The sequence below is a fragment of the Roseovarius sp. MBR-51 genome (genome assembly GCF_053628575.1).
In genome coordinates this window covers 54,947-168,915 of the sequence record NZ_JBRJGQ010000009.1, presented here as the reverse complement: position 1 = coordinate 168,915, position 113,969 = coordinate 54,947, and the positions used below count along the sequence as shown (strand labels likewise).

At 60.7% G+C, this 113,969-nt stretch carries 107 protein-coding genes, 2 tRNA genes and 1 pseudogene (2 of these 110 running past the window's edge); 84 read left to right on the top strand and 26 right to left on the bottom strand.

What is annotated here, in order from left to right; genetic code table 11:
* On the bottom strand, positions 1–593 hold the 5' portion of the coding sequence (locus tag ACSSVY_RS14990) for a peptide chain release factor 3 (protein ID WP_454270464.1). It extends 1,015 nt beyond the left edge of the window; the window shows 593 of its 1,608 coding nt (coding positions 1–593); it begins with the start codon at positions 591–593; its stop codon lies off the left edge, out of view.
* Between the two features lie 41 nt (positions 594–634).
* Positions 635–1,648: a Hint domain-containing protein gene (locus tag ACSSVY_RS14985; RefSeq protein WP_454270463.1), complete on the bottom strand. Its 1,014-nt coding sequence runs from the start codon at positions 1,646–1,648 to the stop codon at positions 635–637.
* Between the two features lie 216 nt (positions 1,649–1,864).
* Between ACSSVY_RS14985 and ACSSVY_RS14980 the strand changes: the two genes are divergently transcribed.
* The 3 genes from ACSSVY_RS14980 to ACSSVY_RS14970 all read left to right on the top strand — a co-directional run bounded on the left by ACSSVY_RS14980 (position 1,865) and on the right by ACSSVY_RS14970 (position 4,743).
* Positions 1,865–2,644 (top strand): SDR family oxidoreductase, encoded by a 780-nt coding sequence (locus ACSSVY_RS14980; RefSeq protein ID WP_454270461.1) that lies wholly within the window; start codon positions 1,865–1,867, stop codon positions 2,642–2,644.
* A 136-nt stretch (positions 2,645–2,780) separates the two neighbouring features.
* The gene (locus tag ACSSVY_RS14975) at positions 2,781–4,148 is read left to right on the top strand and encodes a sodium:proline symporter (protein WP_454270460.1); all 1,368 of its coding nucleotides are present in this window, start codon (positions 2,781–2,783) and stop codon (positions 4,146–4,148) included.
* A gap of 64 nt (positions 4,149–4,212) precedes the next feature.
* The gene (locus ACSSVY_RS14970; protein ID WP_454270458.1) at positions 4,213–4,743 is read left to right on the top strand and encodes a DUF3833 domain-containing protein; all 531 of its coding nucleotides are present in this window, start codon (positions 4,213–4,215) and stop codon (positions 4,741–4,743) included.
* 298 nt (positions 4,744–5,041) lie between these two features.
* Here ACSSVY_RS14970 and ribA read toward each other — a convergent pair whose 3' ends face one another.
* Positions 5,042–6,130: a GTP cyclohydrolase II gene (gene ribA, locus ACSSVY_RS14965; protein WP_454270456.1), complete on the bottom strand. Its 1,089-nt coding sequence runs from the start codon at positions 6,128–6,130 to the stop codon at positions 5,042–5,044.
* 157 nt (positions 6,131–6,287) lie between these two features.
* Between ribA and ACSSVY_RS14960 the strand changes: the two genes are divergently transcribed.
* The 5 genes from ACSSVY_RS14960 (at position 6,288) to ACSSVY_RS14940 (ending at position 9,857) form a co-directional block, all read left to right on the top strand.
* Positions 6,288–6,974: a response regulator transcription factor gene (locus ACSSVY_RS14960; protein WP_009819135.1), complete on the top strand. Its 687-nt coding sequence runs from the start codon at positions 6,288–6,290 to the stop codon at positions 6,972–6,974.
* Between the two features lie 259 nt (positions 6,975–7,233).
* Positions 7,234–8,022 (top strand): exodeoxyribonuclease III, encoded by a 789-nt coding sequence (locus ACSSVY_RS14955; protein WP_454270454.1) that lies wholly within the window; start codon positions 7,234–7,236, stop codon positions 8,020–8,022.
* Positions 8,023–8,074: 52 nt separating this feature from the next.
* A complete protein-coding gene (locus ACSSVY_RS14950) occupies positions 8,075–8,992 on the top strand; it encodes a tetratricopeptide repeat protein (RefSeq protein ID WP_454270452.1) in 918 nt (305 codons plus the stop codon).
* Positions 8,993–9,018: 26 nt separating this feature from the next.
* Positions 9,019–9,666 (top strand): LON peptidase substrate-binding domain-containing protein, encoded by a 648-nt coding sequence (locus tag ACSSVY_RS14945; RefSeq protein WP_454270450.1) that lies wholly within the window; start codon positions 9,019–9,021, stop codon positions 9,664–9,666.
* Positions 9,663–9,857: a Trm112 family protein gene (locus tag ACSSVY_RS14940; protein WP_454270449.1), complete on the top strand. Its 195-nt coding sequence runs from the start codon at positions 9,663–9,665 to the stop codon at positions 9,855–9,857. The genes ACSSVY_RS14945 and ACSSVY_RS14940 overlap by 4 nt, the downstream gene beginning before the upstream one ends.
* On the opposite strand, the gene ACSSVY_RS14935 is transcribed toward ACSSVY_RS14940, so the two are convergent.
* Positions 9,854–11,068 carry a cytochrome b/b6 domain-containing protein gene (locus ACSSVY_RS14935; protein ID WP_454270447.1) on the bottom strand — a complete coding sequence of 405 codons (1,215 nt, stop codon included), beginning with the start codon at positions 11,066–11,068 and terminating at the stop codon, positions 9,854–9,856. The two genes, ACSSVY_RS14940 and ACSSVY_RS14935, sit on opposite strands and share 4 nt — an antisense overlap.
* 194 nt (positions 11,069–11,262) lie before the next feature.
* On the opposite strand from ACSSVY_RS14935, the gene fabD reads away from it, so the two are divergent.
* The 4 genes from fabD (at position 11,263) to ACSSVY_RS14915 (ending at position 15,970) form a co-directional block, all read left to right on the top strand.
* Positions 11,263–12,210, top strand: coding sequence for an ACP S-malonyltransferase (fabD, locus tag ACSSVY_RS14930; protein ID WP_454270445.1), 948 nt, complete (start codon positions 11,263–11,265; stop codon positions 12,208–12,210).
* A 33-nt stretch (positions 12,211–12,243) separates the two neighbouring features.
* Positions 12,244–12,981, top strand: coding sequence for a 3-oxoacyl-[acyl-carrier-protein] reductase (fabG, locus tag ACSSVY_RS14925; RefSeq protein ID WP_454270444.1), 738 nt, complete (start codon positions 12,244–12,246; stop codon positions 12,979–12,981).
* Between the two features lie 229 nt (positions 12,982–13,210).
* A complete protein-coding gene (locus ACSSVY_RS14920) occupies positions 13,211–13,444 on the top strand; it encodes an acyl carrier protein (protein ID WP_008282321.1) in 234 nt (77 codons plus the stop codon).
* Positions 13,445–13,681: 237 nt separating this feature from the next.
* Entirely contained in the window at positions 13,682–15,970 is a 2,289-nt protein-coding gene (locus ACSSVY_RS14915) for a right-handed parallel beta-helix repeat-containing protein (protein ID WP_454270442.1), read from the top strand.
* 24 nt (positions 15,971–15,994) lie between these two features.
* On the opposite strand, the gene ACSSVY_RS14910 is transcribed toward ACSSVY_RS14915, so the two are convergent.
* Complete coding sequence (locus ACSSVY_RS14910; RefSeq protein WP_454270440.1) at positions 15,995–16,654, bottom strand: hypothetical protein; 660 nt, start codon at positions 16,652–16,654, stop codon at positions 15,995–15,997.
* A 112-nt stretch (positions 16,655–16,766) separates the two neighbouring features.
* Between ACSSVY_RS14910 and ACSSVY_RS14905 the strand changes: the two genes are divergently transcribed.
* The 6 genes from ACSSVY_RS14905 (at position 16,767) to ACSSVY_RS14880 (ending at position 19,704) form a co-directional block, all read left to right on the top strand.
* Entirely contained in the window at positions 16,767–17,087 is a 321-nt protein-coding gene (locus tag ACSSVY_RS14905) for an antibiotic biosynthesis monooxygenase family protein (protein WP_454270438.1), read from the top strand.
* On the top strand, positions 17,084–17,371 hold the full coding sequence (locus ACSSVY_RS14900) for a DUF5665 domain-containing protein (RefSeq protein ID WP_454270437.1): 288 nt from the start codon (positions 17,084–17,086) through the stop codon (positions 17,369–17,371). The genes ACSSVY_RS14905 and ACSSVY_RS14900 overlap by 4 nt, the downstream gene beginning before the upstream one ends.
* Positions 17,372–17,448: 77 nt before the next feature.
* A complete protein-coding gene (locus tag ACSSVY_RS14895) occupies positions 17,449–17,856 on the top strand; it encodes a universal stress protein (protein ID WP_454270435.1) in 408 nt (135 codons plus the stop codon).
* An 82-nt stretch (positions 17,857–17,938) separates the two neighbouring features.
* Positions 17,939–18,217, top strand: a complete 279-nt coding sequence (locus ACSSVY_RS14890; protein WP_454270434.1) for a TFIIB-type zinc ribbon-containing protein — start codon at positions 17,939–17,941, stop codon at positions 18,215–18,217.
* A gap of 43 nt (positions 18,218–18,260) precedes the next feature.
* A complete protein-coding gene (locus ACSSVY_RS14885; RefSeq protein ID WP_454270432.1) occupies positions 18,261–18,587 on the top strand; it encodes a VanZ family protein in 327 nt (108 codons plus the stop codon).
* Between the two features lie 229 nt (positions 18,588–18,816).
* Positions 18,817–19,704 (top strand): FAD:protein FMN transferase, encoded by an 888-nt coding sequence (locus tag ACSSVY_RS14880; protein WP_454270430.1) that lies wholly within the window; start codon positions 18,817–18,819, stop codon positions 19,702–19,704.
* 36 nt (positions 19,705–19,740) lie between these two features.
* Here ACSSVY_RS14880 and ACSSVY_RS14875 read toward each other — a convergent pair.
* The 6 genes from ACSSVY_RS14875 to ACSSVY_RS14850 all read right to left on the bottom strand — a co-directional run bounded on the left by ACSSVY_RS14875 (position 19,741) and on the right by ACSSVY_RS14850 (position 25,351).
* Positions 19,741–19,817: transfer RNA gene (locus tag ACSSVY_RS14875), tRNA-Arg, on the bottom strand.
* Between the two features lie 157 nt (positions 19,818–19,974).
* The gene (gene truA / locus ACSSVY_RS14870) at positions 19,975–20,748 is read right to left on the bottom strand and encodes a tRNA pseudouridine(38-40) synthase TruA (RefSeq protein ID WP_454270428.1); all 774 of its coding nucleotides are present in this window, start codon (positions 20,746–20,748) and stop codon (positions 19,975–19,977) included.
* A gap of 88 nt (positions 20,749–20,836) precedes the next feature.
* A complete protein-coding gene (locus ACSSVY_RS14865) occupies positions 20,837–22,324 on the bottom strand; it encodes a replicative DNA helicase (RefSeq protein WP_454270426.1) in 1,488 nt (495 codons plus the stop codon).
* Positions 22,325–22,566: 242 nt separating this feature from the next.
* Complete coding sequence (locus tag ACSSVY_RS14860) at positions 22,567–23,244, bottom strand: orotate phosphoribosyltransferase (protein WP_454270424.1); 678 nt, start codon at positions 23,242–23,244, stop codon at positions 22,567–22,569.
* 76 nt (positions 23,245–23,320) lie between these two features.
* Positions 23,321–24,358 (bottom strand): dihydroorotase, encoded by a 1,038-nt coding sequence (gene pyrC, locus ACSSVY_RS14855; protein ID WP_454270423.1) that lies wholly within the window; start codon positions 24,356–24,358, stop codon positions 23,321–23,323.
* A 57-nt stretch (positions 24,359–24,415) separates the two neighbouring features.
* Complete coding sequence (locus ACSSVY_RS14850) at positions 24,416–25,351, bottom strand: phosphoadenosine phosphosulfate reductase (protein WP_454270421.1); 936 nt, start codon at positions 25,349–25,351, stop codon at positions 24,416–24,418.
* Between the two features lie 203 nt (positions 25,352–25,554).
* Between ACSSVY_RS14850 and ACSSVY_RS14845 the strand changes: the two genes are divergently transcribed.
* The 10 genes from ACSSVY_RS14845 to ACSSVY_RS14800 all read left to right on the top strand — a co-directional run bounded on the left by ACSSVY_RS14845 (position 25,555) and on the right by ACSSVY_RS14800 (position 36,690).
* A complete protein-coding gene (locus tag ACSSVY_RS14845) occupies positions 25,555–26,463 on the top strand; it encodes an AAA family ATPase (RefSeq protein WP_454270419.1) in 909 nt (302 codons plus the stop codon).
* Complete coding sequence (locus ACSSVY_RS14840; RefSeq protein ID WP_454270418.1) at positions 26,463–27,359, top strand: MBL fold metallo-hydrolase; 897 nt, start codon at positions 26,463–26,465, stop codon at positions 27,357–27,359. Before ACSSVY_RS14845 ends, ACSSVY_RS14840 begins: the two co-directional genes overlap by 1 nt.
* The gene (locus tag ACSSVY_RS14835; protein ID WP_454270416.1) at positions 27,352–28,614 is read left to right on the top strand and encodes a vWA domain-containing protein; all 1,263 of its coding nucleotides are present in this window, start codon (positions 27,352–27,354) and stop codon (positions 28,612–28,614) included. Before ACSSVY_RS14840 ends, ACSSVY_RS14835 begins: the two co-directional genes overlap by 8 nt.
* Positions 28,611–29,582: an XdhC family protein gene (locus tag ACSSVY_RS14830; RefSeq protein ID WP_454270414.1), complete on the top strand. Its 972-nt coding sequence runs from the start codon at positions 28,611–28,613 to the stop codon at positions 29,580–29,582. Before ACSSVY_RS14835 ends, ACSSVY_RS14830 begins: the two co-directional genes overlap by 4 nt.
* Positions 29,579–30,571, top strand: a complete 993-nt coding sequence (locus tag ACSSVY_RS14825) for a molybdopterin-binding protein (RefSeq protein ID WP_454270413.1) — start codon at positions 29,579–29,581, stop codon at positions 30,569–30,571. The genes ACSSVY_RS14830 and ACSSVY_RS14825 overlap by 4 nt, the downstream gene beginning before the upstream one ends.
* 116 nt (positions 30,572–30,687) lie before the next feature.
* Complete coding sequence (locus ACSSVY_RS14820) at positions 30,688–31,173, top strand: (2Fe-2S)-binding protein (RefSeq protein ID WP_454270412.1); 486 nt, start codon at positions 30,688–30,690, stop codon at positions 31,171–31,173.
* A gap of 119 nt (positions 31,174–31,292) precedes the next feature.
* Entirely contained in the window at positions 31,293–33,656 is a 2,364-nt protein-coding gene (locus ACSSVY_RS14815; protein ID WP_454270410.1) for a xanthine dehydrogenase family protein molybdopterin-binding subunit, read from the top strand.
* An 11-nt stretch (positions 33,657–33,667) separates the two neighbouring features.
* Positions 33,668–34,456: an FAD binding domain-containing protein gene (locus ACSSVY_RS14810; protein WP_454270408.1), complete on the top strand. Its 789-nt coding sequence runs from the start codon at positions 33,668–33,670 to the stop codon at positions 34,454–34,456.
* A gap of 75 nt (positions 34,457–34,531) precedes the next feature.
* A complete protein-coding gene (locus tag ACSSVY_RS14805; protein ID WP_454270407.1) occupies positions 34,532–35,563 on the top strand; it encodes a pyridoxal-phosphate dependent enzyme in 1,032 nt (343 codons plus the stop codon).
* Positions 35,560–36,690, top strand: a complete 1,131-nt coding sequence (locus ACSSVY_RS14800; RefSeq protein ID WP_454270405.1) for a M24 family metallopeptidase — start codon at positions 35,560–35,562, stop codon at positions 36,688–36,690. Before ACSSVY_RS14805 ends, ACSSVY_RS14800 begins: the two co-directional genes overlap by 4 nt.
* 218 nt (positions 36,691–36,908) lie before the next feature.
* Here the strand turns inward: ACSSVY_RS14800 and ACSSVY_RS14795 are convergent, their stop codons facing one another.
* On the bottom strand, positions 36,909–37,814 hold the full coding sequence (locus ACSSVY_RS14795; RefSeq protein WP_454270404.1) for a LysR family transcriptional regulator: 906 nt from the start codon (positions 37,812–37,814) through the stop codon (positions 36,909–36,911).
* A 168-nt stretch (positions 37,815–37,982) separates the two neighbouring features.
* Here ACSSVY_RS14795 and ACSSVY_RS14790 point away from each other — a divergent pair, with 168 nt between their 5' ends.
* The 12 genes from ACSSVY_RS14790 to ACSSVY_RS14735 all read left to right on the top strand — a co-directional run bounded on the left by ACSSVY_RS14790 (position 37,983) and on the right by ACSSVY_RS14735 (position 50,782).
* Positions 37,983–41,402, top strand: coding sequence for an indolepyruvate ferredoxin oxidoreductase family protein (locus ACSSVY_RS14790; protein ID WP_454270402.1), 3,420 nt, complete (start codon positions 37,983–37,985; stop codon positions 41,400–41,402).
* A 78-nt stretch (positions 41,403–41,480) separates the two neighbouring features.
* Complete coding sequence (locus ACSSVY_RS14785; protein WP_454270400.1) at positions 41,481–42,344, top strand: lysophospholipid acyltransferase family protein; 864 nt, start codon at positions 41,481–41,483, stop codon at positions 42,342–42,344.
* A gap of 18 nt (positions 42,345–42,362) precedes the next feature.
* Positions 42,363–43,175 (top strand): glutamate racemase, encoded by an 813-nt coding sequence (locus tag ACSSVY_RS14780; protein ID WP_454270399.1) that lies wholly within the window; start codon positions 42,363–42,365, stop codon positions 43,173–43,175.
* An 81-nt stretch (positions 43,176–43,256) separates the two neighbouring features.
* Positions 43,257–44,285, top strand: coding sequence for an N-acetyl-gamma-glutamyl-phosphate reductase (gene argC / locus ACSSVY_RS14775; protein WP_454270397.1), 1,029 nt, complete (start codon positions 43,257–43,259; stop codon positions 44,283–44,285).
* An 11-nt stretch (positions 44,286–44,296) separates the two neighbouring features.
* Positions 44,297–44,743, top strand: coding sequence for a cytochrome c maturation protein CcmE (gene ccmE / locus ACSSVY_RS14770; protein ID WP_040651661.1), 447 nt, complete (start codon positions 44,297–44,299; stop codon positions 44,741–44,743).
* A gap of 144 nt (positions 44,744–44,887) precedes the next feature.
* Positions 44,888–45,496 carry a holin-associated N-acetylmuramidase gene (locus ACSSVY_RS14765; RefSeq protein WP_454270396.1) on the top strand — a complete coding sequence of 203 codons (609 nt, stop codon included), beginning with the start codon at positions 44,888–44,890 and terminating at the stop codon, positions 45,494–45,496.
* Positions 45,490–46,056 (top strand): holin family protein, encoded by a 567-nt coding sequence (locus ACSSVY_RS14760; protein ID WP_454270394.1) that lies wholly within the window; start codon positions 45,490–45,492, stop codon positions 46,054–46,056. Before ACSSVY_RS14765 ends, ACSSVY_RS14760 begins: the two co-directional genes overlap by 7 nt.
* Before the next feature lie 75 nt (positions 46,057–46,131).
* Positions 46,132–48,096, top strand: coding sequence for a heme lyase CcmF/NrfE family subunit (locus ACSSVY_RS14755; RefSeq protein ID WP_454270392.1), 1,965 nt, complete (start codon positions 46,132–46,134; stop codon positions 48,094–48,096).
* Positions 48,093–48,545 carry a cytochrome c-type biogenesis protein gene (locus tag ACSSVY_RS14750; protein WP_454270391.1) on the top strand — a complete coding sequence of 151 codons (453 nt, stop codon included), beginning with the start codon at positions 48,093–48,095 and terminating at the stop codon, positions 48,543–48,545. The genes ACSSVY_RS14755 and ACSSVY_RS14750 overlap by 4 nt, the downstream gene beginning before the upstream one ends.
* 72 nt (positions 48,546–48,617) lie before the next feature.
* Positions 48,618–49,397, top strand: a complete 780-nt coding sequence (locus tag ACSSVY_RS14745) for an enoyl-CoA hydratase-related protein (protein WP_454270390.1) — start codon at positions 48,618–48,620, stop codon at positions 49,395–49,397.
* Between the two features lie 18 nt (positions 49,398–49,415).
* Positions 49,416–49,721, top strand: coding sequence for a hypothetical protein (locus tag ACSSVY_RS14740; protein ID WP_454270388.1), 306 nt, complete (start codon positions 49,416–49,418; stop codon positions 49,719–49,721).
* Positions 49,718–50,782, top strand: a complete 1,065-nt coding sequence (locus ACSSVY_RS14735; RefSeq protein ID WP_454270387.1) for a hypothetical protein — start codon at positions 49,718–49,720, stop codon at positions 50,780–50,782. Before ACSSVY_RS14740 ends, ACSSVY_RS14735 begins: the two co-directional genes overlap by 4 nt.
* Positions 50,783–50,851: 69 nt before the next feature.
* On the opposite strand, the gene gltA is transcribed toward ACSSVY_RS14735, so the two are convergent.
* Both gltA and gltX read right to left on the bottom strand, forming a co-directional pair.
* Positions 50,852–52,147, bottom strand: coding sequence for a citrate synthase (gene gltA / locus ACSSVY_RS14730; RefSeq protein WP_454270385.1), 1,296 nt, complete (start codon positions 52,145–52,147; stop codon positions 50,852–50,854).
* 76 nt (positions 52,148–52,223) lie between these two features.
* The gene (gene gltX, locus ACSSVY_RS14725) at positions 52,224–53,636 is read right to left on the bottom strand and encodes a glutamate--tRNA ligase (protein ID WP_454270383.1); all 1,413 of its coding nucleotides are present in this window, start codon (positions 53,634–53,636) and stop codon (positions 52,224–52,226) included.
* A gap of 80 nt (positions 53,637–53,716) precedes the next feature.
* Here gltX and ACSSVY_RS14720 point away from each other — a divergent pair, with 80 nt between their 5' ends.
* The gene (locus ACSSVY_RS14720) at positions 53,717–55,759 is read left to right on the top strand and encodes a ComEC/Rec2 family competence protein (protein ID WP_454270382.1); all 2,043 of its coding nucleotides are present in this window, start codon (positions 53,717–53,719) and stop codon (positions 55,757–55,759) included.
* Here the strand turns inward: ACSSVY_RS14720 and lexA are convergent.
* Positions 55,753–56,454, bottom strand: a complete 702-nt coding sequence (gene lexA / locus ACSSVY_RS14715) for a transcriptional repressor LexA (protein WP_454270381.1) — start codon at positions 56,452–56,454, stop codon at positions 55,753–55,755. The genes ACSSVY_RS14720 and lexA overlap by 7 nt on opposite strands.
* Positions 56,455–56,629: 175 nt before the next feature.
* Between lexA and ACSSVY_RS14710 the strand changes: the two genes are divergently transcribed.
* Positions 56,630–57,724 carry a carboxynorspermidine decarboxylase gene (locus ACSSVY_RS14710; RefSeq protein WP_454270380.1) on the top strand — a complete coding sequence of 365 codons (1,095 nt, stop codon included), beginning with the start codon at positions 56,630–56,632 and terminating at the stop codon, positions 57,722–57,724.
* 72 nt (positions 57,725–57,796) lie between these two features.
* Complete coding sequence (locus tag ACSSVY_RS14705) at positions 57,797–59,035, top strand: saccharopine dehydrogenase family protein (protein ID WP_454270378.1); 1,239 nt, start codon at positions 57,797–57,799, stop codon at positions 59,033–59,035.
* Between the two features lie 49 nt (positions 59,036–59,084).
* Here ACSSVY_RS14705 and ACSSVY_RS14700 read toward each other — a convergent pair whose 3' ends face one another.
* On the bottom strand, positions 59,085–60,779 hold the full coding sequence (locus ACSSVY_RS14700) for a methyl-accepting chemotaxis protein (protein ID WP_454270376.1): 1,695 nt from the start codon (positions 60,777–60,779) through the stop codon (positions 59,085–59,087).
* A 563-nt stretch (positions 60,780–61,342) separates the two neighbouring features.
* Between ACSSVY_RS14700 and ACSSVY_RS14695 the strand changes: the two genes are divergently transcribed.
* From ACSSVY_RS14695 to ACSSVY_RS14655, 9 genes are read left to right on the top strand one after another with little or no spacing between them, the layout of a single operon-like run.
* On the top strand, positions 61,343–61,666 hold the full coding sequence (locus ACSSVY_RS14695) for an STAS domain-containing protein (RefSeq protein ID WP_454270375.1): 324 nt from the start codon (positions 61,343–61,345) through the stop codon (positions 61,664–61,666).
* Complete coding sequence (locus ACSSVY_RS14690; protein ID WP_454270373.1) at positions 61,663–62,025, top strand: response regulator; 363 nt, start codon at positions 61,663–61,665, stop codon at positions 62,023–62,025. The genes ACSSVY_RS14695 and ACSSVY_RS14690 overlap by 4 nt, the downstream gene beginning before the upstream one ends.
* Positions 62,022–63,950 (top strand): chemotaxis protein CheA, encoded by a 1,929-nt coding sequence (locus tag ACSSVY_RS14685; protein WP_454270372.1) that lies wholly within the window; start codon positions 62,022–62,024, stop codon positions 63,948–63,950. Before ACSSVY_RS14690 ends, ACSSVY_RS14685 begins: the two co-directional genes overlap by 4 nt.
* The gene (locus ACSSVY_RS14680; RefSeq protein WP_454270370.1) at positions 63,947–64,429 is read left to right on the top strand and encodes a chemotaxis protein CheW; all 483 of its coding nucleotides are present in this window, start codon (positions 63,947–63,949) and stop codon (positions 64,427–64,429) included. Before ACSSVY_RS14685 ends, ACSSVY_RS14680 begins: the two co-directional genes overlap by 4 nt.
* Positions 64,430–64,444: 15 nt before the next feature.
* Entirely contained in the window at positions 64,445–66,103 is a 1,659-nt protein-coding gene (locus tag ACSSVY_RS14675; protein ID WP_454270368.1) for a methyl-accepting chemotaxis protein, read from the top strand.
* 10 nt (positions 66,104–66,113) lie between these two features.
* A complete protein-coding gene (locus ACSSVY_RS14670; RefSeq protein ID WP_454270367.1) occupies positions 66,114–66,626 on the top strand; it encodes a chemotaxis protein CheW in 513 nt (170 codons plus the stop codon).
* Positions 66,623–67,465 (top strand): CheR family methyltransferase, encoded by an 843-nt coding sequence (locus ACSSVY_RS14665; protein ID WP_454270366.1) that lies wholly within the window; start codon positions 66,623–66,625, stop codon positions 67,463–67,465. The genes ACSSVY_RS14670 and ACSSVY_RS14665 overlap by 4 nt, the downstream gene beginning before the upstream one ends.
* Positions 67,466–67,473: 8 nt before the next feature.
* Positions 67,474–68,580, top strand: a complete 1,107-nt coding sequence (locus ACSSVY_RS14660) for a protein-glutamate methylesterase/protein-glutamine glutaminase (RefSeq protein WP_454270481.1) — start codon at positions 67,474–67,476, stop codon at positions 68,578–68,580.
* A 3-nt stretch (positions 68,581–68,583) separates the two neighbouring features.
* Positions 68,584–70,296, top strand: coding sequence for a transducer-like protein, TlpC (locus ACSSVY_RS14655; protein WP_454270364.1), 1,713 nt, complete (start codon positions 68,584–68,586; stop codon positions 70,294–70,296).
* Between the two features lie 177 nt (positions 70,297–70,473).
* Here ACSSVY_RS14655 and ACSSVY_RS14650 read toward each other — a convergent pair whose 3' ends face one another.
* Entirely contained in the window at positions 70,474–72,012 is a 1,539-nt protein-coding gene (locus ACSSVY_RS14650) for a trimethylamine methyltransferase family protein (protein WP_454270362.1), read from the bottom strand.
* Between the two features lie 391 nt (positions 72,013–72,403).
* On the opposite strand from ACSSVY_RS14650, the gene cysS reads away from it, so the two are divergent.
* The 3 genes from cysS (at position 72,404) to ACSSVY_RS14635 (ending at position 76,576) form a co-directional block, all read left to right on the top strand.
* Positions 72,404–73,930, top strand: coding sequence for a cysteine--tRNA ligase (gene cysS / locus ACSSVY_RS14645; RefSeq protein ID WP_454270360.1), 1,527 nt, complete (start codon positions 72,404–72,406; stop codon positions 73,928–73,930).
* A gap of 247 nt (positions 73,931–74,177) precedes the next feature.
* Entirely contained in the window at positions 74,178–75,797 is a 1,620-nt protein-coding gene (gene cimA, locus ACSSVY_RS14640; protein WP_454270358.1) for a citramalate synthase, read from the top strand.
* The gene (locus ACSSVY_RS14635; protein ID WP_454270356.1) at positions 75,794–76,576 is read left to right on the top strand and encodes a squalene/phytoene synthase family protein; all 783 of its coding nucleotides are present in this window, start codon (positions 75,794–75,796) and stop codon (positions 76,574–76,576) included. Before cimA ends, ACSSVY_RS14635 begins: the two co-directional genes overlap by 4 nt.
* 5 nt (positions 76,577–76,581) lie before the next feature.
* On the opposite strand, the gene ACSSVY_RS14630 is transcribed toward ACSSVY_RS14635, so the two are convergent.
* The 4 genes from ACSSVY_RS14630 to ACSSVY_RS14615 all read right to left on the bottom strand — a co-directional run bounded on the left by ACSSVY_RS14630 (position 76,582) and on the right by ACSSVY_RS14615 (position 79,798).
* A complete protein-coding gene (locus ACSSVY_RS14630) occupies positions 76,582–77,151 on the bottom strand; it encodes a TetR/AcrR family transcriptional regulator (protein ID WP_454270355.1) in 570 nt (189 codons plus the stop codon).
* 224 nt (positions 77,152–77,375) lie between these two features.
* Positions 77,376–78,359: a sterol desaturase family protein gene (locus ACSSVY_RS14625; RefSeq protein WP_454270353.1), complete on the bottom strand. Its 984-nt coding sequence runs from the start codon at positions 78,357–78,359 to the stop codon at positions 77,376–77,378.
* Positions 78,347–78,748, bottom strand: coding sequence for a hypothetical protein (locus ACSSVY_RS14620; protein ID WP_454270351.1), 402 nt, complete (start codon positions 78,746–78,748; stop codon positions 78,347–78,349). The genes ACSSVY_RS14625 and ACSSVY_RS14620 overlap by 13 nt, the downstream gene beginning before the upstream one ends.
* Positions 78,749–78,811: 63 nt before the next feature.
* The gene (locus tag ACSSVY_RS14615) at positions 78,812–79,798 is read right to left on the bottom strand and encodes a DMT family transporter (RefSeq protein ID WP_454270349.1); all 987 of its coding nucleotides are present in this window, start codon (positions 79,796–79,798) and stop codon (positions 78,812–78,814) included.
* 82 nt (positions 79,799–79,880) lie between these two features.
* Here ACSSVY_RS14615 and ACSSVY_RS14610 point away from each other — a divergent pair, with 82 nt between their 5' ends.
* The 16 genes from ACSSVY_RS14610 (at position 79,881) to ACSSVY_RS14535 (ending at position 97,237) form a co-directional block, all read left to right on the top strand.
* Positions 79,881–81,140, top strand: coding sequence for an MFS transporter (locus ACSSVY_RS14610; protein WP_454270347.1), 1,260 nt, complete (start codon positions 79,881–79,883; stop codon positions 81,138–81,140).
* A gap of 182 nt (positions 81,141–81,322) precedes the next feature.
* Positions 81,323–82,498, top strand: coding sequence for an acetylornithine transaminase (locus ACSSVY_RS14605; protein ID WP_454270345.1), 1,176 nt, complete (start codon positions 81,323–81,325; stop codon positions 82,496–82,498).
* A 76-nt stretch (positions 82,499–82,574) separates the two neighbouring features.
* On the top strand, positions 82,575–83,501 hold the full coding sequence (argF, locus tag ACSSVY_RS14600) for an ornithine carbamoyltransferase (protein ID WP_454270343.1): 927 nt from the start codon (positions 82,575–82,577) through the stop codon (positions 83,499–83,501).
* A gap of 76 nt (positions 83,502–83,577) precedes the next feature.
* Positions 83,578–84,978 (top strand): NADP-dependent phosphogluconate dehydrogenase, encoded by a 1,401-nt coding sequence (gene gndA, locus ACSSVY_RS14595; RefSeq protein ID WP_454270341.1) that lies wholly within the window; start codon positions 83,578–83,580, stop codon positions 84,976–84,978.
* A 39-nt stretch (positions 84,979–85,017) separates the two neighbouring features.
* Complete coding sequence (locus ACSSVY_RS14590; RefSeq protein ID WP_454270339.1) at positions 85,018–85,776, top strand: biotin--[acetyl-CoA-carboxylase] ligase; 759 nt, start codon at positions 85,018–85,020, stop codon at positions 85,774–85,776.
* Between the two features lie 18 nt (positions 85,777–85,794).
* A complete protein-coding gene (locus ACSSVY_RS14585) occupies positions 85,795–86,565 on the top strand; it encodes a type III pantothenate kinase (RefSeq protein WP_454270337.1) in 771 nt (256 codons plus the stop codon).
* Between the two features lie 6 nt (positions 86,566–86,571).
* The gene (locus ACSSVY_RS14580; RefSeq protein WP_454270335.1) at positions 86,572–88,239 is read left to right on the top strand and encodes a ribonuclease J; all 1,668 of its coding nucleotides are present in this window, start codon (positions 86,572–86,574) and stop codon (positions 88,237–88,239) included.
* A 19-nt stretch (positions 88,240–88,258) separates the two neighbouring features.
* On the top strand, positions 88,259–88,774 hold the full coding sequence (locus ACSSVY_RS14575) for a DUF2478 domain-containing protein (protein WP_454270333.1): 516 nt from the start codon (positions 88,259–88,261) through the stop codon (positions 88,772–88,774).
* A gap of 70 nt (positions 88,775–88,844) precedes the next feature.
* Positions 88,845–90,224, top strand: coding sequence for a Trk system potassium transporter TrkA (trkA, locus tag ACSSVY_RS14570; RefSeq protein WP_009819061.1), 1,380 nt, complete (start codon positions 88,845–88,847; stop codon positions 90,222–90,224).
* A 4-nt stretch (positions 90,225–90,228) separates the two neighbouring features.
* The gene (locus ACSSVY_RS14565) at positions 90,229–91,749 is read left to right on the top strand and encodes a TrkH family potassium uptake protein (RefSeq protein ID WP_454270331.1); all 1,521 of its coding nucleotides are present in this window, start codon (positions 90,229–90,231) and stop codon (positions 91,747–91,749) included.
* Between the two features lie 145 nt (positions 91,750–91,894).
* Positions 91,895–92,134 (top strand): RNA chaperone Hfq, encoded by a 240-nt coding sequence (gene hfq / locus ACSSVY_RS14560; RefSeq protein ID WP_009819059.1) that lies wholly within the window; start codon positions 91,895–91,897, stop codon positions 92,132–92,134.
* A complete protein-coding gene (gene hflX, locus ACSSVY_RS14555; RefSeq protein WP_454270329.1) occupies positions 92,134–93,408 on the top strand; it encodes a GTPase HflX in 1,275 nt (424 codons plus the stop codon). The genes hfq and hflX overlap by 1 nt, the downstream gene beginning before the upstream one ends.
* A 402-nt stretch (positions 93,409–93,810) precedes the next feature.
* The gene (locus tag ACSSVY_RS14550; protein WP_454270327.1) at positions 93,811–94,842 is read left to right on the top strand and encodes a fatty acid desaturase; all 1,032 of its coding nucleotides are present in this window, start codon (positions 93,811–93,813) and stop codon (positions 94,840–94,842) included.
* Positions 94,843–95,001: 159 nt separating this feature from the next.
* Entirely contained in the window at positions 95,002–95,811 is an 810-nt protein-coding gene (locus ACSSVY_RS14545) for a DUF4394 domain-containing protein (protein WP_454270325.1), read from the top strand.
* Positions 95,812–96,056: 245 nt separating this feature from the next.
* Positions 96,057–96,521, top strand: coding sequence for a sigma-70 family RNA polymerase sigma factor (locus ACSSVY_RS14540; RefSeq protein ID WP_454270479.1), 465 nt, complete (start codon positions 96,057–96,059; stop codon positions 96,519–96,521).
* A complete protein-coding gene (locus ACSSVY_RS14535) occupies positions 96,518–97,237 on the top strand; it encodes an anti-sigma factor (protein WP_454270323.1) in 720 nt (239 codons plus the stop codon). Before ACSSVY_RS14540 ends, ACSSVY_RS14535 begins: the two co-directional genes overlap by 4 nt.
* 765 nt (positions 97,238–98,002) lie before the next feature.
* Here the strand turns inward: ACSSVY_RS14535 and ACSSVY_RS14530 are convergent.
* Positions 98,003–101,029, bottom strand: coding sequence for a hypothetical protein (locus tag ACSSVY_RS14530; RefSeq protein WP_454270322.1), 3,027 nt, complete (start codon positions 101,027–101,029; stop codon positions 98,003–98,005).
* A gap of 508 nt (positions 101,030–101,537) precedes the next feature.
* Here ACSSVY_RS14530 and ACSSVY_RS14525 point away from each other — a divergent pair.
* Both ACSSVY_RS14525 and ACSSVY_RS14520 read left to right on the top strand, forming a co-directional pair.
* Entirely contained in the window at positions 101,538–101,942 is a 405-nt protein-coding gene (locus ACSSVY_RS14525; RefSeq protein WP_454270320.1) for a hypothetical protein, read from the top strand.
* Positions 101,943–102,027: 85 nt separating this feature from the next.
* A complete protein-coding gene (locus ACSSVY_RS14520) occupies positions 102,028–102,450 on the top strand; it encodes a hypothetical protein (RefSeq protein ID WP_454270319.1) in 423 nt (140 codons plus the stop codon).
* Between the two features lie 101 nt (positions 102,451–102,551).
* Here the strand turns inward: ACSSVY_RS14520 and ACSSVY_RS14515 are convergent, their stop codons facing one another.
* Complete coding sequence (locus tag ACSSVY_RS14515) at positions 102,552–104,606, bottom strand: hypothetical protein (RefSeq protein ID WP_454270484.1); 2,055 nt, start codon at positions 104,604–104,606, stop codon at positions 102,552–102,554.
* Positions 104,607–104,633: 27 nt separating this feature from the next.
* Positions 104,634–104,822: pseudogene (locus ACSSVY_RS14510) on the bottom strand (DUF6538 domain-containing protein); the annotation flags it as partial.
* A 416-nt stretch (positions 104,823–105,238) separates the two neighbouring features.
* Here ACSSVY_RS14510 and ACSSVY_RS14505 point away from each other — a divergent pair.
* From ACSSVY_RS14505 to ACSSVY_RS14455, 11 genes are all read left to right on the top strand, one after another.
* Complete coding sequence (locus tag ACSSVY_RS14505; RefSeq protein WP_454270317.1) at positions 105,239–106,450, top strand: tyrosine-type recombinase/integrase; 1,212 nt, start codon at positions 105,239–105,241, stop codon at positions 106,448–106,450.
* The gene (locus tag ACSSVY_RS14500; protein WP_454270315.1) at positions 106,447–106,842 is read left to right on the top strand and encodes a hypothetical protein; all 396 of its coding nucleotides are present in this window, start codon (positions 106,447–106,449) and stop codon (positions 106,840–106,842) included. Before ACSSVY_RS14505 ends, ACSSVY_RS14500 begins: the two co-directional genes overlap by 4 nt.
* Before the next feature lie 95 nt (positions 106,843–106,937).
* Positions 106,938–107,186, top strand: coding sequence for a hypothetical protein (locus tag ACSSVY_RS14495; protein ID WP_454270313.1), 249 nt, complete (start codon positions 106,938–106,940; stop codon positions 107,184–107,186).
* A complete protein-coding gene (locus tag ACSSVY_RS14490) occupies positions 107,186–107,416 on the top strand; it encodes a hypothetical protein (protein ID WP_454270311.1) in 231 nt (76 codons plus the stop codon). Before ACSSVY_RS14495 ends, ACSSVY_RS14490 begins: the two co-directional genes overlap by 1 nt.
* Positions 107,417–107,526: 110 nt before the next feature.
* Complete coding sequence (locus ACSSVY_RS14485) at positions 107,527–107,730, top strand: hypothetical protein (protein WP_454270310.1); 204 nt, start codon at positions 107,527–107,529, stop codon at positions 107,728–107,730.
* Positions 107,731–107,821: 91 nt separating this feature from the next.
* On the top strand, positions 107,822–110,155 hold the full coding sequence (locus ACSSVY_RS14480; RefSeq protein WP_454270308.1) for a phage/plasmid primase, P4 family: 2,334 nt from the start codon (positions 107,822–107,824) through the stop codon (positions 110,153–110,155).
* A 227-nt stretch (positions 110,156–110,382) separates the two neighbouring features.
* On the top strand, positions 110,383–110,634 hold the full coding sequence (locus tag ACSSVY_RS14475) for a hypothetical protein (protein WP_454270306.1): 252 nt from the start codon (positions 110,383–110,385) through the stop codon (positions 110,632–110,634).
* A complete protein-coding gene (locus ACSSVY_RS14470; protein ID WP_454270304.1) occupies positions 110,634–110,900 on the top strand; it encodes a hypothetical protein in 267 nt (88 codons plus the stop codon). The genes ACSSVY_RS14475 and ACSSVY_RS14470 overlap by 1 nt, the downstream gene beginning before the upstream one ends.
* Positions 110,857–112,155, top strand: a complete 1,299-nt coding sequence (locus ACSSVY_RS14465) for a phage major capsid protein (protein ID WP_454270302.1) — start codon at positions 110,857–110,859, stop codon at positions 112,153–112,155. The genes ACSSVY_RS14470 and ACSSVY_RS14465 overlap by 44 nt, the downstream gene beginning before the upstream one ends.
* A 401-nt stretch (positions 112,156–112,556) precedes the next feature.
* A complete protein-coding gene (locus ACSSVY_RS14460; RefSeq protein ID WP_454270300.1) occupies positions 112,557–112,892 on the top strand; it encodes a hypothetical protein in 336 nt (111 codons plus the stop codon).
* The gene (locus ACSSVY_RS14455; RefSeq protein WP_454270299.1) at positions 112,880–113,080 is read left to right on the top strand and encodes a hypothetical protein; all 201 of its coding nucleotides are present in this window, start codon (positions 112,880–112,882) and stop codon (positions 113,078–113,080) included. Before ACSSVY_RS14460 ends, ACSSVY_RS14455 begins: the two co-directional genes overlap by 13 nt.
* Positions 113,081–113,252: 172 nt before the next feature.
* Here ACSSVY_RS14455 and ACSSVY_RS14450 read toward each other — a convergent pair.
* Positions 113,253–113,327: transfer RNA gene (locus ACSSVY_RS14450), tRNA-Asn, on the bottom strand.
* 79 nt (positions 113,328–113,406) lie between these two features.
* A protein-coding gene (locus ACSSVY_RS14445) for an MBL fold metallo-hydrolase (protein WP_454270297.1) crosses the window boundary here: on the bottom strand, positions 113,407–113,969 show its 3' portion. It continues 349 nt past the right edge of the window; only the last 563 of its 912 coding nucleotides appear in the window; the start codon falls outside the window, past its right edge; its stop codon occupies positions 113,407–113,409.

The window sequence follows — 113,969 nt, the reverse complement described above, 5'->3', positions numbered from 1 at the left end:
ATCAGTTCGAGGCGATTGTTCAGCATGTCATAGCAGCCAACAAAATCGCGCCCCATGCCGATGGGCCAACTGGCCGGGGTCACATCGATGGCGAGGTTCTGCTGGATTTCGTCGATGATATCAAAGGTATCGCGCGCCTCGCGGTCCATCTTGTTGCAAAACGTCAGGATCGGGAGGTCGCGCAGGCGACAGACCTCAAAGAGTTTCTGGGTCTGGCTCTCAACGCCCTTGGCCCCGTCGATCACCATCACGGCGGCATCCACAGCGGTCAGCGTGCGATAGGTATCCTCGGAGAAATCCGAGTGACCGGGTGTGTCCACGAGGTTAAAGCGGAAGCGGCCAAAGTCAAAGGACATGGCCGACGCCGAGACCGAAATGCCGCGGTCCTTTTCCATCTGCATGAAGTCCGAGCGTGTGCGCCGCGCCTCGCCCTTGGCGCGCACCTGCCCGGCCATCTGAATGGCGCCCCCATACAGGAGGAACTTTTCGGTCAGGGTCGTCTTGCCCGCATCCGGATGCGAGATGATCGCAAAGGTGCGGCGACGGGCAATCTCTGCCGGCAGATCGGGGCGGTTTGAAAGGGTGTCCAACATGGGGCCGGATATAGAGGGCTGGACGGAGCGGCGCAATATGCTCAGCGCGTGGACGCCCGTTTGAGAATATCGGCTGCATTGGGGTGATTGAGCAAGGCTTGACCGACTTCGAATTGCAGGTGGCTGGGGGCGTTCTTGCCCGCGATTTGCTGGCTCAGCGCCTCTTTGAGGTCGGCAGGCAGGGCGGCACTGGTGCGGGGATCGACCAGCAGGGTTTCGGCGGCGATGCCTTCGGCATAGATGATCTGATGCCGATCAAAGAGCAATTGCACATAATCGACAAAACCACCGCTCTCGCGGCGCACGGTATCGCCGTTGACCAGATGTCGCGCGCGCACCAGCACCTCGGCGCGGCCAGCGCCCAAGGCATCGGAGCGCTGATAGATGAAGAGCCGGTGGTCGGGGCTGACCAGCAGGTCGTGTTCATTGTGCAGCGCACCCGCCGCGATCCGGATGGGCGCGAAATCACCCACCGCGCGCACTGTCGACTGCCCGACCCAACGGATTGGCCGCACCCCGTCATCGCGGGTGAGGACCATGTCGCCGGGTGAGAGGGTTTCGACCCGGCGCTGTTCGCCTGTCGCCATGGTGATATGGGTGCCGCGCGAAAAGGACACGCAGGCCACCTGCGCAAACCGTTGCAGCACATCGTCCGTGTCGATCCCGACCAGCGCATAGCCGGTCTTGGGCCGCATCTGGGCCAGCGGCATGGCAAAGACCTCGACCACATTGCCAGCGTCATCGACCTCGACCAGAACCAGCATTTCGGTGGTGCGCCCGGTGCCGGACATCAGGGTGAGGCAGCTGTCCAGATGGACCTGAGCGCCGGGGCTGCCGATGTCGGAATTCTGCGCGATGGAAAAGGGACCGCCCCCCTGAAGCGACAGCGAGAGGCGGAATTGCCGGGCCTGCGCCTGCAATTCGTAGACATCATCGAGATCGAGTTCGGCGGCAAAGGATAGCGCGTCGCCCATATTGGCCCCGTTGACGACACGAAAATCAAGCCCCTGATAGACGGAGATGATGTGATCGGACAAGGCAGTGTCGGAGGTCATTGACGGGGGCGTTTCCAAAAGCTGGGAAAAGAGCGATTTCCATTCAGGTCCGCTAGCTTAGGAGTATGACCCCATGGCGTCAATGTGGCGGGGAAACCGGGTGTCGGCGGGTGGCCGGCGTCGTGTCCCCCGAAGCGGCGGGTTTTGGTAAACATCTGGCCATTCTGACGCGCACAGTGTTAATTCCGCGTGGAAGCAGCATCAGGAGGGCGCGAGATGGATCTGGGCATCAAAGGCAAGAAGGCGCTGGTCTGCGCCTCATCCAAGGGGTTGGGGCTTGGCTGTGCGCGGGCTTTGGCCGAGGCCGGTGTCGATCTGGTAATGAACGCGCGCGGAGCCGAGGCGCTGGAAACCGCAGCGGCGGCGATTCGCGCCGAATTCGGTGTTGAGGTGAGAACGGTTGCGGCGGATATCACGACCGAGGCCGGGCGCGCGGCGGTGCTAGAGGTGGCGCAGGGCGTGGATATTCTGGTGAATAATGCCGGCGGCCCGCCGCCGGGGCTCTGGTCGGATTGGGAGCGGGAGGATTTCATCCGCGCGCTCGATGCCAATATGCTGACCCCCATCGCGCTGATCAAGGCGCTGGTGCCGGAGATGATGGCGCGCGGCTGGGGCAGGGTGGTCAACATCACCTCGCAATCGGTCAAGGCCCCTATTCCGGCACTGGGGCTGTCAAACGCGGCGCGGACCGGGCTCACCGGCTATGTTGCAGGCACCTCGCGACAGGTGGCGGGCAAGGGGGTGACGATCAACAATCTGTTGCCGGGCATTCATGCCACGGACCGTGCCACCTCGCTCGACAAGGGGGTGGCGGAGGCGCAGGGGGTCAGCATGGACGAGGCCCGCGCCCGGCGCTGTGCCAGTATTCCGGCGGGCCGTTACGGCACGGCTGATGAGTTCGGCGCAGCCTGTGCCTTTTTGTGCAGCCAGCATGCCGGGTTTATCGTCGGGCAGAACATCCTCTTGGACGGAGGCGGCGTGAACGCGACGCTTTAGGCGGCACCGCAGCCTTGTCCAAGGCACGCATGCGGGCAGAGAGATCACAAAACCGTAAGGTCGCGGATTTTGGGCTGGTGTCGCGCGGGTTGTATGGCTAGCGCTAAGGCAACACATCCAGTTGGGGAAAGATATCATGCAAGCATTGGCGATCATTGGCCTCTTTGGGCTGGTCATTTTGGGTAGCCTGCTGGTCGCGCCACGGCGTGCCACCATTGAGGGGTTCTTCAATGGCACCGGGGTGGATGGCCGCGCGCCGGGGCTCTGGGTGCTGGTGCTGAGTCAGGTCACGACGTGGATCTTTGCTCGGTCCCTGATGAATTCGGCCATTTTGGGATATTTCTACGGAATCTGGGGCACGCTGGCCTATGCCGCCTATTACGGGTCCTTTGTGACGGGCGGCTTTATCGTGAGCCGTCTGCGCGCCCAAGGGGCGGGATCGGTGCAGGATTGGCTCGGGGGCCGGTTCGGGGCCACGGGCAATGCCTGTTACAATCTGGTGATTGGGCTGCGGCTCTTGTCCGAGGTGTTCGCCAATCTTCTGGTGGTGGGGTTGATCTTTGCGGCGGCCCTGCCGGAAATGGGCGTGGCGCGTGATGCGTCGATCCTGATCGTGGCGGTGCTGGGCCTGATCTATAGCGCATGGGGCGGGCTGAGCGCCGCATTGCGCACAGATGTCTTGCAGATGCTGGTGTTTCTGGCGGTCTTTGCGGTGGCTTTTGTCGCGCTTGTACTCAGCCCCGGGTTTCATATCGGAGCGGTGCTGACGGCACCGGGCACTGCGGGGGCGTGGAACGGGCAGATACTCTTGCTGGTCGCGCTGTTGCAGGTGTTCTCTTATCCGGCACATGATCCTGTGATGATGGATCGCGGCTTTCTTGCCGATCCCGAGACGACGCGCAAATCCTTTCTGCACGCGTTCTGGATCTCGACGCTTTGCATCATCGGGTTTGGGTTTTTCGGTATTCAGGCAGGCTTGATCGGTGCGGAATATGAGGGTGAGTTGATTGGAACTTGGGCGGGCATGTTTCCGGCTTGGCTTTTTGTCGCGCTCCTGGTGTCGCTGTTGATCTCGGCGATCAGCACGCTCGATTCCGCGCTGGCCAGTGCGGCGCGGCTGGTGGTGGACGAGCTGAAACTTGGTCAACGGTCGCTTGCGGGCGGGCGGATGGCGATGGTTGCCTTCATGGTGTTGGGGACTGGACTCACGCTCTGGGGCAATCAGACACTGTTTGACGCGGTGGCGGTCAGTGGCACCGCGAGCATGTTCCTCACGCCCATCCTGATTGTTGGGCTGGTGATGGGGTGGCGCATTCCGCTCTGGTCATATCTGGTGGCGTTTGGGGCGGCGATGTTCGGGGCGGTCCTTTATTTCGCGCGCGAGGCGGAGTGGGCCATGGCGATCCTGCCCGAGGCGCATAAATACGAGCAGCTCTTGATGATCTGCGCCGGGGTGCTGATCGTTGGTTTTGGCGCTGTGCTCTTTGGGGCGCGGCGGGTCTGAACCTTGCTAAGAGGCGACTTCGGCTTAGGTCCTCTGCGGTGATCACCGCAGGGGGCCTTTTCTTATGCGCATTGTCTTTATCCTGCTGTCGCTGGGACTGCTGAGTGCCTGTGCCGGGCGGCCTGATCTGAGTGACGAGCGCCTGTCTGCGCGAGAGTTCAATCTCGAAGAGTTCTTTGACGGGCAGGTGGTGGGCTATGGGCAGTTTCAGGATCGGTTCGGCACGGTGCGGCGGCGGTTCGAGGTGCAGGTCGCAGGCGACTGGGATGGGCGCGTCCTGACGCTTGATGAGGATTTCACCTATGAGGACGGAAGCACCGAGACCCGCGTCTGGACCCTAACCAAAACCGGCGATCAGACATGGCAAGGCACGGCACCGGGGGTGATCGGTCTGGCAATGGGGGAAGAACGCGGCGATGCCTTCAACTGGCGCTATACGATTGATCTGCCGGTGCCGGATGGCACATTGCGGGTCAGCTTTGACGATTGGATGTGGCAGATGAAAGAGGGCCGTGTGTTGAACCGGGCCTATATGGACAAGTTTGGCGTGGAAATCGGCGAGGTGATCATCTGGTTTGAGAAGCAGGGATCTTAGGGGAGCGTGGCGTCGAGAGATTGGAGGAGACACTGGCCTTGTGCATGCCACGCGCGGAACAAAGCCCGAAGGGCGCCGCGCGATCGCTGGGCCGTCCGTCGCACCAAAGGTGCGCCGCTTTATCTCGGCACGCCTTTGGCGTGACGGCCTAGCGAGTTTGAGAGGGCGCACACCTCTTTGATGTCATACGGACTTGGCTGGCACTAAGTGGCAGTCATCGCTGTTGCTTCGCTCGTCCCCGGCCCAGCGGTCGCGCGGCTCTCCGGTTGGGACCACTGTCCGCGCTAAACCCTCTCCGTCAGAGCATATGCCCGGATTTTGCCGCCTTGGTCGCGAGATAGGCATGGTTATGTGCGTTCTCGCCCAGTTTCAGCGGCACGCGCTCGACCACGTCGATGCCGTTCTGGCGCATCATCTCGATCTTGGCGGGGTTGTTGGTCAGCAGGCGCACGGCGGAAAAGCCCATCAGCGACAGAATGCGCGCGCCGATGCGGAAATCGCGTTCGTCATCCTCGAATCCCAGCCGGTGATTAGCCTCGACGGTATCAAACCCCTGATCCTGCAAGGAATAGGCGCGCATCTTGTTGGCAAGGCCGATGCCGCGCCCCTCTTGATTGAGATAGAGCAACACGCCCGCCCCTTCGGACCCCATTTGCGCCAGAGCGCCGCGCAGTTGCGGGCCGCAATCGCATTTAAGGCTGCCCATCAGATCGCCGGTGAAACAGGCCGAATGCAGCCGCGCTAGAACGGGCGCATTGCGGTCAGGCTGACCGATCTCAATGGCATAATGTTCCTCGGCTCCATCCTCGGGGCGAAAGATATGCAGACGTCCCGCCTCGGACACCGCCAGCGGCAAGCGGGCGCTGACAACCGGGTGCAGGGGGCTGGTGGCCTCAAGCCCAAGGGCTGCGGCGCTGTCGAGCAGCGTCAACCCATTGCGCGCGGCAAAGCCCGCGCCCTCGGCCATGGGCAGAACCAGAGCAGCAGGCAGGAGCCGCGCGGATTTCACCAGCGCCAATGCCAAGCGGTGCAGCTCCACGTTGCCGCCGCGTTCGGAGGTCAGCGGGCCTTTCATTGGGCTTTTGAGGTCATCTGCCGGATCGGCAACGCCCAGAACCCAACCCAGCGAGGCATCGGGCGGCACTATAACCCGTGCCAGGTCGCCGTCATAGGCGCGCGCCTTGAGTGTGGTGGCGCGGCGTGCTGTAATCGCCAGACTCGGTGCGCCGCCCAGAGCGCGCAGATCCGCCAGACGCTGAGCATCCAGCGTTTCGGCAGCCATGATGAGAGCGGCACCGTGCGGCCCGACCAGCACGACAGGCACGCCCATACGTAGGTCGCTGCGCGCGCGGGCGGCGATTTCGGTGATATCTGGGGCAAGGCTCATGCGACGCTCCTGTCTTTGGACCAGAGTTAGATATAAGCTTTTGTAACGAATTGAAAGAAACGCTCGCAACGCAACACTTGGGCGTGAATGTGTTGTTGCACATCTTGCCGCCAAGTCGCTTGTACCGCATGCTCTTGTCACGGAAGGGGATACCGAGATGGCACAAGTCAAGAAAATTCTTCTCGTGGATGACGATGATGACCTGCGAGAAGCCTTGGGCGAGCAATTGGTCATGACGGAGGATTTCGACGTGTTCGAAGCCGCCAGCGGATCTGCTGCGATGGGAAAAATCAAGGACATGATCCATGATCTGGTGATCCTTGACGTGGGACTGCCCGACACGGATGGGCGCGAACTATGCCGGTTGATGCGCAAGCAGGGGGTCAAGGCACCGATTCTCATGCTGACTGGCCATGACGGCGACGCCGATACGATTCTGGGTCTCGACGCCGGGGCCAATGACTACATCACCAAGCCCTTCAAGTTTCCGGTGCTTCTGGCGCGGATTCGCGCACAGCTGCGCCAACATGAGCAATCCGAGGATGCGGTGTTCCAGCTTGGGCCCTACACTTTCAAACCGGCGATGAAGATGCTGATCACCGACGATGAGCGCAAGGTTCGGCTGACCGAGAAAGAGACAAATATCCTTAAATATCTGTACCGTGCCACCGAAGGTGTGGTGCCGCGCGATATTCTGCTGCACGAGGTCTGGGGATATAACGCGGGGGTCACGACCCATACGCTCGAAACCCACATTTACCGCCTGCGGCAAAAGATCGAACCTGATCCCGGCAACGCTCGCCTTCTGGTAACGGAATCCGGCGGCTATCGCCTTGTGGTTTAAAAACCACGGTTTCTTGACCTGTATCAAAGTCGTATCTGCGAGTGACGTTTAATCTGCTATTATTCAGTATGTGTGCGGTTACACACATGAACCTCCCTGTTGGACTGCCCCGGCCCCTGTGCCGGGGATTCTTTTTCTGGGGCCGGTTTTCTCGGTCTGGATCTGGGTGGACTATTTAGTCCAGAGGCACGGCAATCGCGGCTGGAAACGGCGGGCGCATCGCTCTACTGTCCGCCCGAACCCAGACAGGAGATGCCGCATGCCCTTTACCCTCGCCACATGGAACATCAATTCGGTCCGCCTGCGCGAAGGTCTGGTGGCGCGGTTGATGCAGGAAGAGATGCCGGACATCCTGTGTTTGCAGGAATGCAAGAGCCCGGTGGACAAGATGCCGCTCGAGGCCTTTGCCGCGCTTGGATATGGGCATGTCGTGGCGCGGGGGCAAAAGGGCTATAACGGCGTCGCCATCCTGTCCAAGCTGCCCATGACAGAGGTGGGCGCCACGGATTTCGCGGGCCTCGGACATGCCCGCCATATCGCGGGCCAACTCGAGAATGGCACCGTCATCCATAATTTTTACGTGCCTGCCGGCGGTGATATCCCCGACCGGGCGGTGAACGACAAATTCGGCCAGAAACTCGACTACCTCACCGAGATGCGCGACTGGTTTCGGGACAGCCGCCCCGAAAAGTCGATCCTTGTGGGCGATCTCAACATCGCCCCGCGTGAGGATGATGTGTGGAACCACAAGCAACTTCTCAAGATCGTCAGCCACACGCCGGTTGAGGTGGAACATTTGGGCGATGTGATGGAGGCGGGCGGATGGCAGGATGTGACCCGTGCCGATATTCCCGAGGGGCAACTCTATAGCTGGTGGTCCTACCGTGCGAGCGACTGGGATGCGGCGAACAAGGGGCGCAGGCTCGATCATGTCTGGGCCAGCGGTGACATCCGTGCGGCGGCACATTCCAGCCGTATCCTGCGCGGCGCACGCGGTTGGGACCAGCCCTCGGATCACGCGCCGGTGTTTGCCACATTTGATCTTTGACTCCGCCGGGTGCGCCCACATATAGGGGGCAAATATCTTTAGGAGGCTGAACATGCTGGAACTTGGCAAGAGCAACAGCGCCCCTGCGGCGGGCGATTTGATCAAGGATGTGTCCGAGGCCACTTTTATGGCGGATGTGGTGGACGCCTCGCAAACCGTGCCGGTGATTGTCGATTTCTGGGCGCCGTGGTGTGGTCCCTGCAAGACATTGGGCCCGGCGCTTGAGGCGGCGGTGACGCGCGCCAAAGGGGCGGTCAAGATGGCCAAAATCAATGTCGATCAGAATCAAGCGATCGCGGGCCAGATGCGGGTGCAATCGATTCCCACCGTCTACGCTTTTTGGCAGGGTCAGCCGATTGACGGATTTCAGGGCGCCTTGCCCCCTTCCGAGATTGACGCCTTTGTCGCGCGGGTTGTCGCGGCGGCAGGCGGCGAGGCGGATGGCGGGCTGGACGAGGCGCTCGATGCCGCTGACGAGATGCTGGAGTCCGGTGCCGTGGCCGATGCCGCACAGACCTATGCCGCAATTCTGCAAGAAGACCCGGTGAATGCCCGTGGGTATGCCGGGTTGGCCCGTGCGCATATCGCACTGGGAGAGCTGGATCAGGCCGAAGCGATCCTGAACGGTGCCCCGGCCGAGATCAGCCACGCGACAGAGATTGACGCCGCACATGCGCAGCTGGCGCTGGCACGGCAGGCGCAGGATGCCGGTCCTGTGACCGAATTGCGCGCGGCGGTCGAGGCGGACCCAGAGAATCCTCAGGCGCGGTTCGATCTGGCGCAGGCGCTCTATGCCAATGGGCAGGCGCAAGAGGCGGTGGATGAATTGCTGGACCTGTTCCGGCGTGATCGGGAATGGAACGACGGGGCGGCCAAGACCCAACTTTTCACCATCTTCGAGGCGCTCAAGCCGAATGATCCGGTCTTGCTGAGTGGGCGGCGTAAATTGAGCTCAATGATATTTGCCTGAGCTCCGGTGCGGGCTAGGTAAGCGGCATGACACATAAGCTCGATCTTCCAGAGATCATTCCCGTTTTTCCGCTCCCCGGTGCGCTTTTGCTGCCGCGGTCGCGCCTGCCCCTGCATTTGTTCGAGCCGCGCTATCTGGCGATGCTCGAAGATAGCCTCAAGACACCGGGGCGGTTGATCGGCATGATCCAACCCAACCGTGTGCCGGGCCGCGAGGGCGGCACCGGGCTTCACGCGATCGGGTGTGTTGGCCGGGTGACGCAGTTTTCCGAGACCGAGGACGGGCGATATATGATCACGCTGACGGGCCTGTCGCGGTTTCGTGTGCAGGACGAGGTCGAGGGATTCACTCCCTATCGGCGGGCGCGCGTCTCTTGGACCGGGTTCGAGCGTGATATGGGGCCGGTGGACAGTGATCCCGGATTTGATCGGAGCGCCTTTCTTGGCCTTCTGGGCCGCTATTTTCGGGCGCGGGAGTTGCAGACGGACTGGGACTCGCTGAAAGAGGCCGAGGATGAGTTGCTGATCAACTCCCTCTCGATGCTCCTTGGGTTCGAGCCGGAGGACAAACAGGCGCTTTTGGAGGCCCCATCGCTCAGTACACGGCGCGAGACGCTGGTGACGTTGATCGAATATGTGCTGCGAGGCGGTGACAATGAGGACATCATGCAATGAGCGATGACATCCAGCTTCCTCCGGCGTTTGATCGTCGTATGCTCGAGGCGTTAATCTGCCCGCAGACCCATGCCACGCTGGAATACGACGTGGCAGCGCAGGAATTGATCAGCCGGTCTGCCGGTTTGGCCTTTCCCATCCGAAACGGCATCCCGGTGATGTTGATCGATGAAGCGCGCAAGCTGGATTAATTTGCCCGCGTCGCGGTCAGATCGAACCTGACATCAACCCCGAAGCCAAGCGATTTTTCATCCGTCACCCCGTTGCCGACGTTGAAATTGCGGCGGTCCAGCGTGAGCGTGCCCTGTGCGGTGGCCGTGTCGCCCGTGATCGTCAGATCAAAGGGCATCTCGACCGGCACGAATTGATCGCGGATCGTCAGCGTGCCGCGCGCCATCGGGCCGGTTTCGGTTGCCATCAGGTCAGCGGTGAAACGCGCGGTCGGAAATTCACTGGTGTTGAAGAAATCCGTGCCCATCGCCTGTTGGGTCACTGATCCGAGGGAGAGAGAGGCGATGCCGACGGTCACCTCCACTGTACCGTGTTGTCCTGCGTCATCGGGGGTTTCCGAGTAGGCGATATTGGCGGTCCAGTCCGCAAAGCTGCCAGTGACGGCGGAGCCCAATTGCTGGACGGTCACTTGCAACTGGCCGCTCTCGACCTGCCAGTCACTCTCGACGGCGGCCAGTGTTGCGGGACTGCTGGTGCCGGCAGCGCCGAACCAGCCGAGCCAGGTGGCCCCACCGACTGCGCCGACCCAGATCGCGAGGGCGGCAACGAGGGGCAGGGCGTGATTTGGTTGGTTTGCGGTGGGAATGGCGTCCATGCGCCCCGGCATCATCCGGCGCAGCGTTGCGTCGCCATCGAGCAGGTGATGTTTGAGCGCGCCAGCCACATGCGCGGTTATCGCCCCCGCAAGCACCAGCATCAGCACGAAATGCAGCGTTGAGGCGGCTTCGGACAGAGTTTCGGATTTAGGCACCAAGGGCAGGTTTTGCCCCAGCGGCCACCAGATCGGCGCAAAACCGGACGTTGCGGCATGATGCACCCAACCCGAGAGCGGCACCAGAACCAGCGACCCATAGAGCAGCCAATGCACAGTTTCCGCCGCCCATGCCTCGAGCGTTCTGTCACCGTTGAGCAATCCCGGTTTGGGTTGGCTGATTGCCCAGGCAATGCGGGCGAGCGCCACAAAGAAGATGGCGACCCCGAGGGTCTTGTGGAGGGAGAACAAGACTGTCGCGCGTGCGATCAAGTCCTCGGTCGGCGTTGCCTCGATCTGATGCGCAACCTGGGTGGCAAACCAACCCAGCGGCAGGTTGGACAGGATCAACAAAGCGGTGAGCCAATGAAAGCTCTTGGTGATGCTGCCATAGCTGGTGGGCGAGTTGGTGATTGGCATTGCAGACGTCCTCATGATTGCAGCGCCAATCTAGCTGGATATGCCAGAGGCGCAATGACTGCCCGCGCACAGGGGGGCTGCGTCTTTGAGGGTCTGCACAATCCCTGCGCAAACACTGTGCAATCTTGGGCAAACACGTTGCTTTGGCAGACGCGGCGATGTATCGGGAGGCACTTTTCAAGGGAGGTGAGCAGATGAGCCGAGCATTCGTATTTCCGGGGCAGGGCGCGCAGGTGATCGGCATGGGGGCGGATCTGGCGGCCAACTATCCGGCGGCACGGGCAGTTTTTGACGAGGTGGACGACGCGCTCGGACAAAAGCTCTCGGCGTTGATCTGGGAGGGTGAGCAGGAGGCGTTGACCCTGACCGAGAACGCCCAACCGGCGCTGATGGCGACGTCTTTGGCGGCCCTGCGCGCGCTTGAGGCCGAAGGTGTGGATCTGGCGCAGGTCGCTGGCCATGTGGCCGGGCATTCCCTGGGGGAATATTCGGCCCTTGCGGCGGCGCGCGCGATCAGCGTGGCGGATACCGCGCGCCTTCTGCGCATTCGGGGACAGGCAATGCAACAGGCAGTGCCGGTGGGTGTGGGCGCGATGGCGGCGCTGTTGGGTCTTGATTTCGAAACCGCCCGCGCCGTGGCACAAGAGGCTGCGCAAGGCGAGGTCTGTCAGGCCGCCAATGACAATGATCCGGGGCAGGTTGTGGTCTCTGGCCACAAGGGAGCCGTTGAGCGCGCGCTGGATCTCGCCAAGGCGCGCGGGGCGAAACGGGCGATGCTCTTGCCAGTCAGCGCGCCCTTTCATTGTGCCCTGATGGCGCCTGCCGCCGAGGTGATGGCGGCGGCCTTGGCCGATGTCACGATCCATGCACCTGTGGTGCCGCTGGTGGCCAATGTGCGCGCCAGCGCCGTGACGGACCCGGCGGAGATCCGCGCGCTATTGGTGGAGCAGGTCACCGGCTCTGTGCGCTGGCGCGAGTCGGTGATCTATATGGCGGCACAAGGTGTCACCGAGATATGGGAGATCGGGGCGGGCAAGGCGCTCTCGGGTATGATCCGGCGCATTGAGCGCGAGATCACCTGCCGCGCGATTGGCACCTCGGAAGAGGTAAAAGCGACGGCTCAAGTCGTCGCCGATATTTGATGCTGTGCAGTGATAAAGAGAGAAGGACATAAGATGTTTGATTTGACAGGGAAATCCGCGCTTGTGACGGGCGCCTCTGGTGGCATCGGCGCGTCGATTGCACGCGCGCTGCATGGCGCGGGTGCAACCGTCGGACTAAGTGGCACCCGCGTCGAGCCTCTTGAGGCGCTGGCGGCGGAATTGGGCCAGCGCGCCCATGTCCTGCCCTGCAACCTCAGCGATGCCGAGGCGGTCGATGCCTTGACCAAGGATGCCATCGCCGCGATGGGCGGGCTCGATATTCTGGTGAACAACGCCGGGATCACGCGTGATCAGCTCTTTATGCGGATGTCGGACAAGGACTGGCATGACGTGCTCGATGTCAACCTGACCTCTGCGATGCGTCTTTGCCGGGGGGCTGTGCGCCCGATGATGAAGGCGCGTTGGGGCCGGATCATCAATATCGGCTCAATCGTCGGGTCGAGCGGCAACCCCGGTCAGGCCAACTATGCCGCTGCCAAGGCCGGTTTGGTGGGCATGACCAAATCCATCGCCGCAGAGGTGGCAAGCCGGGGCATCACCGCCAATGTGGTGGCACCGGGCTTTATCGCCACGCCGATGACCGATAAATTGAGCGAGGATCAGAAGTCCGCGCTTTATGTCCAGATCCCGATGGCCCGTATGGGCACGTCCGAGGAGATTGCGGCGGCTGTTCTCTATCTTGCCAGCCCCGAGGCAGGCTATGTGACAGGCGCCACCCTGCATGTGAATGGCGGGATGTCCATGTACTGAGTCGCGGCGGGTATCTCTGTCACAATCGACCTGAGTGAAAGCATTTGCCATTGCCCGCGCATATGCTATAGGCCACCGAGATTAGCCGGAGGGATATGCGGATTCTCCCGGTGGCCTTTGTATGAAGGCAGTCGAGAACCGCCCATTGGGGCATAATCATCGCCACTTCCCGGCATGGGCGGGGGCAGACAACGGGCAAGACTGCCCAAGACAAAACGAGGAACAAGACATGAGCGATATCGCAGACCGCGTTAAGAAGATCGTTGTGGAACACCTGGGCGTTGAAGAGGACAAGGTTGTCGACAAAGCCTCTTTCATTGACGATCTCGGCGCGGACAGCCTCGATACGGTCGAGCTGGTCATGGCATTCGAAGAAGAGTTCGGCATCGAGATCCCCGATGATGCGGCGGACACGATCCAGACCTTTGGCGACGCGGTCAAGTTCATCACCGAAGCGTCCTGATTTCGCTCCCGCGCGAGAGTCAAGAACCCTGCCAATCGGCAGGGTTCTTTGCGTTTAAGACAAGGCTGGCGTCACAATCCCGTGAACCTGAACCGCGTGCCGTGTGCTGCCGGGCACCGTGACGGTGCCATGACATGCGGTTAACGGTCCGTTGATACATCCCTTTTCCATTGCTCTGGCCCATCGCTCTGGCCACGGGCAGCACGCATGCGGTGCGGCAAAAGGAAAGGGATATCCATGAACAAGGCAATCACCGACGGCATCGTCTTCATGCCGCAACCCTTCGCAATCGGTCTCGACCAATGGTCGCGCGGGGACGGGCGACCCGGCTCTGACACCTATGCCAATGCCGCTGATGCGGCCTTTGTGCCAGCGGATCAGGATTTCGGCGGGGCGCTGGAGTTGCAAAAGACGCAAAGCGTGCAGCGCTTGCGGTATATGGGCGAGACGCCGATTCTGCCCGGCTGTTATCTTCAGATCCGGGTGCGGATCAAGGCGATTGCGGGCAACCTGCCCAGTGTTCGGATCGCGGCCTTTGCCGGAGGCGCAAGCGGCGTGGCGCTGTCCGGCGTCACCGTGACCGGGCCGCAGGTCGCGCTCACCACCTATGGTGACGTGGTCGAGGTAACGGCCATCGTGGGCACAGGCACCCGGACCGGCGTTGACATGGCCTGGGGACGCGCCGCGATCTTTGGGCATTTCGGTCTCGATTTAACTGGCCCGAGTGGGGGCGTGGTTCGGATCGACGATATCGTCATCGAGGATGTCAGCCGATTTTTTCTGCGCGACGTGATCAGCACGGTCGACGTGCGTGACTATGGCGCGCTTGGCAACGGGGTGGCGGATGATCACGCAGCCTTTGAGGCGGCTGATACCGCAGCCGAAGGGCGAGAGATCATTGTTCCGGCGGGGCGATATTTTCTCGGTCAAAGCACCACGATCCAAAACCGCATCCGGTTCGAGGGCACGGTCGAGATGCCCGATTCAGCGATCCTCGCCTTGACCAGGAATTTTGACCTGCCCGCGTATATGGATGCGTTCGGCGACAGTGAACAGGCATTCAAGAAAGCGTATCAGGCGCTCTTGAACAATCCGGATCATGTCACGCTCGATCTGGCCGGTCGCAAAGTGTCGCTGCGCGCACCTGTCGACATGGCGGCGGCGGTGGTCAATCGGACAACCTACAATCAGCGCCATGTGATCCAGAATGGCCAGATCTCGGTTTTTCCGGGTCCGGCGTGGGAGACAGAGGTCATGACCTCGCAGGCCAGCTACGACATCGCCAATTCAAAACGCCTGACCAATGTGACCAATGTGGCCAATATCCCTGTTGGCGCGCTGATCGAAGGCAATGGCGTGGGGCGCGAGGTCTATGTCACTGCCAAGAACGTAGCGGCCCAGCGGCTCGACATCAGCCAGCCGCTTTTCGATGCGGCAGGCACGCAGGTCTATACCTTCCGGCGGTTCAAGTATCTGCTGGATTTCAGCGGTTTTGAGGATGTCTCGCGCATGGTGGTCTCTGAGGTGGACTTTCAATGCACGGGCGATTGCAGCGGGGTGCTTTTGCCGCCGCAGGGGTCTGCCAACCATTTCCGCGACTGTTTCTTTACCCGCCCCAAGGATCGCGGCATCACCAGCCATGGCGAGGGCGATCAGGGGATGATGATCGACCGCTGTCAATTCATCTCCGACGAGGGGCCACTTTTATCGACTGAGCGGCGCTCGATCGGATTTAACTCAAACGCCAATGACCTCAAGATCCGCGACAATCGGGTGGTTCTCTTTCGCCATTTTGCCGTCATGGCCGGCAGCAGTTCGATCATCTCGGGCAATCATGTGTTTCAGGGCGATAGTGCCACGAATGGGGTGCGTGCGGCCGGGTTGGTTCTGACACGGATCAACAATCGCGGCACCATCACCGGGAACTACATCGACAACTGCTTTATTGAATGGGTCAATGAGCATGACGCAGAGCCGGGGTTTGCCAGCGAGTTCTCGTTCAGTGCCCTGAGCATCACGGACAATGTATTTCTGGCCAGTGACATGGCGCCTTGGTTCACCTTTCTCGTGGTCAAACCGCATGGGGCGGGGCATTTTCTGGATGGGATGACCGTCACGGGCAATACCTTTCGGACCATCGGGACCATCACGCGGGTCGAGGCGGTCGATACCAGCTTTGCCGATCTTGACTATGACCGGGTGCGCAATGTCACCTTTGCCGACAACAGCTTTCACAATGTGGACATCCCCGTCGCGACTCCGCTGGTCATGCAACACACCCAAGCCAGCGCGGCGTCGACCTGGGTCGTAGAGCCAGCCCCACGCTTGCCATTCGGCGCCTGGGCGCAGGGGGTCGAGTCGGTCATGGCGGTGGGACCGTTGCGCAATGCGGCAGATGCGGTGATCCACACGAGCGCCTATTTCGAGGCACAGCAGGGACCGAACAAGGATCGGATCAATCTGCGTTGGCCGAGCCCGGTGGCGGGCACCGTGATCTTGCGGGTTCGGATCGACGATCCGCTATGAGGCGGTCCGGTCCTTGGCGGTGCGTCAGAACTGTCGCCAGAGGCCCAGTTTCACACCACGCTCCCCGCCCCCCGAGAACGGTAAGATCACGCCGAATTCGAGATGCGCGCCGGGTTTGGTTTCGTAGACAAATGACGGGACAAATCGGCTGTAGGCGCGACCGAAGGACGGACGCCCGGTCTGGAGTTGCAGGATCGCCTTGCTGCGGTGGGTGGTATTGAGGCCAAAGGTGATGTCGCTTTCCAGCGTCATCCGGCTGTCACCAAAGACCACGGCGCGCCCGTCAAATGCCGCCCAGCCATGACGCCCCCAGAGCGTGAGGCCACGCCCCAATGACAGGCCAGGGCGCAGCGCCGCAGTGTCGTCCACCTCACCGAGGCCAATCTCAAATGCCAGTCTCACCTTGCGTCCTGCCCGGCCTATTGGCCAGCGGGCAAAGGCAATGCTCTTGGTCATGCGCAGGGTGTCGCCCCCAAGATCCAGCCCCAGCGTCACTCGTTCGGTCAGGCCGTATTCCGCGTAGAGTGTGAATCTCTGGCGGTAGAGACCGAATTCATCCGGCCCCTCCATCTGTCCGGACGTTGCCAGAAAGATTTGGCCCTTGGCACGCGGCCAGGCACCCGCCTCTGCCGTGGTGATCAGCCAAGGCAGCAGTATGACTGCAAGGGTGAGACATCTCAACATGGCTACCTCTGCGTTAACCCTCGTTAAAAAGGGTAAAGCGCGGGTTAAGATGGGCGGGGAATTTACCGTGCGGGAACCGCGTGTTACGCTCGCCTTGCAAAGGAGGTCCGCCATGCCCCATATCAGTACCGCCACCGACCATCAGACCGTGATCACGACATTCGAGGTGACGCCCGGCACCTGTCAGGATCTCATGGATCTCCTGACTGCCGCGTATCGCGATTTCATATCGCATCAACCGGGCTTCATCTCGGCCGGGCTGCATGTGAACGATGCGCAGACCCGGATTGCCAATTACTCGCAATGGCGCGCGCGGGCGGATTTTCAGGCGATGCTGCGAAGTGAGGACATGCGCGCCCGCAACCGCGAAATCAACGAGCTCTGCAAGAGCTTTGAGCCGGTGATGTATGACGTGGTGGCGACCTTCGGATGAGTGAGGACACCGGACCATCCGACGAGCTGATGCGCGAAGTGGCGGCGCTGCGCCGCGAGTTGCAGACCCTGAATGCGCATCGCTTCATCCGGGTACACAATTCATTCCCCCGCATGCTGGCCTTCAATCTGGCGCGTGGGCTGGCCGCGGGGTTGGGCACCGTGCTGGGGGCGACTGTGCTGATTTCGGTGATGATCTGGGTGTTGAGTCAGATCGAGTTCCTGCCAATCATTGGCGAATGGGCGGCGCAAATCGCGGCGCAGGTGCGAGACATGCAGAACTGATCTGGTCCTGATCTGGATCATGGTGCTGGTGCCGTCACCGTCCCATGATCGGATCAGTCAACAGGAAAGGAAACGCCATGTATTCTCACATCTTGGTTCCGGTGTCGTTCGATCAGGAACGCGATTCGGGGGCGGCCCTTCGGGTGGCACGGCTCTTGGCCGACGAGACCGGACATATCAGCCTTTTGCATGTGATCGAGCAGGTGCCGGGCTATGCGATATCCTACCTGCCGCAGGGCTATGTCAACGAGGCGCGCAAGGCAATCGAGGCGGAATTGGCCGATATTGCCGCCACTTTGCCAAACGGCTCCTTTCATGTGGTCGAGGGGCATTCGGGCCGCACCATTCTCGACTGGGCCGAGCGGTACACACCGAATTGTATCGTGATTGCGAGCCACCGCCCCGGTATGCAGGATCTTTTGCTCGGTTCCACCGCGGCCAAGGTCGTGCGCCATGCCAATTGCGCGGTGCATGTGATCCGCTGAGCCTGACTTTGGGCGCTCTGGGTTGCACAGTGGGCAGGGCATGCCCACATGCCTTCTGACGCACCAAAAAAGGAGAGCGCCCATGCAATGTCCGATAGACGGCACGCAACTGATTCTCGCGGAACGCACCGGGGTCGAGATCGATTATTGCCCGCAATGCCGGGGTGTCTGGCTCGATCGGGGTGAGTTGGACAAGATCATCGACCGAGCAGCGGGCACACCTGTGGCACCGCAGGCCGCTCCGGATCATGGAGGCCGTGGGCATTCGGATCGTGGGTATTCCGACCGTGGCCATTCGGACCATGGGCAACCCCGGCGAAAAAAGCGTGGTGGCTTTCTGGAAGACCTTTTCGACTTCTGAGCCTTTGGCTTGAAGCAGGCCCGTGCGGAGGGTAAGGGCAGGGATGGCCCAAGTTCTCACCTGTCTGCTGGCGCTTGCGATTGGCATAACCACACTGATGCCCTCTTCGACGGGCGCTGCGCCGCCTATGGGGCTCGACAAGGCAGCGCATATGCTGGCCTTTGGCCTGCTTGTGCTCCCCATGGCCGCGCGTCATCCCAAGCATTGGCGATTGATCTGGGTCGCGGCACTGACCTATGGCGGCCTGATCGAGATTGTGCAGCCCTATGTGGGGCGTGGCGCCGAATGGGCGGATCTATTCGCTGACGGTCTCGGGGCTGCCTGCGGCATCGGCCTTGTGCGCCTCTTTCAACGGCGACGGCCCCTCTGAGGCGAGCACCAATTTCGCATTGGGTGTAAAAGAGCCAATTCGAGTAGTCTTTTTTGTGCAGTCCCCGGAAACTTTGATTTGGATCAAAAAGCCCCGCTGTCCTAGCCCATAGGTTGTGATTAAGGCCAATTGTTCGGTGTGATTCTCAGAGGTTCTTTAGTCGCTTTTTATCCATCCTCTTTGATCACCTCCGGCATGGCTCTCATAGTCATGTCCCGGAGTTTTACTAATGAATTTGACACGCCGTCGCTTTCTGACCGTCGCTGCCGCAGCCATCGCGGCACCCTCGTTTGCATTGGCGTCCCAGAGTGCCCGCTGGCAAGGTCGGGCAATGGGTGCGCCCGCCAGCTTGGTTCTGGCAGGACTGACACCCGAGGCTGCGCAGCCTATCTTTGCGGCGTTTGAGGCCGAATTGGACCGGCTTGATCGCTTGTTCAGCCTCTTTCGCCCCGACAGCACTTTGGTGCAGCTCAACCAGACCGGCCGCCTTGTGGCCCCACCGCCCGAGTTCTTTGAGGTGATCGAACTGTCTGATCGTCTGAACAAGGCCACAGGTGGCGCGTTTGATCCTACGGTGCAGCCGCTTTTGCAGGCCGGTCTGATGGGGCGCGCACGGGCACGGGCCTTCGGGCTCATTGGTTGGGAGAAGGTCAAAGTTGATGCGCGTGAAATATCCTTTGAGCGCACCGGCATGGCGCTGACCCTCAACGGAATCGCGCAGGGGTATGTGACAGACCGGATCGCCGCGTTTCTGCGCACCAAGGGTCTGACCGATGTGCTCATTGACATTGGTGAGTTGCGCGCGGTTGGGCGGAACCCAATTGGTACCGCTTGGAAGGCGAGGATTTACTCTGCCAATGGCGAGTACGATCATCATGTTGCGCTCTGCAACAGGGCGCTCGCCACCACAAAGCCGATGGGCGTTATTGAGTCGGTTGACGGCGTGTATAGCGTGTGCCCGAATGGCCATCGTCCCCGCCACAAGATCGTCAGCGTCTCGTCCCCCTCTGCGGCCGTGGCGGACGGGCTTTCCACTGCGATTGCGCTCATGCGGCGAGAAGATGCAATTGTGGCGGTCGAAAAGTTTCCGGGCGCCCGTATCGAAATGATCGCCTGAGACAGCGACCCTGGCAGAGAGAATGCGATGCAGACATGGCGACCCCGGGAGGACTTGAACCCCCAACCCCAGACTTAGAAGGTCCGTGCTCTATCCAGTTGAGCTACGGGGCCATATCAGTCTGATAACGGTTCGGAAAACGGTGCGCAACCACGCTCCCCTTGTCCAGCCACCTGTTCTGGTTCCTCTTTTCGCTCCGGGCGGCTGCGGAGACACCCACAGCTGCGTTCACCCGCGTCAGGGGTGCGTCACGGGACCGTTGCGCGGGGATTAATCCGTTCCGAAGGGCTCCCTGTCGTAGACAACATGCGCGAGATAGAGCCCATAGGGTGGGCAAACCGGACCGCAGGCGGCGCGGTCACGGGCGTCAAGCGCGCCGCGCACCCGATCGGGATTCCACGATCCCGCCCCCACACGTTCGAGGGTTCCAACGATGCTGCGGACCTGATTGTGCAAAAAGGACCGCGCCCGCAAATGGAAATGGATCTCCGTTCCGGTGGCCGTGGAATGCTCTGAAATCTCTATCGAGTCCAACGTCTTGATCGGGCTGGCCGCCTGACAGATGGTCGAGCGGAAGGTGGTGAAATCATGCGTTCCGATGAGATGGGCCGCGCCCGCCCGCATCGCGTCGATGTCAAGCATTGGGCGCACATGCCAGACGCGCCCCTGATCGAGTGTGACCGGTGCCCGGCGTGACAGGATGCGAAAGAGATATTGCCGTTCTGTGGCGGAGAATCGCGCGTGCCAGTCCTCCGGGACACGCGCACAGGCAGTGATCGCGACGGGCAGCGGCTTGAGGTGGTAATTGAGGGCTTCTGACAGGCGAAACGCCCCCCAATCCCGCGGCAGATCACAATGCGCGACCTGCGCCAGCGCATGCACCCCGGCATCGGTGCGCCCGGCGGCCGCGATGGTGTGCGGACCCGGTTCAATCCGTCCGAGCGCCGCCTCAATCGCGCCTTGAACCGACGGGTGGTCAACCTGCCGCTGCCAGCCGGCAAAGGGCGCGCCGTCATATTCGATCTTGAGGGCATAGCGGGGCATGGTGCGACTTGGCTTGCTTCTGGATTGGGTGTCATCTGGCCCGAAATACCTTGGGCCTCCGGGGGCAGCGCCCCCGTCAACGGTCGGATTAATAGTCGGCGTTGCCGCCCTGTTGCCAGGATTTGACCAGATTGCCGAACCGGGTGAACTGAGCCTCAAAGCTCAACTCGACCGTGCCAATCGGGCCGTGACGCTGTTTGCCGATGATGACGTCCGCCTTGCCATGCAGGCGCGACATCGCCTCTTGCCATTCGGCCATCTTGTCCATTTCGTGATCGCCCGGCTTTTCGCGTTCCTTGTAATATTCCTCGCGGAACACGAACATCACCACATCTGCATCCTGTTCGATAGAACCGGATTCGCGCAGGTCCGACAATTGCGGCCGCTTGTCCTCGCGGTTCTCGACCTGACGCGAGAGCTGCGAGAGCGCGACAACAGGGATGTTAAGTTCCTTGGCTATCGCCTTGAGTCCCATAGAGATTTCGCCAATCTCCTGCACACGGTTTTCGGAGGAGCCGCGCACCAGTTGCAGGTAGTCGACAATCAGCAGGTCAAGACCATGGGTCCGCTTGAGCCGCCGCGCGCGGGCCGCAAGCTGCGAAATCGGGATGGCGGCGGTGTCGTCGATATAGAGCGGGCAGGATTCCAGCGTCTTGGCAGCCTCGACAAAGCGGCGGAATTCGCTTTCGTCCATATCCCCCTGACGGATCTTGTGTGACGAGATTTCCGAGGCTTCGGCCAGCACCCGGCCCGCCAATTGTTCGGCGCTCATCTCGAGCGAGAAAAAGCCCACGACGCCCCCATCCACCGCACCTTCGGTGCCATCGGGCAGGGTGCCGCGGCGATAGGCCTTGGCCACGTTGAAGGCAATATTGGTTGCCAGCGATGTCTTGCCCATCGACGGGCGACCGGCGAGGATCAGAAGGTCGGATTTGTGCAGACCGCCCAGTTTGCCATCGAGATCGACCAGCCCGGTCGAGATGCCCGCCAGCCCGCCTTCGCGCTGATAGGCGGCATTGGCCACATTAACAGCGTCCGTTACGGCCTTGAGAAAGCTTTGAAACCCGCTCTCGGACTGGCCCTGTTCTGCCAGTTGGTAGAGCTTTTGTTCGGCCTCGACGATCTGATCTTTGGGCTCGCTATCGACGTTGACGCGGGCGGCCTTGCCCGCGATATCATGGCCCAAGGTAATCAGCGCGCGGCGGATTGCGAGGTCATAGATCATCTGCGCATAGTCGCGCACCGCAAAGGTCGAAATCGCAGCGCCTGCCAGTTTGGCGAGATAGGCGGGACCGCCAAGCTCTTTCAATCCCTCATCATTCTCCAAGAATGCGCGCAGGGTCACGGGCGAGGCGAGGTTGTTCTTGGCGATGCGGGCGGCGGCGGTCTCAAAGATGCGGGCATGCACCGGATCGTAGAAATGCTGTGGCCCGATGATGGCGGCGATGCGATCATAGACGTCATTATTGGTCAGAATCGCGCCGAGGAGTTGCTGTTCGGCCTCGATGGAATGCGGCACGCTATCGGGGGATTGAATCTCTGCTCCGGTCGGATTGAAAGCCTTGACTTCATTCATGCCTGCGGTCCCCGTCTATCGGTTTTCTATCGTGTCGGTCGTCTTGGTTCGCGTGTTCTAGGCCAATCCCGGTACGCTCGCCACTTGTATAACTCTGTGGACATTTGGCGGGATAAGCCGGTGGATAGGGGCACGCCGCAAGCGGCGCGTCCACATCCTGTTGCCTTATCGTTAGGGTCTACCACATCTAGAGGCGCTTTGCGATTCGAGATGTGGGTTATCCCCACCCCCTGAGGACAAGTTTATTTCTTGTGTGCCGCCTGCCACTTACGCGGATCGCGCAGGAAATCCTCGACCGCGTTCAGGGTTGCGGCCTCGAAAATGGCCTGCGCGCGCGCCTCGGCCAGAACATCCCACCAGGTGCAGAGGTGATGCAGCGCGATCCCGTGATCGCCAAGGGTTTTCTCGGTCTCGGGGAAGATGCCGTAGTAAAATATCACTGCTGTATGGCCGCAGGTGGCCCCCGTTTCGCGGATGGCATCCACGAAGCTGAGTTTCGATCCGCCATCAGTGGTCAGGTCCTCGACCAAAAGCACGCGCTGCCCCTCGGTCATGGCGCCTTCGATGCGGGCGTTGCGCCCGTAACCCTTGGGTTTCTTGCGCACATAGGTCATGGGCAGGGCCATACGCTCTGCCACAAGGGCTGCAAACGGAATGCCCGCCGTCTCGCCGCCCGCGATATTGTCGAACGCCTCGAACCCGGCGTCGCGCATCACGGTGACGGTGAGAAAGTCCATCAAGGTGCTGCGGATGCGCGGGTAGGAGATCAGCTTGCGGCAGTCGATATAAGTGGGCGAGGGCAGGCCGGAGGCCAGCGTAAAGGGCGTGTCCGCGTTGAAATGCACCGCGCCGATTTCCAGCAGCATCCGGGCGGTGAGGCGGGCGATTTCTTCCTTGGGCGGGTAGGCTGCGGGGATCATGGCGTGGTCCTTGGGTTGAGCGGTGCGCCGAAGAGTTTTGAGGCCTCCGGCGGGAGTATTGAAGGAACGATGAAACTCAGGTCACGCGCCAATGGAGCGCGAAGCCGGGGTCAAAGACGGTGACGGGCCCGTCGCCGGTGTCGATTTTTTCGGGGTAGGTGACCGCATCGCCCTTGGTCAGGGTCAGCGTGGCCTCATTGGCGGGCAGGCGATAGAAGGCAGGGCCGTTGAGCGAGGTAAAGCCCTCGAGCCGGTGAAGCGCGCCCTCGTCCTCAAACACATGCGCTAGGATTGACATCGTGTTGGTCGCGGTGAAACAGCCCGCGCAGCCACAGGCGCTTTCCTTGAGAGGGTCGATATGCGGCGCGCTGTCGGTGCCGAGGAAAAACCGCGCATCGCCAGAGGTGGCGGCGGCGCGCAGAGCGAGGCGGTGTTCCTCGCGCTTGGCCACGGGCAGGCAGTAATAATGCGGCTTGATCCCGCCAACGAGGATATGGTTGCGGTTGATCACGAGGTGATGCGTGGTGATCGTGGCCCCAAGGTCTTGGTCATGGGCGCGCACATAGTCGACGCCATTGGCGGTCGTGATATGTTCCATCACCACGCGCAAACCGGGTGTGGCGCGGCGCACGGGATCGAGCACGCGGTCGATAAAGACTGCCTCGCGGTCGAAGATGTCAACGCTCGGGTCCGTCACCTCGCCATGCACGCAGAGCGGCAGGCCGATGTCGGCCATCTTTTCCAGCACAGCGCGCACCTTGTCGAAATCGCGCACGCCTGAGGCGGAGTTGGTGGTGGCCCCGGCGGGGTAGAGCTTGACCGCCGTAACAAGCCCGCTGGCATGGGCCGCGGCCACATCCTCTGGATCGGTCTCTTCGGTCAGATAGAGTGTCATCAGCGGGGTGAAATCCGCGCCCTCGGGAAGGGCCGCCATAATCCGCGCCCGGTAGGCGGTGGCATCTTGGCCAGTGACCACCGGCGGCACCAGATTGGGCATGACGATGGCGCGGGCGAAATGGCGCGTGGTTTCAGGCAGGACGGCGCGCAGCATCGCGCCATCGCGCAGATGCAGGTGCCAATCGTCGGGGCGGCGGAGGGTCAGGGTCTGGGTCATGCGCTCGCGCATACACAATCGGACCGCCCAAGGCCAGAGCGTCGGCGCGGGCCCGTCCTATTCTTCTTGCATCCGCGTGCGCATGAGTTTCAACGCCTTGCGAAACCGTGGGCCGCCGACGCCGCGCGCAATGGCGTTTTGACAGTGCAGGATTGTCAGGTGCGATCGCTCCTCAGCCATCAGCCGTTGCAGAACGCTCACGAGATAGGGCGTATCCTCGCGCCGCTTGCGATAGAGTTGTGCGAGGCTGAGGCGTGTCAGTTTATTGGCACTGACCTGCGCCAGCAGACGAAAGATCACACCCATCCGCACCAAGGTCGGTTCGATCTGATACCCGAGATAGCGAGTGCGGAATTTCATCACGTTGGGGCGGGTAAAGAGCGCGGCATGCATCGCATCAAGCTCGATCTCGGGATCATAGAGCAGCACTGCTGAGGCGGCGGCATCCAGCATGTCGGGCGCATAGCCGTAGCGGTCGCTGAACGAGGCCCGACGCATCCGCAGGAACCTGTCGTCCCATTCCGCCACGCGCGGATCGAGCGTCGCCTGAGGGTTGAGCATCACCACCTTGGCACCGGGGGCGGCCACCGAAAACGCCGCCGCCGCATAGCCGCAGGGGCCGGCTCCGTAAAAGATCACCTGCTCGAAGTCGTCAAAGAATCCGTCGTCGATCAGACGGTCGAAATAACCATAAACCCGGCTGTCGCGAAACCATGTATCCTGTGCGCTGATCAGGCAAAGATGCGACCAGCCAAGCGCTTTGGTCATCGACCAGCCCAGCGGTTGCGATTGAGGCGACAGGTCCGGCAGGCGGGAAAAGCATTCGAATGTCACCAGCAATGTCGGCTTGCGCTCGATCAGGACCGCGACATGTTTATCGCCCAACCGCTCGGCATAGCCGTCGTCGCCAGCGAGGTCGTTGGCACGTTCGCACCACTCTGCCCAGCCAAGACCAGAGAGATCGGCATCAAAGATATCGGCGTTGTCCTGCATGATCACTCGTGCCCTCGGTCGTGTCGGAACCGTTCGACTGCGGTCCTGTTGGTACATAGACTGTTCCTGAAATCGGGCAAAACTTTGGAGAAACCAAGGGCTTTCCGGGGGAGGCTCCCACGTTTGTGTGAGCGGGCCGCCCTTGACCCGCCGGGGGTTGCGATGCAGTTCTGGTGCAAGCAAAGAAAACCGGAGGCAAGAGCGTGAAGACCCCCACATCCATTGACGCGGTGCAAAGCCTGCTGGCCGGGCAGGATTATGTCTGCGGGCGGGCGCTTGGCACTGTGACCTATCTGGCCTTGACGCTTGGGCGACCGCTCTTTCTCGAGGGCGAAGCCGGCACGGGTAAGACCGAGATCGCCAAGGCCCTGGCCCAGGCGCTGGGGCGGCGATTGATCCGGTTGCAATGCTACGAGGGGCTGGATGCGGCGAGCGCGGTTTATGAGTGGAATTTCACCGGGCAGATGATCGCCATCCGCGCTGCTGAGGCGTCGGGGAGCGTGGACCGGGGCCATCTCAAGGACGAACTTTTCACCCAAGAGTTCCTCATAGAGCGTCCGCTTTTGCAGGCGATGCGCCCGCAACCGGGTGGCGCGCCGGTGCTGCTCATTGACGAGATCGACCGCACCGACGAACCGTTTGAGGCGTTTCTCTTGGAGGCGCTCAGCGATTTTCAGGTGACGATTCCAGAATTGGGCACGATCCACGCGCCAGAGCCCCCGATTGTCATCCTCACCTCCAACCGCACCCGCGAGGTGCATGACGCGTTGAAGCGGCGGTGCCTCTATCATTGGGTGGATTACCCGACGTTTGACCGGGAGATCGAGATCCTGCACGCCCGCGCGCCTGAGGCCGCAGAGGTGCTCAGCCGCGAGATTGTGGCTTTTGTGCAGCGGTTGCGCACCGAGGATCTCTTCAAGAAACCGGGGGTGGCCGAGACCATTGATTGGGCCAAATGCCTGCTGGCGCTCGATGTGATCAGCCTCAGTCCCGAGGTGATCGCTGATACGCTGGGGGCGATTCTGAAGTATCAGGATGACATCTCAAAATTGCAGGGTTCCGAAGCGAAGCGCCTCTTGGATGAGGTGCGTGCGGGGTTGGAGCTGCAATAATGGGCAAAACGCAGCACTTGCGCATCTATCAACCGCATCCCGGACTATACGCCTATTACGATGGCCGGGTGCCGGGTTACCGATTCATGGAGGGTGACAACTGGGTTGACGAAGGGGCAATCGGTCTGGGTATTGCCACCTATGCGCTGGTCGCAGGACAATCGGCGCTGGTGTATGATACCAGCCTTTCATCCGAGCACGGCGCGGCAATACGGGCGCATCTTGAGGGGCAAGGTGTTACCGAATTCACGGTCATCTATAGCCATTGGCATCTCGATCATGTTGCCGGCACGTCAGCTTTTGCCAACTGCGAGGTGATTGCAAATGCGCGCACTGCTGCGCACCTTGCAGAGCGGCGTGATGCGATTGAAGCGGGCACCTATCATGGGCTGCCAGAGATCAAGCCGCTGATCCTGCCGACGCAGGTCTTTTCCGGGCAGTTTGACATGATATTTGGTGACCAAAGGGTCACGCTGATCGAGGCCAATATTCACAGCGATGATGCCACAGTGCTGTGGTTGCCAGAGCAGCGGATTTTGCTGGCAGGTGACACAATCGAGGATTGTGTGACCTATGTGGATGAGCCTGCGGATCTCGCCGCGCATTTACGAGATCTGGATCGGTTGGCCGCGCTTGAGCCGCTGTTTGTGCTACCGGATCACGGGGCACCGGACATTTTGGCGCGCGGTGGGTATGACCCCGAGGTTATCCGTGCGACGCAACGCTATATTCGTTGGCTTATGGGACTAGAAGCGGTGCCAGAGAAATGCGTGACACCGCTGCAAGAGATCATCGCGGATGATCTGGCGGCCGGTATTTTGGAATGGTTCGCGCCCTACGCCGATATCCATGCCCAGAATGTTCAACGAACCCTAGAGTTATATGGGCATGACTGAGCTGCCGACCCTCGAATTGCCGGACGATCCCAAACTCACGCATAACATCACGCATTTCGCGCGGGCCTTGCGGGCGGCGGGGCTGCCAATCGGCACTGGTCGGGTGATGGATGCGATCCGGGCGGTCGCTGTGGCGGGGTTTTCCAGCCGGAGCGATTTCTTTTACACGCTGCGCGCCTGCCTCGTGACGCGACCTGAGCATCTGGTTGTTTTCGCGCAGATTTTTCGCCTCTATTGGCGCGATCCGCGCTACATGGAGCATATGATGGCGATGATGCTGCCCGCCATTCGGGGTGTGCAGGAAGACCGTAGCGCGCAGGCGGCGGAAAAGCGTGCGGCCGAAGCGCTCTTGGACGGGGTGACACGCGATGCGCCACAGATCGAAGAGCACGACAGCGATGAGGTGCAGATCGACATAGACGCCAGCGCCACCCTCTCGGGCGAGGAACGGCTGCGCACCCTCGATTTTGAGCAGATGAGTACGGCAGAGATCGCTCAGGCGAAACGCATGCTCGCGCGGCTGACCTTGCCGGTCAAACCCTTTGCCTCGCGTCGTGGTATGGCCGCGTTCAATGGTCGCCGGGTCGATGCGGGCCGAACCCTGCGCGCGGCGCTGCGCCATGGCGGCGAACTGCGCCGCATTCACCTGCAAAAGCCGCGCGAGCGTTGGCCCAATCTTGTGGTGCTTTGCGATATCTCAGGCTCCATGAGCCAGTATAGCCGGATGGTTTTGCATTTTCTCCATGCCGTTGCCAATCAAAAGGGAGCGGGCTGGGCGCGGGTGCATGCCTTTACCTTTGGCACGCGGTTGACCAATATCACACGGCAACTGGCGACGCGGGATGTCGATGCGGCCCTTGCCGCCGCCGGAAAACAGGCGCAGGATTGGGAGGGCGGCACGCGCATCGGCGCCTGTCTACACGATTTCAATCGCGACTGGTCACGGCGGGTGATGGGGCAGGGGGCGGTGGTGCTCTTGATCACGGACGGTTTGGACCGTGATGCGCCTGAGGCGCTCAGCCATGAGATGGAGCGGCTGCATCTATCAGCGCGGCGGCTCATATGGCTCAACCCGCTGCTCAGGTGGGAAGGGTTTGCGCCGAAGGCCCAAGGCATCCGTGCGATGCTGCCGCATGTGGACGCCTTTCGTGCCGGGCATTCCATCGCCACGCTGGAGGAGCTGGCCGAGGCCATCTCGCGCCGCGACGACAGTGGCGAAAAGGCGCGGCTGATGGCGGTGATGCAGGGGAGATGAGCAAGATGGATCGCTTTGACGACATCCCGGAAACCGCGCTGGCCTGGCACCGGGCGGGCAAGGGGGCGGCCTTGGCCACGGTGGTCGAGACCTGGGGCAGTGCGCCGCGCCGGGTGGGCAGCCAGTTGGCGATTTCCGGCGCGGGTGAGATTGCCGGATCGGTCTCGGGCGGCTGTGTCGAGGGCGCGGTGGTGGCCGAGGCGCTTGACGCAATAGAGGCGGGGAAGCCGGTGCTGTTGACCTACGGCGTGTCGGACGGCGACGCCTTTGCCGTAGGGCTGGCCTGTGGCGGCACGATCCGGGTGTTGGTGGAGCCGATCGGGTCGGTGATGCCCGAGGATCTGCTGGCCGATCTGGTGTTGGCGCGGGATGCCCGTATTCCCGTGGCCTATGTCACCGGGCCGGACGGACGGCGGTTGGAGCGCGAGGGGCACGGCGCGCGGTTCCGCATGGACCGCTCTGGATTTGAGGAGGATGGCGAGACATTCGTGGCCATTCACAACCCGCCGCTGCGCCTGATCATCGTGGGGGCGGTGCATATTGCGCAGGCGCTTGTGCCGATGGCGCGGATTGCGGGCTATGATCCGCTGCTCATTGACCCGCGTGAGAGCTTTGCGTCGGAGACGCGGTTTCCGGGCGAGATTGTGCTGCACGACTGGCCGGATGAGGGCGTGCGTGCCTTTGGTCTGGATGCCCGCACCGCATTGGTCTTGCTGACCCATGACCCCAAGCTCGATGATCCGGCGCTGATCGAGGCGCTGCGGTCGGAGGTGTTCTATATCGGGGCGTTGGGATCAACCCGCACCCATGCCAAGCGGGTGGCGCGGTTGCAGGAGGTCGGGTTCTCGGAGGCTGAAATCTCTCGCATACATGGCCCCATCGGTCTCGATATCAGCGCCGCTGGCCCGTCTGAGATCGCGGTGAGCATCTTGGCCGAGATGACCCGCGTGCTAAGGAAAGGCGCATGAAATTCGGCCCAGTGCCGTTGGATCAGGCCGAGGGCGGTATTCTGGCGCATTCCGAACAGGTGGCCGGGGGGCGGTTGCGCAAGGGGCTCGTGCTCGACGCCACGCAGATCGCGGCCTTGCGCGCAGCGGGCTATGATGCGGTTACGGTGGCGGTTCTCGACGCGCAGGATGTTCACGAGAACGCAGCGGCTGAGGCCTTGGCAAGGGCCTTGCGCGCAACCACCCCCGAACTTTCCCTGAGCGCGCCCTTTACCGGTCGCGTCAACCTGATTGCCGAGCGGCCCGGTGTCGTTTGTCTCAATGCGGCGGCAATCCATGCGGCCAATGCGGTCGATCCGATGATCACCGTGGCCACCGTCGCACAGCATCACCAAATCCACGCAGGCGGCATGATCGCCACGGTCAAGATCATCGCCTACGGTGTGCCCCGCGCGGCGTTGGAGCGCGCGGCAGAGGCGGCGCGCGGGGCCGTGCGGCTGGCGGTGGCGCAGTATCGCACCGCGAGTCTGATCGTCACCGATGTGCCCGGTGGGCCCGGCGACAAGGGGGCCGATGCGATTGCGGCGCGGGTCACCGGGCTGGGCATGGAGATGGTGGAAACGGTGCTCTGTGCGCATGAAGAGGCGGCGCTGGCGGCGGCAATCACCAGCGCCAAGGGCGAAATCGTGCTGATTCTTACCGCTTCGGCCACGTCGGACCCGTTTGATACCGCGCCTCAAGCGCTGCGCGCGGCGGGCGGGCAGGTCGAGCGGTTTGGCATGCCGGTGGACCCTGGAAATCTACTCTTTCTGGGCCGTTTGGGCGCGCGACCTGTCATTGGCCTGCCCGGATCAGCGCGCAGCCCGGTTCTGCATGGGGCCGACTGGGTTCTGGCGCGGGTCGCCTGCGGTCTGCCCTGCGGGGCGGCAGAGATTGCGGCGATGGGCGTGGGCGGCCTGCTCAAGGAGATTCCCACCCGGCCCCAGCCGCGCCGGGGCGGACGCAGCTGAGGCCAAAGAAACCGGGTTCTCAAGTCGGGAGAGGCATGCTTTAGTCGCACTGGACAGCGAGACCTTTCCTACTAAGGTCTCATGTGGAGACGAACACATCAAACCGGGAGGAGCCAATGCCTGAGGTCAAAATGACCGTGAATGGCAAGCCAGCGTCGGGCCAGATCGAGGGCCGCACGCTTCTTGTCGAATTTCTGAGAGAGACGCTTGGCCTGACGGGCACGCATGTGGGCTGTGACACCAGCCAATGTGGCGCCTGCGTGGTGCATGTGGATGGCAAGGCCGTGAAGTCCTGCACCATGTTCGCCGCCGAGGCGGAAGGCGCCGAGATCAAAACCATCGAGGCCATGGCCGAACCCGACGGCACGCTGCATCCGATTCAGCAGGCGTTTCAGGACCATCATGGGTTGCAATGCGGGTTCTGCACGCCGGGCATGGTGATGTCGGCGGCGGCCCTCTTGGCTGAGAATCCGACGCCGACGGAGACTGAGGTGCGCGATTACCTAGAGGGGAATATTTGCCGCTGCACCGGCTATCACAACATCGTCAAGGCGATCTTGGCGGCCAGCGGTCAGGATGTGAGCCGTATCGCGGCGGAATAAGGTGCAATTGGGGGCGCTGCCCCCGCGCCTGCGGCGCTCCCCCGGGATATTTCGGGCAAGAAGAAAGCGCTGCGGGTGATCTTGGGGGCAAACCCCGGACGATCAGGGAGGAGAATGACATGCCGAAAGACGGAGGCATTGGCGCCAGCACCAAGCGGCGCGAGGATATCCGGTTTCTGACCGGAAACGGCCATTACACCGATGACATCAACCTGCGCGGGCAGGCCTATGTGCATTTTCAGCGCTCGGATGTGGCGCATGGGCGGCTGAACAAGGTCGACACCAGCGCCGCCGAGACCATGCCGGGGGTGCTGCGGATTTTCACCGGCGCGGATTTCGAGAACGTGGGCGGGCTGCCCTGTGGCTGGCAGGTCACGGACCGCTTTGGCGAGGTGATGCAGGAGCCGGGGCATCCGGTTCTGGCGCGCGGCAAGGTGCGCCATGTCGGGGATCCGATTGCCGCTGTCGTGGCCGAGACCTATGCGCAGGCCCGCGACGCGGCCGAGGCGATTGAGCTCGACATCGAGGAACTGCCGGCGGTCGTGGACATGAAGAAGGCGCTCCAAGAGGATGCGCCCTTGGTCCATGACGATCTCAAGAGCAACCTGTGTTATGACTGGGGCTTTGTCGAAGAGAACAAGGCGGCGGTGAATGAGGCCTTTGAAAAGGCGGCGCATGTCACCTCGCTCGAGTTGATCAACAACCGCCTGATTGCCAATCCGATGGAACCGCGCGTGGCGGTGGGCGATTTCAACCGCTCAACGGGCGATCACACGCTATATACCACCTCTCAGAACCCGCATGTGATCCGCCTCTTGATGGGGGCCTTCGTGCTGGGCATCCCAGAGCATAAATTGCGCGTGGTGGCCCCCGATGTGGGTGGCGGTTTCGGCTCCAAGATATTTCACTACGCGGAAGAGGCGTTTTGCACCTTTGCCGCCAAGGCCCTGAACCGCCCGGTGAAATGGACATGTTCGCGCTCTGAGGCGTTCATGACCGATGCGCATGGGCGCGACCATGTGACCAAGATCGAATTGGCGCTGGATGCGGAGAACAACTTTACCGCCATCCGCACCGATACCCATGCGAATATGGGGGCTTATCTGAGCACCTTTGCGCCGTCGGTGCCGACTTGGCTGCATGGCACGCTGATGGCGGGCAATTACAAGACGCCGCTGATCTATGTGAACGTCAAGGCGGTCTTTACCAACACGGTGCCGGTTGACGCCTATCGCGGCGCGGGCCGTCCCGAGGCGACCTATCAGTTGGAGCGGGTGATCGACAAGGCGGCGCGGGAATTGGGGGTCGATCCCATCGCGTTGCGCCGGCAGAATTTCATCACGGAATTCCCCTATGCCACGCCCGTGGCGGTGGAATATGACACTGGCGATTATCACGCCACCATGGACAAGCTCGAAGAGATCGCTGATTTCAAGGGCTTTGAGGCGCGACGCAAGGCGAGCGAGGCCAAGGGCAAGCTGCGCGGTCTGGGCATCAATTGCTATATCGAAGCCTGCGGCATCGCGCCCTCAAACCTTGTGGGGCAATTGGGCGCGCGCGCGGGCCTATATGAGAGTGCGACCGTGCGCGTGAATGCCACCGGGGGGCTTGTCGTGATGACCGGCTCACACAGCCACGGCCAAGGGCATGAGACCTCATTCGCGCAGGTGGTGGCCGAGATGATCGGCATCGACGCCAATATGATCGAGATCGTGCATGGGGACACGGCCAACACGCCGATGGGCATGGGCACCTATGGATCGCGGTCCATCGCTGTGGGCGGGTCGGCCATGGTGCGCGCGACAGAGAAGATCATCAACAAGGCCAAGAAGATCGCGGCGCATCTGATGGAGGCATCGGATGCCGATATCGAACTCAAGGATGGCAAGTTCAGCGTTGCGGGCACGGATAAATCCGTGGCCTGGGGCGATGTGACCCTCGCTGCCTATGTGCCGCACAACTATCCACTGGCCGATCTGGAGCCGGGGCTGGAGGAGACGGCGTTTTACGATCCGTCGAATTTCACCTATCCCTCCGGGGCCTATGCCTGTGAGGTCGAGGTCGACCCCGAAACCGGCAAGGTGACGATCGAGCGCTTTTCGGCGGCGGATGACTTCGGCAATATCATCAACCCGATGATCGTGTCGGGGCAGGTGCATGGCGGCATCGGGCAGGGGATCGGGAAGGCGCTGCTCGAGGCTTGCATCTATGATGAGAACGGTCAGCTTCAGACCGGGTCTTACATGGATTATGCCATGCCGCGTGCCGATGATGTCCCGTTCTATCAGGTCGATCATTCCTGTCAGACGCCCTGCACGCACAACCCCTTGGGCGTAAAGGGCTGTGGCGAGGCCGGGGCCATCGGCAGCCCGCCTGCTGTGGTCAACGCGGTGATTGATGCGCTGCAACGCTCGGGCCGGACCATCACCCATATTGATATGCCGCTGTCGCCGTCGCGCGTCTGGCAAGCGATGCAAGGGTAAGGAGAACGATCATGTATGCATTCGATATCGAACGTCCCGCAACTATCGCTGATGCCATTGCGGCCCTCGGGTCTGAGGAGGCGCAGGCGCTCGGCGGGGGGCAGACCCTGATCCCGACGCTCAAGCAACGGCTGGCGGCACCCGCCAAGCTGGTGTGCCTCTCGGCAATCAAGGAGATGCAGGGCATCTGCACAGCCGACGACGGCGCGCTCTGCATCGGCGGTGGCACCACCCATGCTGACGTTGCGGCGGGGGCTGGTGTCTATCCGGCGCTTGCGGCCTTGGCAGGGCATATCGGTGATCCGGCGGTGCGCAATCGGGGCACCATCGGCGGTAGTCTCGCCAATAACGATCCGTCCGCCTGTTATCCTGCGGCGGTGTTGGGATCGGGGGCGACGGTGGTCACGTCCAACCGCAGCATCGCGGCGGATGACTATTTTCAGGGCATGTTCACGACTGCGCTGGAAGATGGCGAGATCATCACCGAAGTGCGCTTTCCGGTGCCGGAAAAGGCCAATTACCAGAAGTTCGAGCAACCCGCCTCGCGCTTTGCCCTCGTCGGTGTGTTTGTCGCGAAATACGCAGGTTCTGTGCGCGTGGCCGTGACGGGGGCCTCGGAAGAGGGCGTGTTCCGCTGGTCCGAGGCCGAGGCGGCGCTCACGACCAACTTCACGCCGGAGGCTATCAAAGGGCTGACCCTCTCGGGCGACAGCATGATCTCGGACATGCATGGCTCGGGGGCCTACCGCGCGCATCTGGTGGGTGTGATGGCGCGGCGGGCGGTTGCGGCGGCAAGCTGAGCGCTGTTACAGTGCGGTGAGGTTTGAAATGGCGGGTCTCAGGACCCGCCATTTTAGTGAGGGACAGGGGGCGACATGCAAGAGATCGACAATCCGCGGCGTGGTGAGGGCTTGCCCGACGCCGTGCTGACCGGCGCGCCATGGCCGAGCGTCGATGTGGACGCGGTGCGCGCGCTCTTGGGGCGCTGTCCGGCGGCGGTGGAAACGCCGCTGGTGCCGGTCATGGGGTTTGGGCCAAAAATCTGGGCCAAGGACGAACGCGGGCGCATGGGGCTGGGCAGTTTCAAGGCGCTGGGCGCGGCCTATGTCATCGCCCATGAGGCGGCAGAGACTAGGGTCGAAGTTATGAGCCACGCGCTGACGGGGCGCACATATGTGACGGCGAGTGCGGGCAATCACGGCATGTCTGTCGCGGCGGGAGCGCGGCTATTCGGGGCGCGGGCGGTGATCTATCTGGCCGAGACCGTGCCCGAGAGTTTTGCCGCGCGGCTGCGAGCCAAGGGGGCCGACGTGGTGCGAGAAGGGCAAGATTACGAGGCCAGCATGATCGCGGCGGGTCGTGCCGCGATGGAGAACGGTTGGACCCTTTTGTCAGACAGTTCTTGGCCCGGCTATTTCGAGCTGCCGCAGAGGTTGATGGAGGGCTATCTGGCCATGGCCGAAGAGGCCGCGCGCCAGATACCCGAGGCACCGACGCATATTCTGCTACAGGCGGGCGTTGGCGGGCTCGCCGGGGCCTGTGCGGCATGGTTCCGGCAGGTCTGGGGCGATGCGCCTCGCATTATCGTGGTGGAACCTGACCGCGCGCCAGCCCTTTACGAGAGCATTCGCGCGGGTCGTCCGCTGGAGACAACCGGACCTGCCTCCACCATGGGGCGGCTTGATTGCAAGGTGCCGTCGCTGATTGCGCTCAAGGGATTGGCGCGGGATGCGGATGCGTTCGTGACAATCACGGATCAAGAGGCCGAGCAGGTGCTGGCTGGATTGGCAGCACAGGGATTGGCCACGACGCCGTCGGGCGCGGCGGGTTTGGCGGCGCTGCCGGGGCTCGCGCTCGGCGCGGACGCGCGGGTGCTCTGCATCCTCAGCGAAGCACCAGAGGCATGAGGCGCGGGTTTTCGCAGGCAGAGTTCCGGGCGCGGTTAAGCGCGGCACAATTCGGCATGGCCGAGGCAGGGCTTGGCGCGCTCTTGCTGACGACAGAGCCGGAAATCCGTTATTTCACCGGCTATCTCACGCGGTTCTGGGAAAGCCCAAGTCGCCCGTGGTTTTTGATCCTGCCTGCTTCTGGTGATCCGGTGGCGGTGATCCCCACGATTGGAGCGCCGCTGATGGCGCGGACAGGGCTGCGCGATATTCGCACTTGGGCGGCCCCGGACCCCGAGGATGATGGCGTGTCGCTGCTGGCCGAGACGCTGCGCGAGATTGGCGGCCCCGTGGGTGTGCCCTCGGGCCCCGAGAGCCATGTGCGCATGCCTTTGGCGGATTTCGAGCGGGTGAAACGTGCGAGTGCGCTCGCGTTTCGCGATGATGCCGGGATCATGGCGGGGTTGCGCGCCGTCAAATCCGAGGCTGAAATCGTCAAGATCGCGCATATCTGCGATATCGCCGGTCGCGCCTTTGACCGTGTGGGCGAGATTGCAGAGCCCGGCGTGCCGCTCAGCGCGGTGTTTCGCGATTTCCAGCGGCTTTTGCTCGAAAAGGGCGCTGATTGGGTGCCGTATCTGGCCGGAGGAGCCGGGCCATTGGGCTATGGGGATGTGATCTCGCCCGCAGGCGACACGCCGCTGGCGGTGGGCGATGTGCTCATGCTCGACACCGGCGCGGTCTGGGATGGGTATTTCTGCGACTATGACCGAAATTTCGCCATTGGCCATGCCACGGCAGACCAAAGCGCGGCGCATGCGCGGTTGATCGAGGCCACCGAGGCCGGAGAAGAGGCCGCCCGCGCAGGCGCCACCGCCTCTGATGTCTGGCGGGCGATGGCGCGGATCACCGGCGGCGATGAAACCTCGGGCCGTCTGGGGCACGGTCTGGGCATGCAACTGACCGAAGGCCTGTCCCTGACGGCCAAGGATCATACCCTCCTCAAGCCCGGTATGGTGATCACTCTGGAGCCGGGGGTGGAACTCGCACCGGGGTCGATCATGGTGCATGAGGAAAACGTCGTGATCCGCGAAGGTCGGGCGCAGCGCCTGTCCCGGTTTGCCGCATCCGCCCTGCCGGTGATCTGAGCGGCCTGCCTCAAAATCTGGCACCACGAAAAAAAAGGCCGAGCACTAAGCTCGGCCGAAGTCCAACAGGGAGGTATGAGGGTGACTGCCTTGCGGCTATCACCGTCACGATTGGCAATTAAGGGCGCCTCTCTGTCCATTCAAGGAAAAAAATGCCGCATATGCAGCATGTCCGCTATGCAAGTCATGCATGGCTGAAACTTGTTTAGCCCGGAACCTCAGCTAACTGCCTGTTCTTTCAGCGTTTTGCGATAGGATATAATCTCGTCCTGCACGAAATCCCGAAAGGCGGCGATCCGCTTGGAGTGGCGCAACTCTTCCGGATAGGCAAGAAACACCGGTACTTCGACCGATTGCACCTCGGGCAGAACGCGCACCAATTGCGGAAAATCACGGATCAGATAATCGGGCAGAACGCCGATGCCAAGATCATGCAGCACCCCCTGAAGCACGCCAAAGTAATTGTTCACGGTCAAGAGCGATGAGATGTCATTGGTCATCAACTCGTTCACCAACATCGCTCCGGCCCCCACTTGCGCCGAACGTGGGTTCTGACAGATCAGACGATGCGCGCTCATGTCTTCGATCACAGCGGGTTCGCCATGGGCCTCGATATAGGACTGCGTCGCATAGAGGCACATATGCACACTCATGAGCCGCTTGCGGATGAGATCGGCCTGTGACGGCTCTTTCATGCGGATCGCCACATCGGCTTCGCGCATCGGCAGGTCGAGCACGCGTTCTTCAAGCATGAGGTCGATCTTGAGATCCGGGTATTTCTCATAGAGCTTGGGCAGGCGCGGTGCGAGCCAGAGCGTGCCGAACCCGGTGGTGGTGGTCACGCGCAAATCGCCAAACACCTCCTCCTCGCTGTCGCGAATGCGGGCGGTCGCGGCATCAAGCCGTTTCATCATCGCGCGGGTGGCATCGAACAGCAGTTCCCCCTGTTCGGTGAGAATCAGCCCGCGTGCGTGGCGGTGAAACAGGGTGGCATTCAGCGATTCTTCCAACGCGCGGATTTGGCGGCTTACCGCCGATTGCGACAGATGCAACTGCTCTCCGGCATGGGTGAGACTCCCGGCATCCGCCACCGCATGAAATATTCTGAGCTTGTCCCAATCCATAAATTTAACTTTCTGAGGAAACTAACGCCTATGACGCAATAGCAGATAATCCTCAATCAACTATAGGGGAGGTGCGACATTTTCGTAAAATTCCACTTGGTAGGTCATTAATTATGACCTAATATTGCTCTATATTGAGGCATGGCCCTCAACCAAGGGAGGCACGCTATGACCACGCAAAAGGTAACGCTGAACGACCGCTTCGATCTGGAGAAATCACCCGTTCTGCTCAATGGCACGCAGGCGCTTGTACGTCTGATGTTGACCCAAGCAGCCCGTGACCGGGCGACAGGGTTGAACACGGCAGGCTTCGTGACGGGCTATCGCGGCTCGCCTTTGGGGGCCGTCGATCTACAGATGCGGCGCGCTGGAAAGGTTCTGACAGCGGCGCAGGTGCGCTTTGAGGAAGGGCTCAATGAGGATCTGGCGGCCACCGCCCTCTGGGGCGCGCAACAGGCGGAACTGCGCGGCGAGGGCAAGTATGACGGCGTTTTCGGTCTCTGGTATGGCAAGGGGCCGGGGGTGGACCGCTCTGGCGATGTGATGCGGCATGCCAATATGGCCGGCACGTCCAAACATGGTGGCGTGCTGATGGCGATGGGCGACGACCATACCGGCGAATCCTCGACCGTGCTGCATCAGAGCGAATGGGCGCTCGTGGATGCCTACATGCCGGTGGTCAGCCCGGCGGGCGTGCAGGAAATCCTTGATTATGGCATCTACGGCTATGCGCTCAGCCGCTTTGCCGGGGTCTGGGTTGGGCTCAAGACGATGAAGGACACGGTAGAGGCGACATCGGTTGTGGATGGCCGCCCGGACCGCGTGCAGCTTGTGACCCCCGATTTCCCGATGCCCGAGGGTGGGCTGAACATTCGCCTGATCGACACGCCGCATGCACAAGAGACGCGGATGATCGACTTCAAACGCTTTGCCGCCGAGGCATTTTCCCGCGCCAATGGCATGGACAAGCGCATGCTGGGCAAGCCGGGGGCCAAGATCGGCTTTGTTGCGGCGGGCAAAAACTGGCTTGATCTGGTGCATGCGCTCGACCTCTTGGGGGTCGATGCCGAAGAGGCGGAGCGGTTGGGCATCACCACCTACAAGGTGGGGCAGGTCTTTCCGCTCGACATGCAGGGGTTTCACGACTGGGCCGAGGGGCTCGATCTGATCGTGGTGGTCGAGGAAAAGCGCAAGCTGATCGAGGTGCAGATCAAAGAGGCGATCTTTGACGACCGGCGCGGGCGGCGCGTCTATGGCTGGTACAAGGGCGGCGCCAGGGGGATGCACCGCGAGGAATTGTTCCCGACGCGCGGCGCGCTCGATCCCATTTGGATCGCGGAGAAACTGGGTGGCATCCTGATCGAAGAGGGGCGCGGCACCGACCGGATCAAGGCGGGGCTCGAGGCGCTGTCAGAGGCGCGGCGCAATGACAACGCCACCGAGATTGCCAGCCGTCTGCCCTACTTCTGCTCGGGTTGCCCGCACAACACCTCGACCCGTCTGCCGGAAGGCGCGCGCGCCTATGCCGGGATCGGCTGTCACTACATGGTTCAGTGGATGGACCGGGAAACAACCGGCTTTACCCATATGGGCGGTGAAGGGGCGAACTGGATCGGTGAGGCGCCGTTTTCGACGCGCAAACATGTGTTCCAGAACCTGGGCGACGGCACCTATAACCATTCGGGCGTGCAGGCCATTCGCGCGGCCTTGGCCTCGGGCACGACGATCACCTATAAAATTCTTTACAATGACGCTGTGGCCATGACCGGCGGGCAGGCCAATGAAGGCGGTCTCAATGCACCGCGGATCGCCGCCGAATTGCGCGCCATGGGGGTGAAACATCTGGCGGTCGTCTATGACGAGAAAGAGGATGTTGACCTGAAGTCTTTCCCGCAAGGCATTGATTTTTCAGAACGATCCGACCTCATGGTAGTGCAGGAGCGGCTGGCAGAGGTCGAGGGGGTGAGTGTCATCCTCTATATCCAGACCTGTGCCGCCGAAAAGCGCCGCCGCCGCAAGCGGGGCAAGTTCCCTGATCCCGACCGCCGCGTGTTCATCAATACCGATGTCTGCGAGGGCTGCGGCGATTGCGGGGTGCAATCCAATTGCGTCTCGATCGTGCCGGTGGAGACCGAACTTGGCCGCAAGCGGGCAATTGATCAATCAAGCTGCAACAAGGATTTTTCCTGTCTCAAGGGGTTTTGCCCGTCGTTTGTCACGCTGGAAGGCGCGAAAATCCGCAAGGACAGCACCGCTGATCTGACCCTGCCAGAGATGCCCGCGCCCGCACTTCCGGCGATTGACGGCACCTACAATGTGGTCATCACCGGCGTGGGCGGAACCGGCGTTGTCACCATCGGCGCGGTGATGGCACAGGCGGCGCAGATTGATGGCAAGGGGGCGGGCATGATGGAAATGGCTGGTCTCGCGCAAAAGGGCGGGGCGGTGCATATCCATTGCCGTCTGGCCGAGACTCCCGGCGATATCAGCGCCATTCGCGTGGCGACGGGGGAGTGTGATGCGCTGATCGGGGGCGATTTGGTAGTCTCTGCCGGGGCCAAGACGCTGGGCCTGACGCGGTCTGGTCGCACCGGCGCGGTGGTCAATAGCCACGAGATCATCACTGGCGATTTCACCCGCAACACCGAATTCACCTTGCCTGCGGACCGGTTGCGTCTGGCACTTGAGGCGCGGTTGCGCGACGCAGTGCAGATGTTCGATGCCTCGGATCTGGCCAAGACCGTGATGGGCGATTCGATCTATTCCAACATGATGATCTTTGGCGCGGCATGGCAGAGGGGGTTGATCCCGGTCAGCCATGCGGCGATTGCAGAGGCCATTCGCCTGAATGGGGCGGCGGTCGATGCCAATCTGCGCGCGTTTGAGGTGGGGCGTTGGGCGGCGCTCTATCCGGCGGAGGTCGAGAAACTGTTGACGCCCAAGGTGATTGCCAAACCGAAAACGCTGGCCGAGCGCATCGCGTATCGCGAGAGGCATCTGACCGCCTATCAGGGCAAGCGGTTGGCCAAGCGCTATGGCCGCATGCTGGGCGGAATTACCGACGAGGGCGTCAAAGACGCGGTGGCGCAGGGCTATCACAAGCTCTTGTCCTACAAAGACGAATACGAGGTCGCGCGTCTCCATCTGGAGACAGCGGACAAGGCGCGGGCCGAGTTTGGCGGAGATTTCACGCTGAAATTCCATCTCGCGCCGCCGATGCTGTCCAAAATGGGCAGCGACGGGCGACCCAAGAAGCGTGAATTTGGCTCCGGCATCCTGCGGGCGTTCGGTCTGTTGGCAAAACTCAAGATCCTGCGTGGCACGCCGCTTGATCCCTTTGGCCGCACCGCCGAGCGTAAATTGGAACGGGCGCTGATCACGCAATTCGAGGGCGATATGGCCGAGGTTCTGCCGCTGCTCACCGCCCGCACCCGCGACGCGATCATCGCACTGGCGCTCTTGCCGCTGTCGATCCGGGGCTTTGGCCCGGTCAAGGAGGCCAACGCCGCCAAGGCCGCAACCCGGCGCACAGAACTCTTGGCGGTGATCCGGTCGGGCGGGGCGGAAATGGCACAGGCGGCGGAATAGGCGTCACGAAACTGTCACGGGATCTGGTCACATCTGTCGCATAATCTTAACGAGACGCGACTCAGCCGAGGATCGCCCATGCGCCCAGATCGCCAGATTGCCCGTGACATTTCCTACGCCTATTCGGCCCAAACCAAGAGCGGGCGCGCGATGATCCGCACGATGGAAAACCTCACCGGGCGGATCGCATTGATCAAGCGCGCGGCTGGCTATGAGACCGAGGTTATGCAGGGCCGCGATTTCTGGGACGTGATCGTCGAGCGCTATGGTCTCACGCTTGATGTGGTGGGCGGCAGTCTCTCGAATATCCCGCAAGAGGGGCCTTTGGTGCTGATTGCCAATCACCCGTATGGGATTCTTGACGGGTTGATGATGGGCCATATCCTAAGCCAGACGCGCGGCGATTTCCGTATTCTGGCGCATCAGATTTTCCGCAAGGCCGAGGATCTGAACAAGGTCATCCTGCCGATCAGCTTTGACGAGACCAAAGAGGCGGTCGCCCTCAACCTTGCCACGCGCAAGACAGCCCTCGACTATCTGGGGCAGGGCGGGGCCATTGGCATCTTTCCGGGCGGCACGGTTAGCACGGCGGCCAAGCCCTTTTCGCGCCCGATGGACCCCGGTTGGCGCGGCTTTACCGCCAAGATGATCGCCAAATCGCAGGCGTCCGTGGTGCCGGTCTATTTCGACGGGCATACCAGCCGCCTCTTTCAACTCGCCAGCCATCTGCACGTGACGCTGCGCATGGGTCTCTTGATCAAGGAATTCCGCAAGCGGATTGACACGCCCGTGCGCGTCGTAGTGGGCGACCCGATCCCGCGCAGCACCTTGGCGCAATATGCGGGCGACACGAAATCCCTCATGGCATTCCTGCGCGCCAAGACTTATGAATTGTCGCCAAGCCCGGTTGTCTCCTCTGAAATCGGGTTCGAATTCGAGTAACGGCACTGGACGCGGGACATGGCGGTAGGGATTTTCGACAGCGGGCTGGGCGGCCTGACAGTGTGGGATGCGGTGAGTAAACGCTTGCCGGATGTGCCCTTTGTCTATCTGGGCGATAATGCCCATACGCCCTACGGCGTACGCGATGCCGATGACATCTATCATCTGACCACGGCCTCGGTGGACCGCCTGTTCGCAGCGGGCTGTGATCTGGTGATTCTGGCCTGCAACACCGCGTCGGCGGCGGCGCTGCGGCGGATGCAGGAATCCTGGGTGCCGCGTGACAAGCGGGTTCTGGGCGTCTTTGTGCCACTGATCGAGGCGCTGACCGAGCGGCAATGGGGCGACAATTCCCCGCCCCGCGAAGTGGCGGTCAAGAACGTGGCGCTCTTTGCGACACCCGCGACCGTGCGCAGCCGGGCGTTCCAACGCGAATTGGCGTTTCGCGCTATTGGCGTCGATGTCGAGGCGCAGGCCTGCGGCGGCGTGGTCGATGCTATCGAAGAGGGCGACATGATTCTGGCCGAAGCACTGGTGCGCAGCCATGTCGATGCGCTCAAGCGCAAGATGCCGCATCCCGAGGCGGCGGTGCTAGGCTGCACCCATTATCCGCTGGTGCAAGAGGTGTTTCAGGACGCGCTCGGCCCCGATGTGGCGGTCTACTCGCAGCCCAATCTGGTGGCGTCGAGCCTTGCCGATTATCTGGGGCGGCACCCGAACAAGATCGGAGCGGGCACCGAGTCCGTGTTCCTGACCACCGGCGATCCCAAGCGGGTGTCATCCCGCGCCACGCAATTCCTGCGACGAGAAATCAAATTCTCTGCGGCCTGAGGAACAGGTCATGACCCCTGCGCTGCATTGCGGCAGCAGGGAAATCCAACTATCCTAATCCCATCTGAAAGTGAGGTCACGATGACCCATAAAATCGCCATTCTGGGGGCCTCGGGCTATACCGGGGCCGAGCTTGTCCGGCTGATCGCCACCCATCCGGCCATGCAGATCACTGCACTCGCCGCCAATTCCAAGGCGGGGCAGAGCATGGGGCAGGTGTTTCCGCATTTGCGGCACCTCGATTTGCCCGATCTTGTCACCATCGAAGAGATTGATTTCTCTGGAATTGACCTGTGTTTCTGCGCCCTGCCGCACAAGACCAGCCAAGAGGTGATAGCGGCGCTGCCGCGCGACCTCAAGATCGTGGACCTGTCGGCAGATTTCCGGCTGCGTGATCCGGCCGCCTACCAGAAATGGTATGGCAATCCCCATGCGGCCCCCGAGGTGCAGAAAGAGGCGGTCTATGGCCTGACCGAATTCTACCGCGAGGATATCCGCGCCGCGCGTCTGGTGGCGGGCACTGGCTGTAATGCTGCGACGGGGCAATATATCCTGCGCCCGCTTATTTCTGCCGGGGTGATTGATCTGGACGAGATCATCCTCGACCTCAAATGCGGCGTGTCGGGGGCGGGGCGCAGTCTCAAGGAAAATCTGCTGCATGCAGAGTTGAGCGAGGGCTATCACGCCTATTCGGTCGGCGGCACGCATCGGCACTTGGGCGAGTTCGATCAGGAGTTTTCCGCCCTTGCAGGTCGCCCTGTCGAGATTCAGTTCACCCCGCATCTTATCCCTGCCAATCGCGGGATTCTCGCCACCGGCTATGTTCGGGGCGAGGCGGCGCAGATTCACGCCATACTGGCGGCGGCCTATGCCGAGGAGCCGTTCATCGTGGTTCTGCCGATGGGCGAGACACCCAGCACGCGCCACATTCGCGGCAGCAATTTTTGCCATATCGGCGTGGTGGCGGATCGGCGTGCCGGGCGCACGATCGTCGTGGCTGCCCTTGATAACTTGACAAAAGGTAGCAGCGGACAGGCGTTGCAAAACGCCAATCTCATGTTATCTGAATCTGAGACCGCGGGGCTGATGCTGGCCCCGGTCTTTCCGTAAGGGTGACACCGATGAAATCGCTCAAGAAAAAGCGCCGGGTGCAGGTCATCGCGATTGCCGCCGTGGCACTTGTGCTGGCCACTGGCCTGATCGGCTATGGCATGCGTGACGGGATCAATTTCTTTCGCTCGCCAACCCAAGTGCTGGCGGAACCGCCCAGCCCCACCGAAGTGTTCCGCATCGGCGGGTTGGTCGAAGAGGGCAGTCTCAAACGCGGCGAGAGCGAGACCATCCGCTTCAACGTGACGGATGGCAACGGTGTGGTGCCTGTGACCTACAAGGGCGTGCTGCCCGATCTCTTTGAGGAAAATCAGGGCATGGTCGGCACCGGCAGCTACCGCGACGGGACCTTTGTCGCCAGCGAAATTCTCGCCAAACATGACGAGACCTATATGCCCAAGGAAGTGGTCGATGCGCTCAAGGCGCAGGGTGTCTACAAGGACCCGAACGGCAGCTAAAGCCGCCTCTGACGGATTTGAGTATTTTCCCCAAGAAAAAGCCCCGGTCGGCCAAGGCCGGGGCGCGTGCGGTCTGACAGGGCGGCGTTAACGCTTGGTCCTGATGCTGAGGCTCGTGTTTCACGAGAGAAGGCAGGCCAGCGGATGCAAACTGTTGAGCGGATAGCGCAAGAGATCGTCGCCCGTGAGGGCGGCTATGTTGACGACCCTGACGATCCGGGCGGGGCCACGAATTTTGGCGTGACGATCCACACCATGCGGCGTCTGGGGTTGGATCTCACGCGGGACGGGGTGATTGATGCGCTGGACGTGCGGGCGCTCACACGCGATCAGGCGGTGACGCATTTTATCGACCACTATTATCAGCGCTCCGGCATCGCGCGCCTGCCAGAGAGCCTGCAAGCCAGCGTGTTCGACATGTATGTCAATGCCGGGGCCAATGCGGTCAAGATCCTGCAGCGGCTGTTGCGTGAGATGGGGCAGGAGATCGCGGTGGATGGCCTCATCGGGCCGCAGACCGTGGCGGCGGCAGAGGCGGCGGCCAAGGTGGCACCGGAGCATATCGCGGATGCCTATGGCATTGCGCGGCGCAATTATTACCTGAGCCTCGCCGATGCCCGCCCCGCCAGCCGCAAATTCGCCCGCAGTCGCGCGGGCGGCAAGGGCGGCTGGATCAAACGCGCGGAAGAGTTCATCTCGCCGCGCTTTCATCTCAGCCAGGCCCAGTTCAACGCGAGGATCAGCGCATGGTGATGGATATGCTGCGGGCGCTCTTTGGCAGCGGTGCCAATGTGGTGCGTGAGACCGCCGAGGTGTTTCGCGTCAACGCCGAGGCCGCCGATCAGCGCAGCGTCGAGACGCAGCGCGCGGCGCTGGAGCAGATGGCAGGCGAGTTCCGGCTGGAGAACCGGGGGCTGTTCGACCGGATCATCGACGGGCTGAACCGCATTCCGCGCCCGGCAATGGCGCTTGGCACGATTGGCCTCTTTGTGGCGGCGATGGTTGATCCCATATGGTTTGGCGAGCGCATGGCAGGGTTGGCGCTGGTGCCAGAGCCGCTCTGGTGGCTCTTGGGGGCGATTGTCAGTTTCTATTTCGGTGCGCGCTATCAGGCCAAAGGGCAGGACTTTCAGCGCTCCATCGCCAGCACCATCGCCCGTGCGCCGCAGGTGGCGCAGACCATCCAGAGCTTGCGCGCGCTGCGTCCCACCAGCCCCGGAGTGGCCGATAGCAGCAATGATGCGCAGGTCGCGCTGAGCGCGCTGACCCCGACCGACAATCCCGCGCTGTCAGAGTGGCGGCGGCAGGGCTGAGACCCGCGACAATGTGATCCAAGCCCCGCGCCGATTGCGATTGGCCGGGGCCATGTCCTGCCCTATACTCAGGGCATGATTATAGAACTCGGTCACTTCGCCCTCATCCTAGCCTTTCTGGTGGCCTGTGTTCAGGCCACCGTCCCGCTGATTGGCGCCTATAAACGCTGGCCGGGCTGGATGGCTCTGGCCGAACCGGCGGCGACCATTCAGTTCTTGCTGACAGCGGTGGCCTTTGCCGCGCTGACATGGGCCTTTGTCTCCTCGGATTTCTCGCTGCGTCTGGTCGTGCTCAACAGCCACACTGACAAACCGATGCTCTACAAAGTCACAGGCGTCTGGGGCAATCACGAGGGCTCGATGCTTTTGTGGGTCCTGATCGTCACGCTCTTTGGCGCGGCGGTGGCGTGGTTTGGCTCCAATCTGCCGCCGTCTCTGCGTGCGCGGGTGCTGAGCGTGCAGGCGATGGTGGGCGTGGCCTTTTTTGCCTTTATCCTTCTGACCTCCAACCCATTCCTGCGCATGGCAGTGCCGCCCTTCAACGGGCAGGATCTCAATCCGCTGCTGCAAGACCCCGGTTTGGCCTTCCATCCGCCCTTCCTCTATCTCGGCTATGTCGGTCTTTCGATGACCTTCTCTTTTGCCGTTGCGGCGTTGATCGAGGGGCGTGTGGACGCCGCTTGGGGCAGGTGGGTGCGGCCCTACACGCTGGCCGCGTGGATTTTCCTGACCATCGGCATCGGTCTTGGCTCCTGGTGGGCCTATTACGAATTGGGCTGGGGCGGGTTCTGGTTCTGGGACCCTGTGGAAAACGCGTCCTTCATGCCTTGGCTCATTGCCGCCGCCCTGCTGCATTCCGCAATCGTTGTGGAAAAGCGTGAAAGCCTTAAAAGCTGGACGATCCTCTTGGCGATCATCGCCTTCGGCTTTTCCATGGTCGGCGCCTTTATCACCCGCTCTGGCGTTCTGACCTCGGTGCATGCCTTTGCCACGGACCCCGAACGCGGCGTGTTTCTGCTGGCTATTCTGGCGGTGTTCATGGCGGGCGCGCTCACGCTCTTTGCCGCGCGCGCCGGTGTGATGCAGGCCAAGGGGGTGTTCAGCCTTGTCAGCCGCGAATCCGTGCTTGTGCTCAATAACCTCTTGCTGGCGGTGGCCTGTTTCGTGGTCTTTATCGGCACCATCTGGCCGCTGATTGCCGAAATGCTGTTTGACCGCAAACTGTCGGTGGGCGAGCCGTTCTTCAACGCGGCCTTTACCCCGTTCATGGTGGCGCTTGGCCTCATTCTTCCGGTGGGCGCGATGCTGCCGTGGAAGCGGGCGACCTTGGGCCGGGTCATTCGCCAACTGGCGCCTGTCTTTGCGCTCGCTGTGGCGATTGGCGCGCTGGCTTGGGCGATGCAGACCGGGCGCTCGGCGCTTGGTCCCATGGGGCTCTTTCTTGCGGCGTGGCTGATTGGTGGCGCAATGGTCGATATCTGGACGCGTACCGGGCGTGGGGCGGGGCGATTTGCACGCCTCACCCGCCTGCCGCGTGCCGATTGGGGCAAGGCGGTGGCGCATGGCGGGCTTGGCGTGACCATGGCCGGAATTGCGGCGATGATGGCTTGGCAACAGGAAGACATCCGTGTCTTGCAGGTGGGTGAGCAGTTCGACATCGCGGGCTACACGCTGCAACTCGACGAGGTTCACAAAGAGGACGGACCCAATTACTTTGCCACCTTGGCCACATTTACCCTATCCAAGGATGGGCGCGAAATCGCCAAGATGAAGCCCGAGAAACGCGAATACCCCGTGGCGCAAATGCCCACCACAGAGGCCGCGCTCGACAATGCCTTCTTGCGTGACATCTATGTCGTGATCGGAGATCCGCAGATCGGCGGCGGCTGGGCGGTGCGCAGCTATTACAAACCACTGGCCAACTGGATCTGGGGCGGTTCCCTATTGATGGCGCTTGGCGGGGTCCTTTCACTCAGCGACCGGCGTTACCGCGTGGCCGCTGGCGCGCGCAAACTGCCCCAAGGGGTGCCTGCGGAATGAAACGCCTAATCCTCGCCCTTTGCGTGATTGCCGCGCCGGTCTTCGCTGTGCAGCCGGATGAGGTTCTTGACGACCCCGCGCTCGAGGCGCGGGCGCGGGATATTTCCTCGGGCCTGCGCTGTCTGGTCTGCCGCAACGAGAGCATCGACGATTCCAACGCCGAACTGGCCCGCGACCTGCGCCTTTTGGTGCGCGAGCGGTTGCTGGCGGGCGACAGCAACGAAGAGGCGGTCCAATTCATCGTTGATCGCTACGGCGAGTATGTCCTGCTCAAACCCCGGATCGGCGGGTCCAACATCCTCCTGTGGTTGGCCGGGCCGCTGATGCTCGGAACCGGGCTGTTGATTGGCGCGGTCTATCTGCGGGGCCGGTCACGCGCGCCCGAAACCGACGTGGCCCGGCTGAGCGAGGCCGAGGAAAGCCGCCTGCGCGAAATCCTCAAGGACTGACGCCCGGTTTCGCTTGGCGCGGACGTAGGTCTGGGGTTTGATACGCAAAACCAGACCGAAAGGCCCGAATCCGTGAAAGACTATCAAACCATCACGCTGGAGATCGCCGACGGCGTGGCGCTCCTCTGCCTCAATCGCGCGGATAAGATGAACGCGCTCAACACCCAGATGCGGGCCGAGATCACCGATGCGGTGATCCATGCGGGACGCAAGGCGCGTGTTGTCGTGCTCACGGGCACGGGCCGTGCGTTTTGCTCGGGTCAGGATCTGGGCGACGGGGGCAATGCCACGACGCTCGATCTCGAGCGGGTGCTGCGCGAGGAATATGTGCCGATGCTGCGCGCCATCACCGATTGCCCGGTGCCGACGATCAGCGCGGTCAACGGACCGGCGGCCGGGGCAGGGGCCAATCTGGCGTTGTCGGCGGATGTGGTGATCGCCACCGAGAGCGCCTATTTCCTTCAGGCCTTTGCCCGCATCGGCCTCATTCCGGATGCGGGCGGCACCTATGCGCTGCCGCGTCAGATGGGCATGGCCAAGGCAATGGGGGCCGCGCTCTTTGCTGAACCCATCTCCGCGCGTCAGGCGAGCGATTGGGGCATGATCTGGGAGGCGGTCAGCGACGAAGGCTTTGCCGCCCATTGGCGCGCCCGTGCGGCCCATCTGGCCAAGGGACCAACGCAAACCTATGGGGCCATCAAGACTGCAATCCGCAGCACATGGGACAACACGCTCGAAACCCAGCTTGACCTTGAGGCCAAGCTGCAAGGCGCCTGCGGTCAGAGCCGCGATTTCAAAGAAGGCGTGGTGGCGTTTCTGGAAAAGCGCCCCGCACAGTTTGAGGGGCGCTGAGCCGCGAGGGCCGGGCGCATGATGCTTGTCCTCTCGGCGCTTGGCAGCCTTGGCGTTTTGGCGCTGATTGGCATTTGGCCGATACGCAAGAGCATTGATATCATCGAAGGCAAACGCGGTATGCAGGCCAGCGCACCAAGCCTGCTGCGGCGTATGCGCGGCTGGTCGTTTGTCGGGGTCTGGGGGCTGCTATTGCTCTTTGTCGGTGCCTTCTTCGGCGATTGGGCCAAAACCGGGGATCTGGATGGGGCCGCGAAGCGGGCGATGGAGCGGTCGCGTTTCGTGACCGAACTTGCCGTGATGATCATGGGGTCCGACCAATGAACCCGTGGGCGCCGACCAAGCCAGGGTTCGACGCCGTGCAGGCGGCCCTGCGGTGTGCGTCGTGCGGCGGGCAGCAAGGGTTTGACCCGCAATCACAGTCCCTCAGATGCGACTCCTGTGGGCGTCTGACAGAGATCGTCGTAGATTCGGACCTCGACCCGCGGCGCGAGGCGGCCTATGACCCCGGCGCGCCCGAGGATGAGCCGCCCGAGATTGAGCACGCACATCGCTGCGATACCTGTGGCGGTGAGGTCGTGTTTGTGGGCCGTGCGGTGTCCGAACAATGCCCCTATTGCAACGGTTCGGTGGTCCTGTTCGGGGGGCATTCGCATTATACGCCTTCTGCTCTTATCCCCATTGGCAATACAAAGGCCGACGCAGGTGATGCAATCGCTTGCTGGGTGCGTGGGCTCTGGTCAGCGCCGACACCGCTTTCCAAGGTGGTGACAGAGGGCCAGATAGCGGCGGTCTATGCACCTTTCTGGACATTCGATGCGGCCAAAGACGTGAACTACACGGCCCAACGGCGTACTGGACACGGAAAATCTGCGCGCTGGCGCAGGGTCTCCGGGCAGGTAACGATGGTGCTTGATGACATGGTGATCGGGGCCTCGGACCATGTTACGCCGGATATTCGCGACGGGATCATGCACGGGTTCTATCCTCAATGGCTCAAACCTTATCAGCCGGAATATCTGGCTGGGTTTGCGGCAGATCTGCACGGGAGCCGGGTGTCCGACGGATTGATCAAGCTGCGCCGGGACATTGAAGAGCAGGTAAGGCGGCGCATTCAGGTGGATGCTGGCGGCGGGCGGATCAGGAATATCACCTGGACCGGGCACCTATCTGAAATCCGGTTCCGACGCGTGCTCTTGCCGCTGTGGATCCTGCATTATCGCTATGCGGGCAAGCCATACCGCATTGTTGTGTCTGGGATCGACGGACGTTGTTTTGGCGAGCGGCCTTTCTCGATGGCAAAACTCTTTGGCTGGGCGCTGCTGTCGGCGGCTAGTCTCTTTGGTGCAGGTATGATGATCGGCGCGGGGCTGGCACCCGGATAGGTTACGGCCTTTTAAAATTCAAAAGCCCGGCATGAAGCCGGGCTTTTGTCTTGGGACGGCGCATGCGCCTCAGCGCTTTTCGATGTCCACGTAATCGCGCAACGTCGCACCCTTGTAGAGCTGGCGCGGGCGACCGATCTTGAGCTGCGGATCGGCGATCATTTCCTTCCATTGGGAAATCCAGCCGATGGTGCGGCTGACCGCGAAAATCGGTGTGAACATCGAGGTCGGGAACCCCATCGCTTCCAGGATGATGCCCGAGTAGAAATCCACATTCGGGAACAGCTTCTTATCCGCGAAATACGGATCGGCGAGCGCCTGCTTTTCCAGTTCCTTGGCCACCTGAAGCGTCGGGTTGTTCTCAACGCCCAAGAGTTCGAGAACCTCATCGGCGGATTGCTTCATCACCTTGGCGCGCGGATCAAAATTCTTGTAGACCCGGTGACCAAAGCCCATCAGGCGGAAGGGGTCGTCCTTATCCTTGGCGCGGGCGATGAATTCCGGAATGCGATCGGGTGTTCCGATTTCCTGCAACATCTCGAGGCAGGCCTGATTGGCACCGCCATGTGCCGGTCCCCAGAGACAGGCAATCCCGGCCGCGACGCACGCAAAGGGATTGGCCCCGGAGGAAGAGGCCAGACGCACCGTCGAGGTCGAGGCGTTCTGCTCGTGATCGGCATGGAGCGTGAAAATACGGTCCATCGCCCGGCTGAGGATCGGGTTGACCACGTAATTCTCGGCAGGCACGGCAAAGCACATGCGCAGAAAGTTCGACGCATAGTCGAGTTCGTTGCGCGGATATTCGAACGGCTGGCCGATGGTGTATTTGAAGGCCATCGCCGCAATGGTCGGCATCTTGGCAATCAGCCGGATCGACGCCACTTCGCGCTGCCAGGGGTCGGTGATATCGGTGCTGTCGTGATAAAAGGCGCTGAGCGCGCCCACCACGCCCACCATGATCGCCATCGGATGCGCATCCCGGCGGAAGCCGCGGAAGAGGAAATGCATCTGTTCGTGGATCATCGTGTGATTGGTCACGCGGCTCTCGAAATCCTCGAGCTGTGCGGGGCTCGGCAACTCGCCGTAGAGCAGCAGGTAGCACACTTCGAGGTAATGCGATTTCTCGGCCAACTGGTCGATCGGATAGCCGCGATGCAGCAATTCACCCTTGTCGCCGTCGATAAAGGTGATGGTGCTGTCACAGCTTGCGGTCGAGGTATAGCCGGGGTCATAGGTGAACACGCCCGCATCGGCATAGAGCTTGCGGATGTCGATCACATCCGGGCCCGCCGTGGGGGAATACATCGGCAATTCATAGGTCTTGCCCGCAATCTCCAGCTTCGCCACTCTCTTGTCGTCTGACATCAGGGGTCCTCCCTTTCAGCGCCCGCATGCGCCATCTGCGCTTCAGGCTGGATAAACGTAACGCCTTGCCAAGGGATTAATCCCCTCTGCAGGCCGCATCGGTTAGCCGGGCGATGGTTTCATCCCGCCCGAGAACCAGCATCATGTCGAACACACTCGGTGTCGCACTGCGGCCCGCCAGAGCCGCCCGGAGGGGGCCTGCCAGCTTGCCGAACTTCATTCCATGGTCTTCGGCGAATTGGGTCGCCAGACCCTCGATAGCCTCACGTGCCCACGTAGCAGTTTGCAAGTGCGGCGTCAATTCTCCCAGTATACCACGGGATACTGAATCAAGCTGCTCGGCGGCTTTCTCCTCCGGCTGAATGGGCCGCGTCACAAGGATAAACGCTGCTTTATCAAGAAGTTCCGGAAATGTCTTGGCGCGTTCCTTGAGGCAATACATCCCCTTGGCGAACAGCGTCAATTTTGCGTCATCCAAGGCCGGTTGCTCCGTCACCGCAAGGAAATCGCACAATTCATGCAGCAGCGCAGCATCGTCGGCCGCGGCAATGTGCTGACCGCAGAGATTCTCGAGTTTCTTAAAGTCCAGACGCGCCGGGGATTTGCCGATTCCCTTAAGCTCGAACCACGCCTGCGCCTGCGCATCGTCGAAGAATTCGGCATCGCCATGGCTCCAGCCAAGGCGCGCCAGATAGTTGCGTATCCCTGCCGCCGGATAGCCCATCTTCTGATATTCCTCGACGCCAAGTGCGCCATGGCGCTTGCTCAGCTTCTTGCCGTCGGGGCCGTGAATGAGCGGGATATGGGCGTAAACCGGCAGGGGCCAGCCCATCGCCTGATAGATCATCATCTGCCGCGCGGCATTGTTGAGGTGATCATCCCCCCGGATCACATGGGTGACCCCCATATCGTGATCATCCACCACCACTGCCAGCATATAGACCGGCGTTCCATCGCCGCGCAGCAGGACCATATCGTCAAGCTGATCGTTGCCGATGGTCACATCGCCCTGAACCTCGTCCTTGATCACCGTCACGCCCTCGCGTGGCGCCTTGATGCGGATCACATGCGGCACGCCCTCGGGGTGCTGATCGGGCGTGGCGTCGCGCCACGGGCTCTGGAACAAGGTCGAACGCCCCTCTGCGCGGGCCGCCTCGCGAAAGGTCTCGATCTCTTCCTGCGTGGCAAAGCATTTATAGGCCATCCCCTCGGCCAGCAATTTGCGTGCCACCTCGGCGTGGCGGTCGGCGCGTTCAAATTGGCTGATCGCCGCGCCGTCATGCTCAAGGCCGAGCCAGGCCAACCCATCCAGAATCGCTTGAGTCGCCTCAGGAGTCGAGCGCGCCCGGTCGGTATCCTCGATCCGCAGCAGAAACTTGCCGCCGCGCCCGCGCGCAAAGAGCCAGTTGAACAGCGCCGTGCGCGCGCCCCCAATATGCAGATAGCCGGTGGGCGACGGGGCAAAACGGGTCACGACCTGTTGCGACATGGGACAGATTAACCTCTCGGTAACGATGATGGAGCTAGCGTTGTGGCCTGTCTATCGGCCCGTCATGGGGGAAACAAGCCTTGGGCATCTGGCACTTAATCTGGCACCCAATCTGGCACCGGGCTGAGTCGATCTGGCTGGCACAGCGCGACGCGCTCTTTCCTTGGGTGCCGGTTCTTATGGCCTGTGGCGTGGGGGCCTATTTCGCGCTGCGGCAAGAACCCTCGGTTGCGGCCCTCTGGGGCTGTGGCGCGGGCGCGCTCTTGCTGGCGCTTTTGGCCAAGCGCGGGCGCGAATGGACAGGGCCGCTCCTCTGGGCCATGGCGCTGATGCTGGCGGGCTTTGCGCTTGCGGGTCTGCGGGCGCATCTGGTGGCGGGGCCGATGCTGGAGTGGCGCTACTATGGCCCGGTCGAAGGGCGGATCGTGGGCATCGACCGCTCAGCCTCGGACGCGCTGCGCCTGACGCTCGACCGCGTGGTTCTGGCCCGCACTGACCCGACCCGCACGCCGCGCCGGGTGCGTGTCTCCCTGCACGGTGATCAACCCCATTTTACGCCACAACCCAACCTGCGCGTCATCATGACGGCGCATCTCGGCCCGGCGGGCGGCCCGGTCGAACCGGGCGGCTTTGATTTCCAACGGCACGCGTGGTTTCTGGGGATCGGTGCTGTGGGCTATACCCGCACACCGGTTCTGCGGCTAGAGGCCTCGCCGGGGGGCCAAGCGCTCTTCCGGGCACGCATGGCCTTGTCGCAGCATGTGCAGAGCCGCCTGCCGGGGCAGACCGGTGCCTTTGCCGCGGCGATCATGACCGGCGACCGCGCGGGGCTCAGCCTTGCGACACTCGAGGCCATGCGCATCTCAAACCTTGCGCATCTGCTCGCGATTTCCGGACTGCATATGGGTCTATTGGCGGGATTTGTCTTTGCCGCCGTCCGCCTCGGCTTTGCCGCCGCGCCGCGCCTTGGCCTGCGCCTTCCGGCCAAGAAGATATCGGCCGCTTTGGCCATTCTGGCGGCGGCGGGATATCTCGGCCTCTCGGGCGGCAATGTCGCGACCGAACGCGCCTTTGTCATGGTCGCGGTGATCTTTGGGGCCGTGATGCTCGAACGTCGTGCCTTCAGCCTGCGGGCGGTGGCGGTGGCGGCGATGATCGTGCTGACCCTGCACCCCGAGGCGCTACTTGGTCCCGGCTTTCAGATGTCCTTTGCGGCAACCGTAGCTCTAGTCGCGGTGTTTGGCTGGCTGCGCGATGCGGGGCTCGCGCGCGGACCCCGCTGGCTGCGCCCGGTGCTGGCGGTGGTGATTTCCTCCGCTGTGGCGGGGGCGGCGACAGCGCCGGTCGCCGCCGCGCATTTCAACCAATATGCGCAATTCGGCCTCTTGGCCAATCTGGTAAGCGTGCCTTTGATGGGGGTGCTGGTGATGCCTGCGGCGGTCATGGCCACGCTCTTGTTGCCGCTGGGACTCGACTGGATCGCGCTGCGCCTGATGGAACTTGGCCTGCGCTGGATCTTGACGGTGGCAGAGTGGGTTGCGGCGTTGGAGGGCGCGCGTGTGCCGGTGGTGGCCCCCGGCCCTCATGTGCTGCCGCTCTTGGCGCTTGGGGCGCTCTTTGTCGTGCTCTGGCAGGGCCGGACGCGGGCTCTGGGTATCCTGCCAGTGGCCTTGGGTGTCCTGCTCTGGGGTGGGGCCGAGCGGCCGGTGATGATCATATCCGATACGGGCACCCTGATCGGGATCATGACCGAGGCGGGGCGCGCGCTCAACAAACCATCGGGCGGTGGTTTCGTGGCCGACAACTGGCTCGAGAATGACGGCGATGATGCCGGTCGCGAGGTGGCCTTTGCCCGCTGGTCCGAGGATTTGGCCTTGGGTCATGGGATCAGGGTTGTGGCGGGCAAGGCTGCCGCTGCGATGCCGGTCGTCTGCGACGGGGCCAAAATTGTCGTCCTGAGTGCCGCGCCAGAGCACCCCCCGGCGCAGGACCATGATTGTCAGATCATCACGCCCGATACGCTGCGCGCCACAGGCTCACTGGCGCTTCTTGCTGATGGGCCGGGCCTGCGCCTTGTGACCGCGCGCGACCTGAGCGGCGCGCGGCTCTGGAATTTTCAGTAGCTGCGGATCAAGCCCACCAGCCGCCCTTGAACGCGCACCTGATCCTCGGGGAAAAGCCGCGTTTCATAGGCCGGATTCGCGGCCTCGAGCGCGATGGCATTGCCCCGGCGGTAAAAGCGTTTGAGCGTCGCCTCCTGATCCTCGATCAGAGCCACGACGATATCGCCATTATCCGCCACCGAAGTTTCGCGGATGATCACCACATCGCCATCATTGATCCCGGCCTCGATCATCGAGTCGCCACGCACCTCGAGCGCATAGTGATTGGCCGCCCCCCGGATCATGGTGCTGGGCACCGAAACATTGTGCTGCACATGGGCAATCGCCTCGATCGGCACACCGGCGGCGATGCGTCCCATCAGCGGCACCTCAAAGGCATGCGTCACCTCGATCGGCTGGGCATTGGCAGGGCGGGGGGTATCGGGCCGGTCGCCGTCGATCACGCGGGGGGTAAAGCTGTGGCGCGCCTCGCCCCCAAGGCTTTCGGGAAGGCGCACGATTTCCAGCGCCCGCGCGCGGTGCGCCAGACGCCGGATAAAGCCGCGTTCCTCCAGCGCCGTGATCAGGCGGTGAATACCGGATTTCGACCGCAGATCGAGCGCTTCTTTCATTTCGTCAAAACTGGGCGGAACACCATCCCGCTGCACACGCTTTTGGATAAACTCCAGCAAATCGAGTTGTTTCTTGGTCAGCATGGGCTGCGTCCTCTCACCGGTCAATTGCTTTTGTTCTACACATGTTCCCGTTTTGTGTCAATCGGCGTGGCCGCTCTGTGCGGCGCATTGGGCTGCTCTGCCATTGCATCGCAGGGCAGGGGGGGGTATGCGCTGCGCCAAACCGCTTGACCCTATGCCAGCAAAGGGGGGCCAGATGATCCCGACACCCTATTATCTGATCGACGAAGAGCGTCTCTTGCAGAACATGCACAAGATCGAGCGTCTGCGCGCTCTCTCGGGGGCCAAGGCGCTCTTGGCGTTGAAATGCTTTGCCACGTGGTCGGCGTTCCCGACCATGCAGCCCTATATGGATGGCACCACGTCCTCCTCGCTTTTCGAGTTGCGGCTCGGGCGCGAGAAGTTCGGCAAAGAGACCCACGCCTATTCGGTCGCTTGGTCCGATGCCGAGATTGACGAGGCGGTGTCCTATGCCGACAAGATCATCTTCAACACGGTGGGACAGTTGCAGCGCTATGACAACCAGTCTGCCGGGATAGAACGCGGCCTGCGCCTCAACCCGCGGTTCTCAACGTCGAGTTTCGATCTCGCAGATCCCGCGCGGCCCTTTTCGCGCTTGGGCGAATGGGACGTGGACAGGATCCTTGGCGTGATCGACCGGATTTCCGGGGTGATGATCCATTATAATTGCGAGAACGCCGATTTCGATCTCTTTGACCAGCAACTTGCCCGCATCGAGGCGGAATTCGCGCCGGTGCTGGAGCGGCTGCAATGGGTCTCGCTCGGGGGCGGTATCCATTTCACCGGCGATGACTATCCGCTCGAAGAACTGGCCGCGCGGCTCAAGGGCTTTGCCGAGCGGTTCGGCGTGCAGGTCTATCTGGAACCGGGCGAGGCGGCGATAACTGGGTCGACCACGCTCGAGGTGACGGTGCTCGACATTCTCGACAATGGCAAGGAACTGGCGATCGTCGATTCCAGCACCGAGGCGCATATGCTCGACCTCTTGATCTACCGCGAGAGTGCCAAGCTGCCGCAAGAGGGGGCCCATACCTATCAGATCTGCGGCAAGTCCTGTCTTGCGGGCGATATTTTCGGCGAGGCGCGCTTTGCAGCACCTCTGACCGTGGGCGACCGCATTTCAATCGGCGATGCCGCCGGTTACACGATGGTCAAGAAGAACTGGTTCAATGGCGTGAACATGCCCGCCATTGCCATAAGGCGCCCCGATGGCACCGTCGATCTGATCCGCAGCTTTACCTTCGAGGACTATGCCGCCTCGCTGTCATGAGGACCACCCACACTCTTTCCCGGGGCTGATCGCCCTCCTTCCCCTGTCCTGCAAGAAAAGGAGACAGCAGAAGTGAAACGTAACGTACTCATCATCGGTGCCGGTGGCGTGGCGCAGGTCGTCGCTCATAAATGCGCCCAGAACAACGATATTCTGGGCGATTTGCATATCGCCTCACGCACGCAGGGTAAATGCGATGCGATCATCGCCTCAGTGCAGGAAAAATCTGCGATGAAGGTGCCGGGCCTCTTTGCCAGCCATGCGATTGACGCCATGGACAGCGTCGCCGTGGCCACCCTCATACGCGAGACGGGCGCACAGATTGTCATCAACGTCGGCTCGCCGTTCGTGAACATGTCGGTGCTTGATGCCTGTATCGAAACGGGAGCTGCCTATATCGACACCGCCATTCACGAAGACCCGGCCAAGATTTGCGAAACGCCGCCGTGGTATGGCAATTACGAGTGGAAAAAACGCGACATCTGCGCACAGAACGGCGTAACTGCCATTTTGGGGATTGGATTTGATCCCGGCGTGGTCAATGCCTTTGCCCGCTTCGCCGCCGATGAATACATGGACAAGGTCACGTCCATCGACATCGTGGATATCAACGCCGGCTCGCATGGGCGCTACTTCGCAACCAATTTCGACCCCGAGATCAATTTCCGCGAGTTCACCGGCACGGTCTATTCCTGGCAGAACGGTGCCTGGCAAGAGAACACGATGTTCGAAGTGGGGCGCGATTGGGATTTGCCCGTCGTGGGCACCTGCCGCGCCTACCTCTCGGGGCATGACGAGGTGCATTCGCTGGCCGTCAACTATCCGGATGCCGATGTGCGGTTCTGGATGGGCTTTGGTGAGCATTACATAAACGTCTTCACCGTTTTGCAGAGCCTTGGCCTGCTCTCGGAACATCCCGTCACGACCGCCGAGGGGCTGGAGGTTGTGCCGCTCAAGGTCGTCAAGGCGGTGCTGCCTGATCCCGCCTCATTGGCCCCGGATTACACCGGCAAGACCTGCATCGGGGATCTGGTCACAGGCACCAAGGATGGCGCGCCGGTCGAGGTTTTTGTCTACAACGTCGCCGACCACAAGGACGCTTTCGAGGAAGTCGGCAGTCAGGGCATCTCTTATACCGCTGGCGTCCCGCCGGTGGCCGCCGCCATCCTGATCGCGCAGGGCGACTGGGATACCGGCACCATGAGCAATGTCGAAGAACTGGACCCCAAACCCTTCCTTACGGTTCTCGACCGCCTGGGCCTGCCGACCCGCGTTCAGATCAATGGCACCGACAAGGCGTGGAACGACTGAAGCAATACCTCGGGGCAGGTGGGTTTCCCAACCTGCCCCGACCTCTCGCTCAGGCGCGTTCCTTGCGTGTGAAGCGAGCGTCCAACGCGTCGCCCGCACCACCCAGATCAAACTCGAATCCGCTCTCCGATGGAGCGCCGACAGGCTTTTTCGCCCGCGCCGGGGCCGTCCCACGCTTGAGCGGGATGACCGAACTGGGCGCTGCGTTTTGGGTCTCGCGCCGCGCCGGTGCGGCGGGCTGATCCACCACCTTGAAGAACCCAACCGCTACCGTCAGCTCATCGGCGAGGCTGGCAAGCTGGGTCGCGCTGCTCGACAATTCCTCAGAGGCCGCGTTGTTGGTCTGGGTCACACGGTCAAGCTGTTGGATCGAGAGCGCAATTTGCGACGAGCCAGTCGAGAGTTCGCGCGAGGCATCGCTGATTTCCGTGACCAGCCCCGAGGTGCGCTCGATATTAGGCACCAGCTCTGCCAGCATCGTTCCGGCTCCGACCGCCGCGCTCACAGTTGTCGCGGATAGCGAGGATATCTCTGCAGCGGCGGTCTGGCTGCGCTCGGCCAGCTTGCGCACCTCGGCGGCCACCACGGCAAAGCCCCTGCCATGTTCCCCGGCGCGCGCGGCCTCGACGGCGGCGTTGAGCGCCAAGAGATCGGTTTGCCGCGCGATTTCCTGAACGATCATGATACGGTCCGCAATCGTCTGCATTGCGCTGACCGCATCGGCCACGGCGCGGCCGCTGGCGCGCGCATCCTCGGCTGACTTGGTTGCGATGCCTTCGGTGATCTGCGAATTCTCGGCGCTTTGCTTGATGTTCGCGGTCATCTGTTCCACGGCAGAAGAGGCTTCTTCTGTGGCGGCCGCCTGATCGGACGCGCCGCGCGCCAGTTCCTCCGAGGTTTCCGCCAGTTGGGTCGCGCCCGAAGACACGTTGCGCACCGAGTTCGTCACATCGGCCACGATATCGCGCAGACGCAGGACCATGTCGTTGATCGAGGCCTGTAAGGTCGAAACCTCATCGCGCCCACGCACGTCGAGCGTCTGACGCAGATCCCCTTGCGAGATTCCATGGGCCAGATCAGCGGCCTTTGCCACCCGCCGTGCGATGGAGAGCGTGATCACCGCTGCCGCACCGATACCAACCACCAACGAACTGATCAGCATCAGCAGCAGGTTGAACTTGGCCGCTTCATAGGCCACTGTTGCTTCTGCGGCACGAGCGCTCAGATTGTCGATGATCGTGTCGCGCATCTGGTTCAGCGCGGCCCTGATTTCAATGCTGATCTCCTTGAGTTCCGTGTGGAACAGCGTATTCGCCGCGTCCCCATTGCCAGCGCCCTCCAGCGCCATAACGCGTGTGTTCATCACATAGGCGCGCCTGTGCAGCTCTTCAAAGGCGGCAAGCTCGGTCACCAACTCGGGGTTTTTCGCCATTCCGCGCAGTTCGATGATCTTGTCATCGACAATCGAAGCCTGAGCGACGACGCCAGCCTCCAAATTGTCGAGGTGATCAGGAGCAGGATTGGGTAACCCGATAATGTAAGAGGCCACACCAGTCAGAACCAGCAACTTTGCCTCGAACATCTCGTTGATCACGCCAAGCTCTGCGACTTCCAGGCGCATGATGTCCTGAAGCTCGGAATCTGCCGCCCTGAGGTCTCTCAGGGCCATGACAACCGAGGCGGCAAAGAGGGCAAAGATAAAGATATAGGTTCCGGCCAGTTTGGCTTTGATACTCAGTCTCATAGTTGGTCCTTTGGTCAAGTCGCGCCGCTACAGGGGGCAGGCGCGGAATAAATGAAAGAGCGGGGGAACTGAGGAACATAGGCTATACTCTGCGGACACTCCCGCAGATCGCCAGAGCATGGGCACTTGGCTCTGGCAACGGGGCTGCGATGCAGGTCACTTGACCATTTGGTGTCCCAGTCAATTCCGGCTCCGGTGGGAATCCGTTGCGAGGAAAGCAGGGGGCTTTCCTCTATGCTGAGAACGGCACGCAACAGCAGGGGGGATAGCTATACGGAAGGGTATGGGGACTGTCGAAACGGGCAAACCGAGCGACCCAAGAGGCCAGATGTAGTTCAAACTTAGGCCTTTTGTCTCTCCCAAAGCGGTGCCCTGATCCAAAGATACCTGGCTGATCTTTGGCGCTGTGCAGTCATCTTTTGGAAATCCGGACTGTGCTTTTGCGTGTGTAAACAATGACGGGGCAAAACCGTTGTTCGCAAAGACACCTGTTGCAGCCGACGCATCTGAGAAGGTCACCGGATCTTTCTCAGCTGTGTCCCCAGATACGGACCACAGACCCCATGACCAAGAAACTGCCTCTGACCGGGGATTTGAAGATTGCCTCGGCAGATGACCTTGCAAAGCAATTGAACGACGCTCTCACGTCCGGCGATGTGACCCTCTGCTGCAAGAAACTCGCAAGCATTGATGCCGCCAACATTCAGGTTCTGGTGTCAGCCTACCAGACAGCCCGCGCGCGCGGCCATGCGCTCACCGTCGATGTGACCTCCGGTGGCGTTCTTGAAGCCGCGTTCGACCGCCTCGCCCTTCTGCCACAGATGATCGTCGACAACGGCAGCCTTGTTGGGATCACGACTGAACAGACGATGCAGGTGGCAGCATGAAAACGGTTCTGGCAGTCGACGACTCGCCGTCCATCCGGCAAATGGTTGGTCTGACGCTGCGCGGCGCGGGCTATAACGTGGTCGAGGCGGTGGATGGGCGGGACGCGCTTGAAAAAGCCACCACGCTCAAGATCGACGCGGTGCTGACCGATCAGAACATGCCGAATTTGGATGGTCTGGGCTTTATCCGCGCCTTTCGCGCCCATCCCAGCAGTCAGGGCATCCCGATCATCTTCCTGTCCACCGACTCGGCCGATGCCCTGAAACAAGAGGCGCGCTCGGTTGGCGCACTCGGCTGGATGGTCAAACCGTTTTCACAGGCGCAACTGCTCAGCGTCATTCAAAAGGTTCTGGGATGATGGAAAATGATATTTCTGCGGTCTTCCTCGAGGAGGCCAGCGAACTTCTCGAAAGCCTGGAACAAGGCCTGCTGAAGCTGCAAGCGGACCCGAACAATCTGGACCTGATCAACGCGGCCTTTCGCGATCTGCATACGATCAAGGGCTCCGGGGCGATGTTCGGCTTCACGGACCTTGCGGCTTTCATCCATAAATTCGAAACCGCGTTCGAGAAAATCCGCTCCGGGCAAATCAAGGTCAGCGCATCGCTGATCCGCGTGGCCCTGCGCGCTGCCGATGAAATCAAGGGCTACCTCGGCGGGGATGCCGCAATGACCCCCGCGCGCCAGGCGATCCTGGACGATCTCGAACTGGCCGTCAGCCCCGCTCAGCCCGCAACCCGGATCCTGCCCGACGCCTCCGCCGCAACAGGCTGGCGACTGACGTTCCGGCTGGCCTCGGATGCCTTGGTCCTTGGGGCACGCCCTGAGGCGCTCTTGGATGAATTGCGCGGACTGGGAGCCACCAACCTTGTGGCGGATATCAGCCGCATTCCGCCCCTCGACCAGATCGAGACGCAGGCCTGCCTGTTGGGCTGGTCCATGGACCTGCCCGCCTCGGCGCGTGAGGACGACATCAAGAGCGTTTTCATGTTCCACGAGGGCAATATGGAGCTGAACCTCGTCAACCGTGCCACTCCAGCACCAGACGCCGCCGTATCCCTCGCCCAGCCCAGCGAAGCAGCGGCCTCCGGCCCCCAGACCACGCCGCAAAGCCCGACCATGCGCGTGCCGGCCGAGCGTCTGGACGAGTTGATGGATCAGGTGGGCGAGTTGGTCATCGCCGAGGCCCGCCTCTGCGCCTTGGCCAACACCAGCAAAGACCCCTCCATGATGGCCGCCGTCGAGGACATTCAGCGCCTCGCCTCACGGATGCGCGACACCACGATGAGCATCCGCATGGTGCCCATCAGCTCGATCATTGGCCGGTTTCGCCGCCTCGTGCATGACCTCTCCGAAGGCTTGGGCAAGAGCGTAAACTTTGTCGTCACGGGGGCGGATACCGAGCTCGATAAAACCGTGATCGAACGTCTGGGGGACCCGCTTGTCCATATCATCCGCAACGCGATTGATCACGGGCTTGAGACGGACGAGGCCCGCGCCGCCGCAGGCAAACCGGATCGCGGCACCATCGAACTCAGCGCCGAGCATCTGGGGGCCGAGGTGGTCATCTCGGTCAAGGATAACGGGCGCGGTCTCGACCGCAGCAAACTGCGCGCGCGCGCCATCGAACAGGGTCTTTTGTCCCCCGAGGCCACCCCATCCGAGGCCGAGCTGTTCGCGCTCATCCTCGAGCCGGGATTCTCCACCGCCGCCAAGGTCACAGAGCTTTCGGGGCGCGGTGTGGGCATGGATGTGGTCAAACGCACGGTCGAAGGCCTGAGGGGACGCATCGTGATCGCGTCCGAGCCGGGGCACGGCACGACCTTCACGCTGCGCCTGCCGCTCACGCTGTCGATCATCGACGGGCTTTTGGTCGAGGTCGGCGGGGATCGCTACATCATCCCGATGGCGGCGGTGCAAGAGATTGTGGAGCTGCCCGCCAGCGATGCCGGGGCCGATACAACGTCGAGCTTTCTGCAAATCCGCAACGCTCTGGTGCCGTTCCTGCGGCTCAGAACGCTTTTGGACTGCGCCGAGGAACGCAACACGCTTCAGAATGTGATCGTGGTTTCCGCCTCCAGCATGCGCGTCGGACTGGTGGTGGATCGCATCCTTGGCACCAATCAGACGGTCGTCAAACAGATGTCGCGCCTGCACGCGGGCGTCAAATCCATCTCGGGTGCCACCATCCTTGGCGACGGCTCGGTCGCTCTGGTGCTGGAAGTCGGCAATCTTGTCGAACTGGCCCGGACAGACCTCAGAAAAATCGAGAAAGCAGCATGACCAAAGACCTCAACGGATCGGGCAAGACCCTCACGGTGGTTGCCCTGCGCCTTGGCGAACGGATTTTCGCCATTGAAACCAGCGCGGTTCTGGAAATCCTCTCGCCCATCCCCGTGACCCGCGTGCCCCATGGCGGTGCCTTTGCGCAAGGCGTCATCAATGTGCGCGGCGGGGTTGTGCCGCTCGCTGATCTGCGCGTGATCTTCAGCATTCCCAAGCTGCCAGTTGATGAAGATACGCGCATTCTGGTTCTGCAAATTCCGATCGAGAACGAACAGATCACGGTGGGCATCACCGCCGACGAGGTTCTCGAAGTGGTGACGATCGACTGTGACCGGATCGAACCCTTGCCGCCCGCAGGCACGATCTGGCCCGCCGACTATGTTCGGGGCCTCATTCAGGGGCCCGAGGGCATCACCATCCTGCCCGACCTCAACACTATCTTTGCCGCGCATATCGCGACAGCCAACGCAGTTTGAAATAGGAAATAAATCATGAGACTGACCATCAAAGCGAAACTGGCCGCAACGTTCCTGTTGGTTCTGGGCATGGCGGGCTTCGCCATGACCCTTGCCTTGCGCGATATGCAAGGCTTGAATCGCGACATGAATATGATCGTGAACGAAACCGCCGAACGTGTTCACGTTTCTCAGACCTTAATTTCTGCTCAGATCCGCTTTCAACGCGACACCCGGAGTTATCTTCTTGCCGAGAACGCTGTCACCAAACGCGAGATCCAGAAAGAGCTCGAAGAAGGCATGAAAGAGAAAGGGGCAACGTTTGATCATCTCGTTGAAATTGCCAGCGACGAAGGCAAGGTGCTTCTGGCCGAATATGCACGTATCGAACAGGACCTCCTGACCATCAACGCCAAGGCCATGTCCATGAAGGATATGAACCAGCAACTCGAAGCCTTTCGTTATCTTCAAACTGAAGGTGTTCAAACTGCGCGCGCGATGCGGGATAAATTGCAACAAATCGTTTCGATCAATGAGGAAGCGATGTCCCAAGTTGTTGCGAATGCCAATACGCAGTTCACTTCGTCGCGGAACATGCTGGTCGTGCTCATGTCCGCCGCCGCCGTTGTTGGTGTCTCTGCCGCTGCATGGGTCACATTCTCGATCTCCAAGGGTCTCAACAGCGCCATTGCCATCACCGGCAGGGTTGCCTCCGGCGACCTGACCGAAACTGCCGCCATTCGCGGCAATGACGAGATCAGCGACCTTTTGAAATCGGTCAACGGCATGGTGGTCAAACTTCGCGAAGTTGTGGGGGATGTCACCTCGGCCATCCGCAACGTAGCCTCCGGCAGCCAGCAAATGGCCTCGACCTCGGAAGAATTGTCGCAAGGGGCGACGGAACAGGCCTCGTCCACCGAAGAGGCGTCTTCCTCGGTCGAACAGATGTCCGCCAACATCAAGCAGAGCGCCGAGAACGCCGCCGAAACCGAGCGTATGGCTGTCAAATCAGCGCAAGACGCCCGCGAAAGCGGCAAGGCCGTGGCCGAAGCCGTGACCGCCATGCAGGACATCGCCAGCCGGATCATGGTCGTGCAGGAAATTGCGCGCCAGACCGACCTCTTGGCCCTCAACGCGGCGGTAGAGGCCGCACGTGCCGGCGAGCATGGCCGTGGCTTTGCGGTGGTTGCCGCAGAGGTCCGCAAGCTGGCCGAACGCAGTCAGACCGCCGCGACAGAAATCTCGGCCCTCTCTGCCACCACCGTCCGTTCGGCAGAAAATGCAGGCGCCATGCTGCAAGGGCTGGTGCCGGATATCGAGCGCACATCGTCCCTCGTGAGTGAAATCTCTGCGGCCTCTCAAGAGCTTTCTGCCGGTGCCTCTCAGGTCAATCTGGCCATCCAGCAACTCGACAAGGTGACACAAGAAAACACCTCGGCAGCCGAGGAACTCTCGGCCACCGCCGAAGAACTCTCGAGCCAATCCGAGCAGTTGCAGGATGCCGTGTCCTACTTTGTCCTGTCCGACAAAGCCGGTGCTCAGACACAGGAACGGTCCACCCCAGCCCGCGCAACTGTTCGCTCGGTCAAATCCTCCTCGGGCAAGGCCGGACGGACCTCCGCTGGCTTCACCTTCAACCTTGGTGCCGAAAAGGACGATCTCGACCATGGCTTTTCATCCCGCGACGCAGCGTGAGGGCTGACCGATGAACGAGAACTCCCAAGTCGTCACATTCCAATCGAGTGGCTCACTCTTTGCTGTACCCGTGAACCGGGTCCAGCAGATCCTCGACACCCAACCCATCGCCGCGCTGCCCAACAGCCCGGCGGAACTTCTGGGTCTGATTGATGTCAGAGGCGAGAGCATCGCCGTCACCGACCTCTCAGAGCTTTTGTCCCGAGGCCCGACCAAAGACACCTCCGAGACGCGCATTCTCATCCTGAGCCTGCTCAACGGCCAGCACACCGCGACCGTCGGTCTGAAAACCGAACGGGTGATCGAGGTGACGGACCTGGACGAGGGGGGGATAAAATCCCCCGCCGACGCCGGCATCACCACCTGGGATGAAAGTGTGCTGACCGGTATCGGCCGCCGCAACGGCGATTTCGTCTGCGTTCTCAATCTCGAAAAACTCTTTGCCGAAGGCGTCCGGCGTAAATCCCCCGAATTTGCCACCCAGCGCCCCATCGAGACCCCACAAGAGCTTGCCCTGACATGAGCCTGTCCCGCGCCAGATCGTACCACGACCACTTCGCAGAGGTGATTTCCCGCGAAACCGGGATCAAACTCCCCTCCGGCAAAAAGGTGATGATCGAGAGCCGTCTGCGCCGCCGCGTGCAGACGCTCGGGTTCACCTCGCTTGAGGAGTATTTCCGCCATCTCTTCGAGGACGGTGGATTTGGCGCGGAACGCAGCGATGTCATCGACCTGATCACCACCAACAAGACCGATTTCTTCCGGGAACCGGCCCATTTCCGCTGTCTTGTCACGGACATGCTCCCCGATATCATCGCCCGCAAGCAACGCCTCAACAAGACCGTCGATCTCAAGTTCTGGAGCGCCGCCTGTTCGGATGGCTCCGAGGCCTATACGGCGGCGATGCTGCTCGAAGAAGCGGCGCGCAATGGCACGGCCTTTCAATACGCCATTCTCGGCACCGATATCTCCAACCGGATGGTCGCGGCCGCCCGCCGTGCGATCTACACCACGCAGGCCCTGGCACCGGTCCCCGAAGCCCTGCGCACGCGCTACACCATGCCGGGTCAGACAGAGGACATGCGCGGAATGGCACGGATCGTGCCAGCTCTCAGGAGCAAGACAAATTTCACACATCTCAACCTGATGGATGATAGCTACCCCGTGGATCAGGACGTCGACATCATATTCCTGCGCAACGTCCTCATCTATTTCGAGCCCGAGGATCAGGCAAGGGTGATCGCGCGCCTCGTACGCCACCTCGCGCCCAAGGGATATTTGGTGGTCGGCCATTCGGAATCCATGACCGTGAAACAGCCCAATCTCAAACAGCTCACGACGGCTGTTTATCAAAAAGAGTAGACCGCGTGATGCTGGATGTTGCCTGCAAACCTCAGATTTCCGTCTTGATCGTGGACGATTCCGCCTCGGCGCGCGCCATGCTGATGCGCATCGTGGAAACCGATCCCACATTGACACTCTTCGCGACGGCGGCGGATGCCTTCATCGCGGTCTCGAAAATGCAATCGGGTCTGCCCGATGTCATGCTGCTGGATATGGAACTGCCGCGCATGTCCGGGCTGGATTTCCTGCGCAAGATCATGGCCCAACGGCCTATTCCCGTGGTGATCTGCTCCAGCCACGCCGAGGCGGGATCGGATCTAGCGTTGACCGCCCTTGCCAGCGGCGCGGTCGAGGTTGTCTCGAAACCCGCGCCCAAGACCGATGCCGATTTTCAGGAATCCGCCATCGCCATCTGTGACGCGATCCATGCCGCCGCCGAAAGCGGTCACAAGAAGGCCCGAAAGACCACGGCACCACGCGAAACTGGCACCAAGCTCTTAGCGGACGCCCTGATCCCACCGGCGCGGCCCAAACCCATCGCCTATACGCCGCCCATCGTCTGCATCGGCGCGTCGACCGGCGGCACAGAGGCGATCCGGTCCATCCTTGTCGACCTTCCGGTGACATGTCCTCCGGTCGTCATCGTGCAACACATGCCCGCAGGCTTCACAACCGCCTTTGCCCGCCGCCTCAACAGCCTGTGCCGTGTGACCGTCAAAGAGGCCGCCGATGGCGATCTTTGTAACCCCGGCGAGGTGCTCATCGCTCCGGGCAATTTCCACATGATGCTGGCCCGGCAGGGACGCGGCTATAGCGTCAAGATCGTAGACGGTCCCTACATCTGTCGTCATCGCCCGTCCGTCGATATCCTGTTTCGCTCCGCCGCTCAGACCGCCGGGGCCAACGCCCTCGGGATCATCCTGACGGGGATGGGGGATGACGGGGCACGCTGCCTGCGCGAAATGCGCGATGCCGGGGCTATGACCCTTGCACAGAGCGAAGAGAGCTGCGTCGTCTTCGGCATGCCGCGCGAGGCCATTCGCATGGAGGCCGCAGCCCGCGTCGTGACCCTTTCCGACGTGTCCGGTGCCATCACGTCCTTTGCCGCCACGCATGCTCTGCGCGCGAGGTAAACCATGTATCTTGCCGCGCTCAGCCTCTTGCCCCGGTCCTTTATGACCCCACTCGAGAACGCCACGTCCACGATCGAAACCATTTTTCTCCAGACTGGGCAGGGGCTTGGGATGGGTGTCGAGGATCTGATGGGCCTGCGCAAGGCGCTCGCACGTCTGAGCGTCATGCTGGGCGAAGAGGAAACGCAGACGCTGATGACGCTCTGCGTCCAATCCGTCGAACACAGCGCGGACATCAGCAAGGACGTGCAAACTTTTGTCAGCATGGCCAAGACACTTCGGGCGGGCATCCGCAAAATCCAGAGCAATGTCAGCCATCTGTCCGTGGTAATCCGCACCATGTCCGCCTCTGCGCCCATTTCGCGCATCCTGGGCAATTCGCTGAGCACGCGAGAGCCAAAGATCGACGAGTTCTCCATCGAATTGGCCCGCATCGCGTCAACCGCCGACGAACAGCTCAAATCGCTTCAGAACCGCCTTGAAACCATTGAGCACGATATGGCGGATCTTGATCTTGTGTCTCTCAACCTGTCGCGAGACATGACGGAAACGGTCGGTCCCGCTCTTCGCGGTCTGGAAGAGCAAGTCAGCAAGATTCAACGCGACCGTCATGACTTGGCCGCCGGAAACGCCGTGATCGAAACCGGAATGCGGGACATATTCGCCGAGGTTTCCGCCATCGTCGGCGAGCTCCAGACAGGGGACTCCGTCCGGCAACGTCTGGAGCATATCAATGTCATCGCGCGCGCCGCTCTCGACGCCGCGCTGGCGCAAGAGCGTCAGGACGCCTCCGACGCTCTCACATATCTCGCCGTCTGTCAGGCTGAAGAAAGCCGCGATGACATCACGGGCGATGTCCAGTCGGTGCTCCAACGGCTGACGGCCATACAACTCCGGGCCGAACAGGTTCTCTCCGCTGCGGAACAGGTCTATCTTGATCCGAACGACACCCAGAGAAAGCGCGTCTCGGCGATGATTGCATGCGCCGATAGCCTGTCTGCGGCTCTGATGTCGTCACAGGTCAATCTGGACACGCTCCTGCGGATCAATCGGATGACCCAAGAGCATATCGAGGCGATTCAGGGGCTCGCCGCTGATATGGGGCTGCTGGATCATCAAATCCGATTGCTCGGGCTCAATACATTTATCGTCTGCTGCAACATCGGCTCCGAGGCCTGTGCCTTGCAGGAACTCTCGCGTCAGGTTCTGTCGTTGACGAGAACCTCCAACGAGATCTTTGATCAGATTGACGCGACGACCACGGCCCTTGCCGCGACACCTATGCCCGATGTCCTGCGCGCCGCCGACAAGATGTCGCGCACAATCGCCATAGCGTGTGATCTCACAGAACGACTGCAGGGCACTGATCAGGCGGTCGGCGGGGTCAAGGCGGCCTGTGCCATAGAGGGCTATGCCCTCAAAACCGCTCTGCACGCCAGCCACAAGGCTCTGTCTTCTTTCGAGAGGGCCGACTCCGATCTTGCCTCCGTCATCTCGGATCTTCGGGGCCTGATTTCACCTGTCAACTGCGGCCGGACCGAATATGATGTTCTTGCCTCAGAGCAGGGTCGGTTGGACCAACTCTATGCGATCTATACGATGGGGTCCGAGCGCCGGGGCCACGACCGTATTTTCTCGGGCAGATCGGATTTTCCTGCGCCACCCGCCACCGCACCGCAAGACTCACGCGACGCTTTGGCGGATATTTTCTTCTGAGCGCGGCACTGCATTTTCGCACAAGTCTGAGCCTCGCATGACCGTACGGTGAGACCGCATATTCGTACTATCAGCTCCAAACGCCTCGATCCACCCGCGCCATGCAGGCGCGGGCCGGCCGAGGAAGATTTTTGATCGGGTTAAAGTATTTTTAATCAGGTGGTTATGGTGCAAAGCTCACGCAGGAAGGTGAATTTTGAACCGCTCCCTGATCTTCGCGTCGGTCACTGGATCAAACCGCGCCAACGCGCGCTCTGACAGAATTTTCTCTTTCTTTTCAGTGGCTTTTGCGATCAAATCAGGTTTCCCCAACTCGTCCCATTCCTTGGGCGAGGATCGGTTAGCGAGGCAGGGATAGAGATAATCCGTCTGCATCCTGCTAAGTGTTTGTTCTGCCCCAAGAAAATGACCGGGACCGCCAATACAGGTGGCGCGGATCACCTCAAGGCTCAGCGTGTCCTCATCCACCTCAATCCCCCGCGTACACCTGAGAGCCTGACCAATGAGATCGTCGCCAAGTATCAGAGATTCAAGGCAAAATCCCAACAGAGAGGCATGCATTCCCGCCGCCTCATAGACCATGTTGAGCCCCGAAAGCCCGGCCATGACATTCGACGTCGCCTGCTCCCACCCTGCCTGCATATCCGGCAGTTTCGCATCCGCAATCCCCGCCGCCGCCCCCCCCGGCAACCCATAATACTTGTGCATCTGCGCGCATCCGGCAGTCAAAAGCGCCTGCTCACCCGATCCGCCCGACATCGCTCCGGTGCGCAGATCACTGACAAAGGGCCAGGTGCCAAAGATCGCCGGAAAGCCCGGTTTGATCGCGTTGACATAGACCAGTCCGGCCAGACATTCCGCCGTCGCCTGCACGATGGCCCCGGCGATTGGGGCGGGTGCGGTGGCCCCGGCCTGGCCCGCCGAGAGCAGCAGAACGGGCATTCCGCCGCGAATACATTCTTCCATCACAAGGCAAGACTCGGTGGCGAACTTCATCGGTGGAACGACGAAGCAATTGGAGTTGCTTACAAAAGGCCGCTCCCGCCATTTGTCTTCACCGCCCGCAATCAGGTGCAGCATCTGCATTGCATCGGCGACAAAGCCCGGCTCGGTAAAGGACACGCCTACGTGTTTCGTGGTCCCCGCACAGCAAGCATAGAGCGTGTTCAGATCCATCTCGCGGTTGTCGACAATATCGCGACACACCATTGGACGCTGTACGAAATGGATGTTGTCGAGCTGATCTGCGATGCGCACCGCGTCATGCAGATCCTGCACTGTACACTCGCGGTATGTGCGATTATGCACATCCACCAGATGCACCGCCGCGCCCGCCGTGCCATAATGCACTCGATTGCCTTGCAAGAGCATGTCATGTTTGGGATCGCGACCAAACAGAGTCATCGACCGGTTTGCGCGTGCAATCGTGTCCTCAATCAGCGCCCTCGGGAACCGAATGCGTCCATCCGACCCGAGAATAGCCCCCGCACCCGTCAAATAGGCCACCCCAGAAGGCGGCGCATCGGCGAGGCCGATCTGTTCGAGTGCATCCAGAACGGCGTGATGGATGCGGTCCATCTGCACTTGGCTCAGGGGACGATAGGTGCCGCCCTCTTGACCCGGATGGACGGGGCGCAGATTGGCGGCGAGCGGGTTGGAGCGGGCCTCACGGCGGGCCGCGCGGCCACCGGCGCGGCGCGTGATTGTTTCGGTCATGTCTTGGGTATCCTGAAGGAAAAGAACGGGTTGGTTTGGCTGGGCTCAGGCCGCCAAGGGGCGCCCGCGCGCGGCACGGCCCCGCTCCGCACCGATGGTGCGGACAACGAGCGCGATCTTGCTGCGTGGGTGCATGGTGTTCTCCGTCAGATGAGCTGACAGCATATGATTCTGGGCCGTCTGTCTGTTCCAAATCCGACGCGTGTCGCAAATGTGACCTCGATCGTCGTGCTTGACGGGTGCTGCTCTGGGGTCTAGGACAGCGGCATGAGCACCGCACCCTGCATTATCCGCTGCATTATCACCTGAGTTTTCTCAGGCGGGCCGGTCTTGTGTTTCCAAGTGATCACGAAGTTGCTAAGCCCGCCGCGGGACCGCGCGCGAGGACACGATGACGACGATCAAGCTGCACAACACCCGAACCCGGCGGAAAGAGGATTTCGCGCCTCTCGATCCAGATAACGTGCGCATGTATGTCTGTGGGCCGACGGTCTATGACCGGGCGCATTTGGGCAATGCGCGCCCCGTGGTGGTGTTCGACGTGCTCTACCGCTTGCTGCGCCATGTCTACGGGCCAGATCACGTGACCTATGTGCGCAACTTCACCGATGTGGACGACAAGATCAACGCCCGCGCGGCTGAGTCTGGACGCTCGATTGGCGAGATCACGGCGGAAACGACACAATGGTTTCTCGATGACATGGCGGCCTTGGGCGCGCTCGAGCCCGACCACATGCCGCGCGCCACGCAGTATATCCCGCAGATGGTGGCGATGATCGAAACATTGATCAAGAAGGGCTTTGCGTATTCAAAACCGATCACATTCGGCCATAACTCGCGCGCAGTATATTTTAATGCAAAAAAGGCACCTAAACACTCATTTTTCAAAGTTGAAGCTGATGATGACTATGGCGAACTCTCTGGACGCTCGCTTGACGAGATGGTCGCAGGTCTAAGATCAGAGGTTGGCGAAGGTAAAGAAAATCCCATGGATTTTGTTCTTTGGAAGCCTTCAACCGTCGATGAGCCGGGCTGGGAGAGCCCATGGGGATTTGGACGGCCAGGATGGCATATTGAATGCTCTGCCATGGCAAAGGCGCTGCTAGGCAACACGTTCGACATTCATGGAGGCGGGCTAGATCTACAGTTTCCGCACCATGAAAACGAGATCGCCCAAAGTTGTTGCGCGAACGGCACCGAACTCATGGCCAATTTCTGGCTGCATAACGAGATGTTGCAGGTCGAGGGCAAGAAGATGTCCAAGAGCGTGGGCAATTTCTTTACCGTGCGGGATTTGCTGGATCAGGGGATACCGGGAGAGGTGATCCGGTTCGTGTTCCTTTCCACGCATTACCGGAAGCCGATGGATTGGACGGCGGAGAAGGCGCGGGAGGCGCGCGTGAAATTGGCACATTGGCGTGCGCTTCTCGACGAGGTGGGTCCAATTAATGTTTCTCCAAATATGGTTGATGAAGGTGTTATTCTGAATTTGTCGGATGATTTGAATACGAAACCCGCACTCGATAATTTAGCTAACCTTGCTAAACGTTTAGAGGCTTCGTTGAAGGCTGAAAGGCAAAGAGTCGCCGGCGATGAGAATTATCCTAAACCCTCAGAAGAAAGTTCCGTGCTCGCGCTGAAACTAAAGTCCTCTGCTGAGTTGTTGGGCTTGCTTATGGATAACATTGGAGTGTGGGCCAAAGATAACGAGAAGAAATCAGCACCAGTATTGAGCCAGTTGAAGGAACGCATTGCGACAGAACGCATGGCGGCCATGGTATCGAAGGACTTCGCAGAACTTGACCGTCTGAAATCCGCCCTCACCGATGCAGGCGTCGAAGTTCGCATGACAAAAGACGGTGTAGATCTCATTCCCGGCCCAGATTTCGACCCCGCCAAGCTGGAGGCGTTGAAGTGAGGCGCCTGTCCGCACACCACCTGCAAGCCGCGCGGTGCCCGACCGCCGGGGGGGCGCTGCGACGGCTGTGGGAAGCAGTTTATGGTGCGAAATACTTGAACGATTGTGAGGATTGCGACCTTGCAAAAGCGCCCGCCCGTCACGCCGGAGGCGTGCCGACTATCAATGGCGCACCTCTGGTGCGACGGGCGGTCGGGCGCTCGCGCGGCGGTGCCTGCGGCACCTTGATTCCGCGCGGGGGATTAGAATGACCAAGGACCGCCTCTATCTCTACGACACGACCCTGCGTGACGGGCAGCAGACGCAAGGGGTGAGCTTTTCCACGCAGGAGAAAGTCCAGATCGCCCATGCGCTTGACCGGCTGGGCGTGGATTACGTCGAGGGCGGCTGGCCGGGGGCGAACCCCACCGACAGCGCCTTTTTCGACGACGCCCCGAAAACGCGCGCGACGATGACCGCCTTTGGCATGACCAAACGCGCAGGCCGCTCCGCCGAGAATGACGAGGTCTTGGCGGCCGTGCTGAATGCGGGGACCAAGGCGGTCTGCCTCGTGGGCAAGACCCATGATTTCCACGTCACAACCGCGCTCGGGCTCAGCCTCGCGGAAAACACCGACAACATCGCCCGCTCCATCGCGCATGTCGTGGCCGAGGGGCGCGAGGCGATCTTCGATGCCGAGCATTTCTTTGACGGCTACACCGCCAATCCTGCCTATGCGCTCGACTGCCTGCGCGCAGCACTTGACGCAGGCGCGCGCTGGATCGTGCTCTGCGATACCAATGGCGGCACGTTGCCACCTGCCATCGGGCGCATCGTGGCTGAGGTGATCGCGGCGGGTATTCCCGGCGACCGGCTTGGTATTCACACCCATGACGACACCGGCAATGCGGTTGCGGGCAGCCTTGCGGCGGTGGATGCGGGCGTGCGCCAGATTCAGGGCACGCTCAACGGGTTGGGCGAGCGCTGTGGCAATGCCAATCTGACCACGCTCCTCCCGACGCTGCTGCTCAAAGAGCCCTATGCCAGCCGCTTTGAAACGGGCGTGACGCGCGACGGCCTGCGCGCGCTCACCGCCATCAGCCGCCAGTTGGATGAAATCCTCAACCGCGTGCCGTTGCGGCAGGCGGCCTATGTGGGCGCCTCCGCCTTTGCCCACAAGGCGGGGCTGCATGCCAGTGCCATCCTCAAGGACCCAAGCACCTACGAGCATGTCGATCCCGCCGCGGTGGGCAATGCGCGCATCATTCCCATGTCCAATCAGGCAGGGCAATCGAACCTGCGCCAGCGTCTGACCGAGGCGGGGATTGTGGTGGAGCCGGGTGATCCGGCGCTGGCGCGCCTTCTCGAGACGATCAAGGCGCGGGAAGAAGAGGGCTATACCTATGACAGCGCGCAGGCGAGTTTCGAGATTCTCGCGCGCAAGGAACTGGGCCAGATGCCCAGCTTCTTCGAGGTCAAGCGCTACAAGGTGACGGTGGAGCGGCGCAAGAACAAGTATGACCGCATGGTCAGCCTCTCCGAGGCGGTGGTCGTGGTCAAGGTCGATGGCGACAAAAAGCTGTCGGTGAGTGAATCGATGGATGATCACGGCTGCGACCGGGGGCCGGTCAACGCGCTGGCCAAGGCGCTGGCAAAGGATCTGGGCCGCTATCAGGGCCAGATCGACGATATGCGGCTGGTGGATTTCAAGGTGCGGATCACCCAAGGCGGCACCGAGGCTGCAACGCGGGTCATCATCGACAGCGAAGACGGGCAGGGGCGGCGCTGGTCCACGGTGGGGGTCAGCCCCAATATCGTGGACGCCAGTTTCGAGGCGCTGCTCGATGCGATCAACTGGAAGCTTCTGCACGGGCAGGGGGCGGCGTGAGCCAAGGGTTCGATGCCGATCTGACCGCCTGTGCCGATCTGGTGCGCCGGGCCGATCCAGAGCGGTTTCTGGCGGCGATGGCGGCCCCCGTGGCGGCGCGCGCCGTGCTCTTTCCGGTCTATGCCTTCAATATCGAGGTGGCACGCGCGCCTTGGGTCACGCAAGAGCCGATGATCGCGGAAATGCGCCTGCAATGGTGGGCCGACGCGCTGGAGGAAATCGCGGCCGGTGGCCTTGTGCGGCGGCATGAGGTGGTCACACCTCTCGCGCATGTGCTCGATGCATCCGCTGCTGCGCTGCTGGCGGATCTGGTCGAGGCGCGACGCTGGGACATCACGCGCGAGCCGTTCGAGGATGAGGCGGATTTCACCCGCTATATCGAGGCCACGTCTGGCAACCTCCTCCGCGCGGCGGCGCAAGCGCTTGGCCCGGCGGCACCCGAAGTGCTGCGCGATGCGGGCTATGCGCTGGGCCTTGCCAACTGGTTTCGCGCCATTCCGGCGCTAGAGGCGGCGGGGCGCAAACCCTTGGTCGATGGTCGCCCCGACGCGGTGCGAGCGCTGGCCAAGGACGGGTTGGTGCGGCTCAAGCGCGCGCGGGCGGCGCGCGCGCAGGTTTCACGCGCGGCGGGGGCGGCGCTCTTGCCGCTCTGGCTGGTGGGACCGGTGCTGCGGCAAGCGCTACGCGATCCGCGGGCGGTGGGCGAGGGGCGACTTGGTGTGGCACCCGCCAGAGCGCAGCTCAGCTTGCTGGCGCGCAGTATGACAGGGCGCTGGTAGGCGGATCAGGCCAAGAGGGTACGCACCTGTGCGAGGATTGCGCCAATCGAGGGGCTTTCGCGATTGGCACGGGTCATGACCAAAAGCCCCACCATGAGCCCTTGCAGGACTTTAGCGGTTTCCGTGATTTGAGCCTCCGTCCGACTTTCGAGATTGTCCTGAGCCAGACAGTCAACAAAGAAGGCTTCGACCTGAGCCATGCTGTCCTCGATCAAGACGGCGATTTCATCATCATGGGGGGCGAGCTCCATGGCTGAATTCACCATCAGGCAGCCTCCAGGCATCGTGTCATTGCCTTTGGCAATAGCGTCGAACGTTGCCAGAATTGCCTCACGCGGTGCACGGTCCTGTCGGAGTTTCATGAGAAACCCGACCCTGTAGCTCTGATCGTAATGTTTCAGGGCCCGTAGGAAAAGGTCACGCTTATTGCCAAACCCGGCGTAAAGACTGCCACGGTTGAGACCCGTGGCCAATACCAAATCAGCCATTGAAGTACCCTGATAGCCCTGTGCCCAAAAGGCGCGCATGGCGGCCTCGAGCACTTCAGCTTCATCATAGGACTTTTCCCAAGGCATGGTTGATCCGTCTACCTACATCGGCACGATTTAGGAATTAAACCGGCCACTCAATAGTCGCAACGCTAGAACTTCCCCGACACCTTGGACAAGGGTGAGTAATGGGCCCTTGCCCAAGATGCCGGGTGCTCGTGGACCGACCCACGACGCCTGCGGAGCGGCACCTGTTCTAAAGTGATGGCGCAATGTGCCTGCGCCCACATGACTTTGTTTGGAATGATCGGTCAAATAACATTTTTGTGGGCGGCGGTAATTTGCTCAGCCTGCCCAATGGGATTGTGTGGCAGCCCTGGTGTGCCAGCGAGCTCGGGATGCTGAGAGACATAGCGTGCCTTGATCAGCTCGGATGTGCCGCGGCTATTGTCATGGCTCCAGCCCGGCGGCATCAGACAGTATTTTGCCCGCTCTCGCCAAGAAAGGCCCGGCTGCAACACATCGCGGAAAATCCCGACCCACTCATGAAAGGCAACGCGAAGAGGATTGAAAGTGCCGAGGTTGTGGACGAGCCCGTAATCAACCTTGTCTTCGTCCAGTTCGGGCACGAATGTGCCAAATAGCTTGTCCCAGATGATGAAGACACCGGCATAGTTGCAATCAAGATAGCGCGGGTTTCGCCCGTGATGCACGCGGTGGTGCGAGGGGGTGTTCATTACAGCTTCGAACAAGCGCGGAAGGCGTCCAATCGTTTCAGTGTGAATCCAGAATTGATAGATCAGGTTCATACCACCCACGAATAGAACCATCGCGGGGTGAAACCCCATCAGGATCAACGGCGCACGCAGGATCATCATAAAGGTGAACGTTCCGGTCCAGGTTTGACGCAACGCGGTGGTCAGATTGTAATGCTGCGAAGAATGGTGATTGACATGGCTCGCCCAAACCCATCGAACGCGGTGACCCAAGCGATGCACCCAGTAATAGCTCAGATCGTCCATCACAAAGCAGAGCGCAACGATCCAAAGAGATGTCCCCAGATCAAACGGTGTGATCCGCCAGAGCAGCATGAAAAGCCCATAGGCGATGAAGCCGAACAGAATACCAGAGGCCACATTGCCGGCACCCATGACAAGCGAGGTCAACGCGTCGCGTGTCTCGTATCGCCCTCCACGCCCTTTGAAGGTGATCCAGAGGAGTTCTGCGAGAATTGCGGCGATGAAAAAGGGTACGGCCCAGTTCACCACATCGGGAAAGCTTATCATGTCCGGCATGCTGGTTCCTTTAGGGTTTCGAGCCAGCGAGCCGCTTCGTCAGGGTCCAGAGACAGACCAATGCGGGGGGCTGTGAAATCGGGTAGGTTGATGCGTAGGCCCTTTGCGTCGGCCGTGATGTGCGCTTGGGTCAGATAACGAGCGGTCGTATCAGCGCCCATCGGCCAAACGACGCCGTAACCTTGATCGGTTTCGACCAATGCGGCCAAGCGGCTTTGGCACAGGATGACGCGGGTGGGCCTATGTCCGGGAAACTCGCGCTGCCATGCCCTGATTGCGGCGGACTCGTCGGCGAGGGTTGCTCTGCGCGAGAGACCAAGCACATGCAAGAGCACCGCAATGCCCGCTATTCCAAGCACAACCATCGGCAACAGGATGCTCAACGGCATGGTATCCTCCCTCGCCACAAGTTTAGCCAAAGAATTTATGAAATTGTCAAAGGTGGCGTTACGTCATCCGCCTGCGACCGAGGCAGGCGGAACCCGCCGTCGTCCTTCGCGCCACAGGAGTAGGGCCGCGCCGCAGAGGATGACAGCTGCACCAAGCAGGGACAAGGTGTCAGGCCAGACACCGAACACCACCCCGTCATAGATCCCGGCAAAGATGAGCGCAGTGTAAAAGAACGGGGCCACATAGCTCGCATCACCCCGTGCCATGGCATTGACAAAACACGTCTGCGCCGCTGCCATCAGGACACCAATCGCCGCAAGAGCCGCCCATTGCGCCGCATTGGGCGGCTGCCAGACCCAGACAACGGCAATGCTGGCGATTGTAAGACCAATGGCATTGTTGACGAGTAAAATCTGCCACGGACCCTCGCGTCCCGACAGGCGTTTGATAAAGATCAGTTCCGCCCCGAGGCAGAGCGCCGCCCCAAGGGCCAGTATCGCGCCAAATTCGACGATTCCGCTACCCGGACGCATCAGAATTGCCGCACCGATCAGCGCAATACCCGCCGCCGCCCATCTAACCGGACCCACGCGTTCGCCCAAAAGCGGGATTGCCAGCATCATGCCAAACACCGGGTTGAGAAAGCTGATCGCGGTGGCATCCGAGAGAGGAATGAAAGCCGCAGCGGCGAACATCAACGTGACACCCGCCCAGCCAAGGCTTGATCGCTTGGTGTGGGTGGCAAAGTCAGGACGGGTCATGCGCGGCCGCTTCACCCCAATCATCGTGCCAATCACGAGGAACGCAAATAGAAATCTTCCATGGCTGATCTGCAGCGCAGGCAGCGGAGTGCCGAGCGCCCCGGTCCCTATCGCCTTGGCCAAAAGCGTTGTGCCCGCGAGCAAAGCGGCGGCCAGAAGGGTAAGCAAGGCCGCAAGGGCTGGGTCTTGTGCGCGCGGATGGAACATCGCGACAGCTTTGCCGCGCCGCTCACTGCGCTGCAAGCTCGAAGCAGCCGACACGGTCCAATAAAATTTTGCGGCTCTCATTCCAAAAACGACAGGATGTCGTCGTTTGCCAATCACGCCCTCGATATCCGTGGTCAGTCTTACGAAAAATTGGAACGACACGATGCACCAACGCCGCATTCCTGAATGGCTCCGCCATGCACCCGCGCCCTCCGTTCGAGGTTTCGCCACGCTGGCAGGCACTGAGGCGATGGCGCGTGGCATCCTGATCTCCGTTATGCCGCTCGAGATGTACCGCGCCCTCCGGGACGCGGCACTCGTGTCCGAGGTCTATTTCCTTGTGGGTATCTTGTCGCTGGTCACCGGGCTAATGGTGCCGTTCGTTTCACGCTTCATGCCGCGTCGCTGGATCTATGTTACGGGCTGTGCGATGTTTGCGGGGGGCGCAACCTTGGGGGCACAGGGCGGTGCATTGGGCATGATCGGCGCGCTGGCCCTTATCACAGCCGCAACGGTCACCGTCTTTGTCTGCTTTAATGCTTATGTGCTCGATTTCATCGCCAAGACTGAGCTCGGTCGATGCGAGACGTCGCGCATGTTCTACAGTGCGCTGGGCTGGACGGTGGGGCCTTGGCTCGGCGTTACACTTCTGGGTGTCTGGCGACCGTTGCCCTTTATGATTGCCGGCGCGGCCGCGCTCACGATGATGGTACTCTTTCTCTATATGCGGCTCGGGAATGGACGCCTGATCACCCGCGCACGCCGTCCGGCTCCCAATCCGCTTGCCTGGATGCCAAGGTTTTTTGCTCAGCCCCGATTGGTGGCAGGCTGGATTTTTGCTGTAATCCGCTCCTGCGGCTGGTGGGCCTATGTGGTCTATTTACCGATCTTCGCGCTTGAGCAGGGATTAGGCGAAGATCTCGGCGGTATGCTGCTCTCCGTTTCGAATGGCATGCTCTTTCTGACGCCGCTGATGTTGCGCTGGATGCAGCGTCGGTCTATCCGCCATGCAGTTCGGGCAGGATTTTTGATGTCGGGGCTGCTATTTGTCTTTGGCGCGGCGCTCAGCGGCTTGCCCTGGGTGACAGTGGCCAGCCTCGCCTGTGCATCGGTTTTCCTGGTGTTACTGGATGTCTCGGCGGGATTGCCTTTTCTGATGGCCGTAAAACCATCAGAGCGCACCGAGATGTCGGCGATCTACGCTAGTTTCCGCGACGTGTCAGGTATTCTAACGCCAGGCGCGGCCTGGCTGGTGCTGCTCATCGCCCCCTTGCCGGGAATCTTTGCGGTGTCGGGTGTTGGCCTCATGGGGTGCTGGCATCTGGCGCGGCGGCTGCATCCGAGATTGGGGGCTGTGCGTGTGGCGATGGAACAGGGATCATCGCTCAATATTCCGCTTCCCTTGACCCAAAAGACCGGCTAGATCACGGCTTATGATCACGCGCGCAAAACATGCCCAGACTCGACGCCGACGCTTCTGCGTCTGACGTTCTGTCGTCTTGTGATTCCGGCGCGGCCGCGTGCCAACGCCCCAAATGTTCCCAAATGATTGACTTGGCCTCGCCCTTGCGGCACTCAAAGGGCCTCTTTGACAAGGATACAGCCATGATCCCCTCGATCCTGCCAACCTATAATCGCGCACCGCTTTCTTTCGTAAAGGGCGAGGGCGCTTGGCTGATCGAAGCTGACGGACGACGGATTCTCGATCTGGGCGCGGGTATTGCCGTAAATGCCATGGGGCATGCCCATCCGGCACTTGTGGCGGCGCTGACAGAACAAGCGGGCGCACTTTGGCATACCTCGAACCTCTACCAGATCCCCAAGCAACAGGAACTGGCGGACCGGCTGGTTGCGGCCACTTTCGCCGACACGGTGTTCTTCACCAATTCCGGGACGGAGGCGTGCGAATTGGCGGTCAAGATGGCGCGCAAACATTTCTATGACGCGGGCCAGCCCGAGCGCACTGATATCATCGCCTTTGAGGGTTCGTTTCATGGGCGCTCTTCGGCGGGAATCGCGGCGGCAGGCTCGGAGAAGATGACAAAGGGCTTTGGACCGTTATTGCCCGGTTTCAAGCATGTCGCTTGGGGCGATCACGATGCTCTGCACGCGGCCATTGGTGAGAATACGGCCGCAATACTAATCGAGCCGGTGCAGGGGGAGGGCGGCATCCGCCCGTTGCCTGATCAATGCCTCAAGGGCCTGCGCGCGCTCTGCGACGAGACGGGAATCCTGCTCATACTTGACGAGGTGCAGTGCGGTATGGGGCGAACGGGGCGGCTCTTTGCACATGAGTGGGCCGGCGTAACGCCTGATATCATGATGGTCGCCAAAGGCATCGGCGGAGGTTTCCCCTTGGGTGCGGTGTTGGCAACGGAACACGCGGCGTCCGGTATGACCGCGGGCACGCATGGGTCCACCTATGGCGGCAACCCACTGGGATGCGCGGTGGGCTGCGCTGTAATGGAGCATGTGGCAGATCCTGAATTTCTGGCAGAGGTGAACCGCAAGGCAGGTCTGATGCGACAGCGACTTGAAGGGCTGGTGGCAGCCCATCCAACTATATTCGAGGCGGTGCGGGGCATGGGTCTCATGCTGGGCCTCAAATGCCGGGTGCTGAATACTGATGTGGTTCAAGCAGGATATGCTGCGCTCATTGCCACGGTGCCTGCTGCCGACAATGTCCTGCGCCTATTACCTCCGCTCACCATCACCGATGATGAAATAGCCGAAGCCGTGGCGCGCCTTGATGCGGTTGCAACGGCCCTAGAGTGCGTGTGATTTCTTCGTTCCCAAAATACCCCGGGGGTTTGGGGGCTGGCCCTCAAAGAACCTCCCATCAAAAAGCGATACGTACATGACCCATTTTCTGGATATCCACAAAACATCAGAAACTGACCTCCGGGCTATGATTGATCAGGCCCGCAGCATGAAACAGGCCCGCGCTGACCGCCCGCGCGGCACGCCGGATGACGAGCAACCGCTGGCTGGGCGCATGGTGGCGCTCATCTTTGAAAAACCCTCGACCCGGACCCGCGTCTCCTTTGATGTGGGCGTCCGGCAGATGGGCGGGCAGACTTTGGTGCTTTCGGGGGCCGATATGCAATTGGGGCATGGGGAAACCATTGCCGACACCGCGCGTGTCATGAGCCGCTATGTCGATTTGATCATGATCCGGACCTTTGATGAATCCGTTCTGCTTGAAATGGCGGAACATGCCGATGTGCCGGTGATCAACGGCCTCACGGACCGCACACATCCCTGCCAGATCATGGCTGATATCCTGACCTACGAGGAACACCGCGGCCCAATCCAAGGCAAAAAGGTCGTCTGGTCCGGCGATGGCAACAATGTCTGTGCCTCCTTGCTGCATGCCGCCGGGCAATTCGGGTTCGACTTGACGTTTACCGGCCCGATGCAGCTTGACCCGGAGCCGGAGTTCATCGGCCTTGCGCGCAAGGCAGGCAGCACGATCACGATTGAGCGCGATCCGTTCAAGGCGGTTGAGGGTGCCGACCTAGTCGTCACGGACACTTGGGTCAGTATGCATGACAGTCAGTCCACGAAGGAGCGCCGCCATAACATGCTCCGGCCCTATCAGGTCAATGACAAACTAATGGCAGCGGCGAAGCCTGATGCGCTTTTCATGCACTGCCTGCCTGCGCATCGTGGAGAAGAGGTGACGTCTGATGTGATGGATGGACCGACCTCCGTAATTTTTGATGAGGCGGAGAATCGCCTTCATGCACAGAAAGCCGTCATGCGCTGGTGTCTTGGGGTGTGAAGACGCAGCCGCTTGCAATACCTTCCCTAATCCGCTTAGCCTGACATCGTGGCGTTAGCGGTATCAGGGGAAGCAAATGGCGCAGGCGCAGATCGGCATCTACGGACTTGGGACAATGGGCAGCGCCTTGGCGCTCAACCTCGCCGAGCACGGCTTTGATGTCGCTGTGACCAATCGTGAGACTGATTGGATTGCGTCTTTCGTCGAAGAAGCATCTGCGTTCTCGGCACGGCTGCACCCAAAGGCGCGGCTGACGGATTTTGTAGCAGCCCTCAGGACACCGCGCGTCATCCTCTTCATGATCCCGTCGGGCGCGCCGATGGATGCGATGCTGGAAGAGATTACCCCGTTGCTTAGCCCCGGCGACACCGTCATTGACGGCGGCAATGCCGACTTTCACGATACCCGCCGTCGTGCAGCCCAATTGACTGAACGCGATCTGCATTTTGTCGGCTTGGGGGTGTCTGGCGGCGAGGCGGGCGCACGGCATGGCCCGTCGATGATGCTGGGCGGGAGCCGCCATAGTTGGGCGCAACTGGAATCAATCCTGACTTCCATCGCCGCGACGTATGATGGCACGCCTTGCGTGGCGCATCTGGGGCCGGACGGGGCGGGGCATTTCGTCAAGACCGTGCACAACGGCATTGAATATGCCGATATGCAAGTGATCGCCGAAATATACAGCCTGCTCCGCAACGGGTCCGCGATGCCCCCCGCCGAGATTGGCGCGCTCTTTGCCGATTGGGATCGTGGACCGCTGAAATCCTATCTGGTCGAGATCACGGCCCAGCTTTTGACCTACACCGATCCCGAAACAGGGCATCCGATGGTCGACGTGATCAAGGATGCGGCGGGGCAAAAGGGCACCGGGCGCTGGACCGTGATCGAGGCGCTGCGTATGGGTCAGTCGGCCAGCATGATCGAGGCGGCAGTAGGCGCACGGGGCTGGTCTTCGGAAAAGGACACCCGGCAGCGGGCCGAGACCCTTCTTGGCGGGGCTGTCGGGGCTTTTGATGGCACGACCGAAGTGCTGGCCGAGGCCTTTCTCGCCGCGCGCATTCTCGCATATGCCCAAGGCTTTCGCATACTATCGGCGGCGTCAGAGGAGTATCACTGGTCGCTTGAAGCAGCGACCATTGCTCGTATCTGGCGGGCGGGCTGCATCATCCGCTCTGCCTTACTCGATGATATTGCTGCGGCGTTCGATCTGGGATTGCCGCAGGATGAGTTGATCTTGTCACCGCAAATGGCGCAGACACTCTCTCGCTGCATCCCGTCGCTGCGGCAGGTGGTCTGTAGCGCTGTGCATGGTGGGCATCCGGTCCCAGCACTGTCGTCGGGGCTCGCATGGTATGACAGTATGCGCCTAGGCCACGGCAGCGCCAATATCATTCAGGCGCAGCGTGACATGTTTGGCCATCACGGATTTGAACGTCTGGGTCGAACAGGGCTGCATCATGGCCCGTGGTGGGATTGAAACCGGGCGTGGGTTCTTTGGAGTTGGAGCAAGGTGAAGATGGATCAGGGATCTGGCTGGCCTTCGGGTTATGGTCGCAGGGTTTTGACCACGGTAGATAGCACCAACGCTGAGGCCGCGCGGCTTGCGCCCTACCTGACGGGGCCAGAATGGATATTGGCACATCAGCAGACAGCGGCGCGTGGGCGGCGAGGCCGGGCATGGGTCAATCCGGCAGGCAATTTTGCCGCCACCTTGGTGATGCGTCCGACCGAGAGCCCGGACCGTGTGGCGCTGCGCTCGTTCGTAGCGTCGCTGGCGCTCTTTGAGGCACTGGTCGCTACCACCGGGCGGGCCGAGGGCTTTGCTCTCAAGTGGCCGAATGATGTGCTCCTGAACGGAGGAAAATTGGCTGGTATATTATTGGAAAGCGCCGGGGCAGGGGGCAACCTCAGCCATTTTGTCATCGGCATCGGGGTGAATCTGTGCGGTGCCCCTGACGTGTGCGAGGTCGAGAAGGGCGCGTTGCGGCCTGTATCGCTCCTGTCTGAGACCGGGATCGTGATTGACCCTGAGGAGTTCCTGGACTTGCTTGCCCCCGCCTATGCGCGACTTGAGTCGCAGTTCGTCACCTATGGATTTGCGCCGATACGCACCGCTTGGTTGGCGCGGGCAGCGCGGCTAGGTGAAGTTATTACCGCCCGCACGAGCCGCGAGGTTTATGAGGGCACGTTTCAAACGGTGGACGAGGCTGGCAATCTTGTTCTATTGACCGCAATGGGACGGCAGACGATCGCGGCCGCCGAGGTGTTTTTCTGACGAAAAGGGGCCGGGCGCATGCTCTTGGCGATTGATTGCGGCAATACCAACACGGTGTTTTCAATCTGGGACGGGCAAAAGTTCCTCTGCACGCTGCGCACCGCAACGGATCATCAACGCACCGCCGATCAGTATTTCGTCTGGTTCAAGACCTTACTGCACCACTACGGGATAAAGGCCGATATCAATGGCGTCATCATCTCTTCCACCGTGCCGCGGGTGGTGTTCAATCTGCGAGTCTTTTCAGATCGCTATTTCAACTGCCGCCCGCTGGTGGTGGGCAAGCCGGAATGCCGCCTGCCCGTCGATGTGCGCGTGGATGCGGGCACCCAAGTGGGACCGGATAGACTGGTGAATACGGTGGCCGGATTCGACCTCTACGGCGGCGACCTGATCGTGGTGGATTTCGGCACTGCGACCACCTTTGATGTGATCGACAACGATGGGGCCTACATCGGCGGTGTGATCGCGCCGGGGGTCAACCTTTCGTTGCAAGCACTGCACGAAGCCGCCGCCGCCTTGCCCCATATCGACGTCACCAAACCAGAGCGCGTGATTGGCACGAATACCGTAGATTGCATGCAGTCCGGCGTATTCTGGGGTTATGTCGGCCTGATCAATGGGCTATGTGAACGGATAAAGGCCGAGCGTGGCCGCACCATGAGGGTGATCGCAACGGGTGGGCTGGCACCTCTCTTCCAGCAAGGTACGGACATGTTCGACATGTTCGAGGACAATCTGACGATGCACGGCCTGACCGTGATATACGCATATAACAAGGAGGGCTGACGCCCCATGAGTAGCGAACGACTTATCTACCTGCCCCTCGGTGGGGCGGGCGAAATTGGTATGAACGCCTATGTCTACGGCTATGGTAAACCGGGCAAGGAGCGACTGATCCTTGTCGATCTGGGGGTTACTTTTCCGGATATGGACGGGACACCCGGAGTTGATCTGATCCTGCCAGATATCAGTTGGCTCGAGGCGCGTAAGGGGCAGCTTGAGGCGATCTTTATTACACATGCACATGAGGATCACGTGGGTGCCGTTGCGCATTATTACGGGCGCCTTGGCGCGCCGGTATACGCACGCGCATTTACCGCCAATATCGCACGCCGCAAAATGGAAGAACATGGCCACCCTGACAAGGCGGTCAAGACCGTTTCCCCTTGGCCAGAAACTGTGGCAGCGGGTCCGTTCAAGGTTGGATTCGTGCCGATTTCGCACTCTATCCCGGAAAGCTCCGGTCTGGTGATCGATAGCGCCGGTGGGCGCATCGTGCATACCGGGGACTTCAAGATCGACCTCAATCCGGTGGTTGGAGAGCCGTTTGACCGTAATCTCTGGGCCAGCCTCTCAGAGCCGGGTGTCAAGGCGCTTGTGTGTGACTCTACCAATGTGTTCAGCCATCACGAAGGACGCTCCGAGAGCACAGTGGGCGGACCGATCACTGATCTGGTTGCGGCCTCCAAGGGCATGTTTGTTTGCACGACATTTGCCAGCAATGTTGCGCGCGTCAAATCGTTGGCCGAGGCTGGCGTCCGGGCGGGACGGTCCGTCTGTCTCATGGGACGTGCCATGCAGCGGATGATCGAGGCAGCGCAAACCACCGGCGTGCTCAAGGGATTTCCCAAGACGATCAGTCCGGAAGAAGCGGGTTCCGTACCGCGCGACAGTCTGATGTTGATTGTCACCGGCAGTCAGGGCGAGCGGCGTGCGGCCAGTGCGCAACTTGCCAATGGCAAATACAACGGCATCGTCCTCAAGGATGGAGACACGTTCTTGTTCTCTTCCAAGACCATTCCCGGTAACGAGCGCGGCGTCATTCGCATCATCAACCAATTTTCTGAAATGGGTGTCGATGTGGTCGAGGGTGATGATCGCTATCACGTCTCGGGCCATGCCAACCGCCCTGATCTCGATGAGATGCACAAGCTCATCAAACCGCAGATGGTCATTCCGATGCATGGTGAACATCGACACCTTCGCGAGCACGTAAAACTGGCCAATGCCAACCGGCTCAAGGGGGTTCTGGCAGTCAATGGGATGATGATTGATCTCAGTGGCACAGCACCCAAAATTGCTGAATATGTCGAGACCGGGCGCACCTATCTGGATGGATCAGTGCAGGTGGGGGCGATGGATGGCGTGGTCCGCGACCGTATTCGGATGGCCCTTAACGGGCATGTGATGATCAATGTCATCCTCGATGAAGAAGACGAGCCTTTGGGTGAGCCTTGGGTCGAGGTTATGGGCCTTGCAGAGACTGGGCGCAGCCGTGCGCCGCTCGTTGATGTGCTTGAAGAGGATCTCGCACAGTTCATGGGGCGGGCAGGGGCCAAGACGCTGACTGATGATGACAAGCTCGAAGAGGGGTTGCGTCGCGTCGCACGGCAAAGCGCCCAGACCGAGATCGGCAAGCGGCCTGAGGTGACGGTGGTCATCAGTCGCCTGACTGTCTGAGCCAAGAGAGGGCAGAGGTATGCGGATCGGCTATGTTATGGCAGAAGGCCGGGGGGAAACCGATCTTTTGTTGCATGACGTGGCGCGAGCGGCGCAGGCGCGCGGCCTGCGTTTGTGCGGGACGGTACAGGTCAACACCAATTGCGGCACTGATCGGCCCTGCGACATGGATGTCGAGGTGCTGCCTGACGGACCGGTGATCCGCATCTCTCAGAGCCTAGGACCTGGTGCGCGCGGCTGTCGGTTGGACCCATCGGCGCTCGAACTGGCGGTCGCCGCAGCCGAGGCACGGCTAGCGGAGGGGTGCGATCTGGTCATCGTCAACAAATTCGGCAAGCACGAGGCCGAGGGACGCGGGTTTCGCAATCTGATTGCCGAAGCGCTGAGCCGGGACGTGCCGGTGCTGGTTGGGGCAAATCGGCTGAACGCGCCGCATCTGGTGGCCTTTTCCGATGGACTGGCAGAGGCGCTCAACCCGGACCTCGCGCGCATTCTCGATTGGCTCAATCATGCGGCAACAGGCGCGCGCGCCTGAACCAGAACGCAATTGACCGGGAGGGGGCCATCTGTCATGCAGCAGGCTCAGTCAAGGTGAGGCGAAGACGATGAAAGTCATCATCTGCGGGGCTGGCCAAGTTGGCTGGCAGATCGCAAGGCATCTCTCGGGCGAGCGCAACGATGTTACGGTTGTCGACAACAACCCGGATCTGGTGCGCCGCGCCACCGAAACGCTCGATGTGCAGGGGATCACTGGATTTGCCTCTTATCCCGATGTGCTTGAGCGGGCTGGCGCACGTGACGCGGACATGATTATCGCGGCCACCTATTCGGATGAGGTCAACATGGTGACCTGTCAGGTGGCACATTCTGTTTTTGGCATCAGTCGCAAAATCGCCCGACTGCGCAGTCAGTCTTATCTCGATGCGATCTATTCCGATCTCTACCGGCGCGATCACATGCCGATCGACGTCGTGATCAGTCCGGAACGAGAGGTGGCGCAGGCTGCGTTGCAACGCCTCGCGGCACCCGCTGCATTCGACACCGAAATGTTTATGGGCGGACAGGCGCAACTCATGGGCATCAGGCTCGAAGAGGACTGTCCGGTCCTCAACACGCCGTTGCGACAACTGAGCGATCTCTTCTCGACTCTGCGTGTGGTGGTTCTGGCGGTGCGTCGTGAGGGAAGACTTTTTGCGCCTGAAGCAGGTGATCAGCTCTTTGAAGGGGACGAGTGCTATCTTTTTGCGCCCGTGGAAGATGTGCCACGCACACTCGAGGTGTTCGGCAAATCGCAAAAGAAACAGGAGCGGGTGGTCATTATCGGGGGCGGCAATATCGGTCTTGCAGTGGCGCAGGCGCTTGAGACGCGACAGGGCGGTCGTATCCGCGCCAAGGTGATCGAGAAAAGCCGACCTCAGGCGGAGCGCGCGGCGGATGCGCTGGAGCGCACGATTGTTCTGAACGGAGATGGTCTCAACGCCGCCCTTTTGGCAGAGGCGGGGATATCACGCGCAGATGCGGTTTTGGTTGTGACCGATGACGACAAGACCAACATGCTGGCCGCCGTGCGCGCCAAGTCCGAAGGATGCCCATTTGCCGTGGCTTTGATCAATGACCCGACGATGGTGCCACTACTCGAACCCTTGGGCATCGACGCCTATATTAACCCGCGTGCGACGACTGTAAGCTCGATTCTGCGGCATATCCGTCACGGCAAGGTACGCGGAGTCTATTCCATAGGTGATGCCGAGGGCGAAGTGATCGAGGCAGAAGTGATGTCGACCTCTTCCATTGCGGGCGCGGCCATCCGCGACATCGACTTTCCCGAAGGCGTGCTGGTTGGAGCGGTGCGCAAGGGCGGCAAGATCTACAAACCCGCAGGCGGCCTTCGGGTGGAGGCGGGCGATGTGATCGTGATATTTGCAATGGCGGCAGATGTGGCGGCAGTTGAACAGCTGTTGCAGGTCTCGATCGACTTCTTTTGATCCCATGATCGCCCGGATTCTGACATTTCCCCTGATCCTTATCCTCGCTGGGGTGGCGGCGTTTCTTATGTTTCTGCCTGCCATCGACGCGGCGATGCGCGGCTATAGCGGCGTGGGGCGAGCCTTTGCTTTTTCCGGTGTTCTTGGACTGGCGTTGGTTATGAGCGTGGGGTTGGCTCTCTCTGGGCGAACCAATCAAAAGATGAACGATACGCAAAATCTGATTTCGCTCTTGCTGGCCTATCTCTTACTGCCGGTCTTTTTGGCGCTGCCCTTCTACGAAGGGGTCAGAAACACAACATTTCTCAATGCATATTTCGAAATGGTATCCAGCTTCACGACCACCGGCGCTTCGCTCTTTGATGCGCCAGGGCGTTTGAAGGACAGTCTGCACTTGTGGCGTGCACTGGTAGGCTGGAGCGGGGGGCTCCTAATCTGGATTTCAGCGTCTGCGGTTCTGGCACCGCTCAGCCTTGGCGGTTTCGAAGTTACAGCACGCGGCGAACCGGGGCAGGATGAGACAGTGCTTGGCCGGTTTGAACGAGCCGCCCCGGCCAAGCGATTGGCACAATCCACGGCAGTATTGGCGCCGGTCTATATAGGGCTGACAGGTGCGCTGTGGATCATCCTGATGATTGGTGGGGAGCGCGCTTTTGTGGCAGCGGTGCATGCGATGTCAACCATGGCGACCAGCGGCATATCCTCAATTGGAGGGCTACAGAATGGAGCTGCGGGCTTTGCCGGTGAGTTTGCTATTTTTCTCTTTCTTTTCTTTTCGCTGTCCCGGCTTACCTTCTCATCCGATACGATTACCGCCGCGCGGCCGGGTGTCATCAATGATCCAGAGTTTCGGCTTGGCGTCCTGCTGGTGATTGGTGTTCCCCTGATCCTGATTGCGCGTCATTGGCTTGCGACCATTGGCATAGAGGAAACTGCAGACTGGCGCGTGGCGCTAAAGGCGCTCTGGGGGGCGCTCTTCACTGTGCTGTCTTTTCTATCCACCACAGGCTTTGAGAGCGCGGACTGGCAAGAGGCGCGCGACTGGTCAGGCTTGGGCACCCCGGGACTCATATTGTTGGGATTGTCCCTGACTGGCGGTGGAGTGGCGACGACGGCAGGAGGTGTGAAACTGCTGCGGGTCTACGCGCTCTATCTGCATGCGCGGCGCGAAACCGAGCGTCTGGTGCATCCCTCCTCGGTCGGGCGGGCAACCGGTCTCGGGCGACGTATCCGGCGTCAGGGCGCCTATATTGCATGGGTCTTCTTTATGCTCTTTGCGATGTCCCTGACCTTTGTCACAGCGCTGTTGACGCTCTTTGGCCAAGGGTTCGAATCCGCACTGATTCTTACCATATCGGGCCTCTCAACGACTGGACCATTGATCCTAACCGCAAGTGAGGCGCCAATCCGCTTGTTGGAGCTGAGCGCTGGGGCCAAGATGGTCTATGCGATGGCGATGGTATTGGGACGACTCGAGACTTTGGCCCTTATTGCATTGCTCAATCCGTCTATCTGGCGAGACTAGTACCCCGTTCCAACAAATCTTTCAGATTGGAACGATTTTATTTTTGGGCTGGAAACTCTCGCAAGGGCAAGACATACTCTTTTGCATATGTAAGACCCCTCGCGCCGGTTCGCGGTGCGCGCAATAAAAAAAGGCAGGAAGACGCATGGCTTCTGATCGACAAAATTTGCAGGACGCTTTTCTGAATCAGGTACGCAAGACCAAGATTCCTGTGACCGTCTTTCTGATCAACGGGGTCAAGTTGCAGGGTGTGATCACTTGGTTTGACAATTTCTGCATTCTGCTGCGCCGAGACGGTCAGTCGCAGCTTGTTTACAAGCATGCGGTGTCAACCATTATGCCCTCACAGCCCGTGAATCTCTATGACGGTGATGAACCCAATTGATGGACCATGCACGCCCGATCACAAGGGCCTGGGTCATCCACCCCGAGATAGCCGGTGCAAGCCGCACACGTGAGCCTGCATTAGCACTCGAAGAAGCCGTGGCTTTGGCGCAGGCTTTGCCGGATATCGACGTGGTCGGGTCGGATGTGGTGCGCCTGCGCAAACCCGATGCTGGGCGTCTCTTCGGCAAAGGCAAGCTTGAGGAACTGCACCAAGCGATGGAGGCCGCCGACGTTGAGCTTGTGCTGGTCGATGGGCCGGTAACGCCCGTTCAGCAACGTAATCTGGAAAAGGCTTGGGGTGTGAAGCTCCTAGATCGTACCGGCCTTATCCTTGAGATTTTCAGCGACCGTGCCGCCACTCGCGAGGGCGTGCTTCAGGTTGAAATGGCAGCCCTCAGTTATCAGCGCACTCGCCTTGTGCGGGCCTGGACCCACCTTGAGCGGCAGCGCGGCGGGCTTGGCTTTGTCGGCGGTCCCGGCGAGACACAGATCGAGGCGGATCGTCGTGCGATTGACGATCAACTTGTGCGCCTGCGCCGACAGTTGGAAAAGGTGGCCAAGACCCGCACGCTGCACCGCGCCGCCCGTGCCAAGGTGCCGTTTCCGATTGTGGCCCTCGTTGGCTACACCAATGCGGGGAAATCCACGCTTTTCAACCGTCTGACAGGGGCGGATGTTATGGCCAAGGATATGCTCTTTGCGACGCTTGACCCGACCATGCGGAAAGTTGCCCTGCCAGAGGGTGGTCCCGAGGTGATCCTGTCCGACACTGTGGGTTTTATCAGTGACCTGCCCACTGAGTTGGTCGCGGCCTTTCGCGCAACTCTCGAAGAGGTCCTTTCGGCCGATCTTATCTGCCATGTGCGTGATATTTCACATCCGGAAACCGTGTCTCAATCGCGGGATGTCGCAGCAATCCTCGAAAGTCTTGGGGTGAGCGATAAGACCCCACAGATCGAGATTTGGAACAAGATCGACCGGCTCGAGGATGAGGCCCGCGCTGCAGCGGTGACTCAGGCCGAGAGGCAGGATGATGTTCTGGCGATTTCTGCAATCACAGGGCAGGGGATCAGCGACCTCGTTGCCGCCATCGGCGCTAAACTGGCCGATGTGACCCATGAGACGGTGTTACACCTGCAGTTTGCCGAGGGACGCAAACGGGCGTGGCTCTTTGAAAAGGAGCTTGTCGTGTCAGAGCGTCAGACTGATGATGGCTTTGACTTGACCGTCCACTGGACAGCGCGCCAAGAGGCCCAGTTCCGCGATCTATGATGGTGGAATGCTTGGGACCCCGTGATAGGGTCCTGAGAGGGCTGTCGCTAAAGTGCCAACTGGACGTTGCTCGAAATCTGCAGCGTTTGAGTTTGTCCTCCTCTGCAAGAAGCAATGGTGCCAACGCCTCGTAAGGCACCACATGAGGGGATTGGATTTCTTCTTTGAGGCCTTGATTTGTCCCTTCATGGTGCCTCCATCAGATTTCTGCTATTGTCACAGCCCTACGACACCGCGTTCCCCAATCATCGCGGACCCAACGCCGCAGACGATAAGTATCTTGATCGCCCTGGTTCACCGCCTGCGGCACCTTCGCCCGCTTTGGCATAAAACATGCCTTAATCCTTGCCCGTGCCGTGCTTTCGTTTATCAAGAACACGCACAAGAACAAGAAGCTGACGCATGCCCAAAGACACTGCTCCTGACACACCCGCACCGGTTCTCAAAGATGCGCGCGACTGGGTTCGTATTCTGTCGACCTATCGCGACCCGAGCCCGACGCGTAGCACCTTCGAACTTGGGGTCACGCTTGGCCCGTTCCTGCTGCTCTGGGCGGCTGCATGGTGGTCTTTGTCGGTCAGCCTGTGGCTGACACTTGGGCTGTCGCTCGTCAACGCTGCCTTCCTCTTGCGTCTCTTTGCGATCCAGCACGATTGCGGCCATGGTGCATTTTACAAAAGCCGCAACCTCAGCGATTGGCTCGGTCGTGTCATAGGTGTGCTTACTCTCACACCCTACGATGTCTGGCGGCGCGCCCACTCGATCCACCATAGTTCGGCGGGCAATCTCGGGCGGCGGGGAATAGGCGATATCACCACGCTGACCGTGAGCGAATACCGCGCTTTGTCGCCACTTAAACGTCTGATGTACCGGCTTTATCGGCATCCGATTGTGATGTTTGGCTTAGGGCCGGGTTACCTTTTCTTTGTGCAGAACCGCCTTCCCATGGGGCTTATGGCTCAGTCGCGATACTGGTTCAGCGCGATGGGCACCAATGCGGCGATCCTCGCACTGCTTGGGTTGATCCTGTATTTTGGTGGGCTTCTGCCAATCCTGCTGATCTTCGTGCCCACGACCCTCCTTGCTGCCACTGCTGGCGTTTGGCTCTTTTACGTGCAGCACCAGTTTGAAGACACGCATTGGGTGGATGATGACGATTGGGATTTGCACGATGCGGCCCTGCACGGCAGTTCACATTACGTTTTGCCGTCGGTCCTGCAATGGCTCAGTGCCAATATCGGGATACATCATGTGCATCACCTCTACAGCCGCATCCCGTTCTACCGTCTGCCTGAGGTGCTGCGCGACCATGCAGCCTTAGCTGAGTCGCATCGGCTCACGATTCGTCAGAGTTTTGCAACGACACGCCTGCACCTCTGGGACGAGAGCACTAAGCGGTTGATCTCTTTCTCGAACCTGGCCTCCAACCCCTGACACCGATATTTTTCGGCAAGCTTCAGCGCCAGGCCCGTCACTTTAGTCGGGCTGTTTGAATTTTTTTACCTCCCCTGCATCCAAACACCTTCTCGCCCGAGTCTCCTAAGTATCCAAGCCGCAGATAGGCTGCGGCTTTTGATATTCGAGGACTGACTTATGACCAAACTGACTTTTGCACTTGCGACCACTGCCCTGCTGACGAGCACATCGTTGGCCACCGCAGATAATCATGGCGACCACAGCCTGACTGCAATTGCCCTTTCGGGCGATAACATGCTGCACAAGATCGACGTTGCCACTGCGACTGTCAAAGCCTCCATGCCGGTCGAGGGTGTCTCCAGACTGCTCGGAATTGACCTGAGACCAGCCACAGGTCAGTTGATCGGCGTCACCGACGGGTTTGAGATTGTCGAGATCGACCCGGAAACCGGTGCTACCACGGTAATCTCCAAAATGGACAAAGAGCTTCCGATTGACCGCGATGCGGCCGTGATCGTGGACTTCAACCCCAAAGCCAACAAGCTGCGCTTTATGTCCGGCACAACCAACCACCGTGTCGATATCGAGAGCGGCGCTGTTACCGTCGACGGCAGTCTGACCTTTGACAGCGCTGATATGCACGCAGGCGAAGCGCCGGCCATCGTCGCGGCGGCCTACAGCAATTCCTTTGGCACGCCAGAAGCAACGGCGATGTATGACATCGACAGCACCATCGTCGCCCTTATTCAACAGACCTCACCCAATGACGGCACGCTCGCTGCCATCGGCAAACTCGGAATTGCCGGCGCGGAGCCCTATGCCTTCGATATCGCGACTGATGCCGAGGGAAAGAACACCGCATGGCTGGTGTCAGGTTCCATGCTGCACACGGTCTCGCTTGACTCCGGGTCCGTTGCCGAAAGCTGGGAACTGACCGGAACAGACGGCGCCGCCGTGCGCGACATCACCTTCATGACGGCGATGTAACCGGATTGTCGGCTCCGCACGTGGGGCCGGCAAGCACCTCCCGGTAAGATCAGCCCCCAGTTTGGCGGATGTTTTGTGCCCAGTTACCGCCGATCTTGGTTTGACCGGGAGGTGTCCAGTCTTTACCCCTGAACGGAAGGAGTCGACTCCTAGAATTGAGATGGAAAAAGAGCCCTTCTGTGACAGACCTCACCCTTTTGATCCAATCGTGTGCCGCCGGCGAGCGTTCGGCCTTAAAACAGATCATGGAAACCGAAGGTGGGCGAATGCTCGGCGTTGCTCGTCGAATGCTCCGACGACAGGATCTGGCCGAAGACGCGGTGCAGGAATGCTTCGTTTTGCTCTGGCGGAAAGCGCACCAGTTCGATGCCGAGAGGGGTCAGGCCAAGGCTTGGATCTATACGATCTTGCGCAACCGATGTCTCACGCTCTTGCGCAACGCGTATCCGGAAACCGGACTTGATCCCGCAGAGACTGAAAAAGCATCTGATGATGCAATTCTAGAGATCGCTTACAATCGTCTGGAGCGCACGCATGATCTGCGCATCTGTCTTGAAACCTTGGACCCACATAAACGCATGGCCATTCTGTCATCCTATATCCTTGGCTACAGCCATGGCGAGATTGCCGGACGCATGGGGGCGCCACTCGGATCAGTCAAGGCTTGGGTACGGCGCGGTCTGTTGATGCTGCGGGAGTGTCTGTCATGACCGACCGTTCCCTCTCAGAACGGATCGACGAGGTCGTTCTTGGTCTGGCCAGCGAGGCCGAGGTGTCCGATATCGAGGGGCTCTGTTCGGCGGATGCCAGAGTGGCCGCGATGCTAGAGCGCGCTCGCCAGCGTTTTGTCGCTCTGGATGAAACGGCCGATGTACTGCCCCTCCCTGATGGTCTTTGGGCACGAGTCGAAACATCCTTGACCGAAGCCTGGCCACACGCGGATGAAATTCCTGCCACCGCGCAAGTGATCGCGTTTGCTCCTCTTCAACAAAGGCTCAAGACATGGCGATTGGCCGCTTTGAGCGGCATTGCTGCAACTTTCATGCTTGCAAGCGCTTTGGGTTGGTCACTTTTGACAGCGGTTGACCCAACTGTTATTGCCGTTCTGCTCGATGACCAAGGACAACCCATTGCCGTGGTCGAAGGCACGCAGAGCAACCAGACCCTGATTACTTTGTTGGAAAACGCCCGTGTCCCGGACGATCGCGTGATGCAGGTCTGGACCAAGCCACAGGATGACGGCAGCCCGGTGTCTCTTGGCCTGTTGTCAACGGCGCGCTCTCTTACCCTGTCGGTGGACGGTCTGCCCCCCCCCCGCGAGGACCAACTCTACGAGATCACCTTCGAGCCTCTGGGTGGCTCTCCCACAAACCTTCCAACGGGTCCGATCCTAGCGAAAGGCTTTGCCAAGACACCGGTGTACTAAGAGCGATTCAAGTCCTGCCTTGGCCCCATCGCGAGTGCAGCCTGATGCTAACTTTGACGCTGTGACCTGCCACTGGTCGTTTCTCCAATTTCATAAACACCTTATCTCGGTGTCCACGAAACCGGCAGCAGATCAAACGGATAATTTCTGGTTCATCTTATCGATTAGATCGAGATGATGCAGAAATCTGAAACTTCGACGGACGCCAATGCAAGCTGGTCAACACCATCCGACACAAAACCCGCCAGACCTATTCTGCCGAAAGGAAGATCCGAGTTATCTTGGCTGGTGCGCGTGGCGAGGATAGTATTTCGGTACTTTGCCGGTAGGAAAGTATTGCCGAGAGCCTGAATAACAGCTTGTCGAACGCGTTTCCGGAACCCGGCATCCTTCGGCGATACTGCCACGTCGTGTCCCGCAGGAGAAGATGGGAAGCATGATCCATAGCGTTGACCTCCGGCAAAGGGCGCACTGTCCGAGGCATCGCGGGGAATTCTTCTGTGTGACGTTCTGTGTGCCAAAAGAAAGCCCACAACACAGCGGTTGCGGGTTTCTCTATGCTATCAATACCTTGCGGTAAATTTGGCTCCGGCGGTAGGGGCAGGGGCCAATCCTCCGGACGCCAGTGTTTCAAGGCGGGACTCCACCGCGAACGCTCTCGGACTCCGGATTGTGCCCTCACGTGTGACGTAGTCCGCGCACCAATTCAAGCACCAGTTTGACGACACCCAATCATCTCGATCTCGGAGCAAGGAACTTGCTTCCTTAGTCTCCTGCTCCTGATCCGTCAGGAGCATCTTTCCACCGAACCCGATACGCCACCACTTCGTTCAATTCGACTTCACGTTGGAATGTTGCGTGCATTGTCCCCACCCACGCATTCTCAACATCCGGCTCGAACCGTAACGACACTGGCAAACCATCTTCAAAATGGTGATAGCGCAACCTTCTCAGCATTTGAGCGGGGAAGAGATAGACAACACCAAAGGAGGTCTGTGACCGATACACGGGTGTGCCGTTCATCGTGAACTGGTAACCTTGGGTTTGTCCTTCATCTCGCGTGATGACGAGGTCTGAAGGCTTTGAGGCGCCACCTTGACGATGTGGCCAACGCCAGTCGGCCAACCACTCAGGATCGGTCACACTGCCGATCACCAAAATTGGATCATGGCCGGCTGCGCGAATTCGAGCGCTACCATCGCGCACGGCACTCCAGAACTCGTCCGGTGTTCGCCCTTCCACCTCTTGAAAAGCTGCAGTTCGCACGACATCCCACCAGACCACGGCCGCCACACGATCAGACATGGCCTCTTGCCACCACTCCTCCTCGTTGATTACCGCCGTGGCCATTGGCGGGTCCGTATATGCCCCCTTGGATAGGCCGTTCACGCTCAGTGTGAACTCATTCAAGACGTCGGTCGTCGGCGTGACCTCAGCGAACAAATGACGCGGAAATGCAGTTTGTGTGAAAGCCTGGGATCCAGCTGCGACGGCCACGGGTTGTATGCGTGCAGGATCGATTTGTGCGTTCTTGATAGCTTCATCGCGACGACCAGTCAGAATACCCAGAGACTGTTCGACTAAACTTCGCGCATAACCCCTTCGTTCGTCAAACGACGGCTCTTCACCTGGCCCCACCAGTTCGCCGAGCAACTTCGCATGCTCTTCTGCATTGAGTTCGTCCAAAGCAGTCAGCAAAGCCTTCAGATATCTCTCCATGCGGCGCAGTGCCTCGTCGTTGGACTGTGTAAGGAGACGCCGCAAATCACCGTCGATAGCTTGAGAACCTGACATCGCGGCCATCATCGAAATCACCTGCGCTTTCTGCAGCGCCTCGAAGGATAGACCGCCATTGGAACTGTATATCCGCATCGAGACCGATGGGGATTCCCTGAGCCGGCCAAGCTCTTCGAGCAGATGCTCGATTCTTCCGGCATAAGTTTGATCTGCGAACCGCTCGCCTGATCCGGTGATCCGCAACGCCGAGATAAGGATGCTCACGCCCGACAAACCTTTGTCGCCGTGGATTCCAGTGTCGCCGCGATCGTGTGGGTCGCCATGCAGCAGCATCCGCGCTGCGTGCGTCGCTGTCTCTGCTTCGCCATCATGCATTACCCAATGAACACATAGACTGGTCAGGACCATGATGTGATCGAACCAAACGTTGCGTATTATCGTGCCGAAAACTACAGGCGCTGAGAGAGTGTCACCGTCCTGAGTTAGGGGCAGTGCCTGGACCTCAGCCCAATCCAGGTCCAGCGTCTCAAACGTGAGCGCTTCGGATCGCACCCGCCAATCGTCGCCGCGCGTATCCCACGCGCGTTCGGCTTGTATCTGCCAATGAAGCATGAGGTCGCAGGTCCAATTCGTTGCAAGAGTATCGCCAAGCCAGACAGCGCGTGCAGCCATCTGAGTGGTCGCACTCAGATGGGCGTCAACGTTTTCTGTAATCCGCTTAAAGTCATCCCAATTTCTATCCCTGCGTTCGCGTCTGTTAGGCATCTGTGCCATCGTTTGGAGTAGACGTTCCCATCCAGCGACAAATTCGCGCCACGCGCGTGCATAATTTTCCGCCTGACGAGAGAGGGTGAAAGCCCGTTTGCCGCCGCTGCTCGCTGCAACTTCGGCACGATGTTCTCCAAGCGCCCAATCCATCAGTCGGTAGGCAAGGTTCTCGGCCATCAGTAGGAGGGGAAGGAGCGCTTTGGGCGTCACGTCGCCTCCCACTCGGCTGTAGATCTGGGCGGGCGTATACGCGATACGTCCAATGAACTCAGTCTCCTCAGGCAAGCGTTCGACGGCGCGTCGGGTCATGTCACCGTAGGCGCGAACCCAATCTTGAGCCAAAGCGTTGCTGAACAAGCCCTTGCCTGACGTCAATTGCGCATAATTCAAGTCCTCGTCTGACATCTGGGCGAGCCGATAAAGGAAGGCGTGGAACTCAATCACTTCGCGAAGCTGATTGGTGAACTCGTCGGCATGGCGCGTATCAATAAGAACGATGAGATCCGCGATCATCTCGCGCAGAATAGCGCATGTTTCGCTGATGGATCCGTTCTCCGCAGGCGCACTACGAAAACGGAATGAAGTTCTGACAGCCCAGCGTGCAACTGGACTGAGCGGTAAAGTGGCGCGGGCGAGAACTTGGTCGCCTTGATAATCGCGTCCCGGCTCAAGCGGGATTACGAAATCGTGAACTTGGCCGTCTTTCGCCAAACGTGCCTGCGCCAACCATGCGCGAACGACCGGCGCCAGCATGGCAAGACGCACATCGACGAGCCGCATCCTTTTGTGCAAATGTTGACTCACTCGCGGCTCACCGCTTCCCGAGATTGCGAAATACCAGATGCGGGCTTTCTCTTCTTGCGCGAAGGGGTCGGCTTCGTCGCCAGCAGGGAGGTATCCATAGGTGGCTACGTTTGCCCATCGGTTAGCGGTGACGGTCCCGGTCAGTTCGCGCGGCCAGACCACATTGGAAACATAGGCCCTAATGATGGGTGAACGTCGCCCCGGATGCAGGAAGGCAATCGTGCGCAGGACGAAATAGGCGAGTGCACCGACATTGAGAGCAAACCATACAAGGTTAAGCAGTGTGAACCCGGCGCGCGCATCGCCTATCTTGGAAGCGAATGGGAGCTGTGCGGCGACCATGACGCACAACAACAGCGAACTGACGCCAACGAAGATCGCGCTCGACGACTCGACGTAAATTGTAAGCCGAGAAGCGAAAGATGCGCGACCCTGGTTGAGGACAGAGTGCGCCAGACCGTCGAAATGGCCCAGCGAGCGCATCAAAGTCACAATCGGAGTTCCGTCCCACGATTTGCGCACGCTCGCTGCCGATTACATGAGACGCTACGACCCCGAAAACGCTGCCAACGTTATTTCTGCACATCTCGGTCACGCGACCAAAGAGGCGGGTGTCGACTATTCGGCCCTTTGTGAAGGCGACGCTGCCGCGCGCGGTTGGCTGAAGGATCGTAAACTCCTTGCGGCTGCGGGGCGTGGGAGGGGATGAGAGGCGTGGAGTGAAGCGCGTTCAACCTTAGATCGCGGTGCCAAACCAGAGCAGCGCGTCGCCACTGGATCATCAGCGCAGGGCATTCCCGGCATCGAAGCGCGTCCAGCTCGGTCGATCATCGGAGATCATAGGCAGAGAATCTGGCATTCGTCATTTCCGCCTGGGCCCTCTTTGCGAGACCCAGACGAAATGACGCTCGCCCGCAAAAGGGACAAGGAGGTGGAACCAGAGACTTGACCCCTGCCACGAACGGTGGGGCTATCTGAACAGGAGCCCGTCATGTTTCACCCCAAGTCTCCCACTTTTTTTGCGCCAGTTGCGTCACCGGACCTTTCCGCGCTGCGGCAGTTTTTCGAAGAGTATCAAGACGGCCTGGCCACTGCCGCAGAGCTGCTGGCCGGCAAGCGCGGCCGCCGCGTTGTGAACACCATCATGGAAGGTCTCGGCCTCGATGGAGCGCTCACGCGCGCTACATGGAACGCGCTTCGGGACTTGCTCGGGATTCTTACCCTGGAAAACGTTCACGACGAAGACCGTGAAGAGGCTGCGCTCTTTGCGGCAATCGATCCAGCAGATCCGGTCGTTGAGGAAATTTGTCTCCTGTCCGACGGTTTGAGGCGGTTACTCGAAGCGATGATCTCTGAGCAACCAGAAACGGCCAATTCTCTCCGGTCCGCCGCATAGCCAGCTGCGCGAACCGACGCTGCTGAGCTTCCTCGGCAGCGCTTGACGAGATGGAAATCAATCCATCTCATGCAAGGAGACTGGTATGACCATCCACCCCCATTTTACTTTCTTCCCATCGCTTGTCCGTGACCTGGAGTTTCTCGTCTCGCACTCTCGAGGGCCAATTTCCACAAAGTCGGCAATCACGACATGGACCGAGGCGATCAAGACTGGAGACGAACAGTCGTGGCAGCTCGACAGGCTTAAATCCGTTTGCGATGCCCTGGTGATTATCGCTTTGGCAAACGCCGCCTTCTGTGTGCTTCCGACCCAGACGAAGGCACCCTATGCTCCGCATTACGAAATCGAGGACCAGGGCGGATACTATGCGAGCCTTGTGTTGGTAAGTGTCATCCTCGAAGCTGCGCCGCTTTGCGATGATTGCCACGGTGAACTTGTGCGTTCGTTGCAGCACTCGTTGGCGACCCATTTGCACGAGATTGAGAGGCGCCTGCCCAGGCGCTGAGAACCGTCCAAGAATGCCTGGGCCTCGCCGAAGGCCCAGGTAGAACATGACATGGTCTTTGTAGCGTCTCGTTCAGCAAGCGGTCACAATGCGGATGTCTTTCAGACCGCCTGTGCCAAACTGTCGACGCTACGAATGCCCAGGACCTCTCCGCGCTCTTTGGCGGATGCCGGAGCGTCTTCGAACGGGCTGACGACGTTGGACACATCGAGTTCAATCTGGCGCACCAACTCATAAAGCGTTTTGATCTTGATTTTCTTCGTATAGGAGCGATCACCTTCGTCAGAAAAAGATTCATGGCCCATCAAACGGAGGCGATGGTTGTCTGGACAGATGATATTGGCGAGGTCATTGTGGAAGGTGGTGCGCATGGCATGGAGATCCAATCCGCGCCAGTAGCAGTTATGCTTCTTGCGATAGTAACCGAAGCGTTTGGTGTAAAGCTCGGTGAACGTCCCCTTCGTCTGCCCACGCTTCAGGTCCGGAAAGAGACGCGGCTGGTTCTGATGAAGGCGCAAGGCCACCAGGCGCATCAAGCCCAAGTCTATGAGCGCCTGGTGCACCGGAATCCGACGTTCACCAGCGGTTGATTTCACCGAATTCCCTTCCGAATTCCGGATCGTGTAATAGGGGATACCGTCTTCATAGCCAAAATCCTTTGGTCCCAGCTGCAGGAGTTCCTCAGACCGTCCGCCACCCAGCCGCGACATGAGCGGCACCCAAAACAGGGGGTCACCCTTATCGTCCAACTGTCCTTGAAACACGGGGGTTGCGAGAAGATCATAGATCCTGTCGTCCCAGATTCCACGCGACCGATCTTCCTCCTGCGCTTTGAGATCGCGCATTTCCCGATTGGTCCAAGCACATATTTCGAACGGATTGTCTGAGATCAAGCGCATCGCTTTCAGCATTTTTCCCACCCGGTTGGACATCCGTCCATGCTTGAGGAACGTCGCGACGCTCAGGCGCGGGACCAGAGCGTCCAATCTGACTTGTTCCAGTTCCGCAGGCGTCGTTTTAGCTTGACGCTTCAGGTCAGCCACGGCGCGTCGGGCAGTTTGGACTTCATGCTCATCTGCACGCTCGACGAGATCCAGAAAGCCAGCCGTATTCAAGAGATGGGGCTGTTTACCATGAAAAGCCGGAATGCGCAGCATGATACTCAGCGCTTCGTCAGCTTCCGTCCAATCGATGTCGGATACGGGTCGATCTCCGAGAAGGTCGATCCAGATCGTCTTGGCCATCAGGGCGCCGCGCTTTGAGCTTTTGACCCAGTCTTCCCCAATCTTTTCGTTACTTTTCTGCCGTTTCTCGAACAGATCGTCGTAGCCCAATGCCTTGAGTTCGATGTAGAGATCGAAGGCCTCGCCAAACGAGATCTGGGAGCCTTTCTTCAAGGCGCTGCGGGACGCGTCCGTCAGTTTGCTTTGATCAATCAGGATCCGCGGCTCACAATCGGGGTTTACCACCGGCGCCACAGCAATCTCAGACTGGGAGACCGGCTCCGGTGCAGGTGCCACTGCGCTCACGACCGGGAGAGGGGCTTGCTGTAGGTCCGACGGAGGCTGCGCCGGAACCAACGCCGGGTTTTCCGCGACGACGCATACTGCAGCTGCGATGGATGCAGATTCAGCCCGATTTGCGTGGCAGGGATCTGCCGGCGAGGCTGCCTTGCATGGCAAAGTTACTTCAGGTGTCTCAGTCAAGCTGGTGATCGGCGCCGCTTGAGCAAAATGCTGCAATTGTTGACCGGATGCGGACGCCTGCGGCGCAGCGGTTTTTCCGGCTGCCGCAGCCCGAAAGAACAGGGTCGGACCCTCATACTGACCCAGCTCGATCCGCTCCCGTTCGCATGCGACATCCAGCATGACCTTGAGCGCTTCATACGCGAGCATCCTCCACTCCAGTGTTTCCTCACCCAGAGAAACACCCAACCTTGCCGCCATAGCCCGCAGCGGCGCGCGCATGATCTCACGATCTCCACGCGCCAGCGCGCGCCGCAACACGTCCTGGGTAGCCCGTTGGCATGCGGCCGCCGCGTGAGCCGCCTCGTCGCTCCGCGGATCTGCAATAGCCCGCAGAGCGTGATGCGCTTCGATCTCGAATCGCGCGAGTTCAATCAACAGCTGGCCGTGCTCCGGGGCGATCTGGGTCATCATGGTCTCCGTCAGGGCGAAGGCCAGCTCGGTCAGCGCGGTTAGCGTCCGAGCGAGAGTCTTCGCGTCCTGAGGGACGTGGGTCCGCAGGGAGAGGCAGAGAAAAGATCCGTGATCAAGGTTCTTTATCTTCCGCAACCGGGTTGGAAACCGACGGCGGAAGAAATACCCGGAGGGGCGTCGTTCGAGGTAGGGAATATGGGTGCAACCGGACATGGGGCAGCCTCCGAAACAGGTTCCAGGGCAATCCGGAGCCGGGAGGCGATACAGGTCGAGACCAACTGCCTGGGCCGCTGCGTTCACGGGCCTGTGCACCCGTTTGTGCACCACTTTGTGCACGTGCACAGCCCGATGGGACTCCGCTTGCGCGAACTCCCAATAAAACAAGGGCTTTCAGAGGATTTTGGCTCCGGCGGTAGGGATCGAACCTACGACCAATTGATTAACAGTCGTTTTTTGTGCCATTTTCCAAGCCTTTGAAAACTCACAAAATCACTAGGTCGCATATCGCAAAAGCCTGTTTTGCATAGCATATTGCGAGACAATGCTGGACAAGTGCGGACACGGGCTGCATACTGATTGCACATAATTTTACGGACACAGTGCGGACACAGATCGCAAGCGAGGACCAAATGAATAAATCTCAACGCCTGACCGACAAGCTGGTGAGGGAACTGCCCGCGCCAGATCGAGGGGCAAGGATCACATATGACAGCGACGTTTCGGGCTTTGGTGTTCGCGTCACAAAGAGCGGCGCGAAAGCCTACATCCTCAACTATCGCATCGCTGGCCGGGAACGCCGCTACACCATCGGCAGCGCGACAGAATGGAAGGCAACAGCGGCCCGGAAATTTGCCGCAGACATGAAGGCGAAAATCCGCCTCGGGCATGATCCGCTTGCGGAATTGGAGGAGGCCCGGAACGCCCGCACGGTCGCGGACCTTTGCGACCGCTTCGAGGAGGATCATTTGCCACGCCTGCGACCGGCAACGCAAAAGCAATATCGCCAGTCAATTCATGGCAGCGCCCGGCGCAAGGGCATCCGCGAATATTTCAAACACCACAAGGTCGAGGATTTGCGGCACGCGGATATAGAGGCGTATCACCGGACCCTGAGCCGCACCGCGCCGACGATGGCAAACCGTGACCTTTCGGTTATCTCACGAATGCTGGGGCTGGCCGTCCGCTGGGGCTGGCGCTCGGACAATCCGGCACGAGGCACAGAGCGAAATCAGGAGACCAAGCGGACGCGGTATCTATCGCAGACCGAAATCAAGGCCCTGACAGACGCCTTGCGCGGTCTGCCCGATCAACAGGCCGCGAACGTGTTTCGTCTTATGCTGCTGACCGGATGCAGGAAGGGCGAGGCCCTATCGGCCCGCTGGTCGCAATTCGACCTGACCGCCGGGATATGGGTAAAGCCCGGATCTACCACAAAGCAAAAGACCGAACACCGCGTGCCATTATCGGCGGCGGCGGTCGCGCTGCTGGACGGGATCGACCGCAAGGGCGAATTCGTTTTTCCGGGGCAGATTGGGGGCCAGCCAAGGCAAGAGGTCAAAAAGCAATGGGAGAACATTTGCGCCGCCGCTGGGCTGGTGGACGGTGAAGGCAACAAGACGGTTCGGATGCACGATCTGCGCCACACCTATGCAAGCGTGCTGGCATCGGCTGGGCTTTCCTTGCCGATCATCGGCGCGCTTCTGGGGCACTCACAGCCCGCCACAACGGCCCGCTATGCGCACTTGATGGACGATCCTTTACGGCAGGCTACCGAACGCGCAGCGGCGCTTGTGACGGGCGCTGAGGCGGCAGAGGTTATTGATCTGGAGGCCGCAAGATGAACGACATCAGGCGAAAGCATGAACTGTTGCGGGATGAGTGCAAACGCCGCGCGGATGAGGCTTGGCTTAGGGCCATGCGCAACGATCTGACCGAAACAGAACGCCGCGATGCGCTCGACCAAGCCCATGCGCTGATGGTGATGAGCCTTGAGCACGCGAGAACTGTCACTGCCTCCGCTGATGTGCGGCCCGTGAAATTCACGCGACAGAACGCCGGAGCGCAAGCAAAGACCGCCGCAAAGCTGGAATTCGTCCGCCGTGTCGCCGCGCAGTGCGTTGGGACGAAAAGGCAGGCGCTTTCATTGGCAGTATTTAATCACCCCGAAAGGGAGCAGCACTTTAAGTCATATGGAGCGGTCTATCGTTTTCTCGGTCGCTCGGAGTTTCTTTGACAGCTTTCGAAAACGGTCAAAAGCGCCTTTGGACATAGCCTGAAACGTGTGAATATTGGGCTGCATCACTTCACTTTGCAGAAGGATGCAACCCGATGACCACCACCACAGACGCAAAGCCCGAGACCGCCGCGCGCGGCCTGCTGGCCGGATACGTCACCCGTGCCGAACTGGCCGCAGAATGGAACTGCCACGAGCGCACTATCGCCCGCTATGAGGCAATGCCGGATGGCCTGCCCTTCCTCTACATCGGCGGGCGTAAACTCTACCGGATCGAGGACGCCCGCCGCTTCATGGACAGCCGGATCGTGACCCCGAACCCCGTTCGCAAGGGGGCTGCATAATGGACTGGCAAAAAATGATCGTGCGGCGCACGCTGGAGGGCGCAGGCGACCAGACCGGGGCGCAGCTTCAATTCCTCTTGCAGCGTCTTGAAGCCTGCCCCGAGGCATTGCCAGCGATTGCCTCTGCGGTCGCGGACATGGCCGAATTTCAGGATCAACAGGCCAAGGCGCTGCGCGCCGAACTGCACCGCCGCAACGGCGGGGCCGAAATCATCGAACTGCAAAAGTAAAACCCCACCCGCGACGGCACGCGGGCGGGGCTGGAATTGATCGAGCGGGACAGCTTCGATTGTTACAGTATAACCCACCGCGCCGTCACGGGCAACCGTGAGGCCGAGCAATGACACTTCACTTTCTGCGCCCGCAACAGGTGGCGGGCTATCCGATCACATACCATCAATCCGACCCGGAAATAGGCGGAATCGACGTTTACGTGTGGCGCACCCAGGCGCGCGATGAAGGCTTTGCCGTTCATTGCACCGATTGGGCGGCGGTCCACCGCCTTGTTGATGCAATCCGCACGGCACAGGAGGGGGCGCAATGAAATCACTTCAAATCAAAATGCTGATGCGCCTGCATGGGCTGACCGAGGCGCAGGCCCAAGCCCTTGCCGCTCTGATCTGGGGGGCGGTGCAATGACCATGCAAGACACCTTCCCAGATGTTTGCGGCGCGGCGCTGGAATATGCGGCGCGGGGCTGGCATGTGTTTCCCGCCCGGATCAAGGACGGCAGCAAGCGTTCATTCATCGCAGGCAAGGCCAATGGCGGCGCGCGCTGGGGCGCGACCAGCGCCCCCGAGACGATCCGGGGCTATTGGCAGGAATTTCCCGCCGCGCTCTTGGGGATCACCACCGGCGCGGATAGCGGCTTTTTCGTGATCGACGCGGACACGCCCGAGGGCCACGACAAGGACGGTGTGGGCACGCTGCGCGGCTGGGTCGAGGATCACGGGCCATTGCCTGACACCATCGAGGCCACAACGCCGAGCGGGGGCTGGCACGTCTATTTCCGTTGGCCCGATGATCTGGAAATCCGCAACAGCGAAAGCAAGCTGGCATCCGGCATCGACGTGCGAGGCGAGGGCGGCATGGTGCTGGCACCGCCGACGATCAAGCCGGGCACCGGCAAGGCATATCGCTGGAAAAATCCACCCGGCTTTTTTGATCTGGGCGATTGCCCGGAATGGCTCTTGAACAAGATACGCGCAACGCAGGCACCCAAGCTATCGGAGCGCGCCATTTCTAGCGGCGGCTTGCAGATCGACACCGGCACCGCAACGGCTTGGGCCGAGAAGGCTTTGCGGGATGAACTGGTAAAGCTCTTTGCGGCACCCGAAGGGCGGCGCAACGGCGCGTTGAATAGTTGCGCCTTCAATCTCGGGCAGATCGTGGCGGGCGGGGAACTGACCGAGGCCACCGTCAAGGCACGGCTGAGCGCCGCCGCTGCGGGCATCGGTTTGGAACCCGGTGAGATAGCCGCGACAATCGAAAGCGGCTTTCAGGCGGGCGCAAAGACACCCCGAGGGCCAAAGGCGGGCGCGGTCTATGTCGCACCGGACGCGCAGGCGGCAACCGCCGATCGACAACCGCGCCCGAACGCCCCCGACGATATTGACCTGAGCCACGACGCGCTTGCAACCGACATGGGCGCGCGCAGTTTTGACCATGACGCCCGGCACGTCGCCACATGGGGCAAATGGCTTTTCTGGGATGGCACCCGATGGCAGATCGACGACCGGCTTGACCACCTGACCCGCACCCGCGCTTACCTGCGCGACCGGGCCGAGGATTTGACGGGATGGGCCGAGCGAAAGGCCGCTGCACTCGACGAAAAAGAAGGCGACAAGCTGCGCGCATGGGCCAAGGATCAATCCCGCTGGTTGCGCAACAAGATCACCGTGGCATCGGTTGAAAGTCTCGCCAGATCGAACCCGGCAAGCGTGGCGCGCTCTGACGCTTTTGACGAAAACCGCCTTCTACTCGGGACACCCGGCGGCACGGTGGATCTGCGCACCGGGGATCTGAGACAGGCCGCACGGGGCGACATGATAACCAAGCTGACCGCCTGCGCCCCCACCGCGCCGGGGTCACGCCCGGAAAAATGGCTGACCTTCCTGCATGAGATTTTCGACGGTGACGCCGATCTGGTGGCGTTCCTGCAACGTGCGGCGGGCTATGCGCTGACCGGGCTGACGACCGAACACAAGCTGCTCTTTCTCTATGGCACAGGGCGCAACGGCAAATCGGTTTTCCTCAATACCCTGACCCATATCTGGGGCGACTATGCCCGGCGCGCGGCTGCTGAAACCTTCCTCAACAGCGCGGTCGAAAAGCACTCGACAGGCTTAGCCGGGCTACAGGGCGCGCGGCTGGTGGCGGGCAGTGAATTGCCAGTGGGCAAGACTTGGGATGAATCCGTTATCAAGGATTTGACCGGCGGGGATCGTATGACCGCCCGTTTCATGCGCGGCGACTTCTTCGACTTCGACCCTCAGATGACCCTTATGATTGCCGGAAACAATCAACCGTCTTTCCGGGGCGTAGATGAGGCGATCCGCGCCCGCGTGGCGCTGGTGCCCTTCCTTGTCACGATACCACCTGAGCGGCGCGACAAGAGCCTGTCTGATAAGCTGAGGGCCGAGGGGCCGCAAATCCTGCGATGGGCTATCGAGGGGGCGTTACAATGGCTCGACAAGGGCTTGAACGTGCCCGCCAAGGTGGCGGCGGCATCGACTGAATACATGGATGACGAGGACACGCTTGGGCAATTCCTGATCGACGAGACCGCGACAGACCCGGCGGGATTCGTCACCACCACCGATCTGCATGACCGCTTCAAATTCTGGTGTGACCGGCAGGGGCTTCACCCTTGGACGCTGCACACGCTGCGCAAGGAATTGAAATCACGCGGCTTTCAGGATCACAGGCGACCACATGGGCGCGGCTTCATTGGACTGAAAACCCGATGAATGACGCTTATGACGCTTTCGACCTTATCCACCGTATACGCGCGCACGCGCACACATGCGCGCGTATACGCCGGATATAGAGCAAAGCGTCATAAGCGTCATACCCGCCGCGATGGCACGGGAGGGGGCACCGCCCTTTTGCCAGACCGCCAGACCGGAACCGGCTGCAAAGACTTCTTCACGCATCCGCAATTCAGAAATTTGACCCCACCACGAAAGGAAAGACCATGACCGCACACAACGACCTTATCGAACACCTGCGCGACGAGGAACACACCGCAGCGGCAAACGCCATCGCGGGAAGGATTGCGGCGATTGACGGCTTGCCACAAGAGGGGCTGCGCGCCCGGTTTTGCGCCGCCGCTTTTCTGATGGCCGGGCAAGAGGTGATGCGCCGTCTCGAGGGGGACGAGTCCACCGCCCGCCAGCTGCGCCGCTTGGCTGACATGATCGAGGCGCAGGGCAAGGGGGTGCATTGATGGCCGAGACCAAAGCCCAGAGACGCCGGAACTTTCGCGCCGCACGGCTGCGCCGGAAGCTGCGCCTGCGCCAAGCAATGCTTGACCGTGGGAAACGTTATATCGTATCATCATCGCAGTGTGATTTGCCCGAGACCGGGCACGCCGTTGCCAATGCAACTGGCCACCCTTCGCCAGAGGCGCAGGAGAAAGCACCCTCAGAAACCGGGGCCGTTTTCTCTGATGAAGCGCCCCAAGATGACGAAGGGCACGACGATGAATCTTGAGAGCATGAACCTGGACGAACTGAAAACGTTGAACGTCGAGAAGCGACGTGAGGCGCGGGCGATCATCAGTGCCTTAAAAGACAACGCGAGCGAAAAAGAGCTCCGAGAGCAAGATCGCAAATTCAACGAGATCATCCTCCAAACCGACGAAATCCGGGAAGCAATCGAGTTTGCCGAACTCCGCGAGGGTAACGCAAAAAGAGAGGCACGCCGTCCAGGCTACGAACCGACAGAGGCCCGCACCGGCGAACCGGACGCGATAGAGGTTGCGACTGGCCTTATGCCGGAACAGCGGATGGCGGATTGGGCGCGAACTGAACACGCGGGCGAAGCCGAGACTTATCGAGGCCTGAGCTGCGGTCGCTTCCTTCGCGCAATGGTTCTTGGCGGGCAAACGGACCTTGAGCGCCGCGCACTTGCCGAGGGCACAGATTCCGCAGGCGGCCACACGGTTCCGACCGTTTTGAGCGCGGAACTGATCGACCTGATGCGCGCGGCTTCGGTAGTGTCGCGGGCTGGGGCGCGGACAATCCCGCTGACCAGCGACAACGCAGTCATTGCAAAGGTGGCGACCGACCCGACACCCGCCTGGCGGGCTGAGAACGCGGCTATCGCGGAATCGGATCCTACCTTCGCAGCGGTCACGCTCGTCCCGAGATCCCTCGCGGTTCTGGTGAAAGTCTCGCGGGAACTCCTAGAGGACTCGCTCAACCTCGGAACGGAATTGCCGCGCATCCTGACAGCCGCGCTTGCACAGGAATGGGACCGCGTCGCGTTGATCGGAACTGGCACGGCGCCGCAACCGCGGGGGATCGCCAATCAATCGGGCATCCTGACGACCGCGCTTTCCGGCGCGCTTACCAGCTTCGCTCCACTGGTCACGGCGCGCACGAAATTGTTGACGGCCAATCACAGCCCGAACGCAATCATCGCGCACCCCCGAGACGAAGGGACGCTCTCTGGTCTGACAGCCACGGACGGGCAGCCGCTGATGGCACCTCGCCAGATTGCAGACCTGCCGATGCTGACCACGACGCAGATTGCGGTCGATGGCGGCGCGGGCACCGACGAATCCACGATCTTCATGGGCGATTTTACCAAGCTGCTGTTGGGCGTCAGGTCGCAGATTCGCGTCGAGATTCTGCGCGAGACCTTCGCAGGAAATCACCAATACGGCTTTGTCTGCCACATGCGCGGCGACGTCGCGGTCAGTCATGCGGCGGCCTTCCACACCACGACCGCCGTGGAGGGATAAGCCTGATCTGAATAGCGCGCTGGTGGAGACGCGATGGTTTGAGGCGGACTTCACCACAGCCCGGCGGGATCACACCTGCCGGGCACGTTACACGGGGGCTTTGATGCGGTCGAACAGCCAGACCAAAAACGGAAAGCCGGATGCCTCCCCCGAACCTGTAGTTAGGTTCAATCCGGCAAGGCGACACCCTTTCCCGCTCAGGCGGGGCGGGCAACCACAAGGGGCAGGGGGTGCATCCATCTCTGGACGCATCAAGACACGGACCGGCGGCCAAGCTCTTCAACCATAAACGTGGAGAAACACCGATGGCAAAACGAGGCAGACCGAGCGCGGCAAGCACGGCGATAACGCCGGCACAAACGCCCGTGGAGAGGCAGGCGCGCCCGGACGCTTGCTATTCATTGGCCGATGAGGGGGCGCAGGTCTGGCACGCCACGCTCGAGGCTTTGCCCGCTGACTGGATTGGGGCCGAGTCTTTGCCGATCCTTGCCGCCTATTGCCGCACGACTGTTTCGCTGCGCCGCATTGGTCAATTGATCCACCAAGCCGAGCATGGGCCGGGGGCTTTGGACCTTTCGGAATATACGATCCTGCTACGCGAACACGCGCGACAGGCGCAGGTTCTCAAAACGCTAGGCACCAGCCTGCGCCTTACGCCCCAAAGCCGTCTGAGGGCCGAGAGCGCGGCGCGCAGCGTTGATCGAAACCCCAAGGGGCCGAGGCCGTGGGAAATGTGACGCCCGACGCGCGCTTGTGGCAAGCCGTTCTCGGGGCGGCGCTGCATGACGCGGCGCAGGGCAAAGACGCTGGATGGATAGGCTCTGGCGATTTTCACATGGTTTGCGCCTTGGCGGGGCTTGACCCCGAGGCGGTGCAGGGTCGTTTCAACCCCGAGACTTACGTCAAGGCCCGCCGCGCCGCGTGACAATTTCCCCAGATCGACAAGGGCCGGGCGCGGGAATCGCCCGGCTCTTTTGTATCTGATTAATCTGACCGGACACGGCTCTCAGATTGCGGACATAGGACGGACACGAAAAAACAGGAAGGCAAACCGCTTTCGCGGTTTAACCTTAAAGCCCTGATTTTCTTGGTATTTTTGGCTCCGGCGGTAGGGATCGAACCTACGACCAATTGATTAACAGTCAACTGCTCTACCGCTGAGCTACGCCGGAACACTTGGGCCGTATAGCAACCGAGTTGGAGGAGGTCCAGAGGCTTTGTCACAAAAAATAGACTGCTTTCGTGTATACGTCAAAGGCACGCAAATGCTGTGTCGGCGTGCAGTTCACCCATTGGAATAATTCGAGATTTCTGAGTTAGATCAATGAGGTGCGCAAGTACATTTCGTCCTGCGACGGGGAGGAGATGAGCGGGAGTGTCTGCGTAGACGATCGCTGCTACTTGAGAGGCTGACTTTGGGCCCGTGTACAAGACCTCGAGAATCGCAGCCTCGCGCGCCAAACGGTGTGATATCAGCCAGTCGAGGCGCGCGGCGGGATCGTTTATGGGTCCGCCGTGACCCGGCAGAAAACGTCTTGCATCGAGGGCTTTCAGCCGCGTGCAGGACGCCATGAATTGTGTGAGGTCCCCATCTGGCGGCGAGACCAGAGAACTGGCCCAGCCCATCACCAGATCCCCTGTCAGAATTGTGTCTCCGATGCCAAAGCACAGATGATTGCCAAAATGACCGGGAGTCCAGTGCGGCGTAATCTGCCATCCGTCGCCAACGACGGACTCTCCGTCGAAGAGCAATTGATCAGGAGTAAAAGTCGCGTCCACGCCTTCTCCACCGCCGATCATACCCGTTTCGGCGA

Excerpts from the sequence above, each read along its gene's own strand:
- ACSSVY_RS14650 (WP_454270362.1), bottom strand. The coding sequence starts at position 72,012 with ATGACCGAAACAATCACGCGCCGCGCCGGTGGCCGCGCGGCCCGCCGT.
- ACSSVY_RS14825 (WP_454270413.1), top strand. The coding sequence starts at position 29,579 with ATGAAATTCGGCCCAGTGCCGTTGGATCAGGCCGAGGGCGGTATTCTG.
- ACSSVY_RS14790 (WP_454270402.1), top strand. The coding sequence starts at position 37,983 with ATGACCACGCAAAAGGTAACGCTGAACGACCGCTTCGATCTGGAGAAA.
- ACSSVY_RS14895 (WP_454270435.1), top strand. The coding sequence starts at position 17,449 with ATGTATTCTCACATCTTGGTTCCGGTGTCGTTCGATCAGGAACGCGAT.
- ACSSVY_RS14940 (WP_454270449.1), top strand. The coding sequence starts at position 9,663 with ATGAGCGATGACATCCAGCTTCCTCCGGCGTTTGATCGTCGTATGCTC.
- hflX (WP_454270329.1), top strand. The coding sequence starts at position 92,134 with ATGGACCATGCACGCCCGATCACAAGGGCCTGGGTCATCCACCCCGAG.
- ACSSVY_RS14760 (WP_454270394.1), top strand. The coding sequence starts at position 45,490 with ATGGTGATGGATATGCTGCGGGCGCTCTTTGGCAGCGGTGCCAATGTG.
- ACSSVY_RS14805 (WP_454270407.1), top strand. The coding sequence starts at position 34,532 with ATGCAAGAGATCGACAATCCGCGGCGTGGTGAGGGCTTGCCCGACGCC.
- ACSSVY_RS14850 (WP_454270421.1), bottom strand. The coding sequence starts at position 25,351 with ATGCAGGACAACGCCGATATCTTTGATGCCGATCTCTCTGGTCTTGGC.
- ACSSVY_RS14795 (WP_454270404.1), bottom strand. The coding sequence starts at position 37,814 with ATGGATTGGGACAAGCTCAGAATATTTCATGCGGTGGCGGATGCCGGG.
- ACSSVY_RS14530 (WP_454270322.1), bottom strand. The coding sequence starts at position 101,029 with ATGCGCTCGCTGGGCCATTTCGACGGTCTGGCGCACTCTGTCCTCAAC.
- ACSSVY_RS14865 (WP_454270426.1), bottom strand. The coding sequence starts at position 22,324 with ATGAATGAAGTCAAGGCTTTCAATCCGACCGGAGCAGAGATTCAATCC.
- ACSSVY_RS14695 (WP_454270375.1), top strand. The coding sequence starts at position 61,343 with ATGACCAAGAAACTGCCTCTGACCGGGGATTTGAAGATTGCCTCGGCA.
- ACSSVY_RS14915 (WP_454270442.1), top strand. The coding sequence starts at position 13,682 with ATGAACAAGGCAATCACCGACGGCATCGTCTTCATGCCGCAACCCTTC.
- ACSSVY_RS14880 (WP_454270430.1), top strand. The coding sequence starts at position 18,817 with ATGAATTTGACACGCCGTCGCTTTCTGACCGTCGCTGCCGCAGCCATC.
- ACSSVY_RS14565 (WP_454270331.1), top strand. The coding sequence starts at position 90,229 with ATGATCGCCCGGATTCTGACATTTCCCCTGATCCTTATCCTCGCTGGG.
- ACSSVY_RS14515 (WP_454270484.1), bottom strand. The coding sequence starts at position 104,606 with ATGACCCAGATCGCCCCGGAGCACGGCCAGCTGTTGATTGAACTCGCG.
- gltX (WP_454270383.1), bottom strand. The coding sequence starts at position 53,636 with ATGTCGCAACAGGTCGTGACCCGTTTTGCCCCGTCGCCCACCGGCTAT.
- ACSSVY_RS14585 (WP_454270337.1), top strand. The coding sequence starts at position 85,795 with ATGCTCTTGGCGATTGATTGCGGCAATACCAACACGGTGTTTTCAATC.
- ACSSVY_RS14945 (WP_454270450.1), top strand. The coding sequence starts at position 9,019 with ATGACACATAAGCTCGATCTTCCAGAGATCATTCCCGTTTTTCCGCTC.
- ACSSVY_RS14535 (WP_454270323.1), top strand. The coding sequence starts at position 96,518 with ATGACCGACCGTTCCCTCTCAGAACGGATCGACGAGGTCGTTCTTGGT.
- ACSSVY_RS14575 (WP_454270333.1), top strand. The coding sequence starts at position 88,259 with ATGCGGATCGGCTATGTTATGGCAGAAGGCCGGGGGGAAACCGATCTT.
- argC (WP_454270397.1), top strand. The coding sequence starts at position 43,257 with ATGACCCATAAAATCGCCATTCTGGGGGCCTCGGGCTATACCGGGGCC.
- ACSSVY_RS14620 (WP_454270351.1), bottom strand. The coding sequence starts at position 78,748 with ATGCCGTTGAGCATCCTGTTGCCGATGGTTGTGCTTGGAATAGCGGGC.
- ACSSVY_RS14610 (WP_454270347.1), top strand. The coding sequence starts at position 79,881 with ATGCACCAACGCCGCATTCCTGAATGGCTCCGCCATGCACCCGCGCCC.
- ACSSVY_RS14950 (WP_454270452.1), top strand. The coding sequence starts at position 8,075 with ATGCTGGAACTTGGCAAGAGCAACAGCGCCCCTGCGGCGGGCGATTTG.
- ACSSVY_RS14690 (WP_454270373.1), top strand. The coding sequence starts at position 61,663 with ATGAAAACGGTTCTGGCAGTCGACGACTCGCCGTCCATCCGGCAAATG.
- ACSSVY_RS14480 (WP_454270308.1), top strand. The coding sequence starts at position 107,822 with ATGACCATGCAAGACACCTTCCCAGATGTTTGCGGCGCGGCGCTGGAA.
- cysS (WP_454270360.1), top strand. The coding sequence starts at position 72,404 with ATGACGACGATCAAGCTGCACAACACCCGAACCCGGCGGAAAGAGGAT.
- ACSSVY_RS14475 (WP_454270306.1), top strand. The coding sequence starts at position 110,383 with ATGACCGCACACAACGACCTTATCGAACACCTGCGCGACGAGGAACAC.
- ACSSVY_RS14630 (WP_454270355.1), bottom strand. The coding sequence starts at position 77,151 with ATGCCTTGGGAAAAGTCCTATGATGAAGCTGAAGTGCTCGAGGCCGCC.
- ACSSVY_RS14885 (WP_454270432.1), top strand. The coding sequence starts at position 18,261 with ATGGCCCAAGTTCTCACCTGTCTGCTGGCGCTTGCGATTGGCATAACC.
- ACSSVY_RS14835 (WP_454270416.1), top strand. The coding sequence starts at position 27,352 with ATGACTGAGCTGCCGACCCTCGAATTGCCGGACGATCCCAAACTCACG.
- ACSSVY_RS14810 (WP_454270408.1), top strand. The coding sequence starts at position 33,668 with ATGTATGCATTCGATATCGAACGTCCCGCAACTATCGCTGATGCCATT.
- fabD (WP_454270445.1), top strand. The coding sequence starts at position 11,263 with ATGAGCCGAGCATTCGTATTTCCGGGGCAGGGCGCGCAGGTGATCGGC.
- ACSSVY_RS14660 (WP_454270481.1), top strand. The coding sequence starts at position 67,474 with ATGCTGGATGTTGCCTGCAAACCTCAGATTTCCGTCTTGATCGTGGAC.
- ACSSVY_RS14800 (WP_454270405.1), top strand. The coding sequence starts at position 35,560 with ATGAGGCGCGGGTTTTCGCAGGCAGAGTTCCGGGCGCGGTTAAGCGCG.
- lexA (WP_454270381.1), bottom strand. The coding sequence starts at position 56,454 with ATGCTGACCAAGAAACAACTCGATTTGCTGGAGTTTATCCAAAAGCGT.
- truA (WP_454270428.1), bottom strand. The coding sequence starts at position 20,748 with ATGCCCCGCTATGCCCTCAAGATCGAATATGACGGCGCGCCCTTTGCC.
- ACSSVY_RS14860 (WP_454270424.1), bottom strand. The coding sequence starts at position 23,244 with ATGATCCCCGCAGCCTACCCGCCCAAGGAAGAAATCGCCCGCCTCACC.
- ccmE (WP_040651661.1), top strand. The coding sequence starts at position 44,297 with ATGAAATCGCTCAAGAAAAAGCGCCGGGTGCAGGTCATCGCGATTGCC.
- ACSSVY_RS14830 (WP_454270414.1), top strand. The coding sequence starts at position 28,611 with ATGAGCAAGATGGATCGCTTTGACGACATCCCGGAAACCGCGCTGGCC.
- ACSSVY_RS14540 (WP_454270479.1), top strand. The coding sequence starts at position 96,057 with ATGGAAACCGAAGGTGGGCGAATGCTCGGCGTTGCTCGTCGAATGCTC.
- fabG (WP_454270444.1), top strand. The coding sequence starts at position 12,244 with ATGTTTGATTTGACAGGGAAATCCGCGCTTGTGACGGGCGCCTCTGGT.
- ACSSVY_RS14910 (WP_454270440.1), bottom strand. The coding sequence starts at position 16,654 with ATGTTGAGATGTCTCACCCTTGCAGTCATACTGCTGCCTTGGCTGATC.
- ACSSVY_RS14525 (WP_454270320.1), top strand. The coding sequence starts at position 101,538 with ATGTTTCACCCCAAGTCTCCCACTTTTTTTGCGCCAGTTGCGTCACCG.
- ACSSVY_RS14820 (WP_454270412.1), top strand. The coding sequence starts at position 30,688 with ATGCCTGAGGTCAAAATGACCGTGAATGGCAAGCCAGCGTCGGGCCAG.
- ACSSVY_RS14905 (WP_454270438.1), top strand. The coding sequence starts at position 16,767 with ATGCCCCATATCAGTACCGCCACCGACCATCAGACCGTGATCACGACA.
- ACSSVY_RS14700 (WP_454270376.1), bottom strand. The coding sequence starts at position 60,779 with ATGAGACTGAGTATCAAAGCCAAACTGGCCGGAACCTATATCTTTATC.
- ACSSVY_RS14955 (WP_454270454.1), top strand. The coding sequence starts at position 7,234 with ATGCCCTTTACCCTCGCCACATGGAACATCAATTCGGTCCGCCTGCGC.
- ACSSVY_RS14840 (WP_454270418.1), top strand. The coding sequence starts at position 26,463 with ATGGGCAAAACGCAGCACTTGCGCATCTATCAACCGCATCCCGGACTA.
- pyrC (WP_454270423.1), bottom strand. The coding sequence starts at position 24,358 with ATGACCCAGACCCTGACCCTCCGCCGCCCCGACGATTGGCACCTGCAT.
- ACSSVY_RS14935 (WP_454270447.1), bottom strand. The coding sequence starts at position 11,068 with ATGCCAATCACCAACTCGCCCACCAGCTATGGCAGCATCACCAAGAGC.
- ACSSVY_RS14750 (WP_454270391.1), top strand. The coding sequence starts at position 48,093 with ATGAAACGCCTAATCCTCGCCCTTTGCGTGATTGCCGCGCCGGTCTTC.
- ACSSVY_RS14815 (WP_454270410.1), top strand. The coding sequence starts at position 31,293 with ATGCCGAAAGACGGAGGCATTGGCGCCAGCACCAAGCGGCGCGAGGAT.
- ACSSVY_RS14980 (WP_454270461.1), top strand. The coding sequence starts at position 1,865 with ATGGATCTGGGCATCAAAGGCAAGAAGGCGCTGGTCTGCGCCTCATCC.
- ACSSVY_RS14490 (WP_454270311.1), top strand. The coding sequence starts at position 107,186 with ATGGACTGGCAAAAAATGATCGTGCGGCGCACGCTGGAGGGCGCAGGC.
- ACSSVY_RS14680 (WP_454270370.1), top strand. The coding sequence starts at position 63,947 with ATGACCAAAGACCTCAACGGATCGGGCAAGACCCTCACGGTGGTTGCC.
- ACSSVY_RS14615 (WP_454270349.1), bottom strand. The coding sequence starts at position 79,798 with ATGAGAGCCGCAAAATTTTATTGGACCGTGTCGGCTGCTTCGAGCTTG.
- gltA (WP_454270385.1), bottom strand. The coding sequence starts at position 52,147 with ATGTCAGACGACAAGAGAGTGGCGAAGCTGGAGATTGCGGGCAAGACC.
- ACSSVY_RS14550 (WP_454270327.1), top strand. The coding sequence starts at position 93,811 with ATGCCCAAAGACACTGCTCCTGACACACCCGCACCGGTTCTCAAAGAT.
- ACSSVY_RS14765 (WP_454270396.1), top strand. The coding sequence starts at position 44,888 with ATGCAAACTGTTGAGCGGATAGCGCAAGAGATCGTCGCCCGTGAGGGC.
- ACSSVY_RS14785 (WP_454270400.1), top strand. The coding sequence starts at position 41,481 with ATGCGCCCAGATCGCCAGATTGCCCGTGACATTTCCTACGCCTATTCG.
- ACSSVY_RS14625 (WP_454270353.1), bottom strand. The coding sequence starts at position 78,359 with ATGCCGGACATGATAAGCTTTCCCGATGTGGTGAACTGGGCCGTACCC.
- ACSSVY_RS14485 (WP_454270310.1), top strand. The coding sequence starts at position 107,527 with ATGACACTTCACTTTCTGCGCCCGCAACAGGTGGCGGGCTATCCGATC.
- ACSSVY_RS14505 (WP_454270317.1), top strand. The coding sequence starts at position 105,239 with ATGAATAAATCTCAACGCCTGACCGACAAGCTGGTGAGGGAACTGCCC.
- ACSSVY_RS14655 (WP_454270364.1), top strand. The coding sequence starts at position 68,584 with ATGTATCTTGCCGCGCTCAGCCTCTTGCCCCGGTCCTTTATGACCCCA.
- ACSSVY_RS14970 (WP_454270458.1), top strand. The coding sequence starts at position 4,213 with ATGCGCATTGTCTTTATCCTGCTGTCGCTGGGACTGCTGAGTGCCTGT.
- ACSSVY_RS14520 (WP_454270319.1), top strand. The coding sequence starts at position 102,028 with ATGACCATCCACCCCCATTTTACTTTCTTCCCATCGCTTGTCCGTGAC.
- ACSSVY_RS14665 (WP_454270366.1), top strand. The coding sequence starts at position 66,623 with ATGAGCCTGTCCCGCGCCAGATCGTACCACGACCACTTCGCAGAGGTG.
- ACSSVY_RS14580 (WP_454270335.1), top strand. The coding sequence starts at position 86,572 with ATGAGTAGCGAACGACTTATCTACCTGCCCCTCGGTGGGGCGGGCGAA.
- ACSSVY_RS14470 (WP_454270304.1), top strand. The coding sequence starts at position 110,634 with ATGGCCGAGACCAAAGCCCAGAGACGCCGGAACTTTCGCGCCGCACGG.
- ACSSVY_RS14590 (WP_454270339.1), top strand. The coding sequence starts at position 85,018 with ATGGATCAGGGATCTGGCTGGCCTTCGGGTTATGGTCGCAGGGTTTTG.
- ACSSVY_RS14890 (WP_454270434.1), top strand. The coding sequence starts at position 17,939 with ATGCAATGTCCGATAGACGGCACGCAACTGATTCTCGCGGAACGCACC.
- trkA (WP_009819061.1), top strand. The coding sequence starts at position 88,845 with ATGAAAGTCATCATCTGCGGGGCTGGCCAAGTTGGCTGGCAGATCGCA.
- ACSSVY_RS14710 (WP_454270380.1), top strand. The coding sequence starts at position 56,630 with ATGATCCCGACACCCTATTATCTGATCGACGAAGAGCGTCTCTTGCAG.
- ACSSVY_RS14780 (WP_454270399.1), top strand. The coding sequence starts at position 42,363 with ATGGCGGTAGGGATTTTCGACAGCGGGCTGGGCGGCCTGACAGTGTGG.
- ACSSVY_RS14675 (WP_454270368.1), top strand. The coding sequence starts at position 64,445 with ATGAGACTGACCATCAAAGCGAAACTGGCCGCAACGTTCCTGTTGGTT.
- ACSSVY_RS14740 (WP_454270388.1), top strand. The coding sequence starts at position 49,416 with ATGATGCTTGTCCTCTCGGCGCTTGGCAGCCTTGGCGTTTTGGCGCTG.
- ACSSVY_RS14605 (WP_454270345.1), top strand. The coding sequence starts at position 81,323 with ATGATCCCCTCGATCCTGCCAACCTATAATCGCGCACCGCTTTCTTTC.
- ACSSVY_RS14500 (WP_454270315.1), top strand. The coding sequence starts at position 106,447 with ATGAACGACATCAGGCGAAAGCATGAACTGTTGCGGGATGAGTGCAAA.
- ACSSVY_RS14960 (WP_009819135.1), top strand. The coding sequence starts at position 6,288 with ATGGCACAAGTCAAGAAAATTCTTCTCGTGGATGACGATGATGACCTG.
- ACSSVY_RS14495 (WP_454270313.1), top strand. The coding sequence starts at position 106,938 with ATGACCACCACCACAGACGCAAAGCCCGAGACCGCCGCGCGCGGCCTG.
- cimA (WP_454270358.1), top strand. The coding sequence starts at position 74,178 with ATGACCAAGGACCGCCTCTATCTCTACGACACGACCCTGCGTGACGGG.
- ACSSVY_RS14920 (WP_008282321.1), top strand. The coding sequence starts at position 13,211 with ATGAGCGATATCGCAGACCGCGTTAAGAAGATCGTTGTGGAACACCTG.
- gndA (WP_454270341.1), top strand. The coding sequence starts at position 83,578 with ATGGCGCAGGCGCAGATCGGCATCTACGGACTTGGGACAATGGGCAGC.
- ACSSVY_RS14465 (WP_454270302.1), top strand. The coding sequence starts at position 110,857 with ATGAAGCGCCCCAAGATGACGAAGGGCACGACGATGAATCTTGAGAGC.
- ACSSVY_RS14900 (WP_454270437.1), top strand. The coding sequence starts at position 17,084 with ATGAGTGAGGACACCGGACCATCCGACGAGCTGATGCGCGAAGTGGCG.
- ACSSVY_RS14985 (WP_454270463.1), bottom strand. The coding sequence starts at position 1,648 with ATGACCTCCGACACTGCCTTGTCCGATCACATCATCTCCGTCTATCAG.
- ACSSVY_RS14545 (WP_454270325.1), top strand. The coding sequence starts at position 95,002 with ATGACCAAACTGACTTTTGCACTTGCGACCACTGCCCTGCTGACGAGC.
- ACSSVY_RS14975 (WP_454270460.1), top strand. The coding sequence starts at position 2,781 with ATGCAAGCATTGGCGATCATTGGCCTCTTTGGGCTGGTCATTTTGGGT.
- ribA (WP_454270456.1), bottom strand. The coding sequence starts at position 6,130 with ATGAGCCTTGCCCCAGATATCACCGAAATCGCCGCCCGCGCGCGCAGC.
- ACSSVY_RS14755 (WP_454270392.1), top strand. The coding sequence starts at position 46,132 with ATGATTATAGAACTCGGTCACTTCGCCCTCATCCTAGCCTTTCTGGTG.
- ACSSVY_RS14670 (WP_454270367.1), top strand. The coding sequence starts at position 66,114 with ATGAACGAGAACTCCCAAGTCGTCACATTCCAATCGAGTGGCTCACTC.
- hfq (WP_009819059.1), top strand. The coding sequence starts at position 91,895 with ATGGCTTCTGATCGACAAAATTTGCAGGACGCTTTTCTGAATCAGGTA.
- ACSSVY_RS14735 (WP_454270387.1), top strand. The coding sequence starts at position 49,718 with ATGAACCCGTGGGCGCCGACCAAGCCAGGGTTCGACGCCGTGCAGGCG.
- ACSSVY_RS14685 (WP_454270372.1), top strand. The coding sequence starts at position 62,022 with ATGATGGAAAATGATATTTCTGCGGTCTTCCTCGAGGAGGCCAGCGAA.
- argF (WP_454270343.1), top strand. The coding sequence starts at position 82,575 with ATGACCCATTTTCTGGATATCCACAAAACATCAGAAACTGACCTCCGG.